Annotated in this window: 101 protein-coding genes and 6 pseudogenes (2 of these 107 running past the window's edge); 82 read left to right on the top strand and 25 right to left on the bottom strand. The window is 50.9% G+C overall.

Translation table 11 applies throughout. The features are described from left to right. From AWJ19_RS13345 to AWJ19_RS13335, 3 genes are all read left to right on the top strand, one after another. Positions 1-398 carry the 3' end of a DUF5605 domain-containing protein gene (locus tag AWJ19_RS13345; RefSeq protein WP_068724378.1) on the top strand. It extends 1,084 nt beyond the left edge of the window, so only the last 398 of its 1,482 coding nucleotides appear in the window; the start codon falls outside the window, past its left edge; its stop codon occupies positions 396-398. Between the two features lie 121 nt (positions 399-519). After that, positions 520-1,176, top strand: a complete 657-nt coding sequence (locus AWJ19_RS13340; RefSeq protein ID WP_068724377.1) for a hypothetical protein — start codon at positions 520-522, stop codon at positions 1,174-1,176. Between the two features lie 60 nt (positions 1,177-1,236). Next, positions 1,237-2,859, top strand: a complete 1,623-nt coding sequence (locus AWJ19_RS13335; RefSeq protein WP_068724375.1) for a cellulase family glycosylhydrolase — start codon at positions 1,237-1,239, stop codon at positions 2,857-2,859. A 108-nt stretch (positions 2,860-2,967) separates the two neighbouring features. Here the strand turns inward: AWJ19_RS13335 and AWJ19_RS13330 are convergent, their stop codons facing one another. Together AWJ19_RS13330 and hmpA are read right to left on the bottom strand one after the other, a co-directional pair. Then, the gene (locus AWJ19_RS13330) at positions 2,968-3,504 is read right to left on the bottom strand and encodes a flavin reductase family protein (RefSeq protein ID WP_068724373.1); all 537 of its coding nucleotides are present in this window, start codon (positions 3,502-3,504) and stop codon (positions 2,968-2,970) included. A gap of 98 nt (positions 3,505-3,602) precedes the next feature. Further along, positions 3,603-4,784 (bottom strand): NO-inducible flavohemoprotein, encoded by a 1,182-nt coding sequence (gene hmpA / locus AWJ19_RS13325; RefSeq protein ID WP_068724603.1) that lies wholly within the window; start codon positions 4,782-4,784, stop codon positions 3,603-3,605. Positions 4,785-4,937: 153 nt separating this feature from the next. Here hmpA and AWJ19_RS13320 point away from each other — a divergent pair, with 153 nt between their 5' ends. Continuing rightward, a complete protein-coding gene (locus AWJ19_RS13320; RefSeq protein ID WP_068724371.1) occupies positions 4,938-5,432 on the top strand; it encodes an Rrf2 family transcriptional regulator in 495 nt (164 codons plus the stop codon). Here the strand turns inward: AWJ19_RS13320 and AWJ19_RS13315 are convergent. Next, positions 5,380-5,799, bottom strand: a complete 420-nt coding sequence (locus AWJ19_RS13315) for a hypothetical protein (RefSeq protein ID WP_068724369.1) — start codon at positions 5,797-5,799, stop codon at positions 5,380-5,382. The genes AWJ19_RS13320 and AWJ19_RS13315 overlap by 53 nt on opposite strands. Positions 5,800-6,118: 319 nt before the next feature. Here AWJ19_RS13315 and AWJ19_RS13310 point away from each other — a divergent pair, with 319 nt between their 5' ends. From AWJ19_RS13310 to moaA, 11 genes and pseudogenes are all read left to right on the top strand, one after another. Next, a complete protein-coding gene (locus tag AWJ19_RS13310; RefSeq protein ID WP_068724367.1) occupies positions 6,119-9,793 on the top strand; it encodes a nitrate reductase subunit alpha in 3,675 nt (1,224 codons plus the stop codon). Then, positions 9,783-11,354 carry a nitrate reductase subunit beta gene (gene narH / locus AWJ19_RS13305; RefSeq protein ID WP_068724366.1) on the top strand — a complete coding sequence of 524 codons (1,572 nt, stop codon included), beginning with the start codon at positions 9,783-9,785 and terminating at the stop codon, positions 11,352-11,354. Before AWJ19_RS13310 ends, narH begins: the two co-directional genes overlap by 11 nt. Next, positions 11,347-11,912, top strand: a pseudogene (gene narJ / locus AWJ19_RS13300) (nitrate reductase molybdenum cofactor assembly chaperone). Before narH ends, narJ begins: the two are co-directional and overlap by 8 nt. Further along, entirely contained in the window at positions 11,909-12,595 is a 687-nt protein-coding gene (gene narI / locus AWJ19_RS13295; RefSeq protein ID WP_068724364.1) for a respiratory nitrate reductase subunit gamma, read from the top strand. The pseudogene narJ and the gene narI overlap by 4 nt, the downstream one beginning before the upstream one ends. A gap of 48 nt (positions 12,596-12,643) precedes the next feature. Further along, entirely contained in the window at positions 12,644-13,102 is a 459-nt protein-coding gene (locus tag AWJ19_RS13290) for a GAF domain-containing protein (protein WP_068724362.1), read from the top strand. 32 nt (positions 13,103-13,134) lie between these two features. Continuing rightward, the gene (locus AWJ19_RS13285) at positions 13,135-14,166 is read left to right on the top strand and encodes a sensor histidine kinase (protein WP_068724602.1); all 1,032 of its coding nucleotides are present in this window, start codon (positions 13,135-13,137) and stop codon (positions 14,164-14,166) included. A gap of 8 nt (positions 14,167-14,174) precedes the next feature. Then, positions 14,175-14,821: pseudogene (locus AWJ19_RS13280) on the top strand (response regulator transcription factor). A gap of 22 nt (positions 14,822-14,843) precedes the next feature. Beyond that, positions 14,844-15,371 (top strand): hemerythrin domain-containing protein, encoded by a 528-nt coding sequence (locus tag AWJ19_RS13275; RefSeq protein WP_241781730.1) that lies wholly within the window; start codon positions 14,844-14,846, stop codon positions 15,369-15,371. 257 nt (positions 15,372-15,628) lie between these two features. Beyond that, entirely contained in the window at positions 15,629-17,119 is a 1,491-nt protein-coding gene (locus AWJ19_RS13270; RefSeq protein ID WP_068724359.1) for a nitrate/nitrite transporter, read from the top strand. A gap of 47 nt (positions 17,120-17,166) precedes the next feature. Next, positions 17,167-18,420, top strand: coding sequence for a gephyrin-like molybdotransferase Glp (gene glp, locus AWJ19_RS13265; RefSeq protein ID WP_068724357.1), 1,254 nt, complete (start codon positions 17,167-17,169; stop codon positions 18,418-18,420). A gap of 27 nt (positions 18,421-18,447) precedes the next feature. Further along, a complete protein-coding gene (gene moaA, locus AWJ19_RS13260) occupies positions 18,448-19,464 on the top strand; it encodes a GTP 3',8-cyclase MoaA (RefSeq protein ID WP_068724356.1) in 1,017 nt (338 codons plus the stop codon). A 16-nt stretch (positions 19,465-19,480) separates the two neighbouring features. Here the strand turns inward: moaA and AWJ19_RS13255 are convergent, their stop codons facing one another. Beyond that, positions 19,481-19,720, bottom strand: a complete 240-nt coding sequence (locus AWJ19_RS13255; protein ID WP_068724354.1) for a hypothetical protein — start codon at positions 19,718-19,720, stop codon at positions 19,481-19,483. A 108-nt stretch (positions 19,721-19,828) separates the two neighbouring features. On the opposite strand from AWJ19_RS13255, the gene ilvB reads away from it, so the two are divergent. Further along, positions 19,829-21,505, top strand: coding sequence for a biosynthetic-type acetolactate synthase large subunit (ilvB, locus tag AWJ19_RS13250; RefSeq protein WP_068724352.1), 1,677 nt, complete (start codon positions 19,829-19,831; stop codon positions 21,503-21,505). 85 nt (positions 21,506-21,590) lie between these two features. On the opposite strand, the gene AWJ19_RS13245 is transcribed toward ilvB, so the two are convergent. Beyond that, positions 21,591-22,304 (bottom strand): YwiC-like family protein, encoded by a 714-nt coding sequence (locus AWJ19_RS13245; protein ID WP_068724350.1) that lies wholly within the window; start codon positions 22,302-22,304, stop codon positions 21,591-21,593. 271 nt (positions 22,305-22,575) lie between these two features. Here AWJ19_RS13245 and AWJ19_RS13240 point away from each other — a divergent pair. The 6 genes and pseudogenes from AWJ19_RS13240 to bshB2 all read left to right on the top strand — a co-directional run bounded on the left by AWJ19_RS13240 (position 22,576) and on the right by bshB2 (position 26,414). Further along, positions 22,576-23,345 (top strand): annotated as a pseudogene (locus AWJ19_RS13240) (amino acid ABC transporter substrate-binding protein). Between the two features lie 29 nt (positions 23,346-23,374). Further along, a complete protein-coding gene (locus AWJ19_RS13235) occupies positions 23,375-24,034 on the top strand; it encodes an amino acid ABC transporter permease (RefSeq protein WP_068724348.1) in 660 nt (219 codons plus the stop codon). A 12-nt stretch (positions 24,035-24,046) separates the two neighbouring features. After that, the gene (locus AWJ19_RS13230; RefSeq protein WP_082707871.1) at positions 24,047-24,793 is read left to right on the top strand and encodes an amino acid ABC transporter ATP-binding protein; all 747 of its coding nucleotides are present in this window, start codon (positions 24,047-24,049) and stop codon (positions 24,791-24,793) included. Positions 24,794-25,013: 220 nt separating this feature from the next. Beyond that, entirely contained in the window at positions 25,014-25,322 is a 309-nt protein-coding gene (locus AWJ19_RS13225; protein ID WP_068724345.1) for a hypothetical protein, read from the top strand. A 49-nt stretch (positions 25,323-25,371) separates the two neighbouring features. Next, positions 25,372-25,716: a YojF family protein gene (locus AWJ19_RS13220; protein ID WP_068724343.1), complete on the top strand. Its 345-nt coding sequence runs from the start codon at positions 25,372-25,374 to the stop codon at positions 25,714-25,716. Beyond that, positions 25,716-26,414 (top strand): bacillithiol biosynthesis deacetylase BshB2, encoded by a 699-nt coding sequence (gene bshB2, locus AWJ19_RS13215; RefSeq protein WP_241781729.1) that lies wholly within the window; start codon positions 25,716-25,718, stop codon positions 26,412-26,414. Before AWJ19_RS13220 ends, bshB2 begins: the two co-directional genes overlap by 1 nt. Positions 26,415-26,416: 2 nt before the next feature. Here the strand turns inward: bshB2 and AWJ19_RS13210 are convergent, their stop codons facing one another. Beyond that, positions 26,417-27,748, bottom strand: a complete 1,332-nt coding sequence (locus tag AWJ19_RS13210) for a uracil/xanthine transporter (protein ID WP_068724342.1) — start codon at positions 27,746-27,748, stop codon at positions 26,417-26,419. 131 nt (positions 27,749-27,879) lie between these two features. Between AWJ19_RS13210 and AWJ19_RS37610 the strand changes: the two genes are divergently transcribed. Continuing rightward, positions 27,880-28,236: a LysR family transcriptional regulator gene (locus AWJ19_RS37610; protein WP_347231113.1), complete on the top strand. Its 357-nt coding sequence runs from the start codon at positions 27,880-27,882 to the stop codon at positions 28,234-28,236. Continuing rightward, on the top strand, positions 28,209-28,802 hold the full coding sequence (locus AWJ19_RS37605) for a LysR family transcriptional regulator substrate-binding protein (RefSeq protein WP_347231117.1): 594 nt from the start codon (positions 28,209-28,211) through the stop codon (positions 28,800-28,802). The genes AWJ19_RS37610 and AWJ19_RS37605 overlap by 28 nt, the downstream gene beginning before the upstream one ends. Here AWJ19_RS37605 and AWJ19_RS13200 read toward each other — a convergent pair. After that, on the bottom strand, positions 28,738-30,114 hold the full coding sequence (locus tag AWJ19_RS13200; RefSeq protein ID WP_068724340.1) for an MFS transporter: 1,377 nt from the start codon (positions 30,112-30,114) through the stop codon (positions 28,738-28,740). The two genes, AWJ19_RS37605 and AWJ19_RS13200, sit on opposite strands and share 65 nt — an antisense overlap. Before the next feature lie 112 nt (positions 30,115-30,226). On the opposite strand from AWJ19_RS13200, the gene AWJ19_RS13195 reads away from it, so the two are divergent. The 11 genes and pseudogenes from AWJ19_RS13195 to AWJ19_RS13145 all read left to right on the top strand — a co-directional run bounded on the left by AWJ19_RS13195 (position 30,227) and on the right by AWJ19_RS13145 (position 43,106). After that, on the top strand, positions 30,227-31,126 hold the full coding sequence (locus tag AWJ19_RS13195; protein WP_068724338.1) for a LysR family transcriptional regulator: 900 nt from the start codon (positions 30,227-30,229) through the stop codon (positions 31,124-31,126). A gap of 31 nt (positions 31,127-31,157) precedes the next feature. Further along, the gene (locus tag AWJ19_RS13190; protein ID WP_068724599.1) at positions 31,158-31,709 is read left to right on the top strand and encodes a GNAT family protein; all 552 of its coding nucleotides are present in this window, start codon (positions 31,158-31,160) and stop codon (positions 31,707-31,709) included. Between the two features lie 81 nt (positions 31,710-31,790). Further along, complete coding sequence (locus tag AWJ19_RS13185) at positions 31,791-34,046, top strand: excinuclease ABC subunit UvrA (RefSeq protein ID WP_068724336.1); 2,256 nt, start codon at positions 31,791-31,793, stop codon at positions 34,044-34,046. Positions 34,047-34,275: 229 nt separating this feature from the next. Further along, positions 34,276-35,403, top strand: a complete 1,128-nt coding sequence (locus AWJ19_RS13180; RefSeq protein ID WP_068724334.1) for an ROK family transcriptional regulator — start codon at positions 34,276-34,278, stop codon at positions 35,401-35,403. 284 nt (positions 35,404-35,687) lie between these two features. Next, complete coding sequence (locus tag AWJ19_RS13175; protein ID WP_068724332.1) at positions 35,688-37,187, top strand: sugar ABC transporter ATP-binding protein; 1,500 nt, start codon at positions 35,688-35,690, stop codon at positions 37,185-37,187. Positions 37,188-37,201: 14 nt separating this feature from the next. Next, positions 37,202-38,230 carry an ABC transporter permease gene (locus tag AWJ19_RS13170; protein ID WP_068724330.1) on the top strand — a complete coding sequence of 343 codons (1,029 nt, stop codon included), beginning with the start codon at positions 37,202-37,204 and terminating at the stop codon, positions 38,228-38,230. Positions 38,231-38,278: 48 nt separating this feature from the next. Next, entirely contained in the window at positions 38,279-39,277 is a 999-nt protein-coding gene (locus AWJ19_RS13165) for a sugar ABC transporter substrate-binding protein (RefSeq protein ID WP_068724329.1), read from the top strand. A gap of 28 nt (positions 39,278-39,305) precedes the next feature. After that, positions 39,306-40,346, top strand: coding sequence for an NAD(P)-dependent alcohol dehydrogenase (locus AWJ19_RS13160; protein ID WP_068724327.1), 1,041 nt, complete (start codon positions 39,306-39,308; stop codon positions 40,344-40,346). A 265-nt stretch (positions 40,347-40,611) separates the two neighbouring features. After that, a pseudogene (locus AWJ19_RS13155) lies at positions 40,612-41,354 on the top strand (metal ABC transporter ATP-binding protein). Continuing rightward, entirely contained in the window at positions 41,347-42,189 is an 843-nt protein-coding gene (locus AWJ19_RS13150; protein WP_068724325.1) for a metal ABC transporter permease, read from the top strand. Before AWJ19_RS13155 ends, AWJ19_RS13150 begins: the two are co-directional and overlap by 8 nt. Continuing rightward, positions 42,186-43,106, top strand: coding sequence for a zinc ABC transporter substrate-binding protein (locus AWJ19_RS13145; RefSeq protein WP_068724323.1), 921 nt, complete (start codon positions 42,186-42,188; stop codon positions 43,104-43,106). Before AWJ19_RS13150 ends, AWJ19_RS13145 begins: the two co-directional genes overlap by 4 nt. Before the next feature lie 61 nt (positions 43,107-43,167). On the opposite strand, the gene AWJ19_RS13140 is transcribed toward AWJ19_RS13145, so the two are convergent. Next, positions 43,168-44,412: a sialidase family protein gene (locus AWJ19_RS13140; protein ID WP_068724322.1), complete on the bottom strand. Its 1,245-nt coding sequence runs from the start codon at positions 44,410-44,412 to the stop codon at positions 43,168-43,170. A 178-nt stretch (positions 44,413-44,590) separates the two neighbouring features. Between AWJ19_RS13140 and AWJ19_RS13135 the strand changes: the two genes are divergently transcribed. From AWJ19_RS13135 to cls, 4 genes and pseudogenes are all read left to right on the top strand, one after another. Next, positions 44,591-44,965 (top strand): hypothetical protein, encoded by a 375-nt coding sequence (locus AWJ19_RS13135; protein ID WP_068724320.1) that lies wholly within the window; start codon positions 44,591-44,593, stop codon positions 44,963-44,965. A 219-nt stretch (positions 44,966-45,184) separates the two neighbouring features. Next, positions 45,185-46,423, top strand: a complete 1,239-nt coding sequence (locus AWJ19_RS13130) for a glycosyltransferase family 2 protein (RefSeq protein WP_068724318.1) — start codon at positions 45,185-45,187, stop codon at positions 46,421-46,423. Further along, on the top strand, positions 46,420-47,502 hold the full coding sequence (locus tag AWJ19_RS13125) for a glycosyltransferase family 4 protein (protein ID WP_068724317.1): 1,083 nt from the start codon (positions 46,420-46,422) through the stop codon (positions 47,500-47,502). The genes AWJ19_RS13130 and AWJ19_RS13125 overlap by 4 nt, the downstream gene beginning before the upstream one ends. Positions 47,503-47,668: 166 nt before the next feature. Beyond that, positions 47,669-49,110, top strand: a pseudogene (gene cls, locus AWJ19_RS13120) (cardiolipin synthase). Positions 49,111-49,167: 57 nt separating this feature from the next. Here the strand turns inward: cls and AWJ19_RS13115 are convergent. From AWJ19_RS13115 to AWJ19_RS13100, 4 genes are all read right to left on the bottom strand, one after another. Beyond that, the gene (locus AWJ19_RS13115) at positions 49,168-50,928 is read right to left on the bottom strand and encodes an ABC transporter ATP-binding protein (protein ID WP_068724315.1); all 1,761 of its coding nucleotides are present in this window, start codon (positions 50,926-50,928) and stop codon (positions 49,168-49,170) included. Continuing rightward, entirely contained in the window at positions 50,928-52,679 is a 1,752-nt protein-coding gene (locus tag AWJ19_RS13110; RefSeq protein WP_068724313.1) for an ABC transporter ATP-binding protein, read from the bottom strand. Before AWJ19_RS13110 ends, AWJ19_RS13115 begins: the two co-directional genes overlap by 1 nt. Positions 52,680-52,794: 115 nt before the next feature. Beyond that, on the bottom strand, positions 52,795-53,871 hold the full coding sequence (locus AWJ19_RS13105) for a HAMP domain-containing sensor histidine kinase (RefSeq protein ID WP_241781728.1): 1,077 nt from the start codon (positions 53,869-53,871) through the stop codon (positions 52,795-52,797). Next, positions 53,868-54,542 (bottom strand): response regulator transcription factor, encoded by a 675-nt coding sequence (locus AWJ19_RS13100; RefSeq protein ID WP_068724312.1) that lies wholly within the window; start codon positions 54,540-54,542, stop codon positions 53,868-53,870. Before AWJ19_RS13100 ends, AWJ19_RS13105 begins: the two co-directional genes overlap by 4 nt. Positions 54,543-54,697: 155 nt before the next feature. On the opposite strand from AWJ19_RS13100, the gene AWJ19_RS35210 reads away from it, so the two are divergent. Next, positions 54,698-54,871 (top strand): hypothetical protein, encoded by a 174-nt coding sequence (locus AWJ19_RS35210; protein WP_157890003.1) that lies wholly within the window; start codon positions 54,698-54,700, stop codon positions 54,869-54,871. Between the two features lie 75 nt (positions 54,872-54,946). Here the strand turns inward: AWJ19_RS35210 and AWJ19_RS13095 are convergent, their stop codons facing one another. From AWJ19_RS13095 to AWJ19_RS36580, 3 genes are read right to left on the bottom strand one after another with little or no spacing between them, the layout of a single operon-like run. Continuing rightward, the gene (locus tag AWJ19_RS13095) at positions 54,947-55,588 is read right to left on the bottom strand and encodes a TetR/AcrR family transcriptional regulator (protein WP_068724310.1); all 642 of its coding nucleotides are present in this window, start codon (positions 55,586-55,588) and stop codon (positions 54,947-54,949) included. Next, on the bottom strand, positions 55,581-56,237 hold the full coding sequence (locus tag AWJ19_RS36585; RefSeq protein ID WP_347231112.1) for an MFS transporter: 657 nt from the start codon (positions 56,235-56,237) through the stop codon (positions 55,581-55,583). The genes AWJ19_RS13095 and AWJ19_RS36585 overlap by 8 nt, the downstream gene beginning before the upstream one ends. Continuing rightward, positions 56,162-56,782 (bottom strand): MFS transporter, encoded by a 621-nt coding sequence (locus AWJ19_RS36580; RefSeq protein ID WP_241781726.1) that lies wholly within the window; start codon positions 56,780-56,782, stop codon positions 56,162-56,164. The genes AWJ19_RS36585 and AWJ19_RS36580 overlap by 76 nt, the downstream gene beginning before the upstream one ends. A 186-nt stretch (positions 56,783-56,968) precedes the next feature. Between AWJ19_RS36580 and AWJ19_RS13085 the strand changes: the two genes are divergently transcribed. From AWJ19_RS13085 to AWJ19_RS13070, 4 genes are all read left to right on the top strand, one after another. Beyond that, positions 56,969-58,126 carry a type III polyketide synthase gene (locus AWJ19_RS13085; RefSeq protein WP_068724308.1) on the top strand — a complete coding sequence of 386 codons (1,158 nt, stop codon included), beginning with the start codon at positions 56,969-56,971 and terminating at the stop codon, positions 58,124-58,126. Then, a complete protein-coding gene (locus AWJ19_RS13080) occupies positions 58,113-58,838 on the top strand; it encodes a methyltransferase domain-containing protein (RefSeq protein ID WP_068724306.1) in 726 nt (241 codons plus the stop codon). The genes AWJ19_RS13085 and AWJ19_RS13080 overlap by 14 nt, the downstream gene beginning before the upstream one ends. Continuing rightward, a complete protein-coding gene (locus AWJ19_RS13075; protein ID WP_068724304.1) occupies positions 58,835-59,986 on the top strand; it encodes an FAD-dependent oxidoreductase in 1,152 nt (383 codons plus the stop codon). Before AWJ19_RS13080 ends, AWJ19_RS13075 begins: the two co-directional genes overlap by 4 nt. Before the next feature lie 181 nt (positions 59,987-60,167). After that, positions 60,168-60,959: a DUF817 domain-containing protein gene (locus AWJ19_RS13070; protein ID WP_068724595.1), complete on the top strand. Its 792-nt coding sequence runs from the start codon at positions 60,168-60,170 to the stop codon at positions 60,957-60,959. Positions 60,960-61,054: 95 nt separating this feature from the next. Here AWJ19_RS13070 and AWJ19_RS13065 read toward each other — a convergent pair whose 3' ends face one another. Both AWJ19_RS13065 and AWJ19_RS13060 read right to left on the bottom strand, forming a co-directional pair. Beyond that, positions 61,055-62,122 (bottom strand): hemolysin family protein, encoded by a 1,068-nt coding sequence (locus tag AWJ19_RS13065; protein WP_068724301.1) that lies wholly within the window; start codon positions 62,120-62,122, stop codon positions 61,055-61,057. Positions 62,123-62,174: 52 nt separating this feature from the next. Further along, a complete protein-coding gene (locus AWJ19_RS13060) occupies positions 62,175-63,491 on the bottom strand; it encodes a hemolysin family protein (RefSeq protein ID WP_068724300.1) in 1,317 nt (438 codons plus the stop codon). A gap of 361 nt (positions 63,492-63,852) precedes the next feature. Here AWJ19_RS13060 and AWJ19_RS13055 point away from each other — a divergent pair, with 361 nt between their 5' ends. After that, a complete protein-coding gene (locus AWJ19_RS13055; protein WP_128083596.1) occupies positions 63,853-64,491 on the top strand; it encodes a spore coat protein in 639 nt (212 codons plus the stop codon). Positions 64,492-64,560: 69 nt separating this feature from the next. On the opposite strand, the gene AWJ19_RS13050 is transcribed toward AWJ19_RS13055, so the two are convergent. Genes AWJ19_RS13050 through AWJ19_RS13040 form a run of 3 tightly spaced genes read right to left on the bottom strand, consistent with a single transcriptional unit; the run spans position 64,561 to position 67,417 of the window. Continuing rightward, on the bottom strand, positions 64,561-65,244 hold the full coding sequence (locus tag AWJ19_RS13050) for a lactate utilization protein C (RefSeq protein ID WP_068724296.1): 684 nt from the start codon (positions 65,242-65,244) through the stop codon (positions 64,561-64,563). After that, positions 65,241-66,668 carry a LutB/LldF family L-lactate oxidation iron-sulfur protein gene (locus tag AWJ19_RS13045; RefSeq protein ID WP_068724294.1) on the bottom strand — a complete coding sequence of 476 codons (1,428 nt, stop codon included), beginning with the start codon at positions 66,666-66,668 and terminating at the stop codon, positions 65,241-65,243. The genes AWJ19_RS13050 and AWJ19_RS13045 overlap by 4 nt, the downstream gene beginning before the upstream one ends. Beyond that, complete coding sequence (locus AWJ19_RS13040; protein ID WP_068724292.1) at positions 66,665-67,417, bottom strand: (Fe-S)-binding protein; 753 nt, start codon at positions 67,415-67,417, stop codon at positions 66,665-66,667. Before AWJ19_RS13040 ends, AWJ19_RS13045 begins: the two co-directional genes overlap by 4 nt. Before the next feature lie 165 nt (positions 67,418-67,582). Here AWJ19_RS13040 and aldA point away from each other — a divergent pair, with 165 nt between their 5' ends. After that, a complete protein-coding gene (gene aldA / locus AWJ19_RS13035) occupies positions 67,583-69,028 on the top strand; it encodes an aldehyde dehydrogenase (protein WP_277815804.1) in 1,446 nt (481 codons plus the stop codon). A 441-nt stretch (positions 69,029-69,469) separates the two neighbouring features. Here the strand turns inward: aldA and AWJ19_RS13030 are convergent, their stop codons facing one another. Beyond that, on the bottom strand, positions 69,470-69,886 hold the full coding sequence (locus AWJ19_RS13030; protein WP_068724290.1) for a GNAT family N-acetyltransferase: 417 nt from the start codon (positions 69,884-69,886) through the stop codon (positions 69,470-69,472). Between the two features lie 217 nt (positions 69,887-70,103). Here AWJ19_RS13030 and AWJ19_RS36575 point away from each other — a divergent pair, with 217 nt between their 5' ends. The 4 genes from AWJ19_RS36575 to AWJ19_RS13015 are packed head-to-tail and all read left to right on the top strand — an operon-like array spanning position 70,104 to position 74,290. Further along, a complete protein-coding gene (locus AWJ19_RS36575) occupies positions 70,104-70,694 on the top strand; it encodes a hypothetical protein (RefSeq protein ID WP_241781725.1) in 591 nt (196 codons plus the stop codon). Beyond that, positions 70,604-71,260 carry a hypothetical protein gene (locus AWJ19_RS36570; protein WP_241781724.1) on the top strand — a complete coding sequence of 219 codons (657 nt, stop codon included), beginning with the start codon at positions 70,604-70,606 and terminating at the stop codon, positions 71,258-71,260. The genes AWJ19_RS36575 and AWJ19_RS36570 overlap by 91 nt, the downstream gene beginning before the upstream one ends. Positions 71,261-71,316: 56 nt before the next feature. After that, positions 71,317-72,942 carry a glycoside hydrolase family 43 protein gene (locus AWJ19_RS13020; RefSeq protein ID WP_068724288.1) on the top strand — a complete coding sequence of 542 codons (1,626 nt, stop codon included), beginning with the start codon at positions 71,317-71,319 and terminating at the stop codon, positions 72,940-72,942. Continuing rightward, on the top strand, positions 72,929-74,290 hold the full coding sequence (locus AWJ19_RS13015; RefSeq protein ID WP_068724287.1) for a glycosyl hydrolase family 28 protein: 1,362 nt from the start codon (positions 72,929-72,931) through the stop codon (positions 74,288-74,290). The genes AWJ19_RS13020 and AWJ19_RS13015 overlap by 14 nt, the downstream gene beginning before the upstream one ends. 220 nt (positions 74,291-74,510) lie before the next feature. Here the strand turns inward: AWJ19_RS13015 and AWJ19_RS13010 are convergent, their stop codons facing one another. Continuing rightward, positions 74,511-75,395, bottom strand: a complete 885-nt coding sequence (locus tag AWJ19_RS13010; protein WP_068724285.1) for a LysR family transcriptional regulator — start codon at positions 75,393-75,395, stop codon at positions 74,511-74,513. A gap of 105 nt (positions 75,396-75,500) precedes the next feature. On the opposite strand from AWJ19_RS13010, the gene zwf reads away from it, so the two are divergent. From zwf to AWJ19_RS12920, 20 genes are all read left to right on the top strand, one after another. Next, positions 75,501-77,012 (top strand): glucose-6-phosphate dehydrogenase, encoded by a 1,512-nt coding sequence (gene zwf / locus AWJ19_RS13005; protein WP_068724283.1) that lies wholly within the window; start codon positions 75,501-75,503, stop codon positions 77,010-77,012. Between the two features lie 111 nt (positions 77,013-77,123). Next, complete coding sequence (gene fsa, locus AWJ19_RS13000; RefSeq protein ID WP_068724281.1) at positions 77,124-77,792, top strand: fructose-6-phosphate aldolase; 669 nt, start codon at positions 77,124-77,126, stop codon at positions 77,790-77,792. A 34-nt stretch (positions 77,793-77,826) separates the two neighbouring features. Beyond that, positions 77,827-79,245, top strand: a complete 1,419-nt coding sequence (gene gndA, locus AWJ19_RS12995; protein WP_068724279.1) for an NADP-dependent phosphogluconate dehydrogenase — start codon at positions 77,827-77,829, stop codon at positions 79,243-79,245. A gap of 120 nt (positions 79,246-79,365) precedes the next feature. Continuing rightward, positions 79,366-80,367 carry an ROK family protein gene (locus AWJ19_RS12990; RefSeq protein ID WP_068724277.1) on the top strand — a complete coding sequence of 334 codons (1,002 nt, stop codon included), beginning with the start codon at positions 79,366-79,368 and terminating at the stop codon, positions 80,365-80,367. Between the two features lie 85 nt (positions 80,368-80,452). After that, positions 80,453-80,833, top strand: a complete 381-nt coding sequence (locus tag AWJ19_RS12985; RefSeq protein WP_068724276.1) for a VOC family protein — start codon at positions 80,453-80,455, stop codon at positions 80,831-80,833. Between the two features lie 37 nt (positions 80,834-80,870). After that, positions 80,871-82,088, top strand: coding sequence for an MFS transporter (locus tag AWJ19_RS12980; RefSeq protein ID WP_068724274.1), 1,218 nt, complete (start codon positions 80,871-80,873; stop codon positions 82,086-82,088). 22 nt (positions 82,089-82,110) lie between these two features. Then, positions 82,111-82,722, top strand: a complete 612-nt coding sequence (locus AWJ19_RS12975; RefSeq protein ID WP_068724272.1) for a sugar O-acetyltransferase — start codon at positions 82,111-82,113, stop codon at positions 82,720-82,722. A gap of 191 nt (positions 82,723-82,913) precedes the next feature. Further along, positions 82,914-83,366, top strand: a complete 453-nt coding sequence (locus tag AWJ19_RS12970) for a MarR family winged helix-turn-helix transcriptional regulator (RefSeq protein ID WP_068724270.1) — start codon at positions 82,914-82,916, stop codon at positions 83,364-83,366. Between the two features lie 29 nt (positions 83,367-83,395). Beyond that, positions 83,396-83,911 carry a GNAT family N-acetyltransferase gene (locus AWJ19_RS12965; RefSeq protein ID WP_068724268.1) on the top strand — a complete coding sequence of 172 codons (516 nt, stop codon included), beginning with the start codon at positions 83,396-83,398 and terminating at the stop codon, positions 83,909-83,911. A 129-nt stretch (positions 83,912-84,040) separates the two neighbouring features. After that, a complete protein-coding gene (locus AWJ19_RS12960; protein WP_068724266.1) occupies positions 84,041-85,081 on the top strand; it encodes a LacI family DNA-binding transcriptional regulator in 1,041 nt (346 codons plus the stop codon). A 194-nt stretch (positions 85,082-85,275) separates the two neighbouring features. After that, positions 85,276-86,841, top strand: coding sequence for a hypothetical protein (locus AWJ19_RS36565; RefSeq protein WP_241781723.1), 1,566 nt, complete (start codon positions 85,276-85,278; stop codon positions 86,839-86,841). Positions 86,842-86,873: 32 nt separating this feature from the next. Continuing rightward, complete coding sequence (locus AWJ19_RS36560; RefSeq protein ID WP_241781722.1) at positions 86,874-87,716, top strand: hypothetical protein; 843 nt, start codon at positions 86,874-86,876, stop codon at positions 87,714-87,716. Between the two features lie 133 nt (positions 87,717-87,849). After that, positions 87,850-89,271, top strand: a complete 1,422-nt coding sequence (locus AWJ19_RS12950; RefSeq protein WP_068724264.1) for a sugar ABC transporter substrate-binding protein — start codon at positions 87,850-87,852, stop codon at positions 89,269-89,271. A 39-nt stretch (positions 89,272-89,310) separates the two neighbouring features. Further along, a complete protein-coding gene (locus AWJ19_RS12945) occupies positions 89,311-90,291 on the top strand; it encodes a sugar ABC transporter permease (protein WP_068724263.1) in 981 nt (326 codons plus the stop codon). Continuing rightward, entirely contained in the window at positions 90,288-91,112 is an 825-nt protein-coding gene (locus tag AWJ19_RS12940) for a carbohydrate ABC transporter permease (protein WP_157890002.1), read from the top strand. Before AWJ19_RS12945 ends, AWJ19_RS12940 begins: the two co-directional genes overlap by 4 nt. Positions 91,113-91,183: 71 nt before the next feature. Next, positions 91,184-93,850, top strand: coding sequence for a hypothetical protein (locus tag AWJ19_RS12935; protein WP_068724261.1), 2,667 nt, complete (start codon positions 91,184-91,186; stop codon positions 93,848-93,850). Positions 93,851-93,852: 2 nt separating this feature from the next. Further along, on the top strand, positions 93,853-97,530 hold the full coding sequence (locus AWJ19_RS12930; protein WP_068724259.1) for an S-layer homology domain-containing protein: 3,678 nt from the start codon (positions 93,853-93,855) through the stop codon (positions 97,528-97,530). Between the two features lie 163 nt (positions 97,531-97,693). Then, positions 97,694-98,284: a HEAT repeat domain-containing protein gene (locus AWJ19_RS12925; protein ID WP_068724257.1), complete on the top strand. Its 591-nt coding sequence runs from the start codon at positions 97,694-97,696 to the stop codon at positions 98,282-98,284. A gap of 46 nt (positions 98,285-98,330) precedes the next feature. Beyond that, complete coding sequence (locus AWJ19_RS34780; protein ID WP_128083586.1) at positions 98,331-98,960, top strand: hypothetical protein; 630 nt, start codon at positions 98,331-98,333, stop codon at positions 98,958-98,960. A 26-nt stretch (positions 98,961-98,986) separates the two neighbouring features. Then, positions 98,987-99,337: a DUF3221 domain-containing protein gene (locus AWJ19_RS12920; RefSeq protein WP_068724255.1), complete on the top strand. Its 351-nt coding sequence runs from the start codon at positions 98,987-98,989 to the stop codon at positions 99,335-99,337. A 713-nt stretch (positions 99,338-100,050) separates the two neighbouring features. Here AWJ19_RS12920 and AWJ19_RS12915 read toward each other — a convergent pair. Continuing rightward, positions 100,051-101,226, bottom strand: a complete 1,176-nt coding sequence (locus AWJ19_RS12915) for a serine hydrolase domain-containing protein (RefSeq protein ID WP_068724253.1) — start codon at positions 101,224-101,226, stop codon at positions 100,051-100,053. A 274-nt stretch (positions 101,227-101,500) separates the two neighbouring features. On the opposite strand from AWJ19_RS12915, the gene AWJ19_RS12910 reads away from it, so the two are divergent. The 4 genes from AWJ19_RS12910 (at position 101,501) to AWJ19_RS12900 (ending at position 104,010) form a co-directional block, all read left to right on the top strand. After that, a complete protein-coding gene (locus AWJ19_RS12910) occupies positions 101,501-102,196 on the top strand; it encodes a glycerophosphodiester phosphodiesterase family protein (RefSeq protein WP_082707868.1) in 696 nt (231 codons plus the stop codon). Next, the gene (locus AWJ19_RS37280; protein WP_082707867.1) at positions 102,193-102,414 is read left to right on the top strand and encodes a glycerophosphodiester phosphodiesterase family protein; all 222 of its coding nucleotides are present in this window, start codon (positions 102,193-102,195) and stop codon (positions 102,412-102,414) included. The genes AWJ19_RS12910 and AWJ19_RS37280 overlap by 4 nt, the downstream gene beginning before the upstream one ends. Positions 102,415-102,484: 70 nt before the next feature. Then, positions 102,485-103,120: a serine/threonine protein kinase gene (locus tag AWJ19_RS12905; protein ID WP_068724251.1), complete on the top strand. Its 636-nt coding sequence runs from the start codon at positions 102,485-102,487 to the stop codon at positions 103,118-103,120. Between the two features lie 170 nt (positions 103,121-103,290). Then, positions 103,291-104,010 (top strand): gamma-glutamyl-gamma-aminobutyrate hydrolase family protein, encoded by a 720-nt coding sequence (locus tag AWJ19_RS12900; protein WP_068724249.1) that lies wholly within the window; start codon positions 103,291-103,293, stop codon positions 104,008-104,010. A gap of 51 nt (positions 104,011-104,061) precedes the next feature. On the opposite strand, the gene AWJ19_RS12895 is transcribed toward AWJ19_RS12900, so the two are convergent. Then, positions 104,062-104,994, bottom strand: a complete 933-nt coding sequence (locus tag AWJ19_RS12895; protein ID WP_068724247.1) for an AraC family transcriptional regulator — start codon at positions 104,992-104,994, stop codon at positions 104,062-104,064. A gap of 176 nt (positions 104,995-105,170) precedes the next feature. Here AWJ19_RS12895 and AWJ19_RS12890 point away from each other — a divergent pair, with 176 nt between their 5' ends. The 4 genes and pseudogenes from AWJ19_RS12890 to AWJ19_RS12875 all read left to right on the top strand — a co-directional run bounded on the left by AWJ19_RS12890 (position 105,171) and on the right by AWJ19_RS12875 (position 108,636). Beyond that, positions 105,171-106,151: an aldo/keto reductase gene (locus AWJ19_RS12890; RefSeq protein WP_068724245.1), complete on the top strand. Its 981-nt coding sequence runs from the start codon at positions 105,171-105,173 to the stop codon at positions 106,149-106,151. 13 nt (positions 106,152-106,164) lie between these two features. Beyond that, a pseudogene (locus tag AWJ19_RS12885) lies at positions 106,165-107,022 on the top strand (aldo/keto reductase). A gap of 102 nt (positions 107,023-107,124) precedes the next feature. Then, positions 107,125-107,889 (top strand): AraC family transcriptional regulator, encoded by a 765-nt coding sequence (locus AWJ19_RS12880; protein ID WP_082707866.1) that lies wholly within the window; start codon positions 107,125-107,127, stop codon positions 107,887-107,889. A gap of 30 nt (positions 107,890-107,919) precedes the next feature. After that, on the top strand, positions 107,920-108,636 hold the full coding sequence (locus AWJ19_RS12875; protein WP_068724242.1) for a transglutaminase-like domain-containing protein: 717 nt from the start codon (positions 107,920-107,922) through the stop codon (positions 108,634-108,636). A 60-nt stretch (positions 108,637-108,696) separates the two neighbouring features. Here the strand turns inward: AWJ19_RS12875 and AWJ19_RS12870 are convergent, their stop codons facing one another. Continuing rightward, on the bottom strand, positions 108,697-110,409 hold the full coding sequence (locus tag AWJ19_RS12870) for an alpha-glucosidase (protein WP_068724238.1): 1,713 nt from the start codon (positions 110,407-110,409) through the stop codon (positions 108,697-108,699). A gap of 194 nt (positions 110,410-110,603) precedes the next feature. On the opposite strand from AWJ19_RS12870, the gene AWJ19_RS34775 reads away from it, so the two are divergent. The 4 genes from AWJ19_RS34775 to AWJ19_RS12855 all read left to right on the top strand — a co-directional run. Next, positions 110,604-110,750, top strand: coding sequence for a lmo0937 family membrane protein (locus AWJ19_RS34775; protein ID WP_128083585.1), 147 nt, complete (start codon positions 110,604-110,606; stop codon positions 110,748-110,750). A 160-nt stretch (positions 110,751-110,910) separates the two neighbouring features. Continuing rightward, positions 110,911-111,738 (top strand): MerR family transcriptional regulator, encoded by an 828-nt coding sequence (locus AWJ19_RS12865; RefSeq protein WP_068724236.1) that lies wholly within the window; start codon positions 110,911-110,913, stop codon positions 111,736-111,738. Between the two features lie 58 nt (positions 111,739-111,796). Next, positions 111,797-112,480: a DUF554 domain-containing protein gene (locus AWJ19_RS12860; protein WP_068724234.1), complete on the top strand. Its 684-nt coding sequence runs from the start codon at positions 111,797-111,799 to the stop codon at positions 112,478-112,480. Between the two features lie 372 nt (positions 112,481-112,852). Further along, positions 112,853-115,343: the 5' end (the start) of an SGNH/GDSL hydrolase family protein gene (locus AWJ19_RS12855; protein ID WP_082707865.1), read on the top strand. 3,908 nt of this gene lie beyond the right edge of the window; only the first 2,491 of its 6,399 coding nucleotides appear in the window; the start codon lies at positions 112,853-112,855; its stop codon lies beyond the right edge, outside the window.

Here is a 115,343-nt window from a genome sequence, read left to right as displayed (position 1 = left end):
TCCGCGGCGGGTATGTGGGGCATGGGGAGACATACCTGGATCCTGAGGAGATATTGTGGTGGTCAAAAGGCGGCAGACTGAACGGGACCAGTCCGGAGCGGATAGGGTTTTTGCGAAAGATTATAGAAGAAAGTCCGGGCAGCAGGCTTGATCCGCTTCCATCCGCCTGGGATGTGCCCTGTGCAGGTGTTGAGCACCGGTATTATTTATATTATTTCGGTTTTAACCGTCCGAGATTCCGCAATTTCGAGCTTGAGCCCGGTGTACGCTATGCCGCCGAAGTGATTGACACGTGGAATATGTCAGTTGAACGGCTGCCCGGCACATATGAAGGCTCATTCCGGATCGACCTTCCTGGCAGATCCTATATGGCTGTCAGATTGATCAGGGCTGATTAAAGCCTAAAGAGGCTGAAGCTGCATGCAATAGGTCCCCTTCTAGTCATCGGGCTATGTTATAGTAAAGGTTGGGGACCTTCAGGCACAGAATTAGCTACTTTCAAAACAGAGGTGAGTTTCGTTGACGATTTTACGCAAGATTTACAGGGGAATCTGGAAAGAGGGGCAGGCAGCAGCAGGTCTGCAGGCATTGCAGGAAGACATCCGGGCTAAACAGCTTGTACAGGACGGGGTGCTTATGACGGCAGCAGCTTTTTCCTGGCAAAATAATGTCTTTCTGTATTATGAGTGCATCAGCGAACCGGTTGAACCGGTGGATGTGGCCGGCGCTGCCGGGCAATATCTGATTGACTGGGAAGGTGAAGCGGCTCCGCGGAAGTGGATCGAGATGATTGATGTCTTTCACTTCAATGAACCGGCGGGTTATGAGCATTGGCTGCGTAAAGCGGCAGTTGAGCGGCGCGGCGGAAGAGTAGCTCACCTGAAACGGGAAAAGGTCGCAAGCTATATTTACTATCACTACCAGCTGCAGGAGGAGCGGGCGTTCCACGGCAATAAATACGATATTATCGCCATGCATGAGAATCTGCTGTTCGGCTATCAGGAATTTCCGTCCGTAGTCGAGGAGCCTGTAGTTCCGGGGCGGCTTAGCACGAAAGGGACCCCGGTGCCGTGGGAGGATTCGCGGATGGATCTGCATTTCCAGCCCTGGGAGGACGACGGTTATTTGTACTTTAAGCCTGTTGAGACAGTATTCGCCTATTACATAGAAAACTAAACCGCAGGTGTATTTATTGTAACCGCTTCAAATAATGCTGCAGGAGGACGGCCGGGACAGATGAATGAGAAAATGAGCAGATCGCGAGTTAACGGATTTCTAAAGGCTGAAGGCAGAACGGTGGTAAACGGCGAGGGTGAAGAGATATTGCTCACCGGCTGGGGGCTTGGCAACTGGCTGCTGCCGGAAGGGTATATGTGGACAACCGACGGCAACAGCCGGTTTGACCGGCCGTCGCGGATCGAGGCTGTGATCCGTGAATTAACGGGAACGAAATACGCGGAGCAGTTCTGGACGGAATTTCGTAACAGCTACATTACCAGGGAAGACATCAGGCTGATGGCAGAGCAGGGATACAATTCCGTGCGGATTCCGATCAACTGGCGTATTCTGATGGAGGATGAGCCGGGAATTGTCTGGAAGGAGGACGGGTTTCGGCTCATTGACCGCTGCCTGGACTGGTGTGAGGAGTTTAAGATATATGCCTTTCTGGATCTGCACGGTGCTCCGGGAGGCCAGACGGGTGCTAATATCGATGATTCTGTTGATGATGTGCCGCGGTTGTTCACAGATGAGGACAGCTGGAATAAGGGGCTTGCGCTGTGGAGACAGCTCGCTGAACGGTACAAGGACCGCTGGATTGTCGGCGGCTATGATCTGCTGAACGAACCGATCAAGACACCTTCTGTCGGACAGGATTTTGACTATCTGGTTCCCAAGCTGGTCCAGTTCTACGAGGAGTCGGTTGCAGCCATCCGGGCTGTGGATGATAAGCATCTGCTGTCTATTGAAGGGCATCACTGGGCGACGGATACAAGTATTTTCCACAAAAAATATGATGACAATATGATCATTCATTTCCACAGATATGCCTGCTACCCGGATCTTAGCTCCTTCAAGGAATTCCTTGAAGTGTCCGCGAGATTGGATGCGCCGCTGTGGCTGGGGGAGAGCGGTGAGAATCTGAATGAATGGTACACCGCCATCTATCCGCTGGCTGCTGAACTAAATATCGGCTACAACCTATGGCCGTGGAAAAAGATGGACAACACCAACTCTCCGTATTCTGTGAATCTGCCGCAAGGCTGGAATCTTCTGATGGACTACACCAGAGGGGGCACCCATCCAGGTTATGAGCAGGCTTGTGCAATTCTGGAGCAGTATTTGGAGAACATCAGGGTTGAAAACTGCCGGTATAATGCTGAAGTAACGGACGCAGTATTCAGGACGCCGGGCTGTACCGTCCGGGCAACGGATTTTGATCAGCTGCCGGGCCAAGGAGAGTCTTACAGCGGACTGCGCGATCAAGGAAACCCATTCAAATACAGGTCAGGAACCGGCATGCATATAGTAGAGGGGATACAAAGGGGAGACTTGACCAAACGTTTCTTCTTCGATATTTTGTGGTACCGGTTCCTGCTTGAGCTGGAGGCAGGAGAGTTCGCCGCTTATACGATTAACGATACGCGGGACGACAGCAATGTCTCCTTCGTCTACAGCTGCACTGAGCCTGCGGCTGTAGCTCTTTTTCAGGATGGGCGGGAAATAGCATCATTGACGCTGCAGTCAGGTGAACATAAGCAGACTGCTCCGGCGGTAGGCTTGGCGGCTGCCGGCACTTCCAAGTTAAAAATTGCTGTTAAGTCAGGGGCAGTGAGGCTGGACCGGATTATTTTTAGATAAATAAAACAAACAAGCAGCGCTTCTCCGGCATCCGGGGAGGCGCTGCTGTGCGCTGGAACGTTACATTTAAGTATGGTGCTGCTGCTGTAAGTAACGCATATGGGCAGCCTATTGCATAAACCGGAAGCTCTTTTGCCGGCCGTCTCCGAAATAGAGAATGTTGTCGAGCTCCGAAGCCTGCAGCCCGCCTTCCTCATTCAGTACATTTCCTGCAACATAACGGCCCTTGATCTTGGCCAGAATGTTGGTAATTCCCTTAAACTGGTCATGCTCAATAACATGGATCAAAGTGCATTCAATGGCAATCATGCATTCCCGGATAACGGGTGCATTGACCGTGTGCGCCTGCTCATGCGTCAGATCCACGTGGTCAAATTTGCTGAGCTCTTGTCCGGAATGTGCGCCGCAGTAAGTGATGGCATCCAACAGCGAACGGCCGGGAATATTGATTACGAAATCCCGCACCGCCTTGATCTGGTTAACGGCATAGCCTTTGCTGCTGAAGCCCAGCATCATCATGTCCTTCAGTGAATAGGAAGAGGAGATAGGCGTCACATTCGGTTTGCCATCCGCATCATAAAAGCTGACCAGAATAACCGGGAACCCGTAGTACATTTTCTCATAATCAACAGCTACCTTTTCCATTTGTGCAATCCTCCTGAATATGTATACCGCACAATGCGGCTTCTATACCAAAGGATAGCGCAAGCCGGAAAGGTGCAAGGGTGACCAGACGCACAAACTTAGCTGTTCTGTAATTGTAGAGCCGGACCAAAGAACTCGTAATGAATCTGCTCTTCCTTCATTCCAAGCTTAATCAGCTCGCGGATCATGGCTTCCATGAAAGGAACAGGGCCGCACACATAGGCTTCACCGGTCACATCCACATAGCTTTTCAGGATTTCGCCTGTAATTACACCGTCAGGCCCACCGGAGAGGAAGGTCTTGGTCTTGGCGTTGCTCATAGCGGCTGCGTATTTCTCAACATCCTGGCGGAAAGCTGCGAGGGCTTCATTGCGAGCAGAATGCAGGAAGACTACCGGCCGGTCCGGTGTGGTATTAGCAACCGTTTCCAACATGCTCATCATCGGAGTGATGCCTACGCCGCCGGAGATGAACGCTACAGGTGTGGTTTTGGAGACATCGAGCATGAATTCACCTGCAGGGGCGCTGAGCTCAACAGTGTCGCCTTCGTTGACCTGATTGTGCAGGTAGACGGACACAACCCCATTCGGATCGTTCGCTTCCTCGCGTTTTACGGAGATGCGGAATTCGTCCGCTTTTGGAGCCTGGGACAGACTGTACTGACGGATCATGGTGTATTTCTCGCCTGGAATTAACACGCGAACAGAAATATACTGGCCCGGCTTGTAGTCCGGAACATTCGAGCCGTCCGCAGGCTTCAGATAGAAGGAGGTAATATTGCCGCTCTCCTGCACTTTACGGGCAACGGTGAAGGGTTTGAAGAAATTCCAGCCGTTTTCCTGCTCGCGGGCTTCTTTATACATGCTGTCCTCAACACCGATGAAAGCATCTGCGATAACGCCATATGCTTCTTCCCAGGCCTGCAGAATTTCAGGTGTAGCGGCATCGCCAAGCACTTCCTTGATCGCTTTCAGCAAAAATTCACCGACGATCGGATAATGCTCCGGCTTGATGCCGAGACTGACATGCTTGTGGGCGATTTGGACTACCGCCGGCAGAATGTTCTCCAGGTTATCAATGTGTACGGCTGCGGCATACACTGCGTTCGCGAGTGCGGCCTGCTGACGGCCCTGTGCCTGGTTGGCATGGTTAAATACATTCAATAGTTCCGGGTGGGCTTCGAACAAATTCCGGTAAAAAACGGTTGTTATGGTTGTCCCGTGCTCTGCCAATACCGGCGCTGTCGACTTAACAATGTCACGTGTGTGTTGTGATAAAATAATGTTCATCCCCTCTCAATTAATCCAAAATTAATATATACCGAATTTTAATTAAAAGATATATTTAAAATACCACTTTAACAAAATAGACAATTTTATTAAAATTATTTGTAATAAATATCACTTACTATGCATGTGGTTTGGAGGCTGGTTATGAGGCTGACTTTATATACAGATTACTCTTTGCGGATACTTTTGTATCTTGGAGCGAAGGAGCGGAAAGAGCTGTCAAAGATTCAAGGGATTTCGGATGCTTATCAAATCTCGAAGAATCATCTGATGAAGGTTTCCCATGAACTGGGCAAGGCAGGTTTCATCGAAACGGTTAGGGGAAGGGGAGGCGGGATCCGCCTCGCACTGGCACCCGGAGACATTAACATCGGGGAGGTCGTCCGGAGGATGGAAGACGATCTGTATCTCGTCGAATGCTTCCATCCTTCAGGCGGTCATTGTCCGATCTCTCCGGTGTGCGGGCTGAAAGGCGTGCTGGGCAAGGCGCTCAAAGCTTACCTGCAGGTACTGGATGAATATACGCTGCAGGATTTGCTTATAAACAAAGATGATTTGCGGGCTCTTCTGGTGCAGCCGGAGCAGGTTATGCCTCCCCGAACAGCAGACGTTCCTCATCCCGGCTATGAACAGCATTAACAACCAGCAGAGCGTGAAACTGATGAAGCACCTCCGGTGTGAGCCCTTCCCGGGCCAGCCGGGCTTTGGTGTCCCTGACAATAATCCTCAATATTTCATGATCACGGGTCAGCCGGATTACTGCGTTATGCAGGTCCGGCTGCTTCGCTTCCATTTCCTGATAGAAGCCGTCTTCCTCCGCATCGGCGTGACTTAGAATCCGCGTCTCCCAGTATTCAAGCAGATGCTCGGCCGCCTGGCGGGCCACCTCGAATTCTTTTGCCTCAAGCAGCTCCTCAACTTCTTCAGTTTTGCCGATTGCACCGGACAGACCGCCCTCATGAATGGCATGATGGGCATGCAGCTGGCGTAATGAAGGTCCTCCCATGTCGTTCATCCTCTCCGTATTTTTGATCAGTATAGCATATCAGCTGGTAGTGAAATCCCCGGTAAGGTATTCCCCGTACAACAAAGAGGGAACTCCCTATGCGGGCTTCCGGCAGTGAAGAAAGAGGGCTATAGCAGCGCTTTTCCCGGTTTTGGGGAAGGCGTATTTGCCGTTTAAGCAGATCAAGGGATTTCCCGCGGCGCAATAGGTGTTTCCCTAATGGGACTGCCGGCCTCCAGATCCATAATGGTATTAATTGAATGATTGAATAGATTTGCGCTACCATGTCCTTCATTCTGCAAAGGAGTGTTCGTAACCGATGAAGAAGAAATTCGGCCTTAACTTTTTTAAACCGATTGAGAGCTATTCCGGAAAATGGTCCATTCTTGAAGAGAAAAATAGAGATTGGGAAAATATGTACCGCCAGCGCTGGTCTCACGATAAAGTCGTCCGCACTACTCACGGCGTTAACTGTACCGGCTCCTGCAGCTGGAAGGTATTCGTGAAGAACGGAATTATCACCTGGGAGAACCAGCAGATTGACTACCCTTCCTGCGGACCGGACATGCCGGAGTTTGAACCCCGCGGCTGTCCGCGCGGTGCGACCTTTTCGTGGTATGAGTACAGCCCGCTGCGTGTGAAATATCCCTATGTACGCGGCAAGCTGTGGAGGCTGTGGCAGGCGGCCCTGCAGGAGCACGGCAATTATGTCGATGCCTGGGCCAGTATTGTGGAAGATCCTGAGAAAGCCAGCCAGTATAAAAAAGCCCGTGGCAAAGGCGGACATATCCGCGTTAACTGGGACGATGCGCTTCATCTGATCTCGGCACAGCTGATCTATACGATCCGTAAATACGGACCGGACCGGATCGCCGGCTTTACGCCGATTCCGGCTATGTCGATGGTCAGCTATGCTTCCGGCGCACGCTTTATCTCCCTGCTTGGCGGCCAGATGCTGAGCTTCTATGACTGGTATGCCGATCTGCCGCCGGCTTCCCCGCAAATTTGGGGTGAGCAGACCGATGTGCCGGAGTCCTCTGACTGGTACAATTCCGGCTATCTGATCATGTGGGGCTCGAATGTCCCGCTGACACGGACACCGGATGCGCACTTTATGACTGAAGTCCGCTACAAGGGAACCAAGGTTGTCTCAGTCGCGCCTGACCTTGCAGAGAATGTGAAATTCGCCGACAACTGGCTGGCTCCGAACCCGGGAACAGATGCGGCAGTGGCCCAGGCCATGACGCATGTGATACTGAATGAATTCTACCAGGAGCGGCAGGAGCCGATGTTCCTGAACTATGCCAAGCAATATACAGATATGCCGTTCCTGATACTGCTCGATCCGCATGAGGACGTCTGGAAGGGCGGACGCTTCCTGCGGGCAAGCGACCTCGGGGACAGCACGCCGCATTCCGACTGGAAGCCGGTCATCTATGATGAGGCAGCCGGTAAGGTTATTGTCCCTAACGGCACGATGGGCCAGCGCTGGGAAGAAGGCAAGAAGTGGAACCTGATTCTTGAGAATGAAGACGGCAGCAAGATTGAACCGGCGCTGAGTATTGAAGGCCATGGCGAAGAATGGACGGAAATCGTATTCCCGTTCTTTGACAACTCGGGCAACGGCACATTCCGGCGGATGATTCCGGCCCGCAAAATGCGGCTGGCTGACGGAACGGAGCGCTATATAGCTACTGTCTACGATCTGATGCTTAGCCAGTACGGGATTGCCCGTACCAACAGCCCGCTTAACGCCAAAGATTACTATGACGAAGCTTCTCATTATACTCCGGCATGGCAGGAGAAAATTACGACAGTTAAAGCCAGCGTCGTGGTGCAGATTGCCCGCGAATTCGCCCAAAATGCCATTGATACGGGCGGCCGTTCCATGATTATCATGGGCGCCGGGATTAATCACTGGTTCAACAGTGATACCATCTACCGTTCGATTCTGAACCTGGTGGTCCTGACTGCTTCGCAGGGCGTTAACGGCGGCGGCTGGGCGCACTATGTCGGCCAGGAGAAATGCCGTCCGATCGAAGGCTGGTCTACTGTGGCTTTCGCGAAGGACTGGCAGGGCCCGGCGCGGCAGCAGAATGCGACCTCCTTCTTCTATTTCGCTACCGAGCAGTGGCGGTATGAAGAGAGCGGAACCGATTCGCTGAAATCGCCGACCGGCGGCGAGCTTGCTTACCAGCATCCGGCCGATTACAACGTGCTGGCTGCACGCCTCGGCTGGCTGCCGTCCTTCCCGCAGTTCAACAAGAACAGCCTGCTGTTCGCGGAAGAAGCGGCCCGGGAAGGCAAGAAATCCAACAGCGAGATCATCGGCCATGCGCTGGAGGAGATCAAATCGCGCAAAACCCGCTTTGCGGTGGAAGATCCGGGCGCACCGGAGAACTTCCCGCGTTCGCTCTTTATCTGGCGTTCCAATCTGATCTCGAGCTCGGCTAAAGGCCAGGAATACTTCATGAAGCATCTGCTCGGCGCTTCGGACGGCCTGCTTGCCGAGCCGAATGAGGAGCAGAAGCCGGAGGAAATCATCTGGCGCGAGGGTGTGGAAGGCAAGCTGGATCTGATGGTTGCGATGGATTTCCGGATGACCACAACTCCGCTCTATGCAGATATTGTACTGCCGGCGGCAACCTGGTACGAGAAAACAGATCTTTCATCGACCGACATGCATCCGTTCGTTCACCCGTTCAATCCGGCGGTCAATCCGCTGTGGGAATCGCGTTCGGACTGGGATATTTACCGCCAGCTGTCGGAAGTATTCTCCGAGATGGCTAAAACCCATCTGCCGGGCGTATACAAGGACATCGTTGCTTCACCGCTCGGTCATGATTCGATCAGTGAAATCTCCCAGCCGATGGGTCTGGTTAAAGACTGGGCCAAGGGCGAAGTGGAGGCCATTCCGGGCAAAACGATGCCGAACCTGAGCATTGTGGAACGTGACTACACCAAAATTCATGATAAATACATTTCCCTCGGACCAAATCTGGCAGTCGGCAAAGCCGGCGCACACGGCGTCAGCTTCTCGGTTGCTGAGGAATATGAGGAATTAAAGAAGCTTAGCGGCGTCTACTTTGACGAATCGATCAAGAACGGCCTGCCGAAGCTGCAAACCGCCCGCCAGGCTGCAGATACGATTCTGCATCTGTCCTCCGCGACCAACGGACGTGTATCCCAGAAGGCCTATGAATCGGCCGAGAAGGATCACGGGGTTCCGCTGAAGGACATTTCGGCAGACCGTGCAGCAGAGAAAATTACGTTCCAGAGCATCACTGCACAGCCGCGGGAGGTCATTCCGACCCCGGTGTTCAGCGGCTCGAACAAGCAGGGACGCCGGTATTCGCCGTTCACTACGAATATCGAACGTCTTGTGCCGTTCCGTACGCTGACCGGAAGACAGCATTTCTATATTGACCATGAAATTTTCCTGCAGTACGGGGAATCCCTGCCGGTATTTAAGCCGACATTGCCGCCGATGGTCTTCGGACCGCGTGACAAGGCAGTCAAGGGCGGCCAGGATTCGCTGGTGCTGAGATATTTGACGCCGCACGGCAAATGGAACATTCACTCCACCTATCAGGATAACCAGCATATGCTGACCCTGTTCCGCGGAGGTCCGACCGTATGGATTAACAATGAGGATGCTGCAGCCCATAACATTGCGGATAATGACTGGCTGGAAGTATACAACCGTAACGGGGTTGTTACTGCACGGGCGGTAGTCAGCCACCGGATGCCGAGAGGCACCATGTTCATGTACCATGCCCAGGACAAACATATTCAGGTTCCGGGGTCGGAGATTACCGATACCCGCGGCGGAAGCCATAATGCGCCTACACGGATTCATCTGAAGCCTACCCAGATGGTCGGCGGATACGCACAGCTCAGCTACGGTTTCAACTACTATGGCCCGATCGGCAACCAGCGTGATGTCTACGTAGCCGTACGCAAAATGAAGGAGGTTAACTGGCTTGAAAATTAAAGCGCAAGTTGCAATGGTAATGAATCTGGATAAATGCATCGGCTGTCATACCTGCAGCGTCACCTGCAAGACAACCTGGACGAACCGCAAGGGTGCGGAATACATGTGGTTCAACAACGTGGAAACGAAGCCCGGAATCGGCTATCCGAAGCGCTGGGAGGACCAGGAGCTTTACAAGGGCGGCTGGCAGCTGCGCAAAGGCAAGCTGGAGCTGAAGTCCGGCAACAAGCTGTCCAAGATCGCGCTCGGTAAAATCTTTTATAACCCGGACATGCCGGAAATGAAGGATTACTATGAGCCGTGGACATACAACTATGAGCATCTGACTAATGCAGGGGAGCAGAAGCATTCACCGGTAGCACGGGCCCATTCTGCAGTAACCGGTGAAAAAATGGACCTGGAGTGGGGCCCGAACTGGGAGGACGATCTGGCCGGTGCGCATGTCACCGGTCCGCTCGACCCGAACATCCAGAAAATCGAGGAAGAGATTAAATTCAACTTCGAGAAATCGTTTATGGTCTATCTGCCCCGCCTCTGCGAGCACTGTCTGAACCCGAGCTGCGTCGCCTCCTGTCCTTCAGGAGCGATGTACAAACGGGAAGAGGACGGCATCGTTCTGGTTGACCAGGAAGCCTGCCGCGGCTGGAGATACTGTATGACCGGCTGTCCGTACAAGAAGGTCTACTTCAACTGGCAGACCAACAAGGCGGAGAAATGCACCTTCTGCTTCCCGCGCGTGGAGGCAGGACTGCCGACAGTCTGCTCGGAGACCTGTACCGGCCGTATCCGCTATCTGGGTGTTCTGCTGTACGACGCCGACAAGGTGCTTGAAGCAGCTTCTACACCTGATGTGCAGGATCTGTACAAGGCGCAATGCGATTTGTTTATGAATCCGCATGATCCGGAGGTCATTGCCCAGGCCAGAAAAGACGGCATTTCAGAGGACTGGCTGGAAGCTGCCCAGAATTCACCGGTATACAAGCTGGCGATTGAGCACAAGCTGGCGTTCCCGCTGCATCCGGAATACCGGACGCTGCCGATGGTCTGGTATGTACCGCCGCTCAGCCCGATCATGAACTATTTCGAGGGCAAGGATTCTCTGAAGAATCCGGATATGATTTTCCCGGCGATTGAAGAAATGCGCACACCGATCCAATACCTGGCCAATATGCTGACCGCCGGAGATACACAGACTGTCAAAGAAGCCCTGCAGCGGATGGCGATGATGCGCTCTTACATGCGTGCCCAATCCTCCGGCCAGGAATTTGATCATAGCCGTCTGGACCGTGTCGGAATGACTGCCCAGCAGATGGAGCAGATGTACCGGCTGCTGGCGATCGCCAAATACGAGGACCGGTTCGTCATCCCGACCTCACACAAAGAGCAGCATATGAATCCATACCGCGCCCAAGGCTCAGCCGGTTATGGCAATGGAATGGGCGATATGGGCACCGGCTCCGGCTGTGACGGCTGTGGTGCCGCCAGCTCGATCTCCGAAAGCCTGAAGACCGGTAAAGACATGTACGAGGAGAATTTCTACGGGGGGATTTGGCGTGATTGATCTGACCAAATTGCACAGCTATAAGGAATCCTTCGGATATTTCGCCCTGCAGCTCATGTATCCCGAGAAGCTGGATTTTCATCCGGCTTTTCTGGAGGAGGCGTTCAGCCCGGATCATCCCGGTTACGGCCATGTGCATACCTACTGGACACAGATGCAGAGCTTCAGTCTGGAAGAAATTCAGGAGAGCTATGCGGCGACCTTTGATTTTCAGAAGGATTGTGCCTTATATATGACTTATTTCAAGTTTGAGGATGCCAAGAACGCGGACAAATGCTCGCTAAGCTGAAGCTCCTCTATGAAATGTTCGGGCTGGAAATGCCGGAAGGGGAGCTGCCTGATTTCCTGCCGCTGATGTGTGAATTTCTGTATGCTGCAGAGTGGCTGGATAACCCGGATGCCCCGGAGAACTTCCGGATGCTGATCGCGATCCTGGAGGATGGCACGTACCATCTGCTCAAGGCGCTTGAGAAAAACAACAGTCCCTATTTCCATCTGGTGAAGGGGCTGCGCGAAACATTTAAAGCTTGTGCTGAACAGGAGGCCCTGAGTCAATGAATATGTACGGTCAGTTTTTATGGGTCATTTTCCCCTATATGTGTCTGGTGGTCTTTATATTCGGACATATTTTCCGGTACCGCAAGGACCAGTTCAACTGGACAGCCAAATCCAGTGAGTTTATTGAGAAAAAGCAGCTGAAATTCGGCAGCATCCTGTTCCACCTCGGGATTATGCCGGTTATTCTCGGCCATATCGGGGGTCTTGCCGTCCCCAAATCGTGGCTGGAGGCCGTTGGTGTGAGCGATCACATGTACCATATCGGGGCGGTGTATATCGGCGGAATCTTCGGTTTTGCTACACTGGCCGGTATGCTGATTCTCACTTCGCGGCGCTTTACGATCAAGAATGTCCGCAGGCTCAGCAGCGCATCTGACCTGATTGTCAACTCGTTGCTTCTATTTATAGTATTCATGGGGATGTACTCCACTATTGTAACGAATGCTGTACAGCCGGAGTTTGACTACCGGGATACGATTTCCGTCTGGTTCCGCGGACTGTTCATGTTCCGTCCCGATCCTTCGCTGATGGCGGATGTGCCGTTTTCGTTCAAGCTGCATATCCTGTCGGGCTTTGCTATCTTTGCCTTCTGGCCGTTTACGCGGCTGGTCCATGTCTGGAGTGTTCCGTTGAATTATATAGGCAGAAGTTATATTCTATACAGAAGAAATAAAACGAATTAATGGAAAGAAGCCGCTGGTTCTTTCCCTGTTCAAATAGGAGTGGGAACGATGAAAAAGAAGGTGGATTACCAGGGGGAGCTTGACCGGATCCGCATGGCGCTCGGTTATGACTTCATCTCACTGGCGCTTGCTGAACCAGCGGAATATGATTATGTGATCCGCTGGAAGTACGCCTCGGGGAACACGAATGAACGGTACAAACGGATCGTTCTGCAATCAGGCAGAGGGATAGCCGGAATCGTGTTCAAGACCGGAAAACCGTTTCTGCTGCCTTCTGTAGAGAAAGACGTACAGCCTGATTCCTTATTTACTTATCCAATAACCAAAATGGAGAATCTGCGCAGCATCGCCGCTGTACCTATCTGGAATGATGCCCGTGTAGCCGGTGTGCTGCTGGGAGGATTCAGAGGTGAACGGCAGGTTACCCTTGAGATGGTGCAGGCTCTGGAAGCAACGGCGCGAAACGGGATTGGAGACTTGAACGGGAAGGAATTGTTGCTGAGTTGATTACACGCGGAAAAGATCTGACAAATCTTCTGATGAGCAGGCTGTTCGAGAACAGCACCGAGGCCATGTTCTTTTTTGACCGGGAAGGCAAGGCACTCGCGATGAACCCGGCTGCTGAAAATATTGTTGACCAGAATATTCTGAACCAGCTGTATCAGGGAAATCCCCTGGCACTATGCGGAACCTGCCGGGGATATACAAGCGAGACGGAGCTGCGGACCTGTCTGAACTGCTATTTCAATACACCGGGCACTGAGGACTTCACTTCCTATCAGGTTTACCTTGAAACAAGGGATAAAGGAATCGTCCCTTATGCAGCCACCTTTCATACGATTGATGCCGAGCAGGGAATCCGTGTTTTCATGCTGAGGGATTTGACCAGGCAGTTCAAGACCCAGGAGAAATTCTATCAGAATAAAATGATGAAGCATGTTATTGAAGCTCAAGAGAAGGAGCGCAAACGGATCTCCCGCGAGCTGCATGACAGTGTAGCCCAGGAATTGATGAGTGCAGTCATTGACCTGCGTGTACTCAAATATATGACCGATGACGAGAAGCTGCTGCGGAAGGTGAAGCAGACCGAGGTATCCATGACCCGGCTGCTCAGCGATATCCGCAATCTCTCGGTGGAGCTGAGGCCGGCTGCGCTTGATGATTTCGGCCTGGAGGCAGCCTTCCGTTCCCACTTCAAGCGGATGGAGCAGAGCTATGGTCTTGTAATTGACTTCGAATCCCGGCTATCCGAGAAGCGCTACGGCAGCGAGATTGAAACAGTCGTCTACCGGGTGTGCCAGGAGGCAGTGCTGAATGCGCTGAAATATGCCCAGGTGGATATGGTCAAGGTTACGCTGACCGAAAAGGACGGCATCCTGCGCCTGCAGGTCGAAGATGAAGGCGTAGGCTTCCATCCTGGGGACGAACCCGGGGGAACCGGGCTGGGCCTCTTTGGTATGCAGGAACGCGCAGAGCTGGTCGGCGGCACGTTCAGCGTGGAATCACAGAAGGGCAGAGGGACAAGAATTCTGCTGCTGGTTCCTGCAGAAAAGTTACAAGGGAAGGAATGAGCGGCTGAATGAAGATTGTTATTGCAGACGATCATGCCATTGTACGCAGCGGGTTTGCGATGATCCTTAATTTTCAGGATGATATTGAAGTAATCGGAACGGCGGCAGACGGCAGAGAGGCGTATTCTCTGGTTGCCAAACACGGCCGGATATTCTGATTATGGATCTGAGCATGCCTCCGGGGGAGAGCGGGCTAATCGCGACCGGGAAGATCAAGGAGGATTATCCCGATACGAGAATTCTGATCCTGACCATGCATGATGACGAGGAATATCTGTTTCATGTTCTGAAGAACGGGGCATCCGGCTATGTGCTCAAAAGCGCTCCGGATGAGGAGCTGCTGCTGGCGATCCGGACGATCTATGAAGGCGGGACGTATATTCATCCCAAGATGGCGACCTCACTTGTCCGTGAATTCATTAAGAAGGATAAGACTGTCACAACAGAGGATCTGTTTGAGCTGTTATCCAAGCGGGAGCTGGAGATTCTGCCGCTGATTGCTAAAGGCTACGGAAACAAGGAAATTGCCGAGAAGCTGTTTATTTCCGTAAAGACAGTCGAAGCGCATAAGGCCAAGATCATGGAGAAGCTGAACCTGAAGAGCCGGCCCGAGCTGGTTGAATATGCGTTGCGTAAAAAAATGCTGGATTTCTGAACGGCGAATGGAGGGGGAGCCCGTGTCTAATGATACAGGCCTGCAGTTTTCAACACCTGCCATGCGTATTCTTGAGAATGAGCACCGCTATTTATCCTATCTGATGGGGCAATGGCATACTGCCGTGCTCTGGTTTGAACAGGACAACATTAATCTGGATGAAGGCAGGGCCAGGCTTCAAGAGCTGCGCAGGGCAATCATGGATTTTATTATTCCGCTCAATAAGCATACCGCCAAGGAAGAGGAGCATTTCTTCCCGCTGCTGGGACAGTATATCGGCTTTGAGCAGGGTCCGCTCGTTGGCATTCAGGAGGAGCACCGCGAGATTGACGGGTATATCGGGCATTTCCTACATCACACTGCCGAGGGTACTCAGCTGAACTCAGTAGAGGATATCCGTGCTGCTGCAAGGGATGCGGGGGAGGCATTTGAGGTATTGACCGTGCATTTTGTCAAAGAGGAAACGGTAGTGTTCCCGATGGCAGAGACCCTGCTGAGCCCCCGTGACCGGGAGCGGCTGTCCGGTAAACTGAATACACTGATCTCCTGAACCAGGCAGCTGCTCCAATAAGAGCAGCTGTTTTGCTTTTGCTCTGAAAGTACTAAATAGTGGAATCCCTTAACTTGCGGGGCTGTTTTATTGCCAGGAGGCAACAGAAATGCAGCCTTACTTTAATTTCAGGGTTTACCCTGTCAGGGACAGGGTACTCCCCTATATCTGAGCCGGGGGATCGGCAGATACAATGAGAACAGGAAATATTCACATAGACAATCAGGAGAATAATTGGCGAAAAAGGTGAGAATTAAATGATCAAAAAAATGCAGTTACCGCTTCAAACACTAAACCTGGTTACCGGATTTATGGTATGGGTGATTATCTCTTCACTGATGCCTTTTATTTCCGAGGACATCAGTATCCCGTCAGGCAAACTGGCCATGGTCACTGCCATACCGGTTGTACTCGGCTCGATCCTGCGGATACCGCTTGGCTATTATGCCAACATTTTAGGGGCACGCATCATATTTATGTGCAGCTTCATTCTGCTCCTGTTCCCCGTCTACTTCATCAGTGAAGCAACCACGATGGCGCACCTGATTATCGGAGGAACGTTCCTTGGAATAGGGGGCGCGGTATTCTCGGTAGGGGTAACCTCGCTGCCTAAATATTACACCAAGGATAAGCACGGGCTGGTGAACGGGATCTACGGGATCGGCAATCTCGGAACAGCGGTCACCACTTTTTCGGCTCCGATGATCGCAGCTCAGATCGGCTGGGGACCTGCGGTAAAGCTGTATCTGATTCTGCTGCTTATCTTCATTGCCCTGAATTTCTTCTTCGGGGATCGTCATGAGCCCAAGCTGAAGACACCGATCATTGAACAGATTAAAGGGGTAGCAAAAAATGAGAAGCTCTGGCTGTTCTCAATGTTCTACTTCATTACGTTTGGTTCCTTTGTAGCATTTACGATCTACCTTCCTAACTTCCTGGTTTCCAACTTTGGACTGGAAAAGGTGGATGCAGGGATGCGTACCGCCGGTTTCATCGCGGTAGCAACGTTTTTCCGTCCGGTAGGCGGATGGCTTGCCGACAAATTCCAGCCGCTGTTTCTGCTGATCGGCACGTTCAGCATCTATACAGTGGCAGCAATCATCCTTGCATTCATGCCTTCCATGGGGCTTTATACCGTCGGCTGCCTTGCCATTGCTGTAAGTGCGGGGATCGGCAACGGGGTCATTTTCAAATTAGTTCCGCTGTATTTCAACAAGCAGGCGGGGATTGCCAACGGGATCGTGTCGATGATGGGCGGCCTGGGCGGATTCTTCCCCCCAATAATGCTGTCTATCATCCATGCAGCAACCGGCCAGTATTCGATCGGCTTCATGCTGCTCTCCCAGGTTGCGCTGGCCAGTCTGGTGCTGGTGGTGTGGCTGTATTTTAATGATAAGCTCGCTCTTACTTTAGAAGTATTCAATTCAACCGGGCAAGGGATTATGGTCACAGATGTAACCGGACTGATCAAGTCGGTGAATCCGGCCTTCTCCAAGCTTACGGGCTATACAGAGGAGGAAGTCCTCGGCAAGCAGCCGAGCATCCTGAAATCTGGTAGACAATCGAAGGACTTCTATAGTTTCATGTGGAGTGAAATCAAGGCTAAAGGGATGTGGCAGGGCGAAATCTGGAATAAGCGCAAGAATGGTCAGGAGTACCTGCAGTGGCTCAACATCAGCGCTGTGAAGGATGAGACCGGTGAGGATGTGCGTTATGTAGGCACATTCAGCGATATTACGAATAAATAATTCTCCGGCGGAAGTGCCGGGTTCAAGTATAACGAAGTAAGGAGCAGATGAAGGTGGAGAAGACGAGAAATCCGGTCAGTGTGGCAGAAGCAGTGGCCAGAGTTATTGCAAAAGCCGTCCGCACAGGCACGGAAAGTGTACCGCTTGCCGAAAGCTATGGCCGCATTCTGGCGGAGCCGCTGACTGCGACTCATGATGTGCCGCATTTCACGCGTTCACCCTATGACGGCTACGCGATCCGATCGGCTGATTCTGCTGAAGCATCCGGCGGCAACCGTGTAACATTCACTGTCGTGGATCATATCGGTGCAGGCCAGGTCTCAGGTGTGACAGTAGGCGCTTATGAAGCAGTCCGGCTGATGACGGGAGCAGCGCTTCCGGCAGGTGCGGATGCGGTGGTGATGTTCGAGCAGACGGCTGAGGCCGGTCCGCTGGAATTCACGATCCGCAAAGCCTTTGCAGCCGGAGAGAATCTGTCCCTGCAGGGTGAGGATATGCAGGCCGGGGAGCAGATTATCCCGGCGGGGAGCTTTATCCAGCCCGGTACGATAGCACTGCTGGCCACATTTGGTTATGCGCAGGTCAAGGTGGCAAGGCGGCCGGTTGTCGGCATCCTGTCCACCGGAACAGAGCTGCTTGACGTTGCTTCTCCGCTCGAACCCGGCAAGATCCGCAACAGTAACGGTCCAATGATCGCTGCCCAGTTAGCCCGGATGGGCATTCCGTTCAGAATGTACGAAACAGCCGCAGATCAGCTGGAGGAAAGCCTACGGACTGTAGAGCACGCGCTCTCGGAAACGGATTGCCTCATTACAACAGGCGGGGTATCCGTCGGAGATTATGATTACCTCCCTGAAATCTATACCCGGATGGGCGCTGAGGTGCTGTTCAACAAGGTCGCGATGCGTCCGGGCAGCGTAACTACGGTTGCCGTCTCGGGTAACAAATACCTGTTCGGCCTCTCCGGCAATCCATCAGCCTGCTTTACCGGCTTCGAGCTGTTTGTCCGGCCGGCAATCCTGCAAATGACCGGAGCGGATAAGGTATATCTGCCTTACACCAAGGCAGTTCTTGCTGAGGATTTCTCCAAAGCCAATCCGTTCACCCGGTTTATCCGGGCGGTGTACGACGGATTCTCGGTGCGGCCGGCCGGATTTAACAAATCCAACGCCGTATCCTCGATCGCACGGGGGAATTCCCTGATTGTGCTGCCGGGAGGGACCAGGGGATATTCGGCAGGTACTGCTGTAGATGTGCTGCTTCTGGGCGTTGAGGAAGGAACGGATGAATGGCTGCTGTAAGCCTGCAGAAAGGGGAGGACCAGACCGATGACAGCATTACCCATACAAGATCAATTGCATCGTCCAATGCGCGATTTGCGGATATCCGTAACCGACCGGTGCAATTTCAGGTGCTCCTACTGCATGCCCAAAGAGCTGTTCGGGGATGATTATGCGTTTCTTCCCGGCAGTGAGCTGCTGACCTTTGATGAAATTCGCCGGCTTACCCGGCTGTTCGTCTCCTTAGGCGTAACCAAAATCCGTCTTACCGGCGGAGAACCGCTTCTGAGGCGTGAGCTTCCAGTACTTGTTGAGGGTATAGGTGCAATGGACGGGGTAGAGGATATGGGGTTGACCACAAACGGAGTGCTGCTGGGACAGCAGGCGGAGCCGTTATATGCTGCCGGACTGCGCAGACTCAATGTCAGCCTGGATGCACTGGACCCGGAATTATTCGGAAAAATGAACGGGCGCGGCTTAAAATCAGGGATTATTCTGCAGAACATTGACCATGCCGTAAACACAGGCTTTGAGGTTAAGGTGAATATGGTGGTGCAGCGGGGAGTCAATGAATCGGAGATTGAGCCGATGGCCCGGTATTTTAAGGAAAAGCGGATCACCCTGCGGTTCATTGAGTTCATGGATGTGGGTAATGACAACGGCTGGAGCTTTAAAAAGGTTGTCACCAAAAAAGAAATTCTGGAGCGCCTCCAAAGCAGCTTTGAAATGGAGGCACTTGGCCATAGTTACTTCGGAGAAGTTGCCGAACGTTACAGATATAAGGACAACGGGGCAGAGGTGGGCTTTATTACCTCTGTCTCAGAATCGTTTTGTTCCTCTTGTACGCGGGCAAGGCTGTCCTCCGACGGGAAATTCTACACCTGTCTGTTTGCTTCCAGCGGACTGGATCTCAGAGCTTTGCTCCGGGGCGGCGCAGATGATGCCAGCCTGCTGAAGGCAATCCGGGCGGTATGGGAGCAGCGGAGCGACCGTTACTCCGATGAGCGGACAGAGCAGACTGCCCGCAGCAGAACGAAGATTGGCATGTCCTATATCGGAGGCTAGGCGATAGGCTACGAGATCAGCTGTTAATGGAACCGGACTGGAGATCATTTTTCGCTGATTCGAAATTACCCGAACCAACCCGGCGGCGGATTTCTTCTTCGGTGAGCGGCTGGCCGATGGATCCGGTCGGGATGGCTTCCGTGCCTTCATCCACTGCTGCCCGCTCGACTCTGGCGAAGCCGGCATTCGTTCTGCGGCCGATTTGCTCGCGTTCTTCACGCGTGAGATGGACCTGTTGTTCGCTATCTTTTGCCAATGGAGATCATCCTCTCAGTATAATCTTTCACAATAATCTATCACAACATGTTACCCATAATCTGATATCCGTAAAACATATTAATGAGACAGGAGACGAATTGTACCTATGAACGGAGCCCAGCTGCTGATTCAAATGCTGATCGAAAAAGATGTGGAGACGATATTCGGATACCCGGGCGGAGCCGTATTGCCCTTGTATGATGGGTTATATGATTGTGACAGGATACAGCATATACTGGTCCGGCACGAGCAAGCGGCTGTGCATGCCGCAGATGGTTACGCCCGGGCAACCGGACTGACAGGTGTAGCGCTGGTCACCAGCGGACCGGGTGCTACAAATGCTGTGACTGGGATCGCAACGGCTTTTATGGACTCTGTTCCGCTTGTTGTCTTTACCGGCCAGGTTTCGACGGAGCTCATCGGTCTCGACAGCTTTCAGGAAGTGGATATTTATGGGATGACGATGCCGATCACCAAACATAATTATATTGTAAGGGAAATCGCTGACCTGCCGAGGATTATACATGAAGCCTTCTATGTGGCGGCAACAGGACGGCCCGGTCCGGTACTGATAGACCTTCCCAAGAACGTGATGAGTGCGGAAGTTCCGGATAGCCTGTATACCGCTGAAGCGATGAACCTCCCCTATATCCGCGGATATCAGCCCGACCATTCCATTGCCCAGGCTGATATTCAGCTGGCCGCGGAGCAGCTCAGCAGGGCGAAGCGCCCGCTTATACTGATTGGCGGCGGATGTATTCCCGATAATACACCGGAGCTGGTACGTGTATTTGCCGAGCGTTACCACCTGCCTGTGGCCAGCACCTTGATGGGTCTGGGGGCTTTCCCTTCCGGACATCCCCTGCATTTGGGCATGGTCGGGATGCACGGCAGTGTAGCTGCCAACCGTGCGCTGCAGAGCGCAGATGTGGTGCTGTGCCTTGGTGTTCGGTTCAGTGACCGTGTAACCGGCAACCGCAAAGCCTTCTCGCCATACTCCTTCAAAATCCAGGTCGATATTGATACATCCGAGCTGAACAAAAACATACATATTGACCTTGCCATTACCGGTTCATGCGGCGAAATGCTTGAACGGTTAACAGGTTATGTACATACAGCAGAGCGGATGGACTGGGAGCGTCAAATCCAGGACTGGCGCAGCCGTTCTGCGAAGGTGAGACGCAAAGCTGAGCAGAAGCTGGCCCCGCAGGATGTGATAGCTTGCCTTCAAAATGCCTCTGCAGGAGACGCCATTATTGCTACAGATGTTGGCCAGCATCAGATCTGGACAGCGACGCATTATCAGTTCACCCGGCCGCGTTCCTTCCTGACCTCGGGCGGGCTGGGCACGATGGGGTTCGGCCTGCCGGCTGCAATCGGCGCAGCGGTTGCGTATCCTGACCGCCCTGTCGTCTGTATTACAGGAGACGGAAGCATTCAGATGAACATGCAGGAAATGATGACAGCAGTTGATCTGGGCCTGAATGTCAAGGTGGCCATTTTCAAAAACGGCTATCTGGGGATGGTAAGACAATGGCAGCAGCTGTTCCTCGGCAAGCGCTATTCATCAGTTAAGATCAGCTCACCGGACTTTGTTGCCCTGGCCAAATCCTTCGGCGCTCACGGCTTCCGGGCACGTACAATGGATGAAGCGGAGCAGATGATTGATCTGGCGCTGCATACAGACGGCCTCGTAATTATGGAATTCGATATTACCGAGGAGACAAATGTATATCCGATCGTTCCGCCGGGTTCGAGCAATCAGGATATGATTGTGGAATAGACATTGAATACTTACATTAAAAAAGGATGCTTTTCTATCGAATGGCCGATAGGGAAGCATCCTCTTTCTTGTTCTCTTGTACTCTCTAAAAGTAAAAAATTAGCACTGCAGCGTATAACATGACCGAAAAACCGATTTCCGTGATGCCGGTTCGTTTGGCTGAAATTCCCGTCTTGGGCAGGATGGCTGCCCGGATCAGCAGGATCAGCAGAGGCACAAACAGAGGAGGGAACAGAAGCAGGCCTGCTGCCGCAAACAGCAGATGATAAGCGACGGATATGTAATAATACCGGGCATTGTTCCGCTCGCGGATGATTGTTTTGACATACAGGGCAGTGCCGGTAAAGTAAAGGGCCGACAAGAGGAACAGCTCTGTGGCTGTCCGCCAGCTCTCTCCCTGTCCGACGTAGAAGACCGGATATATAATCAGGGAAAAAGCAATGATCGCTGAAATATCGTTCACCAACGCGCGTTCATTTTTTGTTTTGGCAAAATAGAGATTGACAGCAAAGAGCGGCAGCAGCGGAAGCACAAACCAGATCAGATCAGGCTCGGCGATAATCAGATAGATAACAAACGGCACCAGCAGAAGCCCGTACAGCTTGAGAGGCTTGGCATATCGCTGGAATTTTCCGGTCTTGACTCCCTGCAGCAGCGGGAAGCTGAACAGATAGATCAGCAGCCAGCAGATAAACAGCGGGATATGTATGGCTTTTCCCGCCGATGAAGCAATTCCGAACAGAAAGGGAAGGATCAGCATGGCCCAGGCGCCGTGCTGGTTGGGTATATACTTCCTCATAGCATTTTCTCCTCCTACAACAAGGTATCGTGACATGGGTATGTAATATCAGCCTTATTCCATTATACCTGCTGAAATGACAGCGCTATAGTGACCCGGCACACAGCTGTATTTTGCTGTAATTAATTGTTTGCAATTTATCCATTGACAACGAAACCGATCACTCCTTTATCGACGCAATTCACATCCTATGTTATTATGATAGCCTGATAACGTGTTAACGAACTAAAGCGCGTGTGGACATTTTAATTTTACTAGGGGGATTAGAGAGATGAGACGCAAGGGAGTATGGGTTCTTTTAACGGTAATGATTATTGCAGTGATTGCAGGCTGCTCCGGATCAGGAAATGATGATAACAAGCTGGTTATCGGGATTGATGACAAGTTCGCGCCAATGGGCTTCCGGGACGAGAACAATGAAATCGTCGGCTTCGATATTGACTATGCCAAGGCAGCTGCGAAAAAATGGGCAAAGAGGTTACTTTCCAGCCAATCGACTGGTCAGCTAAAGAGTCCGAGCTGAACAGCGGACGCATCGATATGATCTGGAACGGATACACGATTACTGATGAGCGTAAGGAAAAGGTGCTGTTCACCAGACCCTATCTGGAAAACAGCCAGGTGGTAGTCGTGCTTGCCGATTCCCCGCTGGCCAAACTTGCGGATCTTGCCGGCAAAGAGCTGGGACTTCAGAGCCTGTCGTCCGCCGCTGACGCACTGGATGCAAGCCCAATCAAGGCTGAGGTTGCCGGTGTATCCGAGTTCCCGGATAACGTGCTGGCCCTGACTGACCTGAAATCGGGCCGTCTTGACGGCGTAGTTATTGATGAAGTAGTAGCCAGATACTATATGTCCATTGAGCAGAACACATACAAGCTGCTGGATGAATCCCTTGCCCCTGAGCAATATGGTGTTGGCATCAAGAAGGACAATCAGGCTTTGCTCGATGAGCTGCAGAAAGCGCTGGATGAGCTCAGCAGTGACGGAACAGCAGCCGAAATTTCTACCAAATGGTTTGGCGAAAATAAAGTATTGAACTAGATAGCTTCCTTTAGGAGTCGGTTACAGAAATGAGTATTGATTATATTATCCAGATTGCCGGGCCGATGCTGGAGGGGGCACGCACAACGGTGCTGCTGTTCCTGATCGTTATCGTCCTGTCCATCCCGCTCGGGATGCTGGTCACCCTGATGGCCAAAAGCCGGATTAAGCCGTTAGCCTGGCTGGCCCACACCTATATCTACGTGATGCGCGGCACTCCGCTGCTGCTGCAGCTGCTGTTCTTCTGCTTTGGGCTGCCGCAGATTCCGGTCATCGGAGAGTATCTGGTCATGGACCGTTTTGCTGCCGCTTGTCTAGGCTTTATCCTGAACTATGGAGCCTACTTCGCGGAAATATTCCGCGGAGGCCTGCTGTCCATTGACAAAGGACAGCATGAGGCTGCCAAGGTGCTGGGACTCAGCAAATGGCAGACACTGCGCAAGGTTATTCTCGCCCAGATGTTCCGGGTGGCGCTGCCGGCGGTAGCGAATGAGTCGATCACCCTGGTCAAAGACACTGCACTGCTCTATGCCGTAGCCGTACCGGAACTGCTGAATTACGCCAAGACCGCAGTGAACCGTGACTTTACGGTGACACCGTTTGTTGTGGCAGGCATCATCTATCTGCTGATGACACTTGTGCTGACGCTGTTCTTCAAACTGCTGGAAAAACGTTTCAAATTTGAGTAGAAGGGCTGTCCGATTATGAGCAGTATTATAGAAGTAAAAAAACTACAGAAATCCTTTGGCAGCCTGGATGTGCTGAAGCAAATTACCTTTGAAGTGAATCCCGGCGAGGTTGTGGCAGTAATCGGACCTTCCGGCTCCGGAAAAAGCACTATGCTGCGCAGTCTTGTGCATCTGGAGGAGATCACCGGCGGGAGCATCTTCATCCACGGTAAAACGCTGGCCGAGAACGGGAAATACGCCGGCAGCGCAGCGATCAGGGACATTACCGCCACAATGGGCATGGTATTCCAGCACTTCAACCTGTTCCCGCACCTGACGGTACGGGGGAATCTGGAGCTGGCCCCCAGAACGCTGAAGCGGGAGAGCAGCCAGGTAATTGCTGCGAGAAGCATGGAGCTGCTGACCAAGGTTGGTCTGGCTGACAAGGCGGATGTATATCCGTCCATGCTGTCCGGCGGGCAGAAGCAGCGGGTGGCTATCGCCAGAGCACTGATGCTGAATCCGGACATTCTGCTGTTTGACGAGCCGACATCGGCACTCGATCCTGAGCTGACCGGCGAGGTGCTACGGGTCATCCGCCAGCTGGCCGAGGAGAACATGACGATGATCATCGTGACCCATGAAATGAACTTTGCCCGTGATGTGGCAGACCGGGTATTCTTTATGGACAACGGGGAGATCGCCGAATCCGGAACACCGGAGCAAATCTTCGGCAATCCGCAGCTGGAGCGGACCCGGACTTTTTTGAATCAGGAGTAAACAGAAGAAGATTTGAAAGAGTGTGTAGCGGCGGCTATGCACTTTTTTGATATTCAGGTAGGAATTTTGTGGGGTTAATTTGTCATTATCTGCATGAATGAACATGCATAGTTTTGACAGGGGGCACAGAGAATGAGAAAATGGGATTTCGGGACAGCGGGATGGAAGGCATAAAAAGGCCTTCTTCCGCTGCAGAAATTTGTTCTTTTGGAGGCATAACATGAATCAGCGTTTTCGTATTACCCGTTCCATGCAGGAGGACAACGCGGCACAGGCGATCACTCTGGAGGAATGCAAGCAGTACTTCGCACAGCGTGCTGATTTTGCTTATTCGCAGACTTTTACCGTTAAAGGGCCAGAGAGCATTATGACCATTGAAGGGGATTTCTTCATGTGGACTTACGGTGAAACGGAAATTCCTTTCCGGCTGTATTCCGGAGATCTCTATGTGGCGGTATCCGCAGAGGCAGTCGTTCCTTTAATGATTGAGATTGCCACTGATCTTCAGGCGGATATTGTAGAAGGATAATAAATGCAGTGCAGTGACCCAGGCATTATAACTAATGAAGGAGTATACTATGCAGCCGATACAACCACAACATATACAGTCACGGATAAATGAATTATCCGGCCGGGATTTATATCTTCATCTTGAGCTTACTTCAGGCGCATATGCCAATCATCTGGACAGCTGCCGTCATCCGGCCTCCGCTTTTATCAGCAATGCGGTTATCCGTTACACCCAGGGCTCCATCTCCGGTACCGGCCCGTACCGGGTCGGGCTTAAGACCGCTCAGGGCTGGATTTACGCCGAAGGGCTTACCCATATAGATGAGCAGGATACTGAGCGTCTCATTCTGGCGGGACATGACAGCATGGGCAAGCTGGTTGTCGCCCTGCAGCTGAGTCTGGAGGCGTTCTGATGAATATGGAGGAAGTTACGAACATGAGCAATAATCAAACTGATGCTTTGCGCATTCTGGCCGTGTTCCCACATCCGGATGACGAGTCCTTTGTTGCAGCGGGCACTTTGGCCAAATACATAGCAGGAGGCGCCCAGGTGACCTTTGCCTGCCTTACTCTTGGCGAAATGGGCCGGAATATGGGCATCCCGCCCTTCGCTAACCGGGTTACTCTTCCGGGTATCCGTAAGCGGGAGCTGGAAGACTCCTGCCGGGCAATCGGCATCCAGGACCTCAGAATGCTTGGCTTCCATGACAAGATGATAGAGTTCGAGGATCAGGAGCTGCTGGATGGAACCATTCTGGAAATGCTGCAGGAGCTGAAACCTTCGATCGTGATTACATTCTATCCCGGCTACAGCGTGCACCCCGATCATGATGCGACCGGAGCTGCTGTCGTAAGAACCATCGGGCGGCTTCCTGCGGAAGAACGGCCGGTTGTCCTGTGCAGTGCCTTCTCCAGCAATCATGAGCAGATGATCGGAAAAGCGGACGTTACCATAGATGTTACCGCATTCCTGTCTTCCAAAATGGCATCCATTCAGTCGCACCGTTCACAGTTCCAGGCAGCGGAGCTTGTGGGCAGCCGGGTTCTTACCGAGGAAGAAATCATCAGCCGTTACGGCACGGAACAGTTTTGGACTTACCGGTTTAGTTAAGCTTATTTGGATGCCGGCAGGCTGGAAGCCTTGGGCTCGAATTGACTCCATGGGACAAGGTTCTCCATCACCAAGGCCAGTATGACACCAACGACCAGCCCGTTGGAAGCGAGCGGAGTCAGCAGCGGCGGAAAGTCGGCAAAGGCGGAGGCGGGAATATTCATAATTCCGATTCCGGTCAATACCGGGAGTGCTACACGGTAAATCGTTTTGGAATTAAGTGATGTGCGGCCCAGGGTATTCAGCGCCGTGCCGAACATTTGCAGGTAGGCGACAAACAGCACTGCGCTGCCGACAGACATCGGGAGCAGCGCCAGCCAGCTGCTCAAGGCCGGAATGAGGCCGACCAGCATTAGAAGTGCGGCACCGGTCATCAGGGCAGACCGTCGCAGCACCTTCGTGTTCTCAAGAAATCCTATTGAGGAGGCGAACGTGCCAAACGGAATCAGCCCGAAGCATGCGCCGGCAACCGAGAACAGATTGGTGAACAGCAGCGAGCGGATATACTGTTTCTCTGTAGCCTGCTGCTGATACAGCTTATCTGCAGCTAGCAGGCTGGTTAAGGTGTTGGTCATATTAACCAGCCCGGCAAGCAGGCCGACCATGACGATGCCCGGCACAAAGGTTGGCCTGCCCCATGGCATCCATTGCCAGACAGCAGTGTTATCAGCTGATGCTGCTCCCATGCTTCCGGAGCTGCCGAAGCAGATTACGTAGGCGATCCAGCCTGCTATGATGCCAAGCAGCAGAGAGAACTGGCTGAGCTTGCCTTTCGCCTTCAAATGAATAAAGGAAACAAACAGGATGATTACGAGAGACAGGCCGGCAAGCTTTAAATCCCATGTGCCGCCGGCGCTATAGCCGATCATGCCTTTGAAGAACGTATTGGCCAGCTGAAAGGTAAGCAGCAGAAGGTAAATGCCCATTACAACCGGTGTAAATATGCGCTGCAGCAGCTTAAGGAAGCCTAGCAGAGCCAGAAGGCTTCCGATAATGCCGGCCAGCAGAAAACCGCCGGTCAGACTCGCTGCTACGGACACGGGATTCACGCCCATCGCAGGAGCGGAGGAGATGATTCCGAGCACCAGTCCCCACCAAATCCCGGCAGGACCGTCCATTAGGGCATAACGGTGACCCCATAAGGCTTGAACGATACATAATAGTCCGGTCAGGATGAAGGAACGCTGCATGGAAGCGGTAATGTCCGCGGCAGTCATTCCCAGTGCATGGCCCACTGACAGCGGGACAAGCACGGTGTTGGTAAACAAAAAGATAAGCCACTGCACGCCTGCGGGCAGTAGGCTCAGGTGATCTTTGTACTTATTCCATACCATAATTTCATTACCAGCTTTCTGCGTTAATCTTACATAAGCATGGTAACATGAAGTGAACTATATGAATAATATTAAGTTCGTAGCAAAAGTATATGATTATCATATACTTGAATGTTAAAGGAGCTGAGCTTATGGATATCAGGCAGCTGCGTTATTTTATTGCCCTTGCGGAGGAACGGCAGGTTACCTCTGCCGCGATGAAGCTGCACATGTCCCAGCCTCCGCTAAGCCAGCAGCTTAAACTGATGGAGACGGAGCTTGGCGTGCAATTGTTTCACCGTAACGGCCGGCAGCTGGAATTGACCGCTTCCGGCAGGACGCTATATGAGCATGCCCTGACGATAACCCGCCTGATGGATGAAGCGAAGGCTGAAACCCGTGAGAGCGGACTTGGTATCCGCGGCAAGCTGTCAATCGGGGTTAATACCTTGTCCGATTCCCGGCTGCCGGCGCGCTCAGCCTGTTTCGGGAAAAGTACCCGAAGGTAACGTTCAAAATCCAGCAGAATGAAACGAACACGCTGATCCAGCTGGTCCGTGAGAAGACGCTCGATCTGGCTATTGTCCGCCTGCCGATAGATCTGGAGGATTTTGACTGCCTGATGCTGGGTGATGAGCCGCTCTATTTTGTTACCGGTGATGCAGCACCCGGCACGCTGACCCGCACGGAGGAAAGCGTTTCTTACGAAGCAATCGCCGGATACCCGCTGCTTCTTCCAAGTACGGAAGGGCTGGGGCTGTATAACCTGATTCTTGAGCATTTCCGCTCCCGCGGATTATCCCCGGTTATTATTGGAGAATGTTCTGACATCGGAATGCTTATCGAGCTGGTATCTTCCGGGTTCGGTGCGTCGATCCTTCCTGAGACTTCACTTGGCAGACATACCGGACGGAGCATCCGTTATTCCAGGATCGATGATCCCTATGCTGTATCCAGCTCAGCCGTAATCTGGCTGAAGCAGCCGTTCCTCAGCAAAGCTGCGGTGAACTTTATCGGAACCTTGCGCGCAGGCGCTGCCGGTTCAGGAATATCAGCAGAAGCGCGATTGCAGTAAGAACAAAGGCAAGCCGCCGTAAGCCGCCTGAGCTGAGCTGTCCGCCCATAATAAGACCTGTCAGCAGAGAGGACAGGATGGTCCCGAAATATCTTGAGGTATTGAACACACCTGAAGCAACACCGATGATTTCCTTGGGAGAGCTTTGAAACAGGGCGGCCTGCAGACCGACACCGCTTAGGCCGTTGCTTATTCCGAATGCAGCCAAAGCTATACATATGCTGGCAACCGGCCAGCTTCCGTTCAGCATTACCAGCCACAGTGAGCCGAACGTCATCAGCAGGGCAGACAGCATGAGGGCCGGCCCCGGTCCCGAGCGGTCTACCCAGCGTCCTGCAAACGGGGCTGCTGCGAGTGAGCACAGGCCGAGACTCAGCATAAGAATGCCTGTCTGAAAGACACTGACTTGCCGTACTGACTGCAGATAAGAGGGCAGACCGAAGAAGAGCGCATAATACAGCACGTTAACCAGCATGTATTCTACATTGACCCGGGTCATTGCCGGGTGGCGGGCAAAGGTGCGCAGGGGAATAAAGGGCGAAGCTGTTCTCAGCTCGTGCATTACAAATCCGGCAAGCAGAGTAAGTCCGCCTAAAGCCGTAAGGATCTGCCACGACGCTGCGGCTCCGGAGGACTCAAGGGACAGCACGCCAAGGAGCAGGGATGTCAGACCGGCTGCAAACAGTACAATCCCTTTGATGTCCAGGATTTCCAGCCATTTTGAGAGCGTTCTGCCATTCGCCTCAGATTCTTCCGGGCGATCCGAAGGAATGCTCCTCCAGGCCAGCGCAAAGCCGGCAGCCGTGAATGGAATATTGACCCAAAAAACCGCCTCCCAATCCCACCGCCCAATAATAACTCCTCCGATAAAAGGTCCGACTGCCGCAGCGCCAGATAAAAAGACGGACAGTACAGACAGGGCAGCAGCCTGGTTCTCCTTGATATGTATCCGTACAATGGCCATACCGACCGCAACCATCATGCTTGTCCCGATGGACTGGATAATACGGCAAACGATCAGCCAGCCAAATCCCGGCGAGAAGGGAGCCAGCATGGAGGCTGCGAAGGCAACCACCAGTCCGGCAAGAAAAATGCGCCGCCGGCCGAACAGGTCGCTGGCTTTACCCATAACCGGCTGGGCGACACTGCTGGCGATATAAAAAGCAAAAACGACCCAGGATACAGCTGTATAATCCAGCCGGTAGACTTCCTGAAGTCTGGCTAAAGCAATTGAAATCATGGAAGAATTCAATGGATTCAGCAGGACCCCCAACCCTACCGCTATTAATAACCATCTGTTACGGTTTTTCATTTCAGTGTCCTCCTTGTTATGCAAGTAATGTTATCGTAAAGGAAATCCGATATTTACTCCAATGCATTTTATGTTATGATTTCATTGACTATAAGGAATGAAGGGAGGCGCTATGGAGCTTCTGCAACTACAATATTTCGTAACGGTAGCCCGGCTTGAGCATGTAACGGAAGCTGCGCAGAGCCTACATGTTACGCAATCCTCTCTGAGCAGAACCATTGCCCGGCTTGAGGAGGATCTTGGTGTCCCGCTCTTTGACCGGAACGGCAGGCGTCTGAAGCTGAATGATTACGGCAGCAGATTTCTGCTGCGAGCGGAGCGCGTATTGTTCGAGTTAGCCCAGGGCAGGCAGGAGCTGCAGTACCTTGCCGGTCAGGAGCCCGCAACGCTGGAGCTCGCGGTAACAGCCGCAAGCGCACTTCCCAATATTCTGCGGGCCTTCCGCCAAAAGCGGCCGGATATTCACTTTCATGTACAGATGCTTACAACCAGAGAGATGACTGACTGCCTGCTAAGGGGAGAAGTAGACTTTTGTCTGTCTTCGCCATCCTTTGAAGCTGAGGAGATTGAAACCCGGATTGTATATAATGACCCGCTTATGGTTGCGGTGCCGAAAGGGCACAGGCTGGCAAACCGCTCAGCTATTGCATTGTCTGAACTGAAGAATGAATGGTTTGTGGGTGTCAAAAAAGGCTACGGGACCCGGGATCTGGCTGATTCCGTATGCAGTGCAGAGGGATTTGTACCGCATTATGTGTATGAGGGGGATGAGCCTTCAAGGCTGATCCAGCTTGTGGAAGCTGAAATCGGCATTGCGTTTATTCCCGGTACCGCGATGGATTCACGCGGAATGGTCAGCTATTTACAGGTGAATAACGATAAGCTGGTGCGGGAAATTGCCCTGCTGTGGAACAAGGGTCGTTATCTATCACCGGCCGCCTGCGAATTCCGTGAGGTTGTGATCGGGTATTTTACCGGATTAGAGCAGGTATATGTGAATGAGTCAAATTAACTTTATTAATTTTTTGCAGGTGGTGCACACAATGGACAAGACAGAGCAAGCGGATAAGCGGATTTACGTCCGATTCCCCGAGGAGACAGATGCCGCGGCATTAACAGATATTTACAAGCGTAACCGGGCATTTTTTGAGAAATATTCACCTAATGCCATTGACGATTTCTATACAGAGGAATATCAGCGTCAGCTGATAGCGAACAGCAGGTCAGACCGTGAAACGGACCGGAGATATGATTTTGTAGTATGCCACCGGGAGGACGGCCGGATTATTGGCAGTGTTGGCCTGTCATTTGTGGTAAGAGGGGCGCTGCAGAGCTGCATGATCGGCTACAGCCTGGATCAGGAGTTTAACGGCCGGGGATACATGACTGAAGCGGTTAAAATAGTCGTGCAATATGCCTTCGAGGAGCTGAAGTTTCACCGGATTACGGGTGAGGCCTCACCCAAGAACCCCGGCTCGATCCGGGTCCTGGAAAAGGCCGGCTTTCACAAGGAAGGCATTGCCCTCCGTAATGTAAAAATCAACGGCGTGTGGGAGGATCATCAGGTGCTCGCTATATTAAATCCCGCGGACTGAATGTGACCGGGTTTTGTCTGGCTGCAGATGATACAATAGCTTTGTCAGCTATAACGAACATCAACCGGAGGGATGCTTAACATGAGCGGGTCTAACCAGGAGTATATCGTCATATCAGGTGCGAGGGAAAACAACCTCAAAAATGTTTCATTGCGCATACCCAAGCGGAAGATCACTATCTTCACAGGGGTCTCCGGATCGGGTAAGTCCTCAATTGTCTTTGATACGATTGCTGCGGAATCTTCGCGTCTGCTGAATGAGAACTTCAGTATGTTCGTGCGTACCTTCCTGCCGAAGTTTCCGCAGCCGGATACCGATGCTATTGAAAACCTGAGCATGGCTGTCATTGTCGATCAGAAACGGCTGGGCGGAGGCTCTCATTCCACCATGGGCACAATCACTGATATTTCTCCAATTCTGCGTCTGCTGTTCTCCCGGGTGGGCCAGCCGCATATCGGAGGGGCAAATATGTTCTCCTTCAATGATCCTCAGGGAATGTGCCTTGAATGCAGCGGCATCGGACGCAGGCTTGGGGTCGATATGGACAAGGCCCTGGATTTGTCAAAATCACTGAACGAGGGCGCTATTCTGTTGCCGGACTATTCTGTAGGCGGCTGGGAGTGGAATATGATCGTCCAGGCCGGAGATTTTGATCTGGATAAGCGGCTCTGCGACTATACGGAAGCGGAGCTTGACCAGCTGCTGTACGCCAAAGCCAGAAAAGTAAAGATGGATTTCGCGGGTAAAGCGACCAACATTACCGTAGAAGGCGTCATCGAGAAATTTACGGGCAAATACATCAGACAGGACGTCAAAATGAAATCCGAGCGCACCCAGAAGATGGTCGCCCCCTTTATTACCGAAGGCCCGTGTCCAAGCTGTCACGGGGCAAGACTGAGCCAGGCGGCACTCGGCTGCCGGATTAACGGCTACAACATTGCCGAGCTGTCTTCGATGGAGGTTGGCGGGCTGATCCGTACCATACAGGAGATCAGCGATCCTGCTGCAGCTCCGGCTGTCAAATCGCTGACCGGACGGCTGCAGCATCTGGTGGATATCGGACTTGATTATCTGACACTGGACCGGGAGACAGATACCTTATCCGGAGGCGAATCCCAGCGGGTCAAGATGGTGAAGCATCTCAGCGGAAGTCTGGTGGATGTTACCTATATCTTTGACGAGCCGAGTGTCGGATTGCATCCCCGTGACGTACACCGCCTGAACGGGCTGCTGCAGAAGCTGCGCGATAAAGGAAATACGGTCATCGTCGTCGAGCATGATCCGGATGTCATCAAGGTGGCAGATCATATTGTGGATGTCGGGCCAAATGCCGGAAGCCGCGGCGGCAGCATTGTCTACGAAGGAAGCTACAAGGGTCTGCTGGAGTCAGGAACGTTAACGGGTACGTATCTGAAACGCCGGCTGCAATTGAAGCAAAAGTACAGGCAGGCTACCGGCAAGCTGCCGGTGAGAGAGGCTTCCCTGCATAATCTGCACAAGGTGTCCGTTGATATCCCGGCAGGGGTTTTGACGGTAGTGACCGGGGTTGCCGGTTCAGGTAAAAGTACACTGATAAATGATATCTTTCTCAGCACCCACCCGGAGGCTATCGTAATTGACCAGTCGGCAATCGGCGTATCCACCCGGTCCAATCCGGCAACCTATACCGGCATCATGGATGATGTGCGGAAGGCGTTTGCCAGTGCCAACAAGGTCAGTCCCGGCTTGTTCAGCTTCAACTCCAAAGGAGCCTGCGAGAACTGTCAGGGTCTTGGTGTGGTCTATGCCGAAATGGCGATTCTGGATACGATAAAGTTGCCGTGTGAGGTGTGCGGCGGAAGACGCTTCAAGGAAGAGGTACTGGCTTACAAGCTGAACGGCAAATCGATTGCTGAAGTACTTGAGATGACCGTGGAGCAGGCACTGGAATTCTTCGAGCTGAAGGAGGTCCGGCGTAAGCTGCAGGCGCTGAGCGATGTCGGGCTGACCTACATTACGCTCGGCCAGCCGCTCAGCACCCTGTCAGGCGGGGAGTGCCAGCGGATCAAGCTGGCCAGCGAGCTGCACAAGCAGGGCAGCATCTATGTGATGGACGAGCCGACGACTGGCCTGCACATGTCCGATATCGGCCATCTGCTGGAAATCATGGACCGGCTCGTAGACGCCGGTAACACCGTGATCGTCATCGAGCATAATCTGGAGGTTATCAGCCAGGCCGACTGGATTATTGACATGGGGCCGGACGGCGGCAGCCGGGGCGGACAGGTCGTGTACGAAGGTACGCCAGACCGGATTAGGGAAGCCGCAGAATCCATTACCGGTAAATACTTGAGTTAAGATGGATTGGATAGCCCGATCTGAACCGCCTGTTTCTGCTGGCGGCTTAGACCGGGCTGTTATTTGAGTGGAATTAAGGTTAATTGAATTGTAAGTGAATCTTGCAGATTAATATAGTGAAATTATTCACAAAATAAGCCCCAAATCATTGCAAATCCGGATGTACATAGATTATGATGAGTATAGCACATTATAGAAATACATTTATAAAAGTCGGAGGATTTGTACAATGGCAGCACAACGCTTAAACAGCATGGATGTCAAAAAAATGAACCGGAACGCGATCTACCGTTACCTGAACTACCATCCATCGACTTCCATTCAGGAGATAGCTTCGGCAGTTAACCTGAGCCTTCCGACGGTTACCCAGAATCTCAAAGAACTGCAGGAACGTGATCTGATTATAGAGACCGGGTTGTTTGAATCTACAGGAGGACGGAAGGCAAAGGCCATGGCTTGCAACAGTGTGGCAAAATACAGCATCGGTCTGGATGTAACTCGGAATCACGTCGGAATAGTGGCCATAGATCTCAGCGGAAAAATAGTGAAGAATGTCCGTCATCAGTTTCCTTTTGCCAATTCAGAGACTTATTTTCAGGGAGTGGGCAGGCTGGTAGACGAATTTGTCGCTGAATGCGCCATAGACAGCAGCAAAATTCTCGGTGTAGGCATAGCACTGCCCGCAATTCTCGAGGCTGACCGCCAGACGGTCAGCTATGCTACGGTCATAGATTTTAAAGGCGGAAATGTCCGTCAGTTCGCCGAGCATATTCCTTACGAATGCGTTTTAAGCAACGATGCCAATGCAGCAGGATTCGCCGAATTATGGGGGGAGCAGGACCTGAATAATGTCGTCTACCTCTCGCTGAACAACAGTGTAGGCGGCTCCATTATCGTCGATAACCAGATTTACACCGGCCAGAATCACCGCAGCGGGGAATTTGGCCATATGACCATCGTTCCCGGCGGCCATACCTGCTACTGCGGACAGAAGGGCTGTGTCGATGCTTATTGCTCGGCCCGCATCCTCTCGGACAGCACACAGGGCAGCATCTCTGAATTCTTCCGGCTGCTGCGCACCAGTCAAGAGCCGCAGAAATCGCTCTGGGAAGAGTATCTTGTTTATCTTGTGGTAACGATCAATAATTTGCGGATGCTCTATGATTGCGATGTGATCCTAGGCGGATACGCCGGAGCGTACATGGAGGAATACATCGACCTTCTTCAAGAACGCGTAGCAAGTAAAAACACCTTCGAAGCAGACGGCTCCTATCTGCGTGTCTGCAAATACAAGCTGGAGGCAACTGCGGTAGGCGCAGCCCTGGAGCTTGTTGCCGGATTCATCGACAGCATCTGATTCGCGGGAACAAGCATCGTTTACAGTATAAATTGTCTTAATCAAGTCCCAGGTCATAGCGGAAATGCGCCGGAATAACGGTGCGGTCCGCTATCGGTTGGGGCTTTTTTGTGTCAGTTTTAATGACAAAAATGAATCCGCTTACAGTTCTTACTGATTTCTGTTGACAGCAAAACAATTCTGGTTATAATCTTCTTTAGGACGTTTTATAAAAGTGTATTAATAAAGATTAGGGCAAATGAAAACCGTATCTCAACACGTATCTTAATGATGGAGGGAAGGGAATGGAACAAGAGATCAAGCTTAGGGTGTCACAGATTGAAAAGTCCTTTCCGGGGGTCAAGGCATTAGACAAGATCGACTTTACGGTGAAAAAAGGGTCGGTGCATGTGCTGTGCGGCGAGAACGGTGCAGGCAAATCCACCCTGATGAAGATCATCAACGGCATTCACCAGCCGGACGGCGGACAGATCTTCATAGACGAACAGCCCGTCAAGATTGGGAGTCCAATACAGGCGCGCAGCCTTGGTATCTCGATGATTTTTCAGGAATTGAATTATGTGCCTGAAATGACGGTCGAGGAGAATCTGTTCCTTGGAAACCTGCCGGGCAAGAGGTTCGGCAACGTGGACTGGAAGGAAGTCAGACGGCGGACCACGGAGCTGCTGAAATCCGAAAATCTGCCGTATTTACCCACAACACTGCTCAAGGACCTGACGGTATCGGATATTCAAATGCTGGAGATTATGAAAGCGATTTCGAACAAATCCGACATTATCATTATGGATGAACCGACCTCTGCAATTACCCACGAGGAAGTAGAGAAGCTGTTCATCAAGATCAGGGAGCTGAAAGCCCGCGGCGTCTGCATCATCTATATCTCCCACAAGCTGGACGAAATATTTCAGATTGCCGATGAGATTACGGTGTTCCGTGACGGGACCGTTGTCGAAAGCCATCCCAAAGAGGAACTGGACATTGAGACAGTCATCTCGCTCATGGTAGGACGCAAGCTTACAAATACGTACCCGAAGGAAGACATAGAGATCGGTGATACGCTGCTGAAGGTGGAGAACCTGTGCGGTGCCGGTGGATACAAGGATGTCAGCTTCCATGTGCGTAAAGGGGAAATGGTCGGCTTCGCGGGACTGGTCGGAGCGGGAAGAACCGAGGTCATGCGCTCATTGTTCGGCCTTGATCCCATTGTATCCGGGCAGGTCTACATAAAAGGGCAAGAGGTCAATATCCGGAGTGTAGAGCAGAGTATCAGAAACGGGATGGTCATGTTATCCGAGGACAGGCGGCGGTACGGAATCATACCAATGCGTTCAGTCAGAGAGAACACCACGATATCTTCACTGCAAAAAGTGTTCTTTCGCTTCCGCTATCAACGGAAGAACGAACATGATCTTGTGTCGGAAATGTTCAGCAAGATGCGGGTTAAGACGCCGTCCACGGAGACCGTTATCGCGTCGCTCAGCGGAGGCAACCAGCAGAAGGTGGTGCTCGCCAAATGGATGCTGCTCAATCCCGACATCCTGATCCTGGATGAGCCTACCCGCGGCATCGATGTAGGTGCCAAATACGAAATCTACAAGCTGATGACCGAATTGGTGAAGGAAGGCAAAGTGGTCATCATGGTCTCCTCCGAGCTCCCCGAGCTAATCGGCATGTGCGACCGGATCTACGTAATGGCCAAAGGGACCATAACCGGGGAGCTCAGCAGGCATGAGTTCACCCAGGAGCAAATCATGAAGTTCGCCACAGGAACAACTACATCTTAACGAGGTGAAGGGAATTGAAAGAGATCAATTGGAGCCAATTCTGGAGCACGTTTAAAAAAACCTACAGCATTTATCTGGTGCTGCTGGCCTTGTTTATTGTCTGTTCTTTTGCCAATCCGAACTTTTTATCGGTTAACAATCTGACCAATATCTCCACCCAGCTTGCGGTAACTACGATTCTGGCCTTCGGCCAGACGCTGCTGATTATCAGCGGGATGCTTGACTTATCACAGGGCTCCGTGCTGGCGCTTTCCGGTGTTTTTGCAGTATCGGCCTATAAAGCTACGGGTTCTTTCACTGTCGCTATTATTACCGGCATCGTAACCGGCATCGTGTGCAACCTCATTAATGCGGTTATGATCAGCACCTTTAAGACACCTCCGTTTATCGCTACACTTGCCATGCTGACGATGGCCCGCGGGGTAGCCCTCCTGTTCACGAAAGGCCAGAATATTCTGCAGCTTGGTGATTTCACTGTACTCGGCCAAGGCTCCATCGGCTTTGTTCCGATCCCGGTCCTGTTCCTGATTGTCTTTGCCGTTATTACCTGGTATATCCTGCGGCACACCAGATTCGGCCGTTCACTTTTCGCCGTAGGCGGCAATGAAGAGGCAGCGGTCGCTTCAGGCATTAACGTGCACAGAGTCAAGTATACCGCCTTTATCATCAACGGGATTTTTGTAGGCATGGCCGGAATCCTCTTTATGTCCCGGGTCAATGCCGGTCTTCCCAACGGAGCAATCAACTATGAATTTACAGCGCTGACCGCAGCGATCATCGGAGGCACCAGCTTCTCAGGGGGCATCGGCTCCGCGGGCGGTACACTGGCCGGGGCGTTTATCGTCGGCTTTCTCGATAACATCATGAACCTGACCAATGTCGATTCCTATATGCAGCAGATTATCCGCGGCGCCATCATCGCCTTGGCGGTTATCTACGACATCCGCTCCAAAAACCGCAGAACCAAAAGCACACTGGGCCGGATCGAAGACAAGAGCATACGCAAGAAAGGCAAGGGTATTACGCCAAGCCATAAAGGATGACCGGATTAAACAGCAATGCTGTTTAAAATAAATAAAAGGGGAAGTCATATGAAAAAAACACTGGTAACCCTGGTTTCAATGCTGCTTGTAACGGGAATGCTGGCAGGCTGCGGAAATTCGGATAAGGCAAATTCAGCGAACGGCGGAGAGAAGGCAAACAGCGGCGATAAGGTCTATAAGATTGCTTATATCGCACGTGCCCAGTCCGATTCGTTCGCTGCCTGGCTGGCCAATGCGGTGAAGGAGGAAGCGAAGAAATATCCGGATATCAAGCTCGAGGTCTTCGACGGCCAGGCCAATGATGACAAAGAAAAATCCATGATTGAAAATGCCATCACCAATAAATTTGACCTTGTGATCGTGCAGCCGAACAATGGTGAGGCACAGCGGCCTTATGTTGAAAAAGTTATCAAAGCCGGTAAATTCGCCATCACCACGAACGCCCGGATTAGCGGAATTGAAGGCGCTTCCTCCGTGGATGCCGATCCGTACGAGCAAGCCGGCGTGAACGCCCGCGCCGCACTGGATCAGATCCCGCAAAATGCCAAGGTTGTTGTCCTGAACGGCCCATCCGGCAACTTCCATGCCGACAAGCGCAGAGAAAGCTGGCAGAAGGAGTTTTTTGACAAACGTCCTGATGTACAAATCGTCGGCGAACAGATTGCCAATTGGAACAAGGACGAGGCGATGAAATACATGGAGGACTGGGTCCAGGCGAACGACAAGATTGATGCGGTGATATCCATGAACGATAACATGGCGGCGGGCGCAATCGAAGCCGTTAAGGATAATTCCAAATTTGACGGTATGCTGGCGTACGGGGTGGATGGAACCCTTGAAGCTTTCCAGCTTATTAAAGAAGGCCGGATGACCTCTACATGCCTGCAGAATGCTTTTGAATTGGCCGAGAAGCTTCTGGACACCAGCAGCAAGCTCCTGACCGGAGCGGAAAAGCAGGTGGATACGGATATCGGCAATCCGCTCATTACCAAGGACAACGTTGAGGAATATATCGCATTGCTTGAGAAAGCCGAGGCCTTGAAGTAACAGGCTAATTACGGAAGGAGAAACCATAATGAAGAACAGAGCTTATTACATGACCGAACTCAAGAAGATGGAAATGAGAGAAATCGAAATGCCGGTTCCTGCTGAAGGCGAGGTTATCGTCAAGCTTGAATATGTGGGGATCTGCGGCTCGGATGTGCATTATCTGGAGCATGGCCGGATCGGTGATTTTGTGGTCGAGGGGGATTTTATCCTGGGTCATGAGTGTGCGGGTAAGGTGGTTCAGCTTGGCTCCGGGGTGAAGCATCTGCAGGTCGGTGACCGGGTAGCGCTGGAGCCGGGAATTACCTGCGGCCAATGCGAGTTCTGCAAGAGCGGAAAGTATAATCTGTGTCCTGATGTCAAATTCCTGGCCACTCCGCCTTATCACGGCTGTCTTATGGATTATATTGCATTCCCGGAAAATATGGCATTTAAGCTGCCGGACAACGTCTCCTCAGAAGAAGGAGCGCTGGTTGAGCCGCTGTCTGTGGGATTGCATGCAGCAGCGCAAGGCGGCATCAAGCTGGGCGATCGTGTCGTGATTCTGGGCGCAGGCTGTATCGGGCTTGTTACGCTGCTGGCCTGCAAAGCCTTTGGTGCTACGGACATCGTTGTAGTCGACATTATAGAGAAGCGGCTGGAAGCAGCCAAGCGCCTCGGTGCTACACAGGTTATCAATGCCAGACAGGAAGATGTGCTCGAGGTAATCGCTGCACTGACGGATGGAGCAGGCATGGATAAAGTGATCGAAACGGCCGGCAGTGAGCATACAGTGAAACAGACCCCTTATCTGGTCAAACGGGGCGGCAGCATTGTACTTGTAGGCTTGGCGGCCAAGGATATCATTGACTTTGATTTCATGCAGATTATGTTCAAAGAGGCTGACATCAAGTCGGTCTTCCGTTACCGCAACCTGTATCCAGCCGCAATCGGCGCAATTTCAGACGGCAAAATCGACGTCAAAGGCATCGTTACGCACGAGTTCAGCTTCGAGGAGTCCCAAAGAGCTTTCGATTACGTCATCGACAACAAAGAAGAGGTTGTTAAGGCAGTCATTAAGATGGGATAACTCTGCACTGATAATTTTTTGATACATCTGTAAGCCCAGTCCGTCAAATTGACGGGCCGGGCTTTTTTCACGCTGCAACCATAACGGTATTGTTAGAGATTCCGAAAAATTTAAAATATTATTGACAATTTTCTCTGGGTTAAATATATTGTACCTAAGAATAATTGTTTCCCATAGGAAACAAAGGTTGTACAGAGAAATAATTTTATCCGACTATAAAATAGTTGTGCATGAAAAAGTTCATCGGACAGGAGAGAATACTGTGATCGAAATTAAAGACCTGAATGTTGACTATTTCGGCAACCCGGTACTGGAAAATATCAATCTTGACATCCCCCTTGGCCATTCGGTCGGGATTATCGGGCCCAATGGAGCCGGCAAATCAACCTTTATCAAGGCGCTGCTGGAGGTTGTCAAAAAGCGCAGCGGTACTGTCAAAGTGGAGGGCAGAACGATATCGGGCTACAGGCGCAACATCGCATATGTACCGCAAAAGAACGACATCGACCTTTCATTCCCGATAACCGTGCGGGATACGGTGCTAACCGGTACTTATCCTGGTCTGAAGCTGTTCCGGCGTCCCGGTAAAAAGGAGCAGGAGACCGCTGAGCGCTGCATGGCGATGGTGGATATCGCAGATTTGGCTAACAGGCAGATCAGTAATCTGTCGGGCGGACAACTGCAGCGTGTGTTTATAGCCAGGGCGCTGGCCCAGCAGGCGGAGGTTTTTTCCTGGATGAACCGTTTGTCGGCATTGATTTGGTCAGTGAGACGATTATCGTCAAGCTGCTCAAGCAGCTGCGGGCAGAGGGCAAGACCATCCTTGTCGTTCATCATGACCTGCATGAGGTCGAGGACTATTTTGACAAAATCATCATTCTCAATAAGAAGCTGATTGCCTTCGGCGATGTAGGCGATACGTTCACTACCGATAATATCCGCAAAGCGTATGGAGCTTCCTTGGGCAATGTGATCATCCGAGGGGCGGGGGGTGAGGCGCATGATTAATCTTTTATCCGACTTGCTGGACATTCCCGTGTATGCCCTTAACGCCGGACTGTCGGCGGTTATCCTTGGCATTGTGTCAGGTGCGCTGGGCAGCTTTATCGTACTCCGCAAAATGTCGCTGATGGGCGATGCCTTATCCCATGCCGTTCTGCCCGGGGTCGCGCTATCGTATATACTGGGCATCAACATTCTGCTGGGTGCATCCCTGTTCGGACTGCTAGCAGCCATACTGATTCAATTTATCACCAGCCGCAGCAATATCAAAAGCGATACGTCCATCGGCATCATTCTCAGCTCTTTTTTCGCACTTGGCATCGTTCTGATTACCTTTGCGCGCAGCGGTCTTGACCTGACGCATATTCTTTTCGGCAATATTCTGGCGGTTCCGAAGTCTGAGCTGACCCAGTCTTTTATCATCATGCTGGTTGTCATTGCTATTATCACTTTGTTATACAAGGAGCTGCTGATCAGCTCATTTGATCCGGTGGTGGCCAAGGCTTACGGGCTGAAGACAGGCTTCTATCATTATCTGTTGATGATGCTGCTCTCTGTAGTTACCGTATCCTCGTTGTCACAGGTCGGCATCGTTCTGGTTATTGCAATGCTGGTTATACCGGCAGCTACATCGTATTTGTGGACCAAGACGCTGTTTCACATGATTATACTGGCCTCGGCGGTTGGTGCAGTATCCGGAATAGCCGGTGTCATCGTGAGCTTCCGGTATAATCTGCCGACAAGTGCCACAATTGTACTGGTGGGCATGACCCTGTTTGCTGTTTCCTTCATTTTATCGCCCAAAAACAATTTCCTCGGGAAAGGATTGAAGACACGATGAAAAAAATAATGCTGCTGCCGCTTTCTCTGCTGCTCCTGCTGCTTGCCGCCTGCTCAAATACAACCGCCGGAGGAGGGGAGAAGGATAAGCTGCAGATTGTAGCAACCTATTCCATCATCGCGGATATGGCTGAGAATATTGCCGGCGATAAGGCGGAGGTGTACAGCCTTGTCCCTGTCGGAACAGATCCGCATATGTATGATCCGCTGCCTGCGGATACAAGCAAGGTTTCCGGGGCAGACCTGATCTTTTATAACGGTATGAACCTGGAGACTGGAAAAGGGTGGTTCCAGGATCTGCTCGATGTGACGAACAAGACAGAAGCTGCATTTGCACTTACTGAAGGGGTAGCCCCGATCTATCTGACCGAAAAGGGCAAGGAATCCCAGGTGGATCCCCACGCGTGGCTTGACATCCAAAATGCTGTTAAATATGTAGATATCATCACTGAACAAGTAATTGCGGCGGACCCTGACAACGAAGCTTACTATCGCAGCAATCAGGAGAAATACGTCGGCGAGCTGAACGAACTGGATCAGTATGCCAAGGATGCCGTGCAGCAGCTTCCGCAGGATAAACGCATTCTGGTAACGAGTGAAGGGGCTTTTAAATACTTTTCGAAGGCCTATGGACTGGAATCTGCATTTATCTGGGAGATCAATACCGACAGCCAGGGAACACCGGAGCAGATGAGCCGGATTATCGGAATTATTGAAGATAACAGCATTCCGGCGCTGTTCCTCGAGACGAGTGTAAACCCTAAGACGATGGAGACGGTATCTGCGGAGACTGGGGTGCCGATCCATTCCAAAATCTTCACCGATTCCATTGCCAAGGAAGGTGAGGAGGGAGACACTTACCTTGGGATGATGCAGTGGAATATCGACAAGGTCGTTGAAGGATTGTCAGGGCAATAACCTGTGTATTAAAAATAAACAAGACCGCTCCTGATGCATGTGCGGTCTTGTTGTTATGTCCTCATGTGATCACAATATCCGAATAGCCGGCTGTAATGTTCAGTGATCCTGAATTGGTATCAGCCCAGATTCCGATATATCCTCCGGGCGGTACAGACATAATGTCGATGTAATCGCCGATGAGCGGTACCGGGGTTGGACTGGCGCCGTTGGGGTTAAAGGAAGTATTCGTGATTCTTGTATTGGTAAAGGTCTGGCCGCCGTTGATCGACCGGGCTACATATACATCGAGCAGGAATCCGTTCACCTGGTTGCTGTAATAGATGATATTTACTACACCGAGCAAGGGGTCAACATCGATAGCCGGGAAGAAATTCTGCGATCCGGCGGGTGCCCCCGTGATGCTGACCGGCTCAGACCAGTTTATTCCGGTACTATCCGAGAAGGACATCAGGATATCGGAATAGCCCTGCCGGTAATCCTGCCAGACGGCATACGCCCGGCCTCTGAACGGGCCGACAGAACGGTCGGTCGATACATTGGCGAAGGTCAATACCCGGAATGCATAGCCTGGAACAGGCAGTACTGTCGGCACCGGAACAATAGGAGAGACCAGAACAGGAGGGCCAAAGGTTGTGGCTCCATCCCGCGAGACTCTGATAACGAACCGGAAGGTCGGATTCACCGTGATCCAGGCGGCGTAGACATTGCCGACCAGATCTACCGCCACATCCGGACGCTCCACCTGTTCAGCATCGCTTGACAGTAATACCGGCTGATTCCAGGTCGCTCCTCCATCCTGGGAACAGCTGAGGAAGGCTGTTGAATTCCCGCCGTTGGCAACATTAAACTGATGATTATAAGTGACATAGATATTGCCCAGATAAGGGCTGGACTGTCCGACATCAACAAGCACATTGGTCTCATCATTATTAATGTAGGTTCCGAAGCCCCTGTTGACAATAACAGGCGGACTGAAGGTGACCCCGTTATCGGTTGAAGTGTAGATAACCGTTGTTCCATCCGAGGCACCCGGAAAAACATGGGCAGTTATTACAAAGATATTCGGGAAGCCGTAAGCAACATAGGGGGCTTCAGCTCCAGTGAACCCCGGCGGCAGCGGCAGAGTGGTCGATGTCCAGTTAGCCCCGCCGTCCAGAGACCGGTATACTCCGGTCTGGGGAGTGCCCGAAGTAGTATCCACAGCAACCGCAACCATTACCTGGGGAAGCAGGAGATTCACGGCGATGGCAGGCTCGAACTTTGCAAATACCCCGCTTGTGACCTCAAAGTTAAAATTCGTCATCCAATCACTCCTCTCCATACTTATACATGCTTGTTGTTACATAATATGGTCATTCGCAGATTAAGAGTGTGCATTCGAACAGGTGGAGCATAATCCATGATTGCCCCGAGTCTTCTGTCTCAATTCATCTGCTGCAGGCGCGAATAGAATGATAGAAAACAGGAAGGGAGTGAACAGCATGCCTTATTCATCAGGAATGATCACGAATACCCGGGTAACCGGCACAGCTGCCAGTTTTATCGCAGTCAGTTCCCGTAACCTGAGCAGTGCGGCGGCTACGGTTGTGGTTGAAATATTTGCCGTACCGACGTCTACCCTTACACTGACCCCGATCTATGTCTCCAGCTATACGGTGCCGGCATTTACTGCCGATATCAGAGAATTCTTTATCGCCGGTAACGTTGCATATGAAGTGCAGATTGACAACACCGATCCTTTATCGGTCGTTGCCTTCTCTTCCTACGGCCTCGACGAGTCCGGTAATCTGGTTGTCGAGCAGCGGGTGCTGCAGTCCGAATTTACAGAAATATCTGCCTTTTCACTGCCGATTTAGTAATGCTTAGGGCAGCTGCAACAGCGGATCTGTCTTGAACCCGAGACAGATCCGCTTTGTTGGGCAGTTTCCGGGTTTCCCCAGACCAAATCCCTGGGCCGGTATACATAAGAGACCTCACTTTGTGGGGTTATTTATCATGTTTAGGGCGATTCACACAGGCAATCCGCTGATTTTCCAATAAACTAATGACAAAGCTGTTTAAAGGGGGAGGAAGGATTGACGGATGTTGGGATTGTGATGCCGGTTTATATCCAGAATCCGGATTTCCTGCGGCTGGCGCTGGAGTCTGTATTAAAGCAAACGTTCACCGGGTTCCGGCTTGTCGTTGTCATTGACGGAGCTATGGACATGCAGCCGCTGGTGAGCCGTTTTACTGCCGGCGACCCGCGGGTATCCATCATCTCTTATCCGGTAAATGAAGGTGTTGCCCACGCCCTGAACACCGGATTTGATGTGCTGTTTGAAGATCCGCAGATCAGGTATCTGACCTGGGTTTCCAGTGACAATATTTATGATCCGCTCTTTCTGGAGGTGCTGCGCAGAGCACTTGTTAAGGGATCGCCTGAGCTGGGGCTTGTCTACAGCTCTTTCAGAACTATTGATAATGACGGTAAGCAGCTGGATGACGAGCACAAACTGGCTGCTCTGCGGCAGTATCAGGGGCAGCCCAAGAAAAAGCTGCTTGACTCTTCAATCATTGGCGTATCGTTCATGTATAAAGCAGAAGCCGCCAAAAAAACAGGCGGCTACCGTATGCAGCCGGTTGAGGATTACGATTACTGGCTGCGGCTGGAGGAGCATTGTGATATCCGGTTCCTGCCGGTGGAGCTGATGGATTACCGGGTTCATTCGTCCCACAGCGTCTCTGCCCAGTTAACCAGCAAGGAGAACCACCGCAAATGGAGATATACCTATCATCTGACCCGGCTTCAGGCCCGCAGCCGCCGCGGGATCCCGCCAGCCCTCACGATACTATACCCTGTGGCGGCACCTGACCCGCATCATGTTTATGCAATCGAGAACATATATGAACAGACGTTCAGCAACTACATTTTCCGGATTATAGACTTGTCTCCTGACAACCAGGCTTCTGCCGGATTGGCAAGCATCAGTCACCCCATTACCGAGTTTGTCTGGCTGCCGGGAGCCTCGGTCAAACACGCGCTTTACCGGATGCTGCTGGGAATTGAAACGCCTTATACACTGCTTTTCGGTCCGAAGCTGTTTATCGCCTACATGGATATAGAATATCTGATGACCGGACTTATCAAGCATGGGGAGACCTCCATCTCCAATTACTATACGGAGGACCACTCCCGGATCGGTTACCGCAGCAGAGGTGTTCCCTCGGTAAAACAGACGCTGAGTAATGAGCTGTTCAAAACTGAGGCACTGCTTGAATTATATCAACAGAAGATGGTTCAAAATCATCCCGAAAATGAGTGGTTGCGATGAAAATACTGTTTACGTTCTATAACCCTAGCGGAGGGATGGAAACCTTGAACCGGATCCGCTGTGAAGCCTTGGCTGCCAGGGGGATCGAATGTCATCTGCTGTATACTCATCCGGGGGAAGGGCAGAAGAATATCCGGAATATTCCAGTTCATATCATCCGCAATGATGGAGCACTCATGAATCTGCTGGCTGTCCATACCTTCGATCTGATTGTGGTATGTACAGATATTGATCTGGCGGTGAGAATCCGGCAGCATGGATATTCCGGACTCCTTGTTTTTGAACTTCAGGGACTAGGACAGATAGAGGAAGCAAGGTTGGTCATCGCCGACTTCTCGGCACGGATCAGGCAATATACAAATGCGCTGCTGTATCCGGAGACTGCACATTTACAGCAGCTCCTGATGGAGCATCTGCCGGAGATGCCGCACTTCTGCTTCGATGACCCTGTGGGTCTTGCCAATTTTGAATATACGGCTTACCCTGCAAGGAAATACCCGGTGTTAGCCTGGGTTGGCCGCCTGCAGAAGAACAAGAACTGGAAGGAATTTCTGCAGATTGGCCTCCAGCTGCTGCATATTCAGCCTCAGCTGTACCTCTGGATGTTCCAGGATGATACCTTGTACGATCCGGAGGAAAAAGCAGCATTCGAGCAATTTGTCGCCGAGACAGGTCTGGCTTCCAGGCTGATTCTGTATTCCAATATCCCTCATGAACATATGGCGGATTATATGAGCATTATCGGAGATTCGGGAGGACTGTTATGCTCGACCTCGATTCTTGAGGGCTTCGGCTATGCCGTTGCGGAAGCGATGCTGTGCCGCTGCCCGGTGCTGTCCAGCGACTCCGACGGCATCCGCAGAATGGTTATCCATAATATGACCGGGAAGATATACAGGGTAGGCCAAATTCCTGACGCTGTATCCGCTGCGGCTTCCTTAATGTTCGACCAGCCTCTGAGGGCTTCAATCCGCAAGAAGGGGGAGCAGCATATCCGCCGCAACCTCAGCCCGGAGCTGTACGTATCCAGATTCCTGAAGATGTACAGGACACTTGCCGCCAAGGCGGGGACCCGTTAGAACGAAAAAGCAAACCCTCATTATAGAACCCCCTGCATAGGCCGATGCTTAGAGCAGGGGGCTGTTTGGTTATTAATAGCTATCACAAAATGTTATTGACCCGCAAAGCAATGATATCTACAATTTGAAATGACACAACATACAGCAGAAAGGGGTTCAGGCGGCAATGGACTGGAGCAGCATCTTCACTCTAATTGTATCTATTATCACCATACTTAATATTATTCTGGCCGGAGTCGTCGTCTTTATCGAGCGCAGGGACATCGGGTCTACCTGGGCCTGGCTCATGGTCTTGTTTTTCATCCCGGTAGGCGGCTTTCTCTTCTATGTGTTTTTCGGAAGACAGCTCAAGAAGCGCAACTTCTACGCGCTGAGTGCAGAAGAACGGATTTATCTGCAGGCGGCCATTGATGAGCAGGTCATGACGGTGGATTACCAGGGGGGCTTACTGCCAAATATGCAGATTTGCTCAAAATGAACTTGCGCTCCTCCAACGCCCTTATTACGTCCGACAATGAGATTGAGATTTTTGATGACGGGGAAGCCAAGTTCAATGCCATGTTCCAGGATATCCGCAATGCGACTAAGGAAATCAATGTGCAGTATTATATCATTCAGCCGGATGCGCTGGGCCGCAGACTGCGGGACGAGCTGACCGCCAAGGCCAAAGCAGGCGTTACGGTAAGGCTGCTGTATGATGAGATCGGCTCGCGGCAGACTTCACGCGCTTTTTTCAAAGACCTGATCGCACATGGGGGCAAGGTAGAGGTGTTCTTCCCGTCACTGTTCCGGCTGATCAATCTGCGGATCAACAACCGTAATCACCGCAAGCTATGTATCATTGACGGAGAGATTGCCTATATCGGCGGATTTAATGTCGGGGATGAATATCTTGGACTGGACAAGAAAATGGGGTATTGGCGCGATACCCACTTCCGGATGAAGGGCAGTGCGGTCAATCAGATTCTCGGCAGGTTTCTGCTGGACTGGAACAAGGCAGCTCCCCGGGGAGAGGAAGAATCCGAGCAGCTCCCGCTTCCTATGGAGAAGCACACAGGCAGCAGTGTGGTACAGATTATCTCCAGCGGACCCAACTCCCAGACAGAGCATCTCAAGAATATGTACCTCAAGCTAATTGCCTCAGCCAAAAAGAGCATCTACATCCAGACTCCCTATTTCATACCTGATGCCAGCTTTATGGATGCCTGCAAAATAGCCCTGCTCTCCGGGGTAGATGTGCGCATCATGATCCCGAACAAGCCTGACCATATGTTTGTGTATCCGGCCACGCTGTCGCATGCCGGTGAGCTGCTGCCGTACGGGGTCAAAATCCTTCAGTATGAGAAGGGGTTCATGCACGCCAAAACTATCGTTGTGGACCAGGAAATTGCCTCGGTCGGTACTACGAACATTGATACCCGCAGCTTCCGTCTGAATTTCGAGGTTAACGCGCTTGTCTGCGATGACAGGATTGCCAGCGAGCTCCATGAGCTGTTCCTGAAGGACAGCATGTCCTGTACGGAGCTGACGCTTGAGCGGTATGAGGCCCGTCCGAAGCTGCTGAAGTTTAAAGAGGCTGTAGCGAGGCTGCTGTCTCCGATTCTGTAGCACAAATAAAGGGTGTCCCATCCGGGGACACCCTTTATTTGTACGTTAATCCAAGAATTAAGAGGCTTGTTCAAACTGGCTGTTATACAGCTCCGCGTAGAAGCCGTTCTTCGCAAGCAGCTCGCTGTGGCTGCCGCTCTCCAGTATATCGCCGTCCTTCAGCACCAGAATGACGTCGGCATTCTTGATCGTAGACAGGCGATGGGCGATAACGAAGGAGGTTCTGCCTTCCATCAGCTTATCCATTGCCTGCTGGATCAGCAGCTCTGTCCGCGTATCGACCGAGCTGGTAGCCTCATCCAGAATGAGCATCGGCGCGTTTTTCAGCATCGCCCGGGCAATCGTCAGCTGCTGCTTCTGGCCGGCAGAGAGATTGACCTTATCACTCAGCACCGTATCGTAGCCGTGGCTCAGGGTCTGAATGAAATGATGCAGGCCGACAGAGCGGCAGGCTGCCTCGATTTCGGCATCGGTTACGCCTGTTTTGTTATACACCAGATTCTCTCTCACCGTTCCTTCAAACATCCAGGTATCCTGCAGCACCATACAGAAGAGATCGTGAATGTTCTCCCGGGTCAGGCTGCTGATCGGAGAACCGTCGATGTAAATTTCCCCGCCGGTCAGCTCGTTGAAGCGGATCAACAGGTTAATCAGTGTAGTTTTGCCTGCACCGGTCGGGCCGACGATGGCAATCTTCTGGCCGGGCAGTACCTCGGTTGAGAAATCCTTAATAACCAGATTGTCTGTTTCTTCATATGCAAACTGCACATGCTCAAAGGTAACATGGCCCTCAGCGGTGACCAGCCTGGTTTTCTTGTGATCTTCATTATCCATTTCCGCTGCATCGAGAAATTCAAATACGCGCCGGCTTGCAGCGGAAGCGGCCTGCAGATTCTGTGCGGCCTGTGCCATCTGGGCTAGCGGCTGGGTAAAGAAACGGACGTACATAATGAAAGCGACAATGACGCCGAAGGAAATGGATCCGTTAATCGCCAGTACAGCGCCGACAACACAGACAGCCACATACCCGAGATTCCCGATGAAGGTCATCAGCGGCATCATCAGACCGGAAAGAAATTGCGCTTTGAAGGCGCTCTGCTTCAGCGACTGGTTCAGGGAGTCAAAAGTTTCACGCATCTGAGCTTCCCCATTGTAGGCTTTTACAACGGTATGTCCGGTATAGACCTCCTCGACATGCCCGTTGATTTTACCCAGGAATTCCTGCTGGCTCTGAAAATATTTCTGTGATTTCTTCATAATGACGGACATCAGGCCAAAGCCGATCAATGTAGCTGCGATTCCCGTGAGAGTCATTATCACATTGGTCTTGAACATCATGATCATGGAGCCGGCGAACAGGGCGATTGCGGTGACCAGGGTACCGACACTCTGGTTCAGCGCCTGGCCGATGGTATCCACGTCGTTCGTAACCCGGGACAGAATATCGCCGGTCGCAGACTTATTATAGTAGGAGATCGGCAGACGGTTCATTTTGCGGGACAGGTCGCCTCTCAGGCTCCTGGACACTTTTTGCGTGACCATTGACATGATAAGGCCTTGGCCCAGTGACAGCACAGCGCTAAGCGCATAAATGAAGATAAGGAAAAATCCGATTGAAGCAACAGCATCCAGATCAATGCCTGTAGCGATGCCTGCGGTGATCAGATCGGTCAGCTCCGAGAGCTGGTCCGGCCCAAGCAGTGTGAGGATGGTACCCGCAGCTGCGCTTACGACCGCAATCAGAATGACAGGAATATGCGACCGGCAATATTGGAGAAGCCGGCTCCAGGTGCCGGGCTGTTCCGAGTTCTTTTTCATTAGGCAAGCTCCTCCTTAGACAGCTGTGAATAAGCGATTTCCTGATAAATGCTGCAGGATTCCATCAGCTCATCATGTGTTCCCATACCGGCGATCTGCCCGGCTTCCAGGACGATGATCTTATCCGCATCCTTGATCGTACCGATCCGCTGTGCAACGATCAGCATGGTTGTACCGCGGGATTCCTTTTTCAGTTCGCTGCGCAGTTTACGGTCAGTCTTGTAATCCAGCGCGGAGAAGGAGTCGTCGAAGATCAGAATTTCCGGACGGCGGGCGATGGCCCGGGCGATGGACAGCCGCTGCTTCTGGCCGCCGGACAGATTGGTTCCGCCCTGGGCGATATGGGCATCGTAGCTGCCGTCCATTTTCTCTACGAAATCTGCGGCCTGTGAGGTATAGACGGCATCCACCACATCGGAATTCAGATCACGTCCGTTATCACCGAAGGCGATGTTCGAGGTTACCGTGCCGCCGAACAACACTGCTTTTTGCGAGACATAGCCCATTTTGTTGCGCAATGCACTCTGTTCATACTGATTTACGTTGATACCGCCGACAAGCACTTCACCGGATGTAACATCGTAGAAGCGTGGAATCAGGTTGACTACAGTGCTTTTGCCGCACCCGGTTGAACCAATAAACGCTACCGTTTCGCCCTTCTTGGCTGTAAAGCTGATGTTCTTGAGTACATAATCTTCGGCATCTGGGTATTTGAAGCTGACATTCCGGAATTCCACCTCGCCGGCGTGACTGGAAGGAGCTGCCGTAAGTGAACCGTCAGTCAGGCTCGGCCGGGTCTCCAGCACCTCGTTAATCCGCTTGGCCGAGACATGGGCACGGGGCATGAGAATAAAGATGATGATCAGCATCATAAAGGCCATAACGACCTGCATCGCATAGGATGAAAAAACAATCATATCGGAGAACAGGCCCATCTTGGCGCCGGCATCGGCAGATTGGATCATCACTGCGCCGATCCAGTAAATCGCCAGACTGAGGCCGCTCATAATCAGGGTAATGCTCGGCATCATGGCAGATAATACATTGTTTGCGAACAGATTGGTCCGGGTCAGCTCATCGTTCGCTGTGCCAAATTTGTCCTCTTGATATTTTTCAGCATTATAAGCACGGATTACCCGCATTCCTGTAAGATTCTCTCTGGCTACACGGTTCAGATTATCCGTCAGCACCTGCAGCTTCTGGAATTTCGGCATCACCAGTACCACACAGATGCCGACAATGACGATCAGGACTCCGACGGCTGTGCCTGTGGCCAGCGACCACTGCCAGCTTTTTCCGGTAATTTTGAGAATCGCCCAAACGGCAAGGAGGGGAGCTTTGATCAGCAGCTGCAGGCCGATAACAATCAGCATTTGCACCTGGGTAATGTCATTGGTTGAACGGGTGATCAGACTTGCGGTTGAGAAGCTGTTGATTTCCTCCATCGAGAAGGATTGTACCTTGTTAAACAGTCTGGAACGCACTCTGGCAGAGAAGTTGGCTGCAATTTTCGCCGCAATCCCCGCGACAATGATGGAAGTAGCCAGACTTCCCAGCGCACAGAGAAGCATCCAGCCCCCGGTGGCGGCAATCTCGGACATCTCACTTCCGGGTGTCTGGATTAGCCGGGTGATATCGCTCATATAATCAGGCAGCTCCAGATCGAGCCAGACTTGAGCGACGATGAACAGGACGCTGAATGCGAATAAGACCCATTCCTTTGGCTCAAGATGTTTAAGCAGTTTAATCATAAGCGTGACTCCTTTAAGTGATATGGGATGTTGCTTGTAGCATAGCGGAGGAAGATAAACTGAACATTAACTTTTCTGAAAACAGCAAAAAACCCTGAAACAACATGGGGTTGTTTCAGGGCTGAAGGTGTCCTGCAGGCAAGGTTACGATAAACTCTGTTCCCTGGAAGGGTAGACTTTCACATGTAATGGTTCCGCCGTGCAGCTGTACTATCTTGCTGACGATAGTTAAGCCGAGGCCGTTGCCAGCAGTGGAGTGGGAAGTATCCTGTTGATAAAATTTATCGAATATTTTGGGCAGAGCCTCGGGTGAAATGCCGGGTCCATTATCTCGGAATTTAAAAGCTATACCGCCATTTTGCCTGTTCATGCTTATTCCGATTTCGCCGCCCTCCGGCGTGAACTTGATGGCATTATCCAGCAGATTCAGCCAGACCTGATTGAGCAGCTCCTTATTGCCTTCGAGCTCATAGTCATGCAGGTCCACATTCAGGGCAAGTTGCTTTTTCTCAAATTTGGCCGTCAGCAGCAGCACGCACTGGCGGAGCTGCTCCCCGGCATTGAAGCTTTTTTTGTCGGTCAGAATCGTTTGGGTCTCGATCTTGGACAGCTCCAGAACGTTTGAGGCGAGCGAGGCCAGCCGGGCGGATTCCTCAATGACGATATCCAGGTATTCGTCCCGTTCCTCTTTGGGAAGGTCGTCATGCTTGAGCATTTCGGCAAAGCCCTTGATCGAGACAATCGGGGTTTTAAATTCATGCGAGAAATTGTTTATAAAATCAGTGCGCAGAATCTCGATTCCGCCCAGTTCCTCAGCCATCCGGTTGAAATTCTCGGAGAGAATCCGGAATTCCGGCGGCCTTGTAAGCTGCAGCCGCATGGAGAAGTCGCCGCCGGCCAGCCGGTCTGTTGCATCAATAAAGGTACGGATCGATTTTACCATCCGGCGGCTGGTTACAGCCGATATAGCCGTGCCGATGATAGTGCATGCGATCAGGATGAGCAGGGGGACAACGGAACCGTCCTTGATAATCTCCTCATTGATCAGGCCAAAGACATCTGCCAGATAGAACAGAAGGCCGGTAACAATTACCGTTATCAGAAAGATAGAAAAAACCGCAAGAGAGAAGATGAGCGGGAGGCTGAGCCTGCTGCCTAGCTTTTTGCCTATTTTGCTGCCTAATTTGATCAAGTCTTCTTCACCGCCTTGTACCCGAGACCGCGCACCGATACCAGCTCAAATTCAGGATAGGCTTCAAAGCGCTTCCGCAGCCGGTTAATATGCACATTTACTGTGGTGTCTGCACTCTCATTATCCATTCCCCAGATTTCATCCATCAGCTGGATGCGCGTAAAAATCCGGTCCGGGTAGGACAGCAGCTTGTACAGCAGATAAAATTCCTTTTGGGGCAACGTCTGCCGTTCATGCTCCCGGGTTACTGTAAGAGCCTCGTAATCGAGAATAACCTTGCCGATCACCAGCTTTCGGGCAGTGGCAATCTGAGAACGCCTCAGCAGGGCCTGAATCCGCAGCAGCATTTCTTCCGTGTCGACCGGCTTGGTCATATAATCATCAGTTCCCAGCCGGAAGCCTTTTTTCTTATCCTCCGGAAGATGCTTGGCCGTCGCCATCAGGATTGGAATCTGGCTGTTCGCAGCTCTGACTTCTGCGGCAAATTCGTAGCCGTCCATACCGGGCATCATAATATCCAGAATGATAAGATCAATATGCTGTGCATCAAGCACATCCAGGGCTTTATGCCCGTCCTCAGCCGTAAAAACGTCATAGCCTTCACGCTTCAACACGGCTTCAAGCAGTCTTCTGACATGCTTGTCATCTTCCACTACAAGAATACTGATCATGTCACAGGTTCACTCCATATCGGGATTAAGCTGATTAAAAGGTTCAGAGCCATAGTATCATCTTTATTTTGCTTTGAACAAGCGGCTGTATAAAAACCCTGAAACCGCAGTACCCTATAAGGGCAAAATGATGCCTCAAAGGAGATGTGCATACTATGGGAAAACAGACGAAAGCGACACCCGTAACCAAGGATAATCCGAACAAGACAGCTTCTGCCTTAGCCATTCCGTCCAATAAGAAGGAAACGGAGTTTGCAGACGAGCTTACAAGCAGTGATATCGAATCTGCCTTCAAAAATCCGGTTACCGGTGAAGAGCGGATGTACTAAAACTCCTAAAAAACAGCTGCAGACCAGGACGGGGAACAGGTCCGGGATGCAGCTGTTTTGCTAGATGATCTTACTTTAAAAGTCTGCACTCAAGTGCTCAATCAATATCCCTGCAAAACGGCGGGCAATCCTTATTTCCGGCTTTCCCTTCTGGCCGTCTTGTCCTGCACTCATGCACATTTTCTGAAGCAGGGCCATCATCGAGGTGAATATAAAATGGGCGGTCTCAAGCGGCTCCGGGTCCTGCAGCAGAGATCCGTCCTTCATACCGGCTTCCAGCGCATTCATTAAGAAATGCTGTTCCTTTTCGCGCCCGATAAAAGCCTCATATTCTGTTTTTAGTGCTGTTCCCGCTTCATAAGCCTCGTAATGCAGGTCAAACAGAAGAATGAACCGGATGCAGCCCGGATGGGCAGCACCATACTCAATCCATGCATTCAGCATAGAGACAAGCATTTCCCTGCCGCTCATACCGGCTGATGATGCTTTTTTGACGTATCCGGTCATGTTCTCCAGAATTTCTACCTGCACTTCAAAGACCAGCTCGTCAATGGACTGAAAATGCTTATAGAAGGTCACCCGGCTTATTCCTGCCAGACTGCATATTTCCTTTACATTTACTTTGAGGAAGCTTTCCCTGATAAACAGCTCTTTTGCGGCAGCTATCAGGTCTTCACGGTTTCTGGTTTTGAGGTTGTTATGCCAGGTTTCAGTCATGGGCCGCCGTCCGTTTCTGTTGGTTATTCGAAGTATGAACCGTTAAGAAGAGTGCAGAGGCAAGAATGCCTGCCCCTAAAATGTAAGGCATATGGATATGCCAGTCAAACAGCTGACCTGCAATAACCGGTCCAAGGATGCTTCCTATACTGGTGTAGGTTGTGCTTAAACCGGCTGCATAACCCTGACGGTCACCGGCAGCGTTGGCAATAATCGTGCTTAGTGTTGGCCTCAAAAAAGCATTAAAAGCAAAGAATAACCCCGACACCAGCAGCAGATACCCGAGATTAACCGTAACGAGCATTAACAACAGGGCTGCGGCGGTCATTACCAGTGAGATGCGGATCAGCTTCATTTCGCCGAGTCTTTTGATAAAGCGGTCCAGCAGCCACACCTGTACTATGATTCCAATCACCGCGCCGACCGTAATCAGCACTGAGATTTGCGCGGCATCATAGCCATATTTCTGTTCTACAAAAAGGGCATACACGGTTTCATAATTCATCAGCCCGAAGGTAATGATTAAGATAAGCAGCAGGTACTGGAAGTAGGAGGTGCGGAAGGAATTGCGGATCATGCCGGTAACCGATTCCCGCCGATCCGGCTGCCCTGCAGCAGCACGCATCTCCCGCGGAAGCGTTTCAGGCATAAAGAAGCACAGCAGCATGGCGATAAAACCCAGTCCTCCGGCAAAAAATAGGGAACACGGATACCCAGTTCCGCAATCAGCCCGCCTAACCCGGGGCCCAGCACCATCCCGAGGTTCATTGACGCCCCCAGATAACCCATGCCCTTGGCCCGGGTATCCGGAGTGGTCATATCAGCTACGTAAGCCATATTGGCCGGAACCATGATCCCGACCCCGATTCCCCCGATAAACCGGGCTATGTACAGAATCGTGAGTGTATCTCCGACAGCAAACATAAGGTCGGAAATGACGGTCAGCAGCAGACCGGCAATCAGCATCGGCTTCCGGCCCAGACGGTCTGAGAGCTGTCCGCCGACAGGAGAGAAAATAAATTGCGCAGCCCCGAATGCGGCTATGAGGTATCCGGCCGCGGCTCCGGCTGCGTTGAACTGCTTCAGGTATTCAGGGAGTATGGGTATAACCATGCCTTGACCAAGCAAAGCGATAAACAGATTCAGCATAAGAATGAATAAGTGAAATTTGGCAGACTTGGACAAACCGCTCATAGGGTTGCCTCCTTCATGGTTTACACAGTGATAACAATAACACAGTGTAAACCATAATAAGCGAAAACCTGAAAACTTACAAGCCTTATTCAGGTGTCCGGCACGATTCCGGATTACAAAAGGCCTGATCAGGGTAAACATTGTTAATTCAAATGCAACCCAAAATTCATTAACGGAGGCTGAAATATGACACAACTGAACAGTAATACCGGAGCAGCGATTCTCGGAATGGGTACCGCCCTGCCGCTGTATTCGATAGCGCAGGCAGATGTAGCCGAGCTGATCGCCTCATCGCTGCAGGACAAGCCGGATCTGGCCCGTTTTGCCAGGAGAATCTTCAAATCCTGCGGAGTCGAGAACCGTTATACCTGTGATGACAGCTACCTTGGGACAGCAGATACCTGCCGTTACCTCCCCTCGGGTGACCGGACGGATATTCCTACAACAGAGGAGCGGATGAAGAAATATCAGCAGGAAGCACCTCCGCTGGCTTTGGAAGCTGCCAAAAGATCCCTGCAGGATGCGAATCAGGCTCCCGGTGAAATCACACACCTGATTACTGTCAGCTGTACCGGGCAGTATCTGCCTGGCCTGGATGTCATGCTGATTAAAGAGCTTGGGTTGTCCCCGCGTGTGAACCGGCTTCCGTTAATGTTTCAGGGCTGCGCGGCCGGATTAAAAGCAATCCAGATGGCCCGGGATGTGGTGCTTGGTGCGCCAGGCTCGAAGGTGCTTGTTGTCTGCGTTGAGCTGTGTACGCTCCATTTTCAGCCGGTAAAAGAACGCGAAGCCTTGTTTGCAGCCTCCTTTTTCGGTGATGCTTCTGCTGCCTGTGTGATAGGTGAACCTGGGATAAGCCATAAGCATTGCCTCAGCCTGGGCAAGGGTTACTCTGTATTGCTCCCGGATTCCACAGAGGACATGACCTGGGAGGTAGGCAATACCGGGTTCGATCTATATTTATCTCCGCGGATTCCGAAGCTGCTGGGAACCCACCTGGAAGCAGAGCTTGGCCAGCTGCTGGGAGACAGCCCGCTTCCGGAGCTGTGGGCCATTCATCCGGGAGGACGGGGTATTGTCGATTCCGTACAGGAGGTTATGAAGCTAAGTGATGAGCAGACGCGGTACAGCAGGGAAATTCTGAGAACCGCAGGCAATCTGTCCTCCGTCACCATTCTGTTTGTGCTTGAGTCCATGCGCCGGGAGATGGAAGCCCGTAACGAAAAGACGAAGGAAGGAGTGGCAATGGCCTTTGGACCGGGCTTGACCGCCGAGCTGATGTCCTTCGCCTATGTTCCGGCGTATTCACCTTCCTATCAGGAGGCAGGCCATGCCATTTTTTAGAGCCTTATCGGTGCGTGCCAAAGAGGATGAGCTGATGGACGATTTCTCCATGGGCGGGGAAGAGCTCAGTGAAGCCCTGAAGCATCTGCGGCGGCTGAACCGGATTTTCGCTGCACCCGGCCCAACAAGGGATGGGGTAGAGAAGCTCTGGCAGGCGATCGGACAGCCGCAGAAGCTAAGTATCCTCGATGTCGGCGCCGGTTCTGGTGATGTCAATGTGAAGCTCCTGGAATGGGCCGACCGGAAAGGGATTGAGCTTGATATCATTCTGGTTGATATGACCGAGGAAGCCTGTGAAGAAGCCAGGCACCTGTTCCGGCACGAGCCGAGAGTGAGTGTGATGCGGGCTGATCTGCAGGAGCTTGACGATGCTTCGGCTGATATTGTAACCGGTTCCCAGTTTGTACATCATTTTGACGGCCAGCAGCTGGTGGATATGGTGGACCATATGCGGAGAGCGTCAAGGTACGGTGTGGTGATCAATGATATACACCGTCATCCGGTATCGTATACCGCAGTATGGGTGGTGACCCGGGTGATTTCGCGCAACCGGTATATTAGGCACGATGGCCCGTTGTCGGTTGCGAAAGGCTTTAAGGGGAGGGACTGGCAGGAGTTAAAGCGTAAGCTGCAGGCCGATGCCATGACCTATACCTGGAAGCCGCTGTTCCGTTATTCCGTAGTAATCCCGAAGCAGGTGATCAGCCGATGATGAAGCAGGCGGATGTCATAGTAGCCGGTGCCGGAATTGCCGGGAGCAGCAGTGCCCTTCAGTTGGCCCGTCTGGGTCACCGGACGATTCTGCTGGACCGTCAGGAATTCCCCCGGCACAAAACCTGCGGGGAGTTCATGTCCCCCGAGACGAAGGAAATGCTGGAGGTACTGGGCATTAATCTTGCGGAGCATACTCTAGCCCCGGGGAGGATGGACAAAGCCCGCATTATCATGCCCCATGGCGGGGAAATCGGGGCGCCGCTGCCTGGGAATGCAGCCGGAATAAGCCGGTATGAGCTCGACCGGATTCTCCATGAGAAAGCACAGTCGGCAGGGGCAGAAATTGTAACCAAAGCTGTGGTTACGGGAATCCGCAAGCTGGATGATAACCGTTATGAGGTGGAAACCAGACAGGGGGACAGCAAGGTTTCATACCTGGCCCGCGCTGTCATCGGCGCCTACGGAACCAAGAAACCTCGGGGCGTGGCTGCCTCAGCAAAAGATACAAGAGATGATACCGTCTATATCGGAATTAAATCCCATTACAGCGGTATCGCCATACCGGATCAGGTAGAGCTGTATTTCTGTGAAGGGGGGTACATCGGGATTTCCCCCATTGAAGAGGGGAAAGTGAATATTGCAGCGCTGCTGACCCTGGATTCCGTTCAAGGCAGCGGAAAATCTGTGCAGGAGATTCTGCAGACAGCCGCCCGGAGTAACCTCCGGCTGGCTGACAGACTGGCGGAAGGAACGCCTGTGACTGGCACCCAGGTATCCATCGCACCAGTCCGTTTATCGGACACCCCCGAGCCTTGGTCGGAATTTCCGCATATCGGTGATGCCATGCTGATGATCCCGCCGCTCTGTGGAGACGGAATGTCGATTGCCTTGCGTTCCGCGCTGATCTGCTCAGGCTGGACCGACCGTTACCTTAAAGGAATGATCAGCTATGAGGAGTGGCAGAACGGATATTCGGCGGAAGCAGACCAGACCTTTACCCGGCTTCTAAGGCGGGCACGGAGAATTCAAAGGTTGGCTTTCTCCAGAACCAACAGGCTGTACCCCGGTCTGGCGAGGGTTTTCCCGGGTCTGGCCAGGTATGTAGTCAAAGCAACGCGATTGTCGGAGACCGGAATGGCCCGGTAAGAAACAGCCACTTCAAGCCGCCTGTATGGCGGTTTTTTATATGCATAATTTTATTACAATAATAATATGTTTATATAGAATATATATTTATTGAATATCGATAAATACCATGATATGATACTGGCAACAACAATTAAACGAGGTGTTACGCATGAACTCATTATCCGGGGTGAACTCCGCAATGAACAGAAAGGTGAGAACCGCTTTTACCCAGCTGCTGCATTTCGGTTATCATCAGGCGATGAGCTGTATTTTCCCCGTAGCTATCTTTGGCACGCTTGCTTTGTCCGGAGCGGTGAATCTCCCTTTTATCCACCGTTATGATGCCATTCTGCTTGTACTACTCACTGTCCAGTACCTGATGTACCGCAGCCGACTGGAGACACTGGACGAAATCAAAGTGATCTGTGTATTTCACATTATTGGCCTGCTGCTTGAGATTTATAAAGTAAGCATGGGGTCATGGGCTTACCCTGAACCAGGCTTCAGCAAAATATTCGGCGTACCGCTGTACAGCGGTTTTATGTATGCCAGTGTCGCAAGCTTTATGTGCCAGATCTGGCGCAGGCTGAGAATGGATATGACCGGCTGGCCGGGGCTGCTACCTGCAGGGCTCCTGGGCGGAGCCATCTACCTGAACTTTTTTACCCATCATTTCATTCCGGATTTCCGCTGGTGGCTGACCGGGCTCGTGCTCATCGTATTCTGGCGTACCTGGATCATCTACCATGTCCGGAATGCTACATATCGGATGCCGCTGACGCTGGCGTTTGTAATTGTCGGCTTTTTTATCTGGCTTGCCGAGAACATCGCGACATTCTTTAACGCCTGGAAGTATCCGGACCAGCATCAGACGTGGCAGATGGTCGGGTTCGGCAAAATCAGCTCATGGTTTCTGTTGGTTATCATCAGTGTCATTATCGTTGCCCAGCTTAAGCATGTGAAGGCAGGGAGGGCTGACCGCCAGTCCTGATAATTACCATGCCGGATGACTGAACGGCTTCAGCATAAAAAGAGCCTGCACGTAATGTGCAGGCTCCTTTTATGCTCTATAGTAGCAGGGTTCATTTAATTCGGGGAAACGTTCAGATTCACGTTAAGGCTCTCATCCCTGATGTCGCCGACGATCTCCTCCAAAAGGTCTTCCATCGTGACAATCCCGATGATAGCTCCTGACGTATCCGTAACGGCAGCCATGTGAACCCGGGTCTGCTGCATCCGCAGCAGAACATCGCGCAGATTCTTCCCGGCCGCAAACTTCGGAATATCGTGGATAAATGTCTGCCAGCTGGCTGTCCGGCCGGCGGCGATGCTCGTAAGCATCTCTTTGGTGTTTACATAACCGGTATACCGGCCGCTGCCGTCGGCAGCTACAACAGGATAACGTGTATAATCATGTCTGCCCAGAATTTCAATAAGCTTTGTTACAGGCATATCATGCTGTAATGTAACTACATTCGATACCGGTACGATGATCTCACCAAGTGTGCGCTCATCAAAGGCAAAGATGTTGTTCAGGTAGACGAGCTCTGTCTTGTTGATTTCTCCGCTCTCGTAGCTCTGGTCAACGATCCATTTCAGCTCTTCTTCGGAATGGACCGTTTCGTGCCCGGCAGGCTTAACTCCGAAGATGCGGAGCAGCAGGCGGGCGGAACCGTTCAGGGCTACAATAAACGGGTACGTGATTTTACCGAACCAATACAGCGGAGGGGCAAGCAGCAGGGTCATCCGCTCAGCGAATTGGATGGCCAGTGTCTTTGGTGCAAGCTCACCGATAACCACATGCAGGAAGGTAATGATCGACAGGGCAATCAGATAGGAGAGCAGCGTCGACAACGCGGCCGGTACACCCATCTGGTCAAACAGCGGATGCAGAATCCGTTCGACCGTCGGCTCACCGAGCGCCCCCAGTACGAGGGCAGTAATCGTAATACCAAGCTGACAGGCGGATAAATAGTAATCTAGATCATGTGCCACTTTTTTGGCGATGACCGCTTTTTTGTTGCCTTCACTGATTAATTGATCAATCCGTGACATACGTACTTTTAGAATCGCAAACTCGGCTCCGACAAAAAAAGCGGTAAGACCGATAAAGATCGCAACCATAATTAAATTTATCGTAATAACTCCGTCCAAAGTTTTCCCTCAGCGTGAGGGATTCACCTCCAAAGTAATAGATAAGACATTCTTATTGCTGTAACTGCGGCTGGTTATAGTGAAGAATGACCTGCTTGATCTGGAAGTTATCCATTTCCATAATCGTCCAGCTTTGTCCGCCGGCCTTGAATTCATATCCCTCTTCAACCGATGTACCTTCACGGAATTGAATCCAGCCGCCGATCGTGTCGATTTCATCACTGTCCTCAAACGTAAAGCCGAACTGCTCCTCAATATCCTCCAGCAGTACACGTCCGTTGATAACGTAAGTCTGTTCATCAATCTGCTGGATCTCCGATACCTCATCAGCATCGAATTCATCGCGGATCTCTCCGACCAGCTCCTCCAGGATATCCTCCAAAGTGAGAATTCCGGCGGTACCGCCGTATTCGTCAATAACCAGCGCCATATGCATCTGTTCCTGCTGCATTTTGAGCATGGCTTCCTTAATAGGCGTTACAGAAGATACGGTAGGGAGACTCCGTACAAATTCCTTTAGATGAGGATCCCGGCCCGCGATAATGTGCGGAAGCATTTTCTTCACGTTAACCACGCCAAGCACACGGTCTTTATTGCCGGTCTCGATGACCGGATAGCGGGTATAGTTATTGGTGTCGAGTATGCTGACGATATCTTCATTCGACATGTCATAATCCAGGGCGACCATTCCGGTCCGCGGAATCATAATATCCTTGGCTATACGTTCATCGAAGGAAAATACATTTTCCAGATACTCCAGCTTCTGTTCATTAATCTCGCCGCCCTCAAAGCTCTGGGCCATAATGATCCGGAGTTCTTCTTCCGAGTAATGCTCTTCATGGCCTGCAGGCTTGACGCCGAACATGCGCAGGATGACCCGGGAGGTTCCGTTCAGCGCCACGATAAACGGGTGCATGATTTTGCCGAACCAGTACAGGGGCGGGGAGAGGAGAAGCGTAAGCTTTTCTGAAAACTGGATCGCCAGTGTCTTCGGTGCCATCTCTCCGACAACTACGTGCAGAAAGGTTACAAATATAAATGCAATTGCATAAGACGCTACAGAAGCAGAAGATTCAGATACATTGAAATAATCAAAAACAGGGTAGAGAATACGTTCTACCGCCGGCTTACCGATGGCACCGAGACCGAGTGCAGTTACTGTAATCCCGAGCTGGCAGGCGGACAGGTAGTAGTCCAGGTCTCCAACCACTTTTTTAGCAATTACTGCCTTTTTGTTGCCCTCATCAATCAGCTGTTCAATCCGTGACATCCGCATTTTTACGGCTGCAAATTCTGAAGCTACAAAAAAAGCCGTCATTACAATTAATATTGCAAGGATAATTAGGTTAGTTAAGGTTATTAAATCCAATCCTTTCCCTCAAAAGAGGGATTCACCTCCAAGTTGAATTAAGGACGTATTTGTGATTCAAACGTAAGCACCAGGATACTCATACAGCAGTAGAAGCGGATCAATGTAGGAGCACAATCCATTTGCAATATCGCCTTCCCATTATTGTTCGCCCCCCTCCATAAGATATACGAAAGAGTATAGCATATTTCAACACAAACCATCCAGTTGCACGTTATGGTTTGCGAGTTTACGCAATTGAAGCCTTTCTGGCAGAAATATTCAGAATAGATCGGGCACTTCGTATCCATACTAAACCGGGCTTTAAATGAGGCCCTGAAAAAGCCAGTTACACAATATAACCCACTAGGAGGAATAAATGATGCAGGTGCAAAATCATGTAAACGTGGAAACAGGCATTATTCCGCCGCAGCTGAACCATGGCGGACATGAAATGTTCGATGTGCATGAGGTTTTAGCCGGAGCAATCAATACATTGAATTTGTATACGATGTTGAGTCAACATGTGCAGGATCAGGAGCTCCAAGCCATTCTGCAGAGACAGAAGCAGTTCATTACAGATGAATACAACCTCACGCTGGAGTGCTTCAAAACAGGGCAGAATCCATCCAAACATACGGAAAGATATACCATGACACAAGGAAATGATTTTACGTACGGCATGAAACCCAGCTCTCCAATGAAGCCTATGCAAACGGCTGCGGAGATTAATGATCAAACCATCTCGCTCAGTATGCTGAATGCGCTGAAGCAGGGTGCAGTAGTCAAAACGACAGCAGCGCTCGAAACAACGAATCCGGTTGTGCGCCGCGTATTAGCAGATTCCTTGCCGAACTGTATCGAGATGGCTTATGAGATTTCCATTTATCAGAATAAAAACGGCTATTACCAGGTGCCGCAGCTGGCCCAGCAGGATATGCAGCAAATGGCGAACGGTTATGCTCCTGCTCCCATTCAGCCGGCCATGACAGGAAGCATTCCCAACAATCGGCTTCAGTAAAAATAAAGCAGAGCAGAGATTCTTCCGCTTATGGAGGAACTCTGCTCTGTAATTTCTTTTTAAGTATCGTTAAATAAGGACATAGGTGGCTCTCAACGGGCCGTGGACACCGACAACAAGCTGCATTTCTATGTCCGCCGAATTGGAAGGTCCGGAGATGAAGTTGATGGAGGAGCCGACCGGCTCGCCTGCTTCAATCCGCCGGTTTAATGCTGCCGCTGCCTGTGTGGAACGCAGCACGATCCGTTCTCTTTCAATTATGGCGATATAATGCTCAGGCAGAAAGTGAAGGGCACGCCCCTGATCCGGCCGGCTTTCCACGACTATAGTTCCCGATTCAGCCAGTACATAATCTGCGAATACGAGTACGGTATTGGCCGCTTCTGAACGGCTGATATTATCCTCGCGGCCGGCAGCTTCCGACCATTCCGTTGAACCCGGAAAGCTTAGATTATAGCGGGCAAACCTCGGATCACCCGAAGTTATTACCGGTCCGCCGCCGTTGGCGGCAATCAGATCATCAAGCGTCTGCTGCAAAATCTCAGGTGTGGATTCAATCAGCTGGGTATGGATGAAGAAGCACTGCTCCTTAAGAATATCAATCAGATCGGCATTGGTAAGCGTCCCATAGCTGTCGGGAATCATTCCCTTGATATCCGGACGCTGGACGTTGTATGAGCGCTCCCGGCCAAGACTGGAAGCCACCCGGTTCAGAAAGGATTCCCTGTTGTTGTTTTTGTTTATGACAGTCATTGTTTTGTACCTCCCTGACGTTCCTTCATCCAGGTGCGGAAACTGTCCGCCTGCCTGACCGGCTGATTAAGATCACGGACGCCGACCCAGCCCTGGATCAGACCCGGTCCTCTGACAATCCGGCCATGCTTGCTCATCATCCGGCTGCCCGGATTGGCCAGACGCAGCACCTTCCCGAACAAAGAGGGGGAGGAGAGCAGGCGGCTTGCCGCTTTCATCTGGATGCGTTCAGCAGCGCCGGTCCGCTTCTCCTTCACGATATTCTGCCGGTGCATGATTAGCTGCTCGTGCAGCGGGATTTTGACCGGACATACATCTGTACAAGCCCCGCATAGACTGGAGGCAAAGGGCAGCTCCTTATAATCATCGTAACCGCCGAGCAGCGGCGTAATGACCGCTCCGATCGGGCCCGGATAGATGGAGCCGTAAGCATGACCGCCGATATGCCGGTAGATAGGGCAGACGTTCAGGCAGGCGCCGCAGCGGATGCACTGCAGGGCTTCGTTAAATTCGCTTCCCAGAATCTCGGACCGGCCGTTATCGACGACAACGAGGTGGAATTCATCTGGGCCATCGCTTTCACCGGGTGCCTTGGGACCCATGACGGTGATGTAGCTGGTCAGCTTCTGTCCGACAGCACTCCGGCAGAGCAGATTGTCCAGCACCTCCATTTCCTCCATGGTCGGTACAATCCGTTCCATCCCCATTACAGCGATCTGCGTCTTGGGAATAGCGGCTGTCAGGTCACCGTTGCCTTCATTGGTGACCAGATTGATCGCGCCCATATTGGCTACGGCGAAGTTGCAGCCGGTAATCCCGACATCCGCCTCCAGAAACTTCTGGCGCAGTACGGCGCGGGCATGACGGGCCAGCTTCTCCGGGCTTTCATCTCCTGTATAACCAAGCTTTTCTGTGAATACCCGCTTAATCTGATTCCGGTCCTTATGAAGGGCAGGGGCCACAATATGCGATGGCGGGTCCCAGTCATCAATCTGCAGTATATATTCGCCAAGATCAGTCTCGATCAGGTCACAGCCGGCTTCAATCAGCACCTTGTTCATTTCAATTTCCTCAGTGACCATGGACTTTGATTTGACGATTTTTCGGGCCTGCTTCGAGACGACAACATCACGGATATAGCTGCTGGCCTCTTCCTTGGTTGCGGCAAAATAGATATGGCCGCCTCTGGCCTCAATATTATCAGCCAGCTGGTTCAGATAAAAATCCAGGTTCTTAAGTGTATGCTGGCGGATGGTCTGGCCGACAAGCCGCCATGCCTCCCAGTCACCGAGCGCAGTAGCCGCAGTAAGACGTCTGGTCTTGAGACTGTCCTGCGCGGAGCTTACGGCGCTGCGCATAAAAGTGTTTCCGATGCCGTCCGCTGTCCGCTCGCCGAACTCCCTTTTATCTGTCTTCAGGCTCATGAGGGGATGCCTCCTTTGACTGCGGCTGTCTCACCGGTATGGTTCAGCACCTCAGCAATATGCATAATTTTTACTGGAACTCCTTTACGGGACAGACGGCCGCCGATATTGAGCAGGCAGCCCATATCCGCGCTGATCAGTATATCCGCTCCGGTTTCAACCACACTTTCGCATTTTTCATCCACCATCTGGCTGGAGATGTCCGGCATTTTCACTGAAAAGGTGCCGCCAAAGCCGCAGCAGTTGTCACTGTTCTTCAGCGGCTCAAGCTGTAATCCGCGGACCTGCTCCAGCAGCAGATAAGGGGTTTCCTTTTCACCAAGCAGCCTCGTCATGTGGCAGGAACGGTGATAGGTCGCAGTACCCTCAAGCCTTGCTCCGACATCCGTAATCCCCAGCACTCTGACGATAAATTGGGTGAATTCATACGATTTCTCTTTTAAGGCAACCGCTTTCAATTCCCAGTCCGGATCACCTTTAAAAATCTTCGGGTACTCATGGAACATGGCTATGCAGGAGCCGGAGGGACCGACAACATAATCAGAATGCTCAAAGGCGAGCATCATATTTTTCATAGCCAGCTTGGAATCCTCCAGATACCCGCTGTTATACGTGGGCTGGCCGCAGCAGACCTGCGAAGCCGGAAAATCAAGCTCACAGCCAAGCCTTTCAAGGACTTCAACCATTGCTTTTCCCGCTGAGGGGGTCATAAGGTCTACTAAACAAGTCGAAAAGATGCTTACTTTCATTCCTGTTCCTCCAATCGCAACTTGGTAATTATAGCTTAACTCAAGAAGTCAATGAAAAACAACATAAAAACACACGAAAAATGTGTATGTTGTTGACATAAAATGTTGTTAGCGTTTACACTAGAGAGGAAGTGATGGAATAATTTATCTTGAGGGGGAGTAACAGTGGAAAAGCATTTGATGTACATCAACGGCCAATTTACCGAATCAGAAACCCAAGAGTGGATGGATGTCACCAACCCGTCAACCGATGAAGTCATTTCACAGGTACCCAAAGCGACCAAAAATGATGTCGTGCGTGCCATTGACGCTGCCGATGCAGCACAGTCAGCCTGGGAAGAAACCCCTGCTGTAGAAAGAGGAAAGTATCTGCATGCGATTGCAGACGGAATCCGTGCCGAGGCGGACAGTATTGCCAGACTTATTTCTGAGGAAGTAGGCAAAACGCTGGAGTTGTCCACGGTTGAAGTCCATTTTACGGCAGACTACCTGGATTACATGGCCGAATGGGCACGCCGCTACGAGGGTGAAATTGTCCAGAGTGACCGCGATAACGAGAATATTTTTGTGTTTAAACGGGCCATCGGGGTTACTACAGGGATTCTGCCCTGGAACTTCCCGTTCTTCCTGATTGCCAGAAAAATGGCACCGGCGCTGATTACGGGCAATACGATCGTAGTTAAGCCAAGTGTGGAGTCACCTAATAATGCGATAGCTTTTACCAAAATTGTAGATAAAGTCGGTCTGCCAAAGGGTGTATACAACCTGGTTACCGGCAGAGGCGGCGAGGTCGGCAATGAGCTGGCCAGCAACCCTAAAGTCGGCATGGTCAGCCTGACAGGCAGCGTTCCGGCCGGACAAAAGGTAATGGAGGCCGCAGCCGAGAACATTATCAAGGTCAGCCTTGAGCTTGGCGGCAAAGCGCCGGCGATTGTCATGGCGGATGCGGATCTGGATCTGGCAGTTAAAGCGATCGTCGATTCCCGCGTCATCAATACTGGCCAGGTATGTAACTGTGCCGAGCGCGTGTATGTGCACGAATCGATTAAGGACGAATTCACCGCCCGGCTGGTTGAGGCCATGAAGGCAGTGAAATACGGCAATCCTCTGGTCGATACCGGCATCCAGATGGGACCGCTGATTAACAAGGCCGCCCAGGATTCTGTTCAGCAGAAGGTAGACCGGGCTGTCGAAGAAGGCGCAAAGGTTCTGTTAGGCGGTAAAAAAGTCGAAGGCACCGGCAGCTTCTTTGAGCCGACCGTCATTGCCGATGCTACTAACAAGATGGAGATCGTGCAGGAAGAGATCTTTGGGCCGGTTATCCCGATTGTAACATTCGCAACCCTGGATGAAGCGATCGAGCTGGCCAATGACAGCGAATTTGGCCTGACTTCTTCCCTGTATACGCAGAACCTGAATGTGGCGATGAAGGTAATCAAACGGCTGAAGTACGGGGAAACCTACATCAACCGCGAGAATTTCGAAGCGATGCAGGGCTTCCACGCCGGCTGGCGCAAATCCGGCATCGGCGGTGCCGACGGCAAACACGGCTTGAATGAGTATCTGCAGACTCAGGTTGTGTACCTGCAGTATGATAAGTCGGTTAACTGAGGAATTCCAAAGTGAAAATAGATGTGCACTAATCTAATTATAGCCACAGGCTCCGAACTTTCCGGGGGCCTGTTTTTCGTTTAGGCATATCAGGGGTGATATGGGAAGGCTATAGAAGAAGGTAGGGAGTGGTTGATGGTGGAAGAGAGTAAATGGTAGGGAGTAGATAGTAGGGAGTAGATAGTAGATAGAAGTGAAGTAAATAGAAGTGAAGTTGATAGAAGTGAAGCTGATAGAAGTGAAGTAAATAGGAGGTTAGAAGATAGAGGTTAGATGAAACTACACTTTACTTTGAGCACCAGCGTGCGAACTTGATTCTACCCATTGCAAGTGATTCAGCCAAATCAAGGGCAAAAATGCCCTTGATTTCGCCTCAATCAGGCAAATCAACCAAACCAAGGGCAAAAAGGGCAATGTAATCTACTCAGCGCCATCCCCCCGTTAAAGCCGCTTTTTCAGATAATACTTCGTATGCCCTTCATTCGGACAATCCTTGATCTCGCCAAAAATCTCGTAGCCTTGCTTTTGATAGAAATGCGGCGCCTGCCAGCTCATGGTGGTCAGCTCACTTACCTTGCAGCCGAGCTGCCGGGCCCGGTTTTCAATCTCTGCTAGCAAGGCAGCCCCTAGACCGGTCCCTCTGCAGGAAGGATCGACTGCCAGCAGGTTCACATTCAGGATGTACCAGGCCACATCTCCTGTAACCCCGCCCACAAAGCAGTCATTCTCGTAAGCTGCAAAGGAGAGCATTTTCCGCTCATAGGCAGGAATGCTGCTATCAGCACCATGACGGTGCTCTTCCAGTAACCTCGTTATTTCCCGCTGATTGTGTACGGCGTCTAATTCTACAATGTTCAAGTGTGCTCACTCCTTCTGACTAACTATAACATATCATAACCGCTCTGATTGGCTATCCGGTTCGCTATTCTCAGTATAAATGCTTTTGCACCTGTTCATCATAAAACTCCTTAAAAAATAGCGGGAAAACCTGAAAAAGTCGCATACCAATCCCTGCACAGGTATCCTACAATGAAGTCAAATCCGCATACTAAACAGAGAAAGTAGGAAAAGAGACATGCTACAGAGTAAAGACCGCAATTGGGTGGATTCCGTTATCGGAAAAATAACAGCCAAGCTGGATACCGTCAGCGAAAAATCACGCCACAAAATCCCGTACACCACCGTGGACGGCACGCATGACGACAAGGCGACGAAAAATGTAAGCGGCTTCGATGCCGACGGCATCTGCTGGTGGACGAACGGCTTCTGGGGCGGCATGCTGTGGCTGATGTACCATGAGACCGGCAATGACAAATACAAGGAAATCGCAAATATATCCGAGGAGCTGCTCGACAAGTGTTTTCAGGATTTCTACGGTCTGCATCATGATGTGGGCTTCATGTGGCTGCCTACCAGTGTTGCCAACTATAAGGTGACCAAGAATCCGGATTCCCGCAAAAGAGCGCTGCATGCCGCCAATCTGCTGGCCGGCGGTTTAATCTGGCGGGAGGCTTTATCCGTGCCTGGAATGACCTGGACGAAGGCGATACCAGAGGCTGGGCCATCATCGACTGCATGTTCAACATTCCGCTGCTGTACTGGGCGACAGAGGAGACCGGTGATCCCCGGTTTAAACAGATTGCCATGCGGCATGCCGATACAGTGATGTCCACCTTCGTACGGCCGGACGGCTCGGTACACCATATTGTAGAACTTGATCCGTTCAACGGCGGTGTGGTTCGGACCTACGGCGGACAAGGCTATGCGGACGGCTCCTCCTGGACCAGAGGGCAGACCTGGGCACTATACGGCTTCATGATGAGCTATATCCATACAGGCAAAGAAGAATATCTCCAGACTGCGAAGCGGATTGCCCACTATTTCATGGCCAATATCCCGGAGGACGGTGTCATTCCGCTCGATTTCCGCCAGCCGGCTGAGCCTAAGCTTGAGGATGATACGGCTGCGGCCATTGCCGCCTGCGGATTGATTGAGATCGCCAAGGCTGTCGGCGAACTGGAGCGTGAGCTGTATCTGAATGCTGCGCTTAAGCTGCTGCGGGTACTTGATGAACGTTCCGACTGGTCGGACGAGAATGACTGTATCATTCAAAGAGGATCTGAGGCTTACCACAAGCCGCGCAACCAGCATCATCATGCGATTATTTACGGGGACTATTATTTCATGGAAGCCATATTCAAGCTGAAGGGGAATGACCTGTATTTGTGGTAGAAAAGCAGACAAAGTGGGCTGACCCGACTCTAATGCAAAGCGAGGATATCTATACTATGAGCCACATGATCAAGAATCCGGTCCTGCGGGGCTTCAATCCCGATCCGTCCATCCTGAGGGTCGGGGATGATTATTATATCGCCACCTCCACCTTCGAATGGTTCCCGGGTGTGCAGATTCATCATTCCCGGGATCTGGTCAACTGGGAGCTGATTACCCGTCCGCTTAACCGGGTCTCCCAGCTGGACCTGCGCGGCATCGGCGCTTCCCAGGGAATCTGGGCGCCATGCCTGACTTATGATAACGGCACGTTCTATCTCATATACACTGTAGTGAATTCCTTTTATGTCAAAATGTACGACACACCCAATTATCTCGTAACGGCGACGGATATCCGCGGGGAGTGGTCTGAGCCGGTCTACCTGAACAGCTACGGGTTCGATCCGTCGCTGTTTCATGATGAGGACGGCCGTAAGTACATCGTAAGCATGGTAACCGATCACCGGGTAACGAAACGCTATAGAGGGCATCTTGTCATCCAGGAGTATTCTGCTGAGGAGCAGAAAATGATTGGTGAGCCTGTAACAATCTATGCGAGCCATGATACATACCTGGAGGGGCCGCATATTTATAAGCGGGGCGGCTATTATTACCTGTTTGCAGCAGATACCGGAACAGGGGAAGGCCACGGCCAGAGCATGCTGAGATCCAAAGAGCTGTTAGGTCCCTACGAAGCATATGAAGGCAATTCCCTTATGACCTCCAGAGACAATCCCGGGCTGCCGCTGCAGAAGGCGGGCCACGGCGATCTGGTTGAAACCCAGAACGGGGAATGGTACATGGTGCATCTATGCGGCCGTCCCTTAGAGAACCGGACAGAAAAAGGAGAGCGGAAATATACACTCGGGCGTGAAACGGCGCTGCAGAAGGTAGAGTGGACCGAAGACGGCTGGCTACGCTTAGCAAACGGTTCAGTACTGCCGGATAGCGAGGTAGAAGCTCCTGACCTGCCGCCGTATCCGTTTACGGCGAAGCCGGCAAGAGATGATTTTGACGGTGCTGAGCTGGATATCAGCTTCCAGTCCCTGCGGGTACCACTTGACGCCTCCTTTTATTCTCTGAGCGAACGGCCCGGTTACCTGCGGCTGTATGGCCGCGAAGGGCTAGGCTCAAAATTCCGGCAGAGCCTGATTGCGAGACGGTGGGAGGAGCACCGCTTCACCGCTGCGGCAGCACTTGAATTCGAACCTTCCAGCTTCAAGCAAATGGCCGGCCTTATACTGATCTATGATACCCAGAATTATTACTACCTCCATGTCACGCATCACGAGGATCTGGGCCGGTGCATCAGCATTCTCTCCGCCGTTAACAACAGCTATTCCGAGCCGGCTGGCTATGTGCCGCTGCCGGATAATGCGAAGCAGGTGCTATTGCGGGCTGAGGTGGATTATGACAAGCTGCAATTCTCTTACTCTGTAAACGGTGAAGAAGAATATGTAAACTTCGGTCCGGTTCTTGATGCGAGTACATTGTCTGACGAAGCCTGTCAGGAGGGCTGGTTCACCGGATCTTTTGCCGGCATCTGCTGCCAGGATTTAACCGGCTTCCGCCAGCCGGCAGATTTTGATTATTTTGAGTACTATAACAGGGAGCAGGCGGGCTCTGCGAATGACCACGAATGATATTTTTGATGTGAAGCGGTACGGCGCCACTGGCGATGGGGTAACGGTGGACACCCGTGCGATCCAGCAGGCTATTGATGAATGCCATAAATCCGGCGGCGGGAATGTCGTGCTAAGCGGCGGAACGTTTGTTTCGGGGACGATTTTCCTCAAATCGAATGTGAACCTGCAGCTTAATCCTTCCGCAGTGCTGCTTGCCAGCCCGGACATCCGCGATTTTGCGGAGGACACGCATTATAACCGCTATATTAATGAGAAGGATATGGACAGATGCTTCATCTATGCAGTGGATGCTGTCAATGTCAGCATTACCGGCCAGGGCGAGATTAACGGCAACGCTGAGAAATTCCCTAATGAGGGCAGTATCTACCGGCCGATGATGATGCGTTTTCTGCGCTGCAGCAACATTCATGTCACCGGACTGAGACTCTATAACTCGACTGCCTGGACGACCGCCTTTCTGGATAGTGAGAACATCTGGTGTGAAAATCTCGATATCAGGAACGATAAAAAATACAACGGTGACGGACTGGACTATGACGGCTGCCGGAATGTGTTCATCTCGGGCTGCAAAATCCTCGGTACCGATGATAATCTCTGTCTTCAGGCCGGCAGCAAGGACTACCCGATGAAAAATGTGCATATCGTGAACTGCCATTTTACCTCGATCTGTGCCGGCATCCGGATCGGGCTGAAATCCATCGGGAACATTTCGAATGTCACCATCCATAACTGCACCTTCGAAAATGTCTGGCGGGAAGGCATCAAGATCGAATGCACGGAAGGCGGCAGCATCAGCGATATTGTCGTTTCCGGTCTTGTCATGCGCAATGTTTCCCGTCCCGTCTTTATCCTGCTGAATAACAGGCTGGATGATATCGGCTCCTCCATCGGCCTTGAGAGCATGCCGGAGATTGGCTCGCTTGAACGGATTATGCTGTCAGATATCATCGCCACAGATGATGAAGAGATGTACAAGACCCATTACCGTTTCACAGATGACATTATGGGCAGCCCGTCCTTTAACGGTATCCGTGTTGATGCGTGCAGGGAGCATCCGATCCGCGATCTGACCCTTAGAAATATAATGTATACTTGCGCCGGTGGTGTAAAAAAAGCAGAGATTCCTGCTGCTTACCCGCAGGTCCATGATATGCGGCTGGAGCATCCGGAGGCAGCTGCAGAGAATTACTATCCTGACTGGAGCCGCACCACCTTCATGGATATCCGGAATGTGGAGCGGCTTACCTTGGACGGAATCAGATTCCACGCGCTGCGTAAGGATACACGGAAATCTTATATAATAGAAGGAAGTAATACTCTAAAGCTGGACATTGTGGAATATTAGCCGCGTCAGGGCCGCAGCAGAGCAGAACAAGAACAACAGGCATAGGGATGAGGATTTGATGGATTATAGACAGATGCTAAGTGTCAGTGCCGTGGCTGTAGGGGAAGCTGACCACTGATGTTATTTGATTTGTGCCAGCACTTCATTCCATATTAAATCACAAAAAAGACTCAGCCAAACCAAGCTGAGTCTTTTTTGATTTCCTCAAGCAACTAAAGCCTCACACTGTCCCCGTAATCTCAATGAACTTGCTCGCCGCCGTGGTCAGCGGCATGTTGCGCATGGTCATGATACCCACCTGTGCCGGTGGCAGCTGAACATCCAGCTTAATCTCGAACAGCGAGCCTTCCTCCAGTTCCTTGGAGACGAACTCGCGGGTGACGAAGGAGATACCGAGCCCTTTGCGGGCGAATTCGATCAGCAGTCCTACGCTGCCGACCTCTATTTCCGGCTTCAGCTCATAGCCGTAGCCCCGGAACAGGTCGCTTACGGCTGTACGGGCGCGGCTTCTGCGGGAGAAAAGAATGATCGGATGGCGAAGCAGCTCTTCGATGGTAAGCACCTTATCCTTAAGCTCCGGGTAATGGCTGCTCCCGGCAATGAAGCAGTCCTGCAGCTGGAGCCCCTGCCACACCTCCAGCTGGGGATCGGCGATCGGAATGCGGACGACACCCAGATCGACCTGGCCCTCTTTTAGATAAGAGATGACTTCCGGGGTGGTTCCATGGATGAGATGCAGCCGGATGCCGGGATAGCGCTGATGAAAGGTCTCTATAAAAGGCAACAGATAATGCTTGAACAGGGAGTCACTGCCGCCGATACGTAGCTCACCGTTGTCAAGATTTTTAAGCTCGGCCATCTTCTTCTCCGCCTGGGTGATGAGGATGTGGGACTGTTCAATGTAGGAGTAGAGTGTGGCTCCCTCCGGGGTAAAGGCAACGCCTTTGGAATTGCGGTTGAACAGGGTAAGACCAAAGCTGTCCTCCAGCTGCTTGATGGCATGGCTGACGCTCGGCTGGGTGATAAACAGCACTTTTGCAGCCTGTGACAGGCTTCCGGTCTTGGCTGCCCAGTAAAAAACCTTGTATAATTCGAAGTTGTTCATAGACACAGTCTATAGCTCCTGTACGATATATTAATTACTTGTATAGCTCGTATTTGTATTATAGTGTAACAAGGAAAGATAAACCAGAGCAGAAGGAGAATCGAGATGGAGGCGACCACATTTGTTTTATTCGGAGCAACAGGAGACCTGGCCCGCAGAAAAATTTATCCTGCACTCTACAACCTGTTTCTCGACCACAAGCTGCATGATTCCTTCGCTGTAATTGGTCTTGGCAGAAGAGAAGTCACTGATGAAGCTTACCAGGCTATGGTGGAGCGTTCGCTCCGGGATTTCTCCCGGCGTGAAGTGAAGGACACAGCGTCCGTACGCAGCTTCCTGAAGGCCTTCCGATATAATGTGCTGGATGTCGGGCACACCGAAGATTACGTGAAGCTGCTGGAACGGGTAGAGCATGTTGAAACAGGCATGGGCAGCACACCTAACCGGATGTTTTACTTGTCGGTGGGGCCGGAGTTTTTTGAGCCGATTGCCCTGAACATTGAGGCCAGCGGCCTCGGAGCAGCGAAAGGCTGGAAGCGGCTGGTCATTGAGAAGCCCTTCGGGCATGATCTGCAGTCTGCGCAGGAGCTGAATCTGACGCTCAGCAAAGCTTTTACCGAGGAAGAAATTTACCGGATTGACCATTACCTGGGCAAACCGATGGTGCAGGAGCTGGACGTATTCCAGCAGACCAACCCGGTGCTGCATGCACTCTGGAACAACCGTTATATTGCCAATGTCCAGATCACCGCTGCTGAAACGGTTGGAGTCGAGGAAAGAGCCGGATACTATGATCATGTCGGAGCACTAAGAGACATGTTCCAAAATCATATGCTGCAGCTGCTGATGATGCTGGCGATCCGCCTGCCTAAGGACAGCTCTGCTGACGAAGTCCGCTTTAAGAAAAGAGAAGTGATGGAAGCACTCGAGCCGCTGGATGAAGCGAATATAGAAGCCAGTGTTATCAGAGGCCAATATACCGCAGGTGCAATTAAAGGCATACCGGTTCCCGGCTACCGTTCTGAACCAGGAATTTCCGCCGGATCGATGAACGATACGTTTATCGCCGCCAGACTGCAGATTGATGATCCGTTCTGGAAGGGCGTTCCCTTCTATATCCGGACAGGCAAACGCATGAAGGAGAAGTCGACACGGATCGTCATCGAATTCAAAGAGCCGCTGAAGCAAAGCTCAACCCTAGAAGAGGATGATATTCCTAATCTGCTGGTATTCGAGATCAGCCCGAATGAAGGCATTACTTTGCAGCTCAAGGCCAGAGATCCGCGGAACAAAGGCAAGTTCAAGGCCGTGCACATCGACTTCCATACAAGCTCCATCGAGGTGCCGGAGGCGTACGAGAACCTGATCCATGATGCGCTGAACGGGGACCCGTCGTTCTTTGCCCACTGGAATGAGGTAGAGCTGTCCTGGAAATGGGTGCAGCCGATCCTGAACGCTTTTGCCGGCAATTCCGTACCGTTATATTCCTATGCCGCAGGTTCACACGGACCGGCTGAGTCTGACCAGCTGCTGGCGCAGGACGGCCATCATTGGTGGCTGGATGCCCCGGTTGACGAGGAAAGCGAGATTGCTCTGCCGGATGCTTCAAATTTTTAAATCAAATATTGATAAAAATGAACTTGAAGTATACCAAATTAGGGAAGAGTGCTCCTATAGATTGCCAAAGTTCATTTTATATAGTTCAACTAAAAACTGGAGGTTACCACAATGAAATTTTTTATCGACACAGCAAATGTAGAAGACATCAAAAAAGCATACAAAATCGGAGTCCTGTCCGGGGTTACCACCAATCCGTCACTCGTTGCCAAAGAGGGCGTGAAATTTGAAGACCGCATTGCTGAGATTCTCCAGACTGTACCTGAAGTGGAATCCGTATCCGCTGAAGTAACGCCTGACGCTGTAACTGCAGAGCAGATGATTGCCGAAGCCGATGAGCTGATCAAGATCAACAATTATGATAAAAATATTACGATCAAGCTGCCTATGACCATTGCCGGTCTGGAAGCCTGCCGTTACCTGACCCAAAAAGGTGTAAAAACCAACGTGACCCTGATCTTCACCGTGAACCAGGCGCTGCTGGCTGCCCGTGCCGGAGCCACTTATGTATCTCCGTTCCTCGGCCGTCTTGATGATATTTCCGAGGATGGCGTTCAGCTGATTGTAAAAGTTGCTGAGCTGTTCCGCATTCACAAGCTGGATGCCCAGATTATCGCCGCTTCCGTCCGCCATCCGGACCACGTTACCCGTGTAGCCATGGCTGGTGCGCATATCGCCACAATTCCGTTCAGCGTAATTGAACAGATCTCCAAGCATCCTCTGACTGATCAGGGCCTGGAAAAGTTCGCAGCTGACTGGAAGAAGGCTCCGCAGGTTTAATAATCCGGAATATACAAAGGGAGGCTTATTGAGGATGGGTAAACAGCAAATTGGCGTGGTCGGACTGGCCGTAATGGGTAAGAACCTGGCCATGAATATGGAGAGCAAGGGATTTTCGGTAGCCGTATATAACCGTTCTTCTGAAAAGACGGATGAACTGCTGGCTGAAGCAGCCGGTAAAAACTTCGTTGGAGCATACAGCATTGAGGAGTTCGTACAATCGCTGGAGCTGCCGCGCAAAATCATGATTATGGTTAAAGCAGGCAAGCCGACTGATGATACAATTCAGCAGCTGGTTCCGTTTCTTTCGCCGGGCGACATTCTGATTGACGGCGGCAACGCCTTTTTCCCTGACACACAGCGCCGCAACAAAGAGCTGCAGGCTCAGGGCTTCCGCTTCATCGGTGCAGGTGTATCCGGCGGTGAAGAAGGCGCACTGAAAGGGCCGGCGATTATGCCGGGCGGCCAGCAGGATGCTTACGAGCTTGTTGAACCGATTCTGACAGCTATCTCCGCTAAAGTGGACGGCGATCCGTGCTCGACCTACATTGGACCGGACGGTGCCGGACACTATGTCAAAATGGTCCATAACGGCATCGAGTACGGTGATATGCAGCTGATCGGTGAAGCTTACCAGCTGCTGAAGGATGTGCTGGGTCTTGATACCGCTGAACTGCATGAGATTTTTGCCGAGTGGAACCGCGGCGAGCTGAGCAGCTACCTGATCGAGATTACTGCCGACATCTTTGCCAAAGCTGACCCGGAAACCGGCAAGCCGATGGTCGATGTCATCCTTGATTCCGCCGGCCAGAAGGGCACGGGGAAATGGACCAGCCAGAACGCACTGGATCTTGGCGTACCGCTGTCCATCATCACCGAATCCGTCTTTGCCCGCTTCCTGTCTGCGATGAAGGAAGAGCGTGTAGCGGCCAGCAAGCGCCTGCAGGGACCTGAGGTCAAGAGCTTTGAAGGGGATGCCAAGGAATTCATTGAAGCTGTCCGCAAAGCGCTGTACGCCAGCAAAATCGCCTCCTACGCCCAGGGCTTCGCCCAGATGCGCGTAGCATCGGACGAATACAACTGGAACCTGAACTACGGCAGCATCGCTATGATCTTCCGCGGCGGCTGCATCATCCGTGCCGGCTTCCTGCAGAATATCAAGGATGCCTATGACCGTGATCCTGAGCTGAAGAACCTGTTCCTGGATGAGTATTTCAGCAATGTTGTCCATAACTACCAGGATGCTTGGAGAGAAGTTGTGGCATTGGCTGTTAAACGCGGTATTCCGGTTCCGGCGTTTGCTTCCGGTCTTGCCTACTATGACAGCTACCGTTCCGAAAGACTCCCTGCCAACCTGCTGCAGGCTCAGCGTGACTACTTCGGTGCACATACCTTTGAACGTGTTGACAAGCCAGGCAGCTTCCATTTCCAGTGGATGAGCCAGGGCGAATAATCTGATAGATGTAAGAAGTCCGGGTCTCTCGACCCGGGCTTTTTCCTTTTATGGAGGATCAAGACTTGATAGGCGCTTATATGCTATGATCTTGTTATTACGACCCAGGAAGAGGTTATTATGAAGAACGCAAATGCCAATCTGATGAAGGAAATCAATCTGAATAATGTGCGCCAGGTGATGAAGCGTGCCGGGACTGCAACCAAGCCGCAGCTGGCCGCGCTGACAAAGCTTAGCGTGGTTACGGTCAACTCGCTCGTCAAGGAGCTGCTGGATTCAAAGGAACTCTTTGAAGACCAGACAGCTGCATCCGGAGGAGGCCGACCGGCCCTGACCTACCGGTTCAACTATGATCATAGCCAGGCGCTGGTTATTTATTTGAAGGAGAATCAAGGGCAGCGCGTTGCTTCTGCAGCTGTAATCAATCTGGAAAACCGGATCGTGAGCCAAAAGGAATATGTGCTGCCTGCCTTTGAACAGCAGTATTTTGCTGACATCATCCATGGCTTTTTAATTGCCTGTCCGCAGGTGAAAGTAATCGGCATGGGTATTCCGGGGCAGATTGTTAACGGCAGAATCGTTGTAGCCAGTCACCACGAGCTGCAGGGCGCTACGTTGATTGAAGAACTGGAGCAGCAGTTTAAACTGCCGGTTATGGTGGAGAATGATGTCAACGCAGCGGTGTTTGGCTACCAGGCCTCACGGGGAGAAGCAGACGGGCAATGTATAACGGGGATCTACTTTCCGCAGAAGTATCCGCCCGGTATGGGCATTTATCTTAACGCCAATATCATCAGAGGCAAAAACGGCATGGCCGGAGAGATTAAATTCCTCCCGCAAAAGATCGACTGGTACGCTGAAATCAGTGAGAATGTATTACTGGAGGCGGCCTGCCGTATTATTCAGAGCGTTAACGCCGTTCTTGCCCCGGATCAAATCGTGATCTATCAGGAGATGACAGATGCTGAACGCTGGAATGAATTCTGGAAAGGCTATCAGGTCCGGGAACCGATGCCGCATTATCCTGAAGTGATTCTGAGCAATACGTTTCAGGCTGATTACGAAGCTGGGATGCGCATGTTGACTTTGCAAAAGCTTAATCCTATGCCGGTACAATTTTAGTAATGTATTGACAAAGAGTGAATGGTAGCGCATATTAAGTAAAGACACTTTATAAAGTAGTTGTAATAACGAAGGAGCTTAGGATATGAAAATAGAACATGTCGCCATGTATGTCCAGGATCTGGAATCAGCCAAAACGTTTTTCGTTACTTTCTTTCAGGCTATACCCGGTGAATTATACCATAATCCAGTCACCGGCTTACGTACCTACTTTTTAGCCTTCGAGGGCGGTGCACGCCTAGAAATTATGAACAGACCTGGTATGGAGCAGGAAAATGGGCTGAAGCGCACAGGGCTCATCCATCTGGCGTTCAGTGTTGGCAGCAAAACCAGGGTTGACGCGTTAACACAGGAGCTGAAGCAAGCCGGCTATACCATTTTGAGCGGTCCCCGTACAACAGGAGACGGCTATTATGAGAGCTGCATTCTCGGATTTGAGGATAATCAGATCGAAATCACGGTTTAACATCTTATCTAAATTTATGTGTTGAAAGAGGGATTGTATGGCAACCTGGTTTCTTGTCATTATTTATCTGGCCTTTATCAGCCTGGGGCTCCCGGATTCCCTGCTTGGCTCCGCCTGGCCGGTTATGCAGCCTGAATTGAATGCATCATTAGATTCAGCAGGTGTAATCGCCATGATTATCGCAGCCGGAACCATTGTATCCAGCCTGGCCAGCGGGAAAATGATTGAATGGCTGGGCACCGGTAAAGTCACCTTGATCAGCTGCTTGATGACAGCAGCTGCGCTGCTCGGCTTCTCGGCCGCTCCTTCGCTATTGTGGCTGCTGCTGCTGGCGATTCCCTTAGGCCTCGGAGCAGGCTCGGTTGATGCGGCACTCAACAATTATGTTGCAGCCCACTACAAAGCGCATCATATGAACTGGCTGCACTGCTTCTGGGGAGTAGGGGCAACGATGGGGCCTATCATTATGTCCTTCTATATGGCGGATCAGGGCTCCTGGCGCGGCGGTTATGCAGCAGTTGCTGTAATCCAGTTTGCGCTGGTCGTTATTTTACTCGTAACGCTGCCGCTATGGTCCAGGATCGCCGCTGTTCATGAGCGGAACAAGGCGGGAGAGGAGCCGGAAGCGGAACATTACAGGGATGACAAAGGTACAACTGGAGCATCCGCCAAGACTAATATTTTCGGGATTAAAGGGGTAAAAACGACCCTGATCGCTTTTCTGTTCTATTGCGGGGTAGAGATGACCGTCGGCTTATGGGGAGCCAGCTTCCTTGTAGGAACTCGGGAACTGGATGCACAGACTGCCGCCGCGTGGATCTCCATGTATTATGGGGGGATTACCGTCGGACGTCTTCTCTCGGGCTTCATTACGTTAAAGGTGAACAATAAAATACTGATCCGCTCGGGACAGCTTGTTGCTATGGCTGGAGGCATACTATTGCTGCTGCCTCTCCCGGATTCTTTTCTGCTGGTTGGCCTGATCCTGATCGGCCTCGGGCTGGCACCAATTTACCCCGGGCTGCTGCATGAGACACCGGCACGCTTCGGCAAAGAAAATTCCACCCGTCTCATGGGCTATCAGATGGCTGTTGCCTATACGGGAACGACGCTGCTGCCGCCGTTATTCGGTTTTATTGCCGCTAAGACTACTGTAGCCATTTTCCCGTTCACGGTTCTGCTGTTCCTGAGCCTGATGTTTATGAGTGCCGAAAATGTTAATCGGGTAATCCGCACCAAACGGACCGGAATTTAAAAAGGAAAGGACGCTGAAAGCAATGAATCAAAAAGAACGCATGCTGGCCGGACTGCCTTATAAAGCGTGGCTGGATGGTCTGATGGAAGAGCGTACCGAGAATAAGCGTAAGGTTCAGCAGTACAATCAGCTGCGCCCGGATGAACGGGCCAGACAGGAGGAGCTTATCCGCAGCATTCTGGGAAAGGCCGGCAAGGGAGTACACATAGAGCCGCCTTTTTATTGTGATTACGGCTTGAATATTGAGGCGGGCGACAATTTCTATGCCAATTTCAATTGTACAATTCTCGATGTCGGCAAGGTTAAGATCGGCAACAATGTAATGTTCGCCCCTAATGTATCTCTCTATACAGCAGGCCATCCTATTCACCCTGATTCGCGAAATTCCGGCTATGAGTATGGCATTGCTATTACGATTGGAGATAACGTCTGGATAGGCGGAAATGTGGTCGTCACTCCGGGAGTTACAATAGGCCGCAATGCTGTAATCGGGGCAGGCAGTGTGGTAACGAAGGATATTCCGGACAATGTGATTGCCGCAGGAAATCCTTGTCGAGTGATCCGTGAGATTACGGAAGAGGACCGGAAATATTATTTCAAGGACAGGGAATTCGATGTTGAGGATTACCGGTAAAAAATCCGGAAATAGCAGTCCTGCTGCAAGGTGCATTTGTATTGTTGGCGATTGGCTGACAAGCAGGTGCACTTTTTTTCAGGTGAAAAGGATTTAATATGCTTAACTAATCAGTAGGCACAGGATAATTGTTGTATTTACAACAAATAAGAGATATTATTAATACTATTAAAAGGATGGGAGCGGCCGCCATGAAGGAAATTCTGCGCGAAATCGGGATGATTGCCAGAGCCCTTGATTCGATCAGCAATATAGAATTTAAAGAGTTCGACCTGACAAAAGGTCAATACCTCTACCTTGTGCGCATCTGTGAGCACCCGGGTATTATACAGGAGAAGGTGGCTGAAATGCTCAAGGTTGACCGAACTACTGCTGCCCGGGCAATCCAGAAGCTTGAACATAACGGACTGGTCGAGAAGAGGGATGATCCGCATAACCGGAAGATTAACCGGCTTTTTCCCACTGCCAAGGGAGAGCAGGTTTTTCCTTTTATTATGAGAGAACATGCGCATTCGGACAACGTGGCTCTGGCGGGATTATCCGAATCAGAGACAGATATCTTGTTCCAGCTTTTGCAGCGGGTCAGAAAGAATGTGGAAATGGACTGGGAATCGGTAAAGAAGGGCATTAAACGCGAATATTGATTGCATAAAGTAAAGGAGCCGCTAACGAAATGAATATCACGATCAAACAATGCACCATGGACGATCTGAAGGAACTTCAAGCCCTTAGTATTGAAACCTTCGATGAGACCTTCAAAGATCAGAATTCGCCGGAGGTTATGAAGGATTATCTGGACAAGGCTTTTTCTGCTGAGAAGCTGGAGCAGGAGCTGACACGGCCGGGCTCGGAATTCTTTTTTGTCATGGTGAACGGGGAACCTGCCGGCTATCTTAAGCTAAACATAGATGAAGCCCAATCCGAAGCTATGGGCCCGGACACGCTCGAAATTGAGAGGATCTACATCAGCAGCAGATATCATGGAATGGGGCTTGGAAAAAACCTGATCATCCATGCGCTTAATAACGCGGTCACGCACAACAAAACCCGTATCTGGCTGGGAGTATGGGAGAAGAACGGGCCGGCCATCGGTTTTTATCAAAAAATGGGGTTTGTACAGACTGGCACACATATCTTCCAGATGGGCGATGAAGCGCAGACCGATTTTATTATGGAAAAGTCGCTATAAAACCGGAATTACTGTAATGAAAGGGCTTGCGGAAATACCAATGTTATGGTAAGTTTTAGGAGTAACAAGAAATCTAAACGTTTAAATAGCTTATGGACGATGGTTCGGATGCTTAGACAGGAGTAGCCTATGAGGAAAACCAGCATCAAGGACATTGCACTCAAGGCCAATGTTTCCATTGCTACCGTCTCTTATGTGCTTAACGGTACCCGGAATGTGCGTCCTGAAACCCACAGGCGGGTGACCGAGGCCATAGAGGAACTGAATTACAAGCCTAATGATATTGCCAAGAGCCTGAAACGCAACCGGACAAATACAATTGGGGTCATTGCCGAGGATATCACGGTGTTTAACGCACCGGAGATTATCGACGGTATCAATGATTTCGGAGACCGGCATGATCTGCAAATCCTGCTCGTCAATCTCCGGCTGGATAAGCGGATTGGCCGTAATTTCGGAGATACGGAGGTTTACCGCAAGTATGCCTTGAACGCCGTATCTGAGCTGCTCCGCAAGCAAGTGGACGGAATCATTTATATCGGTGTACACACCCGTGATCTGACCGGACTTATTGATGTTGAAGGCAAGCCTATTGTTTATACCTATGGGTATACGCAGGACAATTTATCCATCCAGTTTAACGATGAACAGGCCTCTTTTGAAGCGATGGCTTATCTGGTCAGCAAAGGACACCGGCGGATTGCCATTATCAGCGGACTAATGGATTCTATTCCATCCAGACACCGGCTGAAGGGATACTATAGAGCTGTCACTGAATTTGAGCTGCCGTTCGATCCCGTGCTGATCAAGATGGGGGATTGGGAGCGGGAATCCGGCTACCGGCTGACCGGCGAGCTGCTTGACCTGCCCGAGCCGCCGACAGCCATCCTGTCGATGAATGATGTGATGGTGGTCGGTGTTCTGCAGATGGCAGGCGAGCGCGGCGTCAGCATCCCCGGGAACCTCTCGGTCATCGGCTTCGATAACCGCGAATTCAGCGACTATCTTCAGCCGAGTATTACGACGATGGGCCTGCCGCTGCATGAGATGGGCTTTCAGGCAATGGAATCACTGTACCAGCTGATTAACGGAAATCAGGTGCAGCAGCTGAAGATGCCTGAATGCCGCCTGATTGAGCGCAGCTCCGTGAAAGATCTGAACAATGAATGATGTGAACACAAGCAGAAACGGTTACGCCGTCCTTAACAGGACGGTATCCGGTTCTGTAGGAAAGATAAGGACAGAGGATTGGTGAAATCTAAATTTTTCTTATCTTTTTAAATAAAGTTGTGATCTCACATCATTTTTTCTTTTTAATCAATTTAAACGTTTAAATTAGCAGCAGATACGAAAGAGGTGATGACGTGACGGCTATACTGGGCAATGAAAAGTACAGAATCGCCCTAAACAGGAGGGGAGCGGTAGAGTTGCTTGTCCTGCAGGAAGATCCCTATCTGATGAACTGGGTCATGAATCCGCAATATTTACAGGAGACGGGATACGGGGATGATGAAGATAAGCAGTTCGGGGAGTGGGAGCTGAAAGCGGATGGGGAGGTGCTGAACAGCAGCAGCTTTATCCCGCAGATCACTCAGGAAGGTCCCGGCCAGGCTGCTGTAGAATTTAATACTTCACGTATTAAACTTTCTATGGTATATAGTTTGAAAGGTGAGCAGCTGCTTTGGAGAATTATGTTAACCAACACCTCTGCTCAGCCTGTTCATGTAGAAGGTTTCCATGTCTGGTTATCGCTCGCCTATATTATGTTTCGGGATGTAAATGTATTGCGCAACATGCGCGAATCCTGCGCTGTGCATCCCCATCTTGGCGGTGATTTCGCCAAATTTGCAGCTGTGCGGCGCAGCAATGAAGGTCCCCATCTCGGAATATACGGCCTGGCGGGCAGGACTGTGACGTCTGGCTCTTATTGCCGTTATAGTAACCGCTTTCTTGAGCAGGTGTCACCCTCCCTTGACGGTCTGCTCTATCACCGGCTGTCCCTGGTTGAAGACGGAACATCTATGAACGCTTCAGCTGCTGCAGACTGGATTTATGGTTCTGCTTACGAAATGTTAAGTCTGGCTCCCGGAGAACTGAAAGGATGGGATTACAGTTTTCTCCCGTTTAGTGACATGGAGGATTTTTACCGCCGGGGCGAAACGCTCGGACATCCCCGCTGGAGCTATACACCTGTACTGCCTGCCGGCGGAGTATTTCAGGCTTCCCTACATATGCCGGAGGGTGTGACGGTGAAGGAAATGCGGTTATACAGCGCGCCGGGTGATTCACAAGATATCATTCTGGAGGATGTTACAGCAGCGCTGATTCCGGAATCTGCCGGAACCGGACCTGCCGGGAGAAGCAGCGGAGGAACCTCTTATAACGTCTCCCTCCGGCGGAACATCCCGGGTGAGCACAAGCTGGAGCTGGTGCTTGATGACGGCCGCAGCGATGTGCTGATCTGGAACGTATTGGAACCGGTAAGCACATTGCTCGGAAAACGGGCGGAGTGGATGTGCGCCAACAGCTATGCAGGCTCAGATGCAGCAGAACGCCCCTACGCCTTCCGTCCGCTGTCGAATCAGGGGGAATCCCTGGGGAAGCTGGCCTTTCTGCTAATGAACAACAGGATGACCGGCCCTGTCCCGGGGCAAGTGGCCATAGCCGAAAAGGCAGCGGCACTGGATATGCGCACCCATTGGTTCGAGGGCGGGGATTTCTCACGGCCACGGGCGCTGTACGGAGACTTTTACCGGATATACGATTTTGACTATATCGCACATGTATATTATCTGCTGTCGCAAATGGAGGATGACCTGCTACAGCTGCATCCTGCAGAGGAATATCTGCAATGGGCTGCCGAGGTTATGTGTATGCGGCTTGATCCTGACGCTCATCCCGGCAGCGCGAAAAGGACGAATCCCGGTTAAACGGTGTGTTTATCCTCTATATAGAGGAACTCATGTCCGCCCTGCAGACAGCGGGCCTGACAATTTGGCAATCCCGGCTGCAGCAGCTTTGGGAAGCCTTCGGCCGCTCCATGAATGTAGGTGTGCGGCATTACAGCGGGGCGGTTACCGAGCATTTTTATGATAATGCCGGTTTTGGCCCGACGTGCCAGGCATTATGCCTGCTGGGTAATACCGCCGAAGCTGCGCGCTATGGCCAGCTGATTCTCGCCAACATCGGCTTCAGCAACGATTACCGGCTGCAGAATCCTGACCGCTGGTGGGAAGCCTTGTCCCCGATGATTCATTCCTTATGGGGCGGTCTGGTAGCTTCTTCTGCACTGTTTGCTTATGAGCATTTAGGAGATCCCGCCTACCTGGAGGCAGCTTACCGCGCTACAATGGCTGTATTTAACTGCTACGACTGGAATGTGCGCTCAACGCCGCGCCGCCTGTCACCCGGTGAAGCAGCTTCGACCTACAGCGTGGCAGCTCCGAACCTGAACATGCCCGATCTCTCGCGGAACCGCTTCGGACAGTCGGTGTTTGTAGGTGCCAGTGATCCATTATTCGCTGCACTTTTCGCTGACGTGTCAGGTGACGACTGGGACATGGGGGAAGAACTGGCAGCGTATCTGCTGGGCTTCGGAACCACCGCTTACCTGTACCGGGACAGCAGCGGCCGGCTGAAATGTGTCAACGGATTCATTACCGAGGAGCAGGATGGCCTGTCCATTACAAGCTACGCGGCCTATCCTTCCAGATATATGTTGCTGGAGGATAATCTGGAATTCCGTGCGCCTGAAGGCACGCTGCAGCCGACAATCCGGCTTATCCATGGACAATTCACTGTTTAGCATAAGAGTCCAAGTAATTGAAGCGCAGCAGCGCGGGACACTGAAGCTCTGCTGCACAAATCCCGTTTTTAAGTTAAACGATTAAACTCGTTTTTCTTAAACTATATAGCTCTATCAAAAGGAGGAACAAAAGATGAAGGTTGGCAAGCGTACGCTGGTGCTGTCTCTGGCCATAACCATGGCACTTTCAGCGCTGACAGGCTGCACAGGCAATTCGGACAACCAGGGCAACAGCAGCAATGCGGCACAGGAGGGCACCAATGCCCCGGATTCTGCCGGGAACAGCAAAGATAACGCTGCAAAAGACATTACACTGGAACTGCTGTATTGGGGGGATGATGTACAGAAAAAGCTGGTTGAAGCGGCTACAGAGAAATATACAGCCGATACCGGAATCAAGATCAACGCGCAGGTGCTGCCGGCGGACGGGACCTTTGACACCTTTATCCAGACCCGGCTGCAATCCGGCGAGCTGCCGGACATCAGCTACATGGGGGAAGGGGATATCCAGAAGTATAACGAAATGGGCATTCTGGCCGATATTTCAGATCTTTTGACGGACGGAAGTATTCCTGAGAAGCTGCCTGCCATTACGATTCATTCTCCTGAGCAAAAAGTAATTGGAGTGGGCCTGTCCAATCAGCTGGAGCTGCTCTTCTATAGCAAAGCAAAATTCGATGAAGCAGGAATTGCCTATCCTCCGACCAAAGTGGAAGAGGCCTGGGACTGGGATACCTTTGTTGCCAATGCCAAGAAGCTGACCAAGGATTCCAAAGGCAAAACAGCCGCAGAGGAAGGCTTCAATGCTGATCTGACCGAGAATTACGGGCTGGGCTTCACCGCAGGGCGTGAATTCCACCATTTCTGGGCTGCAAATGCGAACGGCGGGGGAATTGTCTCTCCGGACGGCAAAGAGTTCCAGTGGGATTCTCCGGAAAGTGCCGAAGGCATCCAGAAGCTGGCTGACCTCGTCAACAAAGACAAGGTAGCATCCCCGTTCACCTATACCTGGAGCACAGGAATCGGTTCGGCGGTCGACGCTCTCAGCGGCGGCTATGCAATGGCCATCAGCGGATCCTGGGATCTTGCGAACATCAAGGGGAATGAAGACATCGGGGTAGGCGTCCTGCCGAAAATGAAGAAAGCGGTAACAATGAACGCCGGCGCTCCGCTTGTCGTGTACAACACCTCCAAACACATTGAAGAAGCAAAAAAATTCTACGCCTATATGGTTAATCCGGAGAATAGTCTGGAGCTGCTGAAAAGCGGAGCATGGCTGCCGAACCAGGCAGACTGGTATACCGACGCCGCACTGGTTGATAAATGGAGTTCTGAGCTTCCTGTAAGCGCCAAAGAAACGATTCTCAGCTACAGCACCACCAAGGATGCTATCGTACAATGGCCTGCCTATTATGTTCCTGCCTATCTCAAGATGAACACTGAATATGAAAAGTCAATCGACCAGGCACTGTCCGGCAGCAAAAGCGTTAAGGAAATCTTCGACTCCATCATGCCTGTCATCAAGTCGCTGTGGGAGAGCGGCAAAGTATCCTAGCACTTATTAATCCCTTTATGTGAAAAGAGGGCTGTACAGATGAACCCAGAAAGCAAAACCAGTCCGGCGCCCGTCCCTGTTCCCAAACAGGCCAAGGGTGCCACCAAGGAAGCCGTTGCCGGTTATTTGTTCGCTGCGCCTGCCATCATCGGTTTTCTCGTATTGACCTTGTACCCTATGGTGGCCAGCTTCATTTACAGTTTTCATAAAATAACGATTATGAGCGGCAGTCAGATCATGGAATGGATCGGTCTGGATAACTACATCTATATCTTCAGCAATCCCAGCTCCGAGTTTAAAAAATCAATAACAGTTACCCTCGTTTATGCTTTTGTCAATGTGGTGCTCGTTATTGTATTTTGCCTGATCGTTGCACTGCTGCTGAACCGCAGGTTCATCGGCAGGAATATGCTGCGGGCGGTCTTCTTTCTGCCTTCCGTGGTGCCGATGCTGGCAACGACCATTGTATGGCAGATGCTGCTGCAAAATCAGGCCAAAGGCGGACTTGTCAACTGGATTCTGCTGCAGCTGGGTATAGCGCCCGTTGAGTTTCTGACAGACCCGGTTCAGATTTTCAGCACTCTGTTCATCATGAGCTTATGGACCTGCGGCGGGACAATTGTTGTCTTCATTGCCACACTGCAGGATGTTCCCGGCGAGCTGCTGGAGGCGATCGAAATGGACGGGGGCAATGCCTGGCACAAGTTCCTGAAGGTCACCTATCCGACGATCAAGCCGGTGCTGTTCTTCCAGCTGATAATGTGTATGATGACCTCTATTCAGATTTACACCCAGAGCGTCGTGCTGTCGAGAAACGGTGCCCCTGACCGGATGACCTATTTCATCAATGTTATGATCTATGATCATTCCTTTGTACAGGTCGGCATGCGCGGGCTGGCTTCTGCTGAAGCATGGATCGTATTCCTGATTACGCTTGTTATTACAGTTGTACTATTCTATTTCCAGGGTGCCCTGAAGCGGGACGATTCCATGGGCAAAAGGAAGAGGGTGAGAAGATGACGACTGCCACAGCAATGAAATATTCCAGCATCAAGCGGGCTAAAAGCAGAAGCAAAGCTATCCACGTAGCGCTAATTGCCGTCTCCTGCCTGCTTGCCGTAGTCTTCGCTTTTCCGCTCTATTGGCTGCTGCGCGGCGCCTTCGTCAGCCATTCGGAGATTCTGGCACGTCCGCCAGTCTTTTTCCCCAAGGAGCCCGGGATTGAAAACTTCCGGCTGGGCCTGGAGCGGATCCAGTTCCTGCGCCAGCTCTGGAACTCGGTATCCATTGTAGTTCCTTACGTCATCGGCACCGTGCTCACAACCAGCTTTGCCGGTTATGCCTTTGCCAAGCTGAGATTTCCGCTGCGCGGAATGTGGTTCGTGCTGGTCATCAGCAGTATGATGCTGCCGAGCGCCGTTACACTGCTCCCGCAATTTTCACTCTACACCTCGCTTGGCCTTGCCGGTAAGCCCGCGCTGATCATTCCTGCATTTTTCTGCGCCGGCGGTAACGCATATTTTGTCTTTCTGCTGCGGCAATTTTTTATGACGATCCCTGTGGAATTAAGCGAAGCGGCCAAAATTGACGGAGCCGGCCATTTTCGCATCTACTCCAGGATTATGCTGCCGCTCATCCGCCCGGCAATGATTGTGGTCGCATTATTCAGCTTCATCAACTGCTGGAACGAGTTTTTCTACACGATGATTTATCTGAAGACGGAAGCCGATTACACGCTGCCGATGGGTCTTTATATCGTCAACGGAATGCGGATTCGAACTATGAGCAGGTCATGGCCCTTGCACTGGTCGTCACCGCTCCCTGCCTGGTGTTTTTCCTGATCGGCAACAAATATTTTGTGGAAGGTATTACGTTGACAGGAATTAAAGGTTAGAGAGGAGACTAAGCAACTATGGCAAAGAAAAAGAAGTGGTCCCGCAAAATGTGGGTAGCGGCCTTATGTACAGCCGTTACCCTGAACGCCGGGATTGTCCCGGCATCGGCGAATTATACAACGGATTTTGTGCATGAAGGGGTAGGAACGGATTACGGTGAGGCCAAGTGGAAGCAAGGCAACCAGATTACAGCACAGCCGGTCGATTTCAGCCGGGAGACGATCGGGCAGATGATGCAGGCGATCGAGGATTTTGATTTTGCCAAGTTCGCACAGGACAACAGTGATCTTCCATGGATTGATTCTTTACTGGTCAATACAGGTGTAATTCCGGACGATGCCGGTGACGAGGGCGGAGCGAACACGCTGTACAGCCGCGGCAGTGCGCTATATATGAAGACCCAGGATAACTCCAAGCTCGGGTTCGTAGGTACAGTGCATTATGCCGATACGCTGAATAAAGACACGATGTACAGTATCTCACTGTCAACCGGAGCCGTGAATGAGGATAAGAGCAAACGCAAAAATTATCCCAGCCACGGCGATCAGACGTACAGCAGCGGCGGGCTGGAAATCAACCAGCGCAAATTCATATCCGCGTACAACAGCGCTGTAACACTTCTGAAGCTGACCAATAAGGGCAGTCAGCCGGTTACGGTCAAAATGACGGTGAAATCCCCTTTTGTGACCAAGGCGGAAGGTAATGAGTTAATCGGTACAAGGGTTGCTGCTCCATTAATGGTTGGACGAGCCGGTGAGCAGTATGTGGAGGCCATGTCATATGTTGATGTCCATCTCAGCGGGGACGGCATGAGCGCTTCCGGCAGTGAGCTGGTCAAAGAAATTACCGTTCCGGCCGGCGGCTCGGTGGATGAGAAGGTCGTGATGGGCTGGCTGGCCGAAGAGATTCCCGCTTCCAAAACGCAGTATGCCGCCTTCAAGGAAGCCGGTAACGATCAGGCGTTTGCCGATCAGGTCAAGCAGTACAACGAGTGGTGGGCACAGAATATCCCTTACATCGATATTCCTGATGAAAATGTGAAAAAGGTGCTTTACTACCGCTGGTGGTGTAACCGCTTTAATCTGCTCGAGGCCAACATTCCCGGGAACGACTGGCAGTTTCCGATGAACATGGAAGGGGTGCTCGGCTACAACAACGGCATCACAGTCAGCGTGCCCTGGGCGATGCAGGATCTGAAGTGGCTGCGTGATCCGTCCTATGCTTACGGCACCTGGCTGGCGCAGGGCGAATATTCCGAGAACGCCAACTATAAGAATAACCCCGGACGGCCTAACATCTGGACCTGGGATATGATGCAGAACTCGTCGCAGGTTGGCTGGGAGGCTTATAAAATCTACGGCGGCGGCGATAAGGTGCTGAAGAAGTTTGCCGATTTCTCTGCGAATGATGTGACAGGCACGCTGGCCCATTTTAAAGGCAATGATCCTAATCTGGTCTATTACAACCATGGCCCGATTACAGGCAATGACGGCGACACCGTCTCCATGCATTGGAAAGGCGGCGGCAATTATGCCCGACTGGACGGATCAGCAACAGCATATGCCAACGCAGTGGCTGCACAGCAGATGTACGAACAGCTTGGCGATACGGCAAAGGCCGCACAGATGAAGGACATTGCCGGTAAAATCCAGCAGGCCGTGCTTACAGGCATGTGGTATGACGAGAGTGATTTTGACGGTGACGGTGTAGCCGATACAAACGGGGAGGGCAGCTTTTTACACAAAAAAGTAGAAGGCACCAAGGATGTTTTTAACCCGTGGCGTGACAACAACATGTTTGTCTTCAATTTTGGCGTTGTGCCTAAAGCAGGCGAGAGCGGCTACGATCCCAAATATCTGACCCAGCTCTACGATTATGCCGATCCTGACTATTATCCAATCTTCCCGTTCTTTACAGCGGATCAGAACAGTATTATGAAGCGTGTTGAAGCGTTCAAAAACGGTGAAACCAGCGCCTTCGGCACAGACCAGTTCGCCTGGTGCAACTTCGGCAATTATATCAATACCGTCCGCGCGTCCCTGCGCTATTATCCGGTCAATAATATTGACAGCAGCACTTATAAAACCTTGTTTGACTGGGGCGCATGGCTGCATACCGTTGAGCCGGGCAATACGGATCATCTGGATTCTAATGAGTTTTTCTGGCTGGAGGATTATTTCTTCGGCACACCATGGACCAAGGACAACCCTCCGAACCCGAGCGGCAAAATGGTGCGTGCCTGGATTCACCACGATACACTCGGCATGATGAATTACACCGTACTGGAGGACATGGCCGGACTGCAGCCGCGAACCGATGATATTATCGAGCTGTGGCCGATCAATGTGGATTATGACCATTTTGCGGTAGACAATGTACGCTACCATGATGCTGACCTGACGATTGTCTGGCAGGACCCGGCTAAATACAGCGACAGCAACCCTTATTATGCAGGTATCCCGGCCGGTTACTCCTTGTTCATTAATGGTGAGCGCGTGCTGACCACTAACGAGATGTCCCATATCCTGTTTGATACAGCTACCGGCAAAGTAACCAAACCAACGGGAGATATTCCAGGTGCTGTAGGGGATAACACGAATACTAAGGTTCTTTTTGAAAAAAGCAGTGCAGTCCGGCTGGCATCGGCTGACGAGACAACACTTGCTAATAATGCAAAGCGGTAGACATGTTCAATAAAGCGGGCGTTGATGTCGTGCATAACGGCACAAATCTTGCGCTTGCCGCTGATACAAAGATTGAAGCAAGCTATATCAGAAACGGTTCGGATGTGAAAAAGCTCGCTGACGGCTCGACCATTGCTTCCATTACGCATACATCGAATACGGCACTGTTCGGCAGCTCACCCAATCCATCAGATAGCGTAACCTTTGATCTGGGAAACAGCAAGATAGTGGATAATGTAAAGGTCTACTTCTATAATGACCGCCGTCCTAACGGCTATAGTGCTCCACAAACGTTCGGTGTGGAATATCTGGATAAGGATGGAACGACCTGGAGACCAGTAGAGGATCAGTTCCGTTACCCGGATTATGTTACGGACAACTACAACAATGTTGAGTTTAAAGCGGTAGAGACTGCTGCCCTCCGTGTAAGCTTCACACATGCTTCCGGTTACTCGACCGGGATTAAAGAAATTCAGATCTACAACAATAATTTGACCGTAACACCCGCGGCTAACCGTGCCCCTAAGGTCATTCTGGAGACACCAGTGAAAGTGGAACAGGATGCGCAGCTGACCCTTGTGCCTGTCATACAGGATGACGGCATGCCAAGCGGCAAGCTCACTTATGAGTGGAAGCTGATTTCCGGTGAAGGCGCGGTTGAAGCGCCGGTGCTGAATCAGGCCGTCCTGAAGGCGAAATTCAAGGCAACTGGAGAATACAAATATGAGCTGACTGTCAGTGACGGGGAGCTGGCGACTACGATTGAAGTGCCGGTAACGGTATTCGTGGCGACAGCGGATCTGTCGGCGATGATCACCCAATTTGCGGCCAAAAATTCTCCGCTCGGCCCGCTTGTACGCAATCAGGATGACTATACGCCTGAATCCTGGCAGCAGCTGCAGACCGTGCTGACCGATGCCAAAGCGCTGCTGGCTTCTGCAGAGTATAGCCTGCAGGATATTCAGGATATGACAGGCCGGCTGCGGACGGCCATTAACAATCTGCGCTATAGAAATGCTGCGCTGCTGGCAGTCCCAAGCGCCTCCTATACTTCAGCCTGGGAGTCGGTCTATGCCATTAACGACGGTTATATTCCGCGAAATTCCAATAACCTTAATGACAAGTCCATCGAGACCCAGTACGGAAACTGGGGCGGTCCGGGTAACAGCCACTGGGTTCAGTACACCTGGCAGCGTCCGGTTACCCTGTCAGGAAGCTCACTGTACTTCTTCGATGACGGAGGCGGGGTAATCGTTCCGTCTGACTACCGCTTCGAATATTGGGACAGCGCTGCTGGTGCATTCGTACCGGTCAGCGGCCTGAGCGAGAAGAAAATGGCCAAAAACGCATTCAACGACGTTACGTTTAATGAAATCACCACCGACAGACTGCGGCTGACCATGGATAAGCAGGGCGGCTCATTCACAGGACTCAAGGAATGGCGGGCGATTTCCGCCAAAGCCGGAGGAGAGGAGCCGCTGCCGTCCGATCACGGCGCTATCACTGCTGTTGAGCCTGTATCCGTCAGCACTACGGTCAATGTTATGCCGGTTCTTCCCGGCAAAGTGACTGTAACCTATGCAGACAATACAAAAGGGCAGGCAGATGTGGTCTGGGATGAAATTCCGGAGAACAAGCTGACGATTGCGACGGATTTTGTGATCTTTGGCAAGCTTGAAGGCAGCGATGTGCGGGCAAGCTGCCGGATCTATGTCAAATACGACAAGTCCCGTCTGAAGACAGCCATTGATACAGCTGCCGACCCGGCGGTAAATGAAGAGCATTACGACGGGACCGCAGAGCAGTGGGAGGCACTGGCAGCCGCCCTTGCGGCCGCACAAGCCGTTTACGGTAACGATGCTTCAACCGAAGGGGATATTGACACCGCATATAAAGCCCTTAAAAATGCTTTTGAAGCTTTGACACCTGTAGCTGACCATGGTGCAGCTATTACTGGCATTACAATTCCAGGCGGTTCACTGGATCAGGTAGCTAAAGAAATTGTGGTGCCTGAAACGACGACCCTGGATCAGCTGAAAGAGGGATTAACCGTACGGGCTGGAGTTACCTTTGCGGTTTATGAAAGTGATCTGCTTACTCTGGCAACGAAACTGAAAACAGGCTATAAGGTTAAAGTAACGGGAACAGATCAAGTAACAACGGCAACCTATACGCTGGCGCTGACCACTGTTCAGACTCCGGTTAACACCGTTCTCCTCGAAGAGCAGCTGGCTGTGGCCAAAGCTTTGAAGCAGGAGCTGTATACGGAAGCAAGCTGGAAGCCGCTTGCTGAAGCTGTCAGTCATGCCGTACAGCTGCTGGAGAGCGGGACTGCCCGGCAGGCGGAGATCGACGAGGCCCTCGGCAGGCTGAAGTCAGCCATCGCGGGATTGCAGCTGGTACCTTCAGCAACACCGACACCGACGCCAACACCATCTCCGACTCCGTCGCCAACAGCTACACCGGTTGTAGCTATACCCGGTGGCACGGGCTATAATACGGCCAGCCCAAAACCATCGCCGAGTGCAGCTCCTGCGGTGAATAAGGGGACTATCCAGCTGCAGCCTTCGAGACCGGTGGATGGTAAGGTTGCTGTCAAAGTGGCAGCAAATGAGATCGAAGCTGCTGCGAAGGAGCTTATAAACGGTACACTGACTGTTTTAGTGAATTTTGATACTGCTGCTGGGAAGCAGGTGGCTGTAGAGCTTCCCATTAAGGCATTGGCAGGAGCTGCAACGGTAACTAGAGTGAAGGTGGACACCGGGTCTGCTGTCGTGATCCTCCCGCAGAGCATTTGGAAATCTTCAGCTGGCAGCAGTCTCACACTGCTGGTTCAAGCCGGAGATAGTACCGGATCTACTGAGAATGAAGCCGGGGTAATCAGCACAGTTACACTAAGCATTGACGGCGTGGCTGTTCCGGCAGAAGTGTTGCAGACACAAGGTATCCGCTTGGCGCTGCCGTATGTGATCAAAGCAGGTGATAAAGCCCATCAGGTCGTGGCTTACAGCTTGCTTGAAGACGGATCAACCCATACCGTTGCCGGCGGTAAATACGATGCGGCAGCGGGAATGCTGGAATTGAGCATGAAGCATAATGGAACCTATACCGTTCACAGCTCCAACATTGCCTTTACTGATTTGGTGAATGCAGCCTGGGCTACTGAAGGTATAGAAGCTCTGGCAGCGAGAGGGGCTATTGCGGGTACGGCTGAAGGCACCTTTAAGCCTGGAGCCAATGTGACACGCGGAGAGTTTATCAAGATTCTGATGAACGCCTTTGATCTTCTGGATAAGACAGCGGTGTCCACCTTCAGTGATGTAAGTCCAAATGTCTGGTACAGCCAATCTGTGGCCAGTGCACAGAAGCTGGGGATTGTGAACGGAAAAGGGGACGGCAGCTTCGGGGCCAATGACCAGATTACCCGCCAGGAAATCACTGTAATGATCTACCGGCTTGCGAATCTGTTGAAGGTTCCGTTAACTGCCGATGCCGGGACTCAGCCAGCTACGTTTACCGATACGAAGCAGCTTCAGCCGGATGCTCTGCAGGCAGTAGAAGCAGTAGGCAGCGCCGGACTGATTAACGGATTGCCGGACGGCCGCTTTGATCCGCAAGGTAAGGCTACACGTGCACAGGCAGCGGTTGTAATTTACCGGCTGCTGGGGCAATCGGAATAACATAGTAAGCCAGAGTACGACAAGCAGCCAGTTGAGAGATTCTCAACTGGCTGCTTTAATACTTATAAAAAGAGGTAATGAGGTAACCTTCGACGAAAAAGAAAATTGCATGACATTCAATGGGCGACATTTGAGCGACTGAACCGATTAAAAGAGGTGCACTATGGAGGATTGGCATAACATTATTCACGACCCGAATAAGGATATTTATCAGAAATTTGATGAACAGGTTGATACATTCTGGCGTTGGTCGAAAACAGTAAAGCAAGAATTCGAATGGGAAACCCTGTACCCTAACTGGGAGCTGCTCAATACAATATTTAATTCACTAATAGATACAACATCTTATGTTGATTGGGATCAGAGAACCATAAATAACTTGCTTTTTATAATTGGAAGAGACAATGAAAGTGAATTATTGATCCAAAAAGTAGCTGAGTACCCAAAGAGTATTCTTTTTCTCGGAAAAGAAGGCTTATCCTGCTCTGATGCTGATACTAAATGGCAATTAGCCCATTACCTAACTCATGCGAAATCTCTTCAGCCCGAGACAGAAGAGATCATTCTTAAGTATTTTGAAGACCAGAACGAATATGTAAGAAGAAGAGCACTGTTGGCACTAGGAATTTTAAAATCAAAATATGCAGAACAATGTGCGCTGGAATCTTGGAGAACGGGAATGAAGTATCAAAAACTGGCTGCATTAGAAGTATTAAATCAGATGAGCTCTCCACATTACTTAAGTTTGGTATAAATATTCTGAAAAGGATTTAAACGAGCTTAATGAAAAATTAATATCTTTGATAGGTAAAAACTTTAACGGTGTGACAATTACAGATACTTTAGTAGATTTAACAGAGCAGAAAATTCAGGTAGGCGTAAACGACTTGGATGAAAAAAAGAAGGTGATTTTAGAAAAGGCTTTTAACTCAGATATGTTGTCTATAAGAGAACCTGCTATCGTTTCCGATGATCTTGATAGAAACTCCTTTAGTCAAGGTACCAATAATGTTGGTGGAATGGGTGCAAGAGTCTATGGTGGAAATGTTGATGCAGCAACAATAGGTACAACAAGCTTATCGTATTCGAATGATCTCTATACATCTTCAAGTAGAGCAGGGTATTTTGATGCTGTTCAAGCAAACGACTTCGTAGGAAATATGGTTTGCATGTCCGGAGCTTCATCGGCCACTAATCCAGTATCGTGTGGAACTGTATTGAGTAAATCTGTATCATACAGTATTGATGGAGTAGCTTTTAGTGGCCTAAGATCTGCCAGTTATACATCTGCCCCTGGGGACAGTGGTGCGCCGACCTATTATAGTACTGTATTAATGGGAGTTAATAAAGGTCGTCATAATGGGAACGCAGTTTATTCGTATATCGGAAATGTCCTAAATGCTTTACCTGTTCAACCCATTTTAAATTAATGACGGGATATTCAAAGGAGAAAATCATGATTCAAAATCTCGGTTCTTTTATTATAAGGACTTCTCTTATCTTGTTTTCATGTTTCTTCCTGCTAACTGCATGCAGTAAGGATGTTGAGGTATTTAATGGGATCGTACACACAGTAGATTTTGAGAATAAGAGAATTTTGGTGATTTCTCAGTTGAAAGATAGTGATTTGAACAAGGATTACAAGGAACTTCTCAATTCTGGTGAGTACTCTCAGGTTATTTGGGTCAATAAAGTTGCACCTTCTGAATATGAAAAAGGAGATGAAATTGAAGTGTCTTATGAATCAAGTGATGATTTGTTTCCGGCACAAGTGAATGCCAAAAAAATTATCAAAGTCAAGAATTGAAAGTAATTGGCCCGCAGAAATGCGGGCCTTCGTATATGCGCTTAGTGCCCCTTCTGAGATCGCACTTGGGAATACGGGTAAATAACTTATAACCTAATGGTTTGAGGTGAGAGACATGACCATATTTGTTCGAGTTGGAAACCGGCATGTACGCAATGCCCGTAAAAGTCCCGATCCGCTATAGGTTCACGGTGCCCGAGTAAGATACATTAGACTCTATCGGATATAGATAGCTCAATCCAATCATTACAAAGCGAAGACTTATGTGTAATACAAAACGAGCACCCCAATAAGTATTAGCCGTTGAGCCAGCTGGTAACTATAGATTAACAAGATTCTATCGCAGTTAACTTCACGACATGAATGATACACAATGTCATTTTAATATTATGTATTTGGATTTTGGAGTTGGGATTTATGATAACATAAATCAGACACCAAGGCGTTTTGTAGGGCTTGTGTCATGATCGTTTATTGCCCCTAATGCATGGATAGGTTTTGGCGGCGATATGGATCCTTCCTGACTCTTATAACAAAAAGATGGTGTCACAACTAAAGGAATCATGGGAGAATCTTTGTAGAAAAAAAGTTAGCGAAGCATATGAAGATTATATGAAGGAGCTCAATCTAACTGAAGATAAAGAATAAAAACAACGGCAGTCAAGACTTTTAAAAAAAAGGTCTTTGACTGCCGTTTTTATCAATCTCAAACCTTACAAACTACTAAACACAATATTCCGCAGCTTGCGGGTGACAGGGAGGGTACCCGCGTCCTTTTTCTGAACCATAAACAGTATCGTCAGTTCATCCTGCGGGCTGTTCATGAAATAGGCGCCCAGCCAGCCGTCCCAGCCGTATTCGCCTTTGCTGCCGATATGTCCGGTCTGGCCAGGCTCAGTCATAATCCGCATCTGGTTGCCGTAGCTGTGTCCGCACAGGGATTGCCACATGGCAAAGCTTTGCTGCTGGGGTGGCGTCAGACCAGCCGAGGTCATATACTGAACAGTTCTCGACTTGAGCAGCTGAACGCCGTTCAAAGTGCCGCCCTTCATGAGCATTGTCGTAAATCTGGCGGCATCGTCAATAGTGGATGCCAGTCCTGCTCCGCCAGACTCGAAGGCCGGTTCGCGGTCCAGCTGATGGTTAATGCCCAGATGGCTGTCCGCATACAGCTTCAGGCCGGCTTCACTGTCATCCTGATATGTTTTGGCGAGCCGGCCTCTCTGTTCTCTAGTCAGCCAGAATCCGGTATTCTCCATGCCGAGCGGCCCGAAAATTTCTGTCTTCAGGAATTCCCCAAACCGCATGCCGCTTACTGCTTCCACAACAGCGCCAAGTACATCAGCCGATGTACCATATTCCCATGATGCTCCCGGCTCAAAAGCAAGCGGACCTTGCCCCAGACGGCCGGCAAATTCCATAGTGGTCATCGGATTTGGTCCATGAAGACGGGTACCGAGCTCCTGGAGCAGGCTTTCGGTATGCTGTCCAGCCAGGCCGGGACCGCCATATACAAGTCCTGATGTCATATTGAGCAGATCATGGATGTTAACTTCGCGTTCGGGGGCAACCAGCCCGCCGTCTTTTTCAACCATCTGGTTACGGAATCCGGGTATGTAACGGCTTACAGGGTCGAACAGATCTATTTCTCCGCGTTCCAGAAGCATCATAACGGCTGTTGCTGTTACCGGCTTGCTCATCGAGTACAGTCTGAAGATTGAGTTCCTTGCAATGGGAATCCCCGTCTCCATATCAGCCAGACCGTCCTCGTGATAAAAGACTTCTTCCCCGTTTTTTATCACCATAAAGTTAGCCCCGGCGATTTCTTTGTTTGCAATACTGGTACTGAGTGTTTTTTTCAGCTGTGAGGTTGTGCCTGATTCCAGCATGGGTTGTCTGTCTCCTCTATAATCATTTTCTCTGAGTCTATTGAATGTTAACCACCTGACTAATCAAATATTAAGCGCTTTTATGAAGCTTGTATAGTAGTTTTGCTGTGGCAGGCTTCTGCGAGAATTTGCTTATTTTTATATTCGCATATGGTTCTCACCGGAATATAATAAAAAAATATCAGCGTCCCCAAGGAATAAGTAACGGTTACCCCGTCATGCATGTTAATATATTATTTATGCTGTTAAGGACCAGAAAAAAGAGGGCAGATGGATGACGAAATTTTTTAGACACAAAGCTTATTTTATTGGCGTACATGTTTTAATGTTTATTTTCTTGTTTTCAGCACTATATGCTTATTTTCCATGGATACAGGTGAAGGTCAAAGAGATCATTGATCCGGCGGATAAGGTAATAACGATTGCTCACCGCGGTGCTTCGGGATATGCTCCCGAGAACACCATCCCGGCAATAGAGCTGGCGATTGAAATGCAGGCGGATTATATTGAACTCGACATTCATTTGACCAAGGACAAGATTCCGGTCGTTATCCATGATGAGACGGTGAACCGGACTACAGGCGGCAGAGGATATGTGAGAAATTTGACCCTGGAGCAGATCAAGCAGCTTGATGCCGGCACATGGTTTAATGAGGCTTATCCGATGTTTGCCAGAGAACAGTATGCCGGTATTACCATACCTACGCTGGATGAGGTTTTTGAGATGTTCGGCGACAAGACCCGTTATATGATTGAAATTAAGGAGCCTGGGGCGAACAGCCAGATCGAAGCCTTACTAAACGAAGCGATTGAAAAATATAAGCTGGAGGACGCTGTATCTGTTCATTCCTTCAGCAGTGCCAGCTTACGCAAGCTTCATGCGCTTAACCCGGAGATCCCGCTGTACCAGCTCGTATGGAATGACTATGCTGCTGCGAGACTCCCCCCGCGTCTTATCTTGAGAATGTGAAGACCTATGCGGTCGGAATCAGCCCTAACTTCCAGGGAATCGGAGCAGCTTATGTGGCTCAGGTGAAAAATGCCGGCCTCAAGGTAATGCCTTATACGGTAAATTACCAGGTCAACATGGATAAAGCGTATTCGTGGGGCGTGGATGGGGTTTATACGAATTACCCGGACCGTTTTCAGGAGGTCATTGACACCAACAGGGAGAATGGGCAGTGGTAGCATTATTCCAGGGAACATATGATATATTAATAGAAACAATATGCCGGACAGGCTGCAGGGAGAAGCAGGTATGGAGAAGCTGCGGGAACTGATCACTGATGATTTAATGTTAAAAGCCAGTATAGAAAGTATTGATCCCCAGGAGCCTGTAAAAGTCAGCAATGTACCGTATCCCTGGAGGGTGCTGGGCTGCGGTAATTATGCCGCTGTTTTTTGCCATCCTGACTATGAAGCTTATGCGGTAAAAATATACGCCCCGGGAAGACCCGGTCTGGAGGAGGAAGCGGAGGTATACAAGCTTCTTGGACACCATCCGGCATACGCACAGTGCTATTATATCGGCAGTACCTTTCTTATCCTTGACCGGCTGCGCGGGGTTACCTTTTACGACTCAATGAAGCAGGGGATCCTTATTACAGAACAGGCGATCCGCGATATTGACAGTGCACTGGACTATGCCCGTTCCCGGGGACTCTACCCGCACGATGTTCATGCCAAAAATGTGATGATCAAGGACGGCCGCGGCTTGATTGTGGATGTATCAGACTTCCTCAAGCAGGAAGACTGCAGCATGTGGGAGGATTACAAGAAAGCCTATTACCGTCTGTACAGGCCGATCGCCTCGCGGTGGATATTTCCGGTTCCCCGGGTAATGCTGGAGATTGTCCGCAAAGTCTACCAGTGGCGCAAAAGGAAAACTCGCTGAAAAACACCCCCGAAAGAGCAGGGACACCATAGTGTCCTGCTTTTTTTTGTAATATCATGCTAAAGAAATGAAAAAGAATCCAATCTTCTTACATAATGTGTCAGGTATTCTCTGGTATTATTATAAATCGCCTATTATAATAAACGACAATAATTGATGGAGGTGCAGTAATGAAGAAACCGATGATAGGAGTCCTGCCTTTATACGATTCCGGAAAAGACAGCTACTGGATGCTCCCGGCATACATGAAAGCAATAGAAAATGAAGGCGGAATTCCGGTAATGCTGCCCCTGACAACCGGTAAGGAGATCATTACGGCCTTGGCAGACAGGTTTGACGGATTCCTGTTCACCGGCGGCCATGATATCAATCCTAAAATTTATAAGGAGACAGCGGAAGAGGTCTGCGGGGAATGGTGTGATGAACGCGATGAAATGGAGAAGCTGCTGTTTGACCGGGTAATAGAATTGGATAAGCCTGCTTTTGGAATCTGCCGCGGGTTACAATTGTTTAACGTGTTAAGCGGAGGCAGCCTTTATCAGGATATACCAGCCCAGATGGTAGCAGAGATTACCGTCAGCCATAAACAGAAACCGCCGTATGCCGATCCGTCCCATTCTGTACATATCTGCAAGGACACGCTGCTGCATAGCATATTACAGACAGAACATATAGAAGTGAACAGTTATCATCATCAGGGGATCAAAACACTGCCGGCATCATTGACAGCCGCGGCAGCTGCGGAGGACGGGCTGGTTGAGGCGGTAACGATGGAGAATAAAAGATTTATTCTCGCTGTACAGTGGCATCCGGAATTCAGTTATACAGCGGACAGCAACAGCAGAAAGCTATTTTCGGCCTTTGTGAATGCCTGTCATATTTCAAATTAGGCAATCGCGGCACTCAAGCTGGCGGAATAGAAGGGCATTGCCGATTTCCTTTCAATCTCCCAGAAAAACGATGCTTCTAGCGGGATCATACATTTCCTTCAATTGCTTCACATCAGAACGCGGCGGAGAACCAAACATCCGGGAGTATTCGCGGCTGAACTGGGAAGCACTCTCGTACCCGACCCGGAAAGCGACCTCGGCGGCTTCAGCAGATTCGGACAACAGGATCCGCCGGGCTTCATGCAGCCTCAGCTGCTTCTGAAACTGGATCGGAGTCATACCGGTCACTTCCTTAAAGTTCCGGTGAAATGTAGAAAGGCTCATATTCGCCGCTTCGGCAAGCTGTTCCACACGGATAGTCTGGTCAAAACAGGAAGTCAGGTGGTCAATAGATTCTCTGATCCGGTAAGTATTGCTGCCCTCCATGGCGATTTGGCTTAATGTGACACCATATGGACCCTTTAATAGGGTATATAGAATCTCTTTTATACACAAAGGTGCTAAAAATGGGATATCATCCGGCCGGTGCAATAATTCCAATAGTCTTAGAGTTGCATCTATCAAAGTGTGCTCTGTCTGACCGACAAAAATAGCGCGTTTAGCGTTCTCATTGGGAATAATGCGTACATTCGCATCGTTAATGACTTCCAGAATCTGATCATGTGTAAATTCCAGTTTAATGCTCAGATAGGGCTGCTCCTCCGAAGCTCTGATGATCTGACCGACCACAGGCAGATTCATCGAAGCCACGAGGTAGTCAGCCGCCCCGTATTCAAAGCGTTCCTGCGCAAGAAAAACCTCTTTTTCGCCTTGGGCAATGACACAAAAGGAAGGCTTGTACACCCTGTAAGCCGGTTCGGATACTTTCGAATAGCGGATGACAAATAAATGGGGAATTGCCGTTTCAAATACTCCGTTATTGGGCGTGAATTGCTGAATGAGCGCGCTCAGCTCTTGCTGCTGCTTGATACTGACTTCTGACATAACCATTCCCCCGGATATTTTTACTCGATTATAACCCCTACGAATTCTTATAGTAATCTCCGTGACAGAAATAGGCAAGCATTCAGCATGATCAGGATAACGCTATTCGCTGGTACAAGGGCATAATAAGAGAGAGGAGCAAGAATCCTGCGCTAACAGAAATGGAGGATTACACAGTGGAATATGTTAAATTCGGCAATACCGGAATGGATGTCTCGCGGATTTGTCTGGGCTGTATGAGCTTCGGAGAGGCGCTGCCGGACTGGCACCAGTGGGTGCTTAATGAGGAGCGCAGCCGGGAAATGATCAAGCGTGCGCTTGAGCTGGGCATTAACTTTTTTGATACAGCCAACATTTATGCGAATGGCACCAGTGAGGAGTTCACCGGACGGGCTCTCAAGGATTATGCAGACCGGGATGAAATCGTACTGGCTACCAAGGTCTGGGGACGCATGCACAAGGGTCCAAACGGAGGGGGCTTGTCCCGGAAAGCTATATTGAGTGAAATGGACAAAAGCCTGAAGCGGCTGGGAACCGACTATGTCGATCTTTACATCATCCACCGCTGGGATTACGACACGCCGATTGAGGAAACGATGGAGGTACTCCATGATATTGTGAAGGCGGGGAAAGCCAGATATATCGGCGCTTCCGCAATGTATGCCTGGCAATTTCAGAAGGCGCAGAATACCGCAGAAAAGAATGGCTGGACCCGGTTCGTTTCGATGCAGAATCACTTGAATCTGATCTACCGGGAAGAGGAACGTGAAATGCTGCCGCTGTGCAAGGACCAGAGAATCGCGACTACTCCATACAGTCCGCTGGCATCCGGAAGACTGATCCGTGACTGGTCCGAGACGACGCTGCGCTCAGAAACCGATCACATCCAGAAATCCAAATACGATGCCACTGCGGAGGCCGACCGGCTGATCATTGAACGGGTAGCCTCACTTGCAGAGAAGCGCGGTGTGCCGCGTATTCATATCGCCCTTGCCTGGCTGCTGCAGAAGGAAACGGTAGCTGCTCCGATAATTGGAGCAACCAAGCTAACCCAGCTTGAAGATGCTGTAGGAGCACTATCCGTTAGACTGACAGAGGAAGAGGTAGAATTTCTTGAAGAGCTGTACATCCCGCACCGTGTAGTCGGTGCCCAATAAGGAGGAATAAATAATGGAATATGTAACACTTAACAATGGCGTTCAAATGCCGGTACTGGGATACGGGGTATACCAGATTCCCGATCATGAGGAATGTGAAAGATGTGTGCTGGATGCAATCAGCGTGGGGTACCGCTCGATTGACACTGCCCAGGCGTACCGGAATGAAGAGGCCGTTGGCCGGGCGATCAAGAAGAGCGGGGTAGCCAGAGAGGAATTTTTCATCACCACCAAGGTCTGGATCTCTAACGCCGGCTACGAGCGGGCCAAAGCCTCGCTTAAGGAATCCTTGCGCAAGCTGCAGCTTGACTACCTGGATCTGGTGCTGATTCACTAGCCTTTTAACGATTACTATGGAACCTACCGGGCAATGGAGGAGCTCTACAAGGCAGGTATAATCAGAGCCATCGGCGTAAGTAACTTCCTCCCAGACCGGTACATTGACCTTGTAAAATTCAGCGAGGTCGTTCCGGCCGTCAACCAGGTAGAGACTCATGTCTTCCATCAGCAGACTGCTGCGCATGAAATTATGAAAAAATACAATACACAGATTGAATCCTGGGGACCGTTCGCGGAAGGCAGAAACAATTTCTTTACCAACCCTACCCTGCAGGAGGTCGGTGAACAATATAATAAAACTACTGCACAGGTTGCTTTGCGTTATCTGATTCAGCGGGGCGTAGTGGTGATTCCCAAGACTGTTAACAAGGACCGTATGGAGCAAAACTTTGACGTATTTGATTTTGAGCTGACAGCCGGGGATATGGACAAGCTTGCTGCACTCGACACCGGGGAAAGTGCCTTCTTCTCCCACGCTGACCCGCAGACCGTTGAATTTATGACTGATTACGGTAAAAAAGGTCTGGAATAGAGCATTTTAAATACAGGGAGCCTGCCGCGTGCAGGCTCTTTTGCTATTTTTTGATATAATGTTCCGGTATAGGAGAGTGACTGGTACCTAAGGGGAGATAAAATGATGATGAATTTGTACGGGGCGGAGCACCACCTGCTTGTTCTGTCCGATACCATTGATGCAGATGATCATGCCCATGCCTTTATACAGATAACGCTGGCTTTTGATGGTGAGCTGGACATCGAGGTGGAAGGCAGGAGTATGCACTGCAGCGGAATCGCAATTGACTCCAATACCCGTCACCGCCTGGACGGGACGGGGAAGCCGCTGATGCTTCTGCTGATTGACGGAACCTCGGATATTGCGGCCGGCTTCAGACAACAGATTGGCGACTCCGGGTACTGTCAGCTGCCGCCTGATCAAGTTAAAACCATAACCGGATTCGTTCAGGCGCACTACGCCGGCATTAAGGACAGCAGCAGCTACCGCAGCTTCTTTATGCAGCTGATGATGCTATTCCGGCTTGAGGTGCGTGCTGCAGTTACAGATTCCAGAATACAGGATTTGATTCAGCTTATGAAGGATTGCCGGGATTCAGAGCACTCAGTCGGTAGGTATGCTAACCAGCTGGGGCTTTCTGGCAGCAGATTAGCACATCTGTTCAAGCAAAATACGGGAACCTCCCTGAGCGGATACATTGTCATGCATAAGCTGCAAAAAGCCGTTTATCTGATTTTTAACGGGACCCCGATTACGGAAGCGGCAATGGCCGCCGGCTTTGACAGCCCATCGCATTTTGCCGCTACAAGCAAACGGATGCTGGGAATGACAGCAAGAGAAATCCGCAAGGATAGCGTTTTTTTGAAAGTTTCCTGCCTGAATTAACCTTACTATAAGTACAGGAGGTGTCATACCATGACTGTACTTATATCAGAGACGCAATTATTGAATTACTCTCATCCCGGGATTCAACAGCTGCTCCGTGACCGGCAGTGGGCGCAGCTTCCCGTTAAGGAGCAAATTCTGCAAATCTACAACTTTGTCCGTGATGAAATTCAGTTCGGTTATAACCGCTCAGATGTCATTCAGGCATCTGAAATCTTGCAGGATGGCTATGGCCAATGCAACACCAAAGGCATTCTATTTATGACACTGCTCAGGGCAGCTGGTATTCCATGCCGGATGCATGGCTTCACCATTGATAAGGGACTGCAGAAGGGAGCGATGAAGGGGTGGTATTACCGGCTCTCCCCGCAGGAAATTATTCACAGCTGGGTGGAGGTCTGGTACCAAGACAAGTGGCTGAATATCGAAGGCTTTATTCTTGACATGCCATACTTAAGCAGACTGCAGGCAAAATTTGCAGCATGTCCCGAAGGGTTTTGCGGCTACGGCGCTGCTACTGACAATCTGTCTAACCCGGAAGTCTACTGGGACGAAGGGCATACGTATATTCAAAAAGAGGGCATTGTTCAGGATTTCGGAATCTTTGACAGCCCTGACGAATATTTTGCGGTACACCGCCAGAAGCTTGGCCCGCTACGGGAAGCCGTGTTCGTACATATTGTAAGGCATCTGATGAACCGTAATGTTAATAAGATAAGACAGGGAAGTACCGCTTCTGGAGCGTAAGACATGCCCGAAAAAGCCCCTCAATTGTCGAGGGGCTTTTGACTGCGCAGTTTTGGTGTTTTATACCGTACTTTTCTCCTGATACCTCCGGTACACCAGCCCTTCATAAGGCTTAAGCGTACCCTGACGGTGACATTTCGGCTCAGTCTCACCCGGATAATTGCCGAAGAGAAAGTCTGCGCCCAGAAGCCGCTCAGCCTCCAGCTCCGGCAGCTTCCAATGAGCTTCTTCATTAGAGAAGTTAAGCAGAATCAGCCATTCCTCAGCTTTATCATGGCGTGTGTAGGCGAAGATTTGCTGATGATCTTCAAGCATGAGATCAAAATCGCCGTAAACCATAACCGGATGCTCCTTGCGCAGGCGTATCAGCTTTTTGTAGAAATGAAAGACGGAATCCGGATCATCCAGCTGTGCTTTTAAGTTGACCTCTTTATAATCAGGGTGCACGGGTAACCAGGGCCGGCCTTCCGTGAAACCGGCATTCGGACTGCCGTCCCACTGCATAGGGGTCCGGGCATGATCCCGCGACTTCTGTCTGATCCGCTCCATAATGAGCTCTTCCGGCTCACCGCGTTCCTTAACCATAACATCATAATACGAGTGAGCCTGCTGTTCGTTAAAATCTTCGATCCGGATCAGGCCCGGATGGTTAGTCATTCCAAGCTCCTCGCCCTGCAGGATGAATGGCGTACCTTTTAACGTATGCAGCAGAATCGCCAGCATCTTGGCGGATTGCACCCTGTATTGTCCCTGGTCCCCGAAGGTTGCGACCATGCGGGGCTGGTCGTGGTTGCTAAGGTAGAGTCCGAACCAGCCGCCCGGTTCACCGACGTCCTTTTGCCACATCTTCATGACCTCACGCAGATCGTCCAGGCCCCATTCCTTGCTCTGCCACTGGTCTTCCTCACAATCGGCCAGCTTGGATGCCTCAGCCGACAACACCATGCTCAGCTCGCGCCGCTCCGGCTTAGTGTACATAAGCACATCATTCTCGGTGACTTTAGAAGTCTCACCTGCAGTAAATATCTGATAGCCCGAGAATACTTTATCATTCATTTCGCGCAAAAATTCATGAATGCGAGGTCCATTTTTCGTATAAGGCTCGCCGTTAGCCTGTAATTTAGTCTTGCTGGTATCCGGAAAACGCTGATCCTTGGAGATGGAATTAATGGCGTCCATACGAAAACCGTCAATGCCCTTATCCAGCCAGAAGGTCATGATTTTGTACATTTCTGCCCGCAGCTCCGGGTTATCCCAATTCAGGTCCGGCTGCTTGGCGTTATATAAATGCAGGTAATACTCACCACTGTCTTCATCATAGGTCCAGGCCGGCTTACCCAGATAGGAGGTCCAGTTGTTGGGCGGGCCCCCGTCATCCCCAGCCGGACGCCAAATATAAAAATCACGGTACCTGCTGTCTCTGGAGGACTTGGCCTCTACGAACCATGGATGCTCATCCGATGTGTGATTGAGCACCAGATCCATAATCAGCCTGATATTCCGTTTATGCAGCTCGTCCAGCAGCTGTTCCCATTGTTCCATCGTTCCGTATTCATGCTGGATCGCGCAGTAATCTTTTATATCATAACCATTGTCCACATTTGGCGACACATAGACAGGAGACAGCCAGATAGTATCGACTCCAAGCTCAGAGAAGTAGTCCGCTTTGGAGATCAGGCCGTTTAAATCACCGATGCCGTCCCCGTCGCTGTCTTTAAAGCTCCGCAAATAAACTTCGTATACTACGCTTTCTTTCCAGTAGGTTTTGTACATAAGCTGCTCCTTTCACTATCTTTCTCGTAGTTCATTACCCAAATAAAGAAACTTAGCTCCTCTTCGGATGAACTGCTCGAGATGTCCGGCAGGCTGCAGTGTCTGATGAACGCTCGACTATATAGAACGTTTAACTCTCCTTCCATTCGGGTAAGAAGAGACAAATACACCTGAGGAGAAGGGCGGTAATTATTATGCTATGGGGTTTAATCGGTCTAGTGGTACTATTGTGGCTGTTCGGCTTTATCTTTAATGTCGTCGGCAATCTTATTCATTTGCTGCTCATTGTCGCCGCGGTTCTCTTTCTGGTCAACCTGTTCCGCGGCCGTTCCCGAAGTTAGCCGACACTCATTCATGAGTGTTTTGATCAAGAACCGCAGCCTCGTGCTCATAAGAGGCTGCGGTTCTTTTCGCTGGCTGCATACCGGTCTACAGCAACATCAGTTATACTGAAAGATGATCACGGGGAGTACTAAACAATGAGAGGATAGACGGACAACAATGAGCAGCATGTTCTTAATAGGGGAAATTTCCAGGCTCTTTCAAATCGATATCCGGACGCTGCGCTATTACGATGAAATCGGTCTGTTCACACCGGCATCAGTAGACGGGCAGACAGGTTACCGTTATTACTCCATTGAGCAATTCGAGAGCCTGAATACCATTCTTTATTTGAAGGCACTGAATATTCCGTTAAAAGAAATCAGACAATTCGTACATAACCGGAATCTTGATGATATTCTGCTTCTGCTCAAAGAGCAGCGGAGCCGGACGGAAGACAAAATAAGGGAATTTGAACAGATCCAAAAGAAAATAGACCAGCGGATCCACCAGATTGAAGATGCCGCCAATACGGAGGAGCTTTATACAGTGCGGCTTACAGAGCTTCCTGAACGGACGATGATCATGCTGAAGCAAAGCATCCACCGCAGCAATAATCTGGAAATATGGATCCGGCAACTGGAGAACAGCAGTCCGCACAGATCCAGTGTTTTTCTCGGGCAAGTAGGCTTGATACTCTCAGCTGCAAGTCTGCTAAAGCACAATTTCGATGAGTATGACGCGATCTTTCTGTTCGCAGAGCCGGATAAGCATATATCCTCAGATACAAACTTGAAAACACTTCCCCGGCAGTCCTATCTGACCATCCGCTTTGTTGGAACCCATGCAGACGCAGCAGAACATTATGAAAAGTTGCTGAGGCATGCAGAAGAAAGAGGTTATGTTATAACAGATGATGCGCTGGAAATCACTTACATCGACTACGGGCTTACGCAGGATGCCTCCAGGTTCGTTACCGAAATCCAAATACCTGTGCAAAAAATTTGACCCTCCAGCTGCTGGAGGGTTTATTCTTGTTACAAATGAAGAGTAGGAGAGAGAACAAATGATTGGAACGCTAGTGAACACAGCTGCCATTATTATCGGGAGTGTTACCGGAAGTGTATTTAAAAAAGGTCTGAAGGAAGAGTATCAGGACATTCTGATGCAGGCAATGGGTTTAGCCGCAGCGGCACTGGGTGTTAATGCCATTGCAAAATATCTGCCGGACAGCGAATACCCTGTTTTATTTATCGTCAGCCTGGCTCTCGGCGGTATTATCGGCCAGATGCTTGATCTGGAGCAGCGGTTTAAGCATGTAGTTGCTAAATTTACCGCCGGCAATCTAGCAGAGGGGTTATCTACAGCGATCCTGCTGTTCTGCGTCGGAACTATGTCAATTATTGGTCCTATGGAAAGTGCTTTGAACGGTAACAATACCTACCTGTATACGAATGCTATCCTCGACGGGGTAACCTCCGTGGTACTGGCTTCCACATTTGGAATCGGGATCATCTGGGCTGCGGCGGTGCTTTTCTGCTGGCAGGGGACTTTATATCTGCTGGCTCATGTTTTATCTGACTATATTACACCGACCTTGCTGACCGAAACCTCGATTGTCGGCGGGGTGCTGATCTTTTGCGCTGGTCTGAGCATCCTTGGCATACGAAGCTTTAAAACTATCAATCTGATTCCGGCGCTATTGATCCCTGTAATCTTTATTGCAGTTAAAAGCGGACTGGGGCTGTAGGCAGCATTGAAGGGAAGCTCTGCAATCTGTTGCAGGGCTTTTTGGTATACACACATTAATAATGCAAATAAATATATCAAAAAAGTAAAATAGTCGATTTTAAGCTTAATATGCATTTTTTTGCTAAGAATGCGCTCCCATTATTTGATACACTTGTGCATATTTAGTGGCGGGATCGAGTATTGCAGCAGATTTGGATTCCAATAGGAGAACCCGCTAATATAAACGTCGTATTGAAGGGAGTGTTGATCCAGACTTAGCCGGTAAGGCTCATGATTTGAGGATTGAAGCTGTACAGGTATACCGGGTTCATGTTTAGATTTCCCCTGGTTTCTAAAAATTGATTTTAGACAAATAGGAGGAGTTAAGTACATGGGTAAAAGAGTTTCCGTCAGGAAATCGGTGCTTGCATTCGTTATGTCATTTCTCATGATCATTTCGTTAGTTGTTCCTCCATCTCCGGGGTATGCTGCAACAGCAAGAGCGGACAGTCCGCTTGCCCGGCAGGCAGAATATCTCGACCGGGGTCTGGTAGCGGTTCTGACCAGCAGCGGTGTGTACTTGAGCTGGAGATATTTAAATACGGATTCAGATGAAATCGCTTTCAATGTATATAAAAACGGATATAAAGTAAATAGCGCACCTATTAGCACTTCTACGAATTATTTGGACACAACAGGAGCAGACAGCTCCCAGTACCAGATTTCTACTGTTATTGCCGGTAAGGAAGTAATCCAGCCGGAGACGGTATCAGTATGGCATAACAATTACCTGCCGATCCCGCTGGATAAGCCGGCTGACGGCCGGACGAAGGATGGGGGAACCTATTCCTACTATGCAGGGGATGCTTCAGTAGGAGACCTCGATGGCGACGGAGAATATGAAATCGTTTTCTTGTGGAGCCCGAGCAATTCGAAGGATAATTCCCAGGCCGGTTATACCGGCAATGTCTATATTGATGCCGTTAAGCTTGACGGCACGAAGCTGTGGCGGATCGACCTTGGCGTGAACATCCGGGCCGGAGCCCACTATACCCAGCTGATGGTCTATGACCTGGACGGCAACGGCAAAGCAGAGGTCGTGGTCAAGACAGCAGACGGCACCAAGGATGGTCAAGGCACCGTAATCGGTGACGGCACCAAGGATTACCGCAACGACGGCGGATATATCCTGACAGGTCCGGAATATCTAACCTTGTTCAACGGTGAGACCGGAGCGGCTGTATCCACCGTGGATTACATCCCGCCTAGAGGCGATGTAGCCGCATGGGGTGACGGATACGGCAACCGCGTGGACCGTTTCCTCGGAGGCATTGCCTATCTCGACGGAGTGAAACCTAGCGTGGTGATGGCCCGCGGTTACTATACACGTACTGTGCTGACAGCTTACGATTTCACCGGCGGCCAGCTGGTACAGCGCTGGACCTTTGATACCAACGAAGCCGGCAAACAGTACGAAGGACAGGGTAACCATAATCTCAGCGTGCTTGACGCCGATGGTGACGGCAAAGATGAGATTATGTACGGTGCTCTGGCCATCGATGACGACGGCACCTTGATGTACAGTACCGGACTCGGCCACGGCGATGCGATTCATGCCGGCAAGCTTGATCCGAACCGGGACGGTTATCAGGTTGTAAGTGTGCATGAGCATACAAATGCAGAGTATGGACTGGAGATGCGCAACGCCGCTACAGGCGAAATTCTCTGGGGCCAATACACAGGTAAAGATACCGGCCGCGGAATGTCTGCAGATATTGATCCGAACTATCCAGGGTATGAATCCTGGGCCTCCACCATCGTGGACGGACAGATGGATCCTCTCTCCAAGGGTTATGCAGCAAACGGCGACGTCATTTATGAACAGAACGAAGTGCCTAAGAGTGCCAACTTTGCAATCTGGTGGGACGGGGATCTGCAGCGCGAACTGTTCGACCATGAATGGAATAACACTGCCGCAAAAGGCACTCCGCTTGTTTACAAATGGGATTACGACAATAAGCAGCTGAAGGAAATCTTCCGTGCCACCGGTTCCCTGACGAATAACCACACCAAAGGGAATCCGGCGCTTCAGGCGGATATACTGGGTGACTGGCGCGAGGAGCTGCTGCTGCGCAGTGAGGACAGCAGTGAGTTCAGACTCTACACGACTACTATACCAACAGCTTACAAAATCCCAACACTCATGCAAGACCCTGTATACCGCTTGGGTATTGCCTGGCAGAATGTAAGCTACAATCAGCCGCCTCACACCGGCTTCTACCTTGGGACTGAAGCCACTTCATTCCCGAAAGCTAACTTGGCGCTGACCGGCTCACAGCAGCTGCCGGAGCAGGTGTACCGCTTTGCATTCGGTACGGAGCCTGCTGCGGGAGCAACTGCTGTTCAGGACACTCCTTATTCGCAGGAATCAGGCTACGGCTTTGAAGCAGCAACCGGAATTACGGTAGGCACAAACCATGTGGCTCTATCGGAAAACACCAAGTTTGCAGTCGATCTGCCTAATGCCAACTATCAGGTTACGATCAAGGCCGGGAGTGATGCCCACAATTCAAATGTTGGCGTCAAATCCGAATTTGTACAAAAGCTGGCTGTCACCAGCGTTAATGCCGGAGAATCCCGTGAATACTCCTATGATGTTGCACTGGTTGACGGTCAACTGGAGTTCATTTTCACCGGAACAGCCATTGACGTTCAGGAAATTACGATTTCGAAATACCCGGAGAAGACAGCGGGCGACCACACGACGATCTACATGGCCGGCGACTCCACTATGCAATCTTACAGTGCACAGCAGGCGCCGCAGGAAGGCTGGGGCCAGCAGTTCGGCCGTTACTTCGCTAATGGCGTCACAGTCCAGAATG

This window comes from Paenibacillus sp. DMB5, from assembly GCF_001517085.1.
Classification (GTDB): domain Bacteria; phylum Bacillota; class Bacilli; order Paenibacillales; family Paenibacillaceae; genus Paenibacillus_AQ.
The sequence above is the reverse complement of the archived record's forward strand: the minus strand, read 5'-3'. Positions and strand labels throughout refer to the sequence as shown.

Excerpts from the sequence above, each read along its gene's own strand:
- AWJ19_RS12980 (WP_068724274.1), top strand. The coding sequence starts at position 80,871 with ATGGCAACCTGGTTTCTTGTCATTATTTATCTGGCCTTTATCAGCCTG.
- AWJ19_RS13310 (WP_068724367.1), top strand. The coding sequence starts at position 6,119 with ATGAAGAAGAAATTCGGCCTTAACTTTTTTAAACCGATTGAGAGCTAT.
- AWJ19_RS12960 (WP_068724266.1), top strand. The coding sequence starts at position 84,041 with ATGAGGAAAACCAGCATCAAGGACATTGCACTCAAGGCCAATGTTTCC.
- AWJ19_RS36560 (WP_241781722.1), top strand. The coding sequence starts at position 86,874 with ATGTCCGCCCTGCAGACAGCGGGCCTGACAATTTGGCAATCCCGGCTG.
- AWJ19_RS13115 (WP_068724315.1), bottom strand. The coding sequence starts at position 50,928 with ATGAAAAAGAACTCGGAACAGCCCGGCACCTGGAGCCGGCTTCTCCAA.
- AWJ19_RS13290 (WP_068724362.1), top strand. The coding sequence starts at position 12,644 with ATGAAAAAGAAGGTGGATTACCAGGGGGAGCTTGACCGGATCCGCATG.
- AWJ19_RS13085 (WP_068724308.1), top strand. The coding sequence starts at position 56,969 with ATGACACAACTGAACAGTAATACCGGAGCAGCGATTCTCGGAATGGGT.
- AWJ19_RS13020 (WP_068724288.1), top strand. The coding sequence starts at position 71,317 with ATGAGCCACATGATCAAGAATCCGGTCCTGCGGGGCTTCAATCCCGAT.
- AWJ19_RS13150 (WP_068724325.1), top strand. The coding sequence starts at position 41,347 with ATGATTAATCTTTTATCCGACTTGCTGGACATTCCCGTGTATGCCCTT.
- AWJ19_RS13285 (WP_068724602.1), top strand. The coding sequence starts at position 13,135 with ATGAGCAGGCTGTTCGAGAACAGCACCGAGGCCATGTTCTTTTTTGAC.
- AWJ19_RS34775 (WP_128083585.1), top strand. The coding sequence starts at position 110,604 with ATGCTATGGGGTTTAATCGGTCTAGTGGTACTATTGTGGCTGTTCGGC.
- AWJ19_RS12930 (WP_068724259.1), top strand. The coding sequence starts at position 93,853 with ATGTTCAATAAAGCGGGCGTTGATGTCGTGCATAACGGCACAAATCTT.
- narI (WP_068724364.1), top strand. The coding sequence starts at position 11,909 with ATGAATATGTACGGTCAGTTTTTATGGGTCATTTTCCCCTATATGTGT.
- fsa (WP_068724281.1), top strand. The coding sequence starts at position 77,124 with ATGAAATTTTTTATCGACACAGCAAATGTAGAAGACATCAAAAAAGCA.
- AWJ19_RS13080 (WP_068724306.1), top strand. The coding sequence starts at position 58,113 with ATGCCATTTTTTAGAGCCTTATCGGTGCGTGCCAAAGAGGATGAGCTG.
- AWJ19_RS13235 (WP_068724348.1), top strand. The coding sequence starts at position 23,375 with ATGAGTATTGATTATATTATCCAGATTGCCGGGCCGATGCTGGAGGGG.
- AWJ19_RS13270 (WP_068724359.1), top strand. The coding sequence starts at position 15,629 with ATGATCAAAAAAATGCAGTTACCGCTTCAAACACTAAACCTGGTTACC.
- AWJ19_RS12875 (WP_068724242.1), top strand. The coding sequence starts at position 107,920 with ATGACTGTACTTATATCAGAGACGCAATTATTGAATTACTCTCATCCC.
- AWJ19_RS13015 (WP_068724287.1), top strand. The coding sequence starts at position 72,929 with ATGACCACGAATGATATTTTTGATGTGAAGCGGTACGGCGCCACTGGC.
- AWJ19_RS12870 (WP_068724238.1), bottom strand. The coding sequence starts at position 110,409 with ATGTACAAAACCTACTGGAAAGAAAGCGTAGTATACGAAGTTTATTTG.
- AWJ19_RS35210 (WP_157890003.1), top strand. The coding sequence starts at position 54,698 with ATGGGAAAACAGACGAAAGCGACACCCGTAACCAAGGATAATCCGAAC.
- AWJ19_RS13335 (WP_068724375.1), top strand. The coding sequence starts at position 1,237 with ATGAATGAGAAAATGAGCAGATCGCGAGTTAACGGATTTCTAAAGGCT.
- glp (WP_068724357.1), top strand. The coding sequence starts at position 17,167 with ATGAAGGTGGAGAAGACGAGAAATCCGGTCAGTGTGGCAGAAGCAGTG.
- AWJ19_RS12895 (WP_068724247.1), bottom strand. The coding sequence starts at position 104,994 with ATGTCAGAAGTCAGTATCAAGCAGCAGCAAGAGCTGAGCGCGCTCATT.
- AWJ19_RS37610 (WP_347231113.1), top strand. The coding sequence starts at position 27,880 with ATGGATATCAGGCAGCTGCGTTATTTTATTGCCCTTGCGGAGGAACGG.
- AWJ19_RS12965 (WP_068724268.1), top strand. The coding sequence starts at position 83,396 with ATGAATATCACGATCAAACAATGCACCATGGACGATCTGAAGGAACTT.
- AWJ19_RS13045 (WP_068724294.1), bottom strand. The coding sequence starts at position 66,668 with ATGAGCCTGAAGACAGATAAAAGGGAGTTCGGCGAGCGGACAGCGGAC.
- AWJ19_RS36580 (WP_241781726.1), bottom strand. The coding sequence starts at position 56,782 with ATGAGCGGTTTGTCCAAGTCTGCCAAATTTCACTTATTCATTCTTATG.
- AWJ19_RS13050 (WP_068724296.1), bottom strand. The coding sequence starts at position 65,244 with ATGACTGTCATAAACAAAAACAACAACAGGGAATCCTTTCTGAACCGG.
- AWJ19_RS12935 (WP_068724261.1), top strand. The coding sequence starts at position 91,184 with ATGGCAAAGAAAAAGAAGTGGTCCCGCAAAATGTGGGTAGCGGCCTTA.
- AWJ19_RS12920 (WP_068724255.1), top strand. The coding sequence starts at position 98,987 with ATGATTCAAAATCTCGGTTCTTTTATTATAAGGACTTCTCTTATCTTG.
- AWJ19_RS13100 (WP_068724312.1), bottom strand. The coding sequence starts at position 54,542 with ATGATCAGTATTCTTGTAGTGGAAGATGACAAGCATGTCAGAAGACTG.
- AWJ19_RS13160 (WP_068724327.1), top strand. The coding sequence starts at position 39,306 with ATGAAGAACAGAGCTTATTACATGACCGAACTCAAGAAGATGGAAATG.
- gndA (WP_068724279.1), top strand. The coding sequence starts at position 77,827 with ATGGGTAAACAGCAAATTGGCGTGGTCGGACTGGCCGTAATGGGTAAG.
- AWJ19_RS13330 (WP_068724373.1), bottom strand. The coding sequence starts at position 3,504 with ATGGAAAAGGTAGCTGTTGATTATGAGAAAATGTACTACGGGTTCCCG.
- zwf (WP_068724283.1), top strand. The coding sequence starts at position 75,501 with ATGGAGGCGACCACATTTGTTTTATTCGGAGCAACAGGAGACCTGGCC.
- AWJ19_RS13320 (WP_068724371.1), top strand. The coding sequence starts at position 4,938 with ATGAGGCTGACTTTATATACAGATTACTCTTTGCGGATACTTTTGTAT.
- AWJ19_RS13195 (WP_068724338.1), top strand. The coding sequence starts at position 30,227 with ATGGAGCTTCTGCAACTACAATATTTCGTAACGGTAGCCCGGCTTGAG.
- AWJ19_RS36570 (WP_241781724.1), top strand. The coding sequence starts at position 70,604 with ATGTTCAACATTCCGCTGCTGTACTGGGCGACAGAGGAGACCGGTGAT.
- AWJ19_RS12990 (WP_068724277.1), top strand. The coding sequence starts at position 79,366 with ATGAAGAACGCAAATGCCAATCTGATGAAGGAAATCAATCTGAATAAT.
- AWJ19_RS13175 (WP_068724332.1), top strand. The coding sequence starts at position 35,688 with ATGGAACAAGAGATCAAGCTTAGGGTGTCACAGATTGAAAAGTCCTTT.
- AWJ19_RS12860 (WP_068724234.1), top strand. The coding sequence starts at position 111,797 with ATGATTGGAACGCTAGTGAACACAGCTGCCATTATTATCGGGAGTGTT.
- AWJ19_RS13190 (WP_068724599.1), top strand. The coding sequence starts at position 31,158 with ATGGACAAGACAGAGCAAGCGGATAAGCGGATTTACGTCCGATTCCCC.
- AWJ19_RS13225 (WP_068724345.1), top strand. The coding sequence starts at position 25,014 with ATGAATCAGCGTTTTCGTATTACCCGTTCCATGCAGGAGGACAACGCG.
- AWJ19_RS13070 (WP_068724595.1), top strand. The coding sequence starts at position 60,168 with ATGAACAGAAAGGTGAGAACCGCTTTTACCCAGCTGCTGCATTTCGGT.
- AWJ19_RS12940 (WP_157890002.1), top strand. The coding sequence starts at position 90,288 with ATGACGACTGCCACAGCAATGAAATATTCCAGCATCAAGCGGGCTAAA.
- AWJ19_RS13315 (WP_068724369.1), bottom strand. The coding sequence starts at position 5,799 with ATGGGAGGACCTTCATTACGCCAGCTGCATGCCCATCATGCCATTCAT.
- AWJ19_RS13180 (WP_068724334.1), top strand. The coding sequence starts at position 34,276 with ATGGCAGCACAACGCTTAAACAGCATGGATGTCAAAAAAATGAACCGG.
- AWJ19_RS36575 (WP_241781725.1), top strand. The coding sequence starts at position 70,104 with ATGCTACAGAGTAAAGACCGCAATTGGGTGGATTCCGTTATCGGAAAA.
- AWJ19_RS13055 (WP_128083596.1), top strand. The coding sequence starts at position 63,853 with ATGCAGGTGCAAAATCATGTAAACGTGGAAACAGGCATTATTCCGCCG.
- AWJ19_RS12865 (WP_068724236.1), top strand. The coding sequence starts at position 110,911 with ATGAGCAGCATGTTCTTAATAGGGGAAATTTCCAGGCTCTTTCAAATC.
- bshB2 (WP_241781729.1), top strand. The coding sequence starts at position 25,716 with ATGAATATGGAGGAAGTTACGAACATGAGCAATAATCAAACTGATGCT.
- AWJ19_RS13165 (WP_068724329.1), top strand. The coding sequence starts at position 38,279 with ATGAAAAAAACACTGGTAACCCTGGTTTCAATGCTGCTTGTAACGGGA.
- AWJ19_RS12905 (WP_068724251.1), top strand. The coding sequence starts at position 102,485 with ATGGAGAAGCTGCGGGAACTGATCACTGATGATTTAATGTTAAAAGCC.
- AWJ19_RS13140 (WP_068724322.1), bottom strand. The coding sequence starts at position 44,412 with ATGACGAATTTTAACTTTGAGGTCACAAGCGGGGTATTTGCAAAGTTC.
- AWJ19_RS13220 (WP_068724343.1), top strand. The coding sequence starts at position 25,372 with ATGCAGCCGATACAACCACAACATATACAGTCACGGATAAATGAATTA.
- AWJ19_RS13245 (WP_068724350.1), bottom strand. The coding sequence starts at position 22,304 with ATGAGGAAGTATATACCCAACCAGCACGGCGCCTGGGCCATGCTGATC.
- AWJ19_RS13210 (WP_068724342.1), bottom strand. The coding sequence starts at position 27,748 with ATGGTATGGAATAAGTACAAAGATCACCTGAGCCTACTGCCCGCAGGC.
- AWJ19_RS13200 (WP_068724340.1), bottom strand. The coding sequence starts at position 30,114 with ATGAAAAACCGTAACAGATGGTTATTAATAGCGGTAGGGTTGGGGGTC.
- AWJ19_RS13075 (WP_068724304.1), top strand. The coding sequence starts at position 58,835 with ATGATGAAGCAGGCGGATGTCATAGTAGCCGGTGCCGGAATTGCCGGG.
- AWJ19_RS12985 (WP_068724276.1), top strand. The coding sequence starts at position 80,453 with ATGAAAATAGAACATGTCGCCATGTATGTCCAGGATCTGGAATCAGCC.
- AWJ19_RS12910 (WP_082707868.1), top strand. The coding sequence starts at position 101,501 with ATGACGAAATTTTTTAGACACAAAGCTTATTTTATTGGCGTACATGTT.
- AWJ19_RS13145 (WP_068724323.1), top strand. The coding sequence starts at position 42,186 with ATGAAAAAAATAATGCTGCTGCCGCTTTCTCTGCTGCTCCTGCTGCTT.
- AWJ19_RS12880 (WP_082707866.1), top strand. The coding sequence starts at position 107,125 with ATGATGATGAATTTGTACGGGGCGGAGCACCACCTGCTTGTTCTGTCC.
- moaA (WP_068724356.1), top strand. The coding sequence starts at position 18,448 with ATGACAGCATTACCCATACAAGATCAATTGCATCGTCCAATGCGCGAT.
- AWJ19_RS13125 (WP_068724317.1), top strand. The coding sequence starts at position 46,420 with ATGAAAATACTGTTTACGTTCTATAACCCTAGCGGAGGGATGGAAACC.
- AWJ19_RS36585 (WP_347231112.1), bottom strand. The coding sequence starts at position 56,237 with ATGCCTGAAACGCTTCCGCGGGAGATGCGTGCTGCTGCAGGGCAGCCG.
- AWJ19_RS12900 (WP_068724249.1), top strand. The coding sequence starts at position 103,291 with ATGAAGAAACCGATGATAGGAGTCCTGCCTTTATACGATTCCGGAAAA.
- AWJ19_RS12975 (WP_068724272.1), top strand. The coding sequence starts at position 82,111 with ATGAATCAAAAAGAACGCATGCTGGCCGGACTGCCTTATAAAGCGTGG.
- AWJ19_RS13010 (WP_068724285.1), bottom strand. The coding sequence starts at position 75,395 with ATGAACAACTTCGAATTATACAAGGTTTTTTACTGGGCAGCCAAGACC.
- AWJ19_RS13110 (WP_068724313.1), bottom strand. The coding sequence starts at position 52,679 with ATGATTAAACTGCTTAAACATCTTGAGCCAAAGGAATGGGTCTTATTC.
- AWJ19_RS13135 (WP_068724320.1), top strand. The coding sequence starts at position 44,591 with ATGCCTTATTCATCAGGAATGATCACGAATACCCGGGTAACCGGCACA.
- AWJ19_RS12950 (WP_068724264.1), top strand. The coding sequence starts at position 87,850 with ATGAAGGTTGGCAAGCGTACGCTGGTGCTGTCTCTGGCCATAACCATG.
- AWJ19_RS13095 (WP_068724310.1), bottom strand. The coding sequence starts at position 55,588 with ATGACTGAAACCTGGCATAACAACCTCAAAACCAGAAACCGTGAAGAC.
- AWJ19_RS12970 (WP_068724270.1), top strand. The coding sequence starts at position 82,914 with ATGAAGGAAATTCTGCGCGAAATCGGGATGATTGCCAGAGCCCTTGAT.
- ilvB (WP_068724352.1), top strand. The coding sequence starts at position 19,829 with ATGAACGGAGCCCAGCTGCTGATTCAAATGCTGATCGAAAAAGATGTG.
- AWJ19_RS13185 (WP_068724336.1), top strand. The coding sequence starts at position 31,791 with ATGAGCGGGTCTAACCAGGAGTATATCGTCATATCAGGTGCGAGGGAA.
- AWJ19_RS12915 (WP_068724253.1), bottom strand. The coding sequence starts at position 101,226 with ATGCTGGAATCAGGCACAACCTCACAGCTGAAAAAAACACTCAGTACC.
- AWJ19_RS12925 (WP_068724257.1), top strand. The coding sequence starts at position 97,694 with ATGGAGGATTGGCATAACATTATTCACGACCCGAATAAGGATATTTAT.
- AWJ19_RS13040 (WP_068724292.1), bottom strand. The coding sequence starts at position 67,417 with ATGAAAGTAAGCATCTTTTCGACTTGTTTAGTAGACCTTATGACCCCC.
- AWJ19_RS12945 (WP_068724263.1), top strand. The coding sequence starts at position 89,311 with ATGAACCCAGAAAGCAAAACCAGTCCGGCGCCCGTCCCTGTTCCCAAA.